Source organism: Craterilacuibacter sinensis (assembly GCF_009831765.1).
GTDB lineage: Bacteria > Pseudomonadota > Gammaproteobacteria > Burkholderiales > Chromobacteriaceae > Craterilacuibacter > Craterilacuibacter sinensis.
On record NZ_WSSB01000003.1, the window covers coordinates 112180 to 224314 of the forward strand.

Annotated in this window: 111 protein-coding genes, 1 tRNA gene and 1 pseudogene (2 of these 113 running past the window's edge); 58 read left to right on the forward strand and 55 right to left on the reverse strand. The window is 60.2% G+C overall.

Annotated features, from left to right (window positions below; translation table 11 throughout):
- The 8 genes from GQF02_RS04395 to GQF02_RS04430 all read left to right on the forward strand — a co-directional run.
- A protein-coding gene (locus tag GQF02_RS04395) for a C40 family peptidase (RefSeq protein WP_235930053.1) crosses the window boundary here: on the forward strand, positions 1 to 271 show its 3' end. It extends 488 nt beyond the left edge of the window; the window shows 271 of its 759 coding nt (coding positions 489-759); its start codon lies off the left edge, out of view; its stop codon occupies positions 269 to 271.
- A gap of 63 nt (positions 272 to 334) precedes the next feature.
- Entirely contained in the window at positions 335 to 547 is a 213-nt protein-coding gene (locus tag GQF02_RS04400) for a hypothetical protein (protein WP_160795133.1), read from the forward strand.
- A gap of 18 nt (positions 548 to 565) precedes the next feature.
- The gene (locus GQF02_RS04405; protein ID WP_160795135.1) at positions 566 to 1810 is read left to right on the forward strand and encodes a lipoprotein-releasing ABC transporter permease subunit; all 1245 of its coding nucleotides are present in this window, start codon (positions 566 to 568) and stop codon (positions 1808 to 1810) included.
- Positions 1803 to 2477, forward strand: coding sequence for a lipoprotein-releasing ABC transporter ATP-binding protein LolD (gene lolD, locus GQF02_RS04410; protein ID WP_124736425.1), 675 nt, complete (start codon positions 1803 to 1805; stop codon positions 2475 to 2477). Before GQF02_RS04405 ends, lolD begins: the two co-directional genes overlap by 8 nt.
- A gap of 75 nt (positions 2478 to 2552) precedes the next feature.
- Positions 2553 to 3827, forward strand: coding sequence for a mechanosensitive ion channel family protein (locus GQF02_RS04415; protein WP_235930054.1), 1275 nt, complete (start codon positions 2553 to 2555; stop codon positions 3825 to 3827).
- A gap of 14 nt (positions 3828 to 3841) precedes the next feature.
- Positions 3842 to 4447, forward strand: coding sequence for a response regulator transcription factor (locus tag GQF02_RS04420; protein WP_160795137.1), 606 nt, complete (start codon positions 3842 to 3844; stop codon positions 4445 to 4447).
- On the forward strand, positions 4448 to 4900 hold the full coding sequence (gene nudB / locus GQF02_RS04425) for a dihydroneopterin triphosphate diphosphatase (RefSeq protein WP_124736423.1): 453 nt from the start codon (positions 4448 to 4450) through the stop codon (positions 4898 to 4900).
- 18 nt (positions 4901 to 4918) lie between these two features.
- Positions 4919 to 6100 carry an ion channel gene (locus tag GQF02_RS04430; protein ID WP_160795139.1) on the forward strand — a complete coding sequence of 394 codons (1182 nt, stop codon included), beginning with the start codon at positions 4919 to 4921 and terminating at the stop codon, positions 6098 to 6100.
- A gap of 10 nt (positions 6101 to 6110) precedes the next feature.
- Here GQF02_RS04430 and GQF02_RS04435 read toward each other — a convergent pair whose 3' ends face one another.
- The 3 genes from GQF02_RS04435 to GQF02_RS04445 all read right to left on the reverse strand — a co-directional run bounded on the left by GQF02_RS04435 (position 6111) and on the right by GQF02_RS04445 (position 7938).
- Complete coding sequence (locus tag GQF02_RS04435) at positions 6111 to 6362, reverse strand: hypothetical protein (RefSeq protein WP_124736421.1); 252 nt, start codon at positions 6360 to 6362, stop codon at positions 6111 to 6113.
- A gap of 576 nt (positions 6363 to 6938) precedes the next feature.
- On the reverse strand, positions 6939 to 7214 hold the full coding sequence (locus GQF02_RS04440) for a hypothetical protein (protein WP_220789333.1): 276 nt from the start codon (positions 7212 to 7214) through the stop codon (positions 6939 to 6941).
- Between the two features lie 565 nt (positions 7215 to 7779).
- Entirely contained in the window at positions 7780 to 7938 is a 159-nt protein-coding gene (locus tag GQF02_RS04445; RefSeq protein ID WP_160795143.1) for a DUF3309 family protein, read from the reverse strand.
- Between the two features lie 486 nt (positions 7939 to 8424).
- On the opposite strand from GQF02_RS04445, the gene GQF02_RS16060 reads away from it, so the two are divergent.
- The 3 genes from GQF02_RS16060 to GQF02_RS04460 all read left to right on the forward strand — a co-directional run bounded on the left by GQF02_RS16060 (position 8425) and on the right by GQF02_RS04460 (position 10628).
- Complete coding sequence (locus tag GQF02_RS16060) at positions 8425 to 8769, forward strand: collagen-like protein (RefSeq protein ID WP_160795145.1); 345 nt, start codon at positions 8425 to 8427, stop codon at positions 8767 to 8769.
- A 545-nt stretch (positions 8770 to 9314) separates the two neighbouring features.
- Positions 9315 to 9458, forward strand: coding sequence for a lmo0937 family membrane protein (locus GQF02_RS04455; protein ID WP_160795147.1), 144 nt, complete (start codon positions 9315 to 9317; stop codon positions 9456 to 9458).
- 117 nt (positions 9459 to 9575) lie between these two features.
- Positions 9576 to 10628, forward strand: a complete 1053-nt coding sequence (locus GQF02_RS04460; RefSeq protein WP_160795149.1) for an AI-2E family transporter — start codon at positions 9576 to 9578, stop codon at positions 10626 to 10628.
- A gap of 27 nt (positions 10629 to 10655) precedes the next feature.
- Here GQF02_RS04460 and GQF02_RS04465 read toward each other — a convergent pair whose 3' ends face one another.
- Positions 10656 to 11369, reverse strand: a complete 714-nt coding sequence (locus tag GQF02_RS04465; protein ID WP_160795151.1) for a Crp/Fnr family transcriptional regulator — start codon at positions 11367 to 11369, stop codon at positions 10656 to 10658.
- Between the two features lie 315 nt (positions 11370 to 11684).
- Here GQF02_RS04465 and GQF02_RS04470 point away from each other — a divergent pair, with 315 nt between their 5' ends.
- Positions 11685 to 11903, forward strand: a complete 219-nt coding sequence (locus tag GQF02_RS04470) for a CsbD family protein (protein ID WP_124736414.1) — start codon at positions 11685 to 11687, stop codon at positions 11901 to 11903.
- Positions 11904 to 12049: 146 nt separating this feature from the next.
- Positions 12050 to 12364: a BON domain-containing protein gene (locus GQF02_RS04475; protein ID WP_124736413.1), complete on the forward strand. Its 315-nt coding sequence runs from the start codon at positions 12050 to 12052 to the stop codon at positions 12362 to 12364.
- Between the two features lie 157 nt (positions 12365 to 12521).
- Here the strand turns inward: GQF02_RS04475 and GQF02_RS04480 are convergent, their stop codons facing one another.
- The 3 genes and pseudogenes from GQF02_RS04480 to GQF02_RS15805 all read right to left on the reverse strand — a co-directional run.
- On the reverse strand, positions 12522 to 12785 hold the full coding sequence (locus GQF02_RS04480) for a DUF4160 domain-containing protein (RefSeq protein WP_220789334.1): 264 nt from the start codon (positions 12783 to 12785) through the stop codon (positions 12522 to 12524).
- Positions 12782 to 13471, reverse strand: coding sequence for a VIT1/CCC1 transporter family protein (locus tag GQF02_RS04485; RefSeq protein ID WP_160795153.1), 690 nt, complete (start codon positions 13469 to 13471; stop codon positions 12782 to 12784). The genes GQF02_RS04480 and GQF02_RS04485 overlap by 4 nt, the downstream gene beginning before the upstream one ends.
- A gap of 35 nt (positions 13472 to 13506) precedes the next feature.
- Positions 13507 to 13993, reverse strand: a pseudogene (locus GQF02_RS15805) (IS3 family transposase); the annotation flags it as partial.
- A gap of 250 nt (positions 13994 to 14243) precedes the next feature.
- Here GQF02_RS15805 and GQF02_RS04495 point away from each other — a divergent pair.
- The 6 genes from GQF02_RS04495 to infA all read left to right on the forward strand — a co-directional run bounded on the left by GQF02_RS04495 (position 14244) and on the right by infA (position 18954).
- Positions 14244 to 14993, forward strand: coding sequence for an endonuclease/exonuclease/phosphatase family protein (locus GQF02_RS04495; protein ID WP_160795155.1), 750 nt, complete (start codon positions 14244 to 14246; stop codon positions 14991 to 14993).
- Between the two features lie 224 nt (positions 14994 to 15217).
- The gene (locus GQF02_RS04500) at positions 15218 to 15955 is read left to right on the forward strand and encodes a methionine ABC transporter ATP-binding protein (protein WP_124736410.1); all 738 of its coding nucleotides are present in this window, start codon (positions 15218 to 15220) and stop codon (positions 15953 to 15955) included.
- A complete protein-coding gene (locus GQF02_RS04505; RefSeq protein WP_124736409.1) occupies positions 15955 to 16641 on the forward strand; it encodes a methionine ABC transporter permease in 687 nt (228 codons plus the stop codon). Before GQF02_RS04500 ends, GQF02_RS04505 begins: the two co-directional genes overlap by 1 nt.
- A 36-nt stretch (positions 16642 to 16677) precedes the next feature.
- A complete protein-coding gene (locus GQF02_RS04510) occupies positions 16678 to 17487 on the forward strand; it encodes a MetQ/NlpA family ABC transporter substrate-binding protein (RefSeq protein ID WP_124736408.1) in 810 nt (269 codons plus the stop codon).
- Between the two features lie 96 nt (positions 17488 to 17583).
- Entirely contained in the window at positions 17584 to 18390 is an 807-nt protein-coding gene (locus GQF02_RS04515) for a CHAD domain-containing protein (protein ID WP_160795157.1), read from the forward strand.
- Positions 18391 to 18696: 306 nt separating this feature from the next.
- The gene (gene infA / locus GQF02_RS04520) at positions 18697 to 18954 is read left to right on the forward strand and encodes a translation initiation factor IF-1 (RefSeq protein WP_124736406.1); all 258 of its coding nucleotides are present in this window, start codon (positions 18697 to 18699) and stop codon (positions 18952 to 18954) included.
- Positions 18955 to 19071: 117 nt separating this feature from the next.
- Here infA and GQF02_RS04525 read toward each other — a convergent pair whose 3' ends face one another.
- Positions 19072 to 20022, reverse strand: a complete 951-nt coding sequence (locus GQF02_RS04525; protein ID WP_160795159.1) for a 2-hydroxyacid dehydrogenase — start codon at positions 20020 to 20022, stop codon at positions 19072 to 19074.
- 46 nt (positions 20023 to 20068) lie between these two features.
- On the opposite strand from GQF02_RS04525, the gene GQF02_RS04530 reads away from it, so the two are divergent.
- Positions 20069 to 20281 carry a sigma factor-like helix-turn-helix DNA-binding protein gene (locus GQF02_RS04530; protein ID WP_124736405.1) on the forward strand — a complete coding sequence of 71 codons (213 nt, stop codon included), beginning with the start codon at positions 20069 to 20071 and terminating at the stop codon, positions 20279 to 20281.
- A 3-nt stretch (positions 20282 to 20284) separates the two neighbouring features.
- On the opposite strand, the gene dnaE is transcribed toward GQF02_RS04530, so the two are convergent.
- Entirely contained in the window at positions 20285 to 23728 is a 3444-nt protein-coding gene (dnaE, locus tag GQF02_RS04535) for a DNA polymerase III subunit alpha (RefSeq protein ID WP_160795161.1), read from the reverse strand.
- Between the two features lie 168 nt (positions 23729 to 23896).
- Here dnaE and GQF02_RS04540 point away from each other — a divergent pair, with 168 nt between their 5' ends.
- The 4 genes from GQF02_RS04540 (at position 23897) to GQF02_RS04555 (ending at position 27377) form a co-directional block, all read left to right on the forward strand.
- Positions 23897 to 24046 (forward strand): entericidin A/B family lipoprotein, encoded by a 150-nt coding sequence (locus tag GQF02_RS04540; RefSeq protein ID WP_220789336.1) that lies wholly within the window; start codon positions 23897 to 23899, stop codon positions 24044 to 24046.
- 174 nt (positions 24047 to 24220) lie between these two features.
- Positions 24221 to 25051 (forward strand): ChaN family lipoprotein, encoded by an 831-nt coding sequence (locus tag GQF02_RS04545; protein WP_160795163.1) that lies wholly within the window; start codon positions 24221 to 24223, stop codon positions 25049 to 25051.
- Between the two features lie 53 nt (positions 25052 to 25104).
- A complete protein-coding gene (locus GQF02_RS04550; protein WP_124736402.1) occupies positions 25105 to 25623 on the forward strand; it encodes a DUF2062 domain-containing protein in 519 nt (172 codons plus the stop codon).
- 134 nt (positions 25624 to 25757) lie between these two features.
- Positions 25758 to 27377, forward strand: a complete 1620-nt coding sequence (locus GQF02_RS04555) for an NAD(P)/FAD-dependent oxidoreductase (RefSeq protein ID WP_160795165.1) — start codon at positions 25758 to 25760, stop codon at positions 27375 to 27377.
- 66 nt (positions 27378 to 27443) lie between these two features.
- Here the strand turns inward: GQF02_RS04555 and rraA are convergent, their stop codons facing one another.
- A complete protein-coding gene (gene rraA / locus GQF02_RS04560) occupies positions 27444 to 27923 on the reverse strand; it encodes a ribonuclease E activity regulator RraA (protein WP_160795167.1) in 480 nt (159 codons plus the stop codon).
- Between the two features lie 385 nt (positions 27924 to 28308).
- Between rraA and GQF02_RS04565 the strand changes: the two genes are divergently transcribed.
- Positions 28309 to 31158 (forward strand): adenosylcobalamin-dependent ribonucleoside-diphosphate reductase, encoded by a 2850-nt coding sequence (locus GQF02_RS04565; RefSeq protein ID WP_160795169.1) that lies wholly within the window; start codon positions 28309 to 28311, stop codon positions 31156 to 31158.
- Positions 31159 to 31207: 49 nt separating this feature from the next.
- On the opposite strand, the gene GQF02_RS04570 is transcribed toward GQF02_RS04565, so the two are convergent.
- The 7 genes from GQF02_RS04570 to GQF02_RS04600 all read right to left on the reverse strand — a co-directional run bounded on the left by GQF02_RS04570 (position 31208) and on the right by GQF02_RS04600 (position 36979).
- A complete protein-coding gene (locus GQF02_RS04570; RefSeq protein WP_160795171.1) occupies positions 31208 to 32002 on the reverse strand; it encodes a trypsin-like serine peptidase in 795 nt (264 codons plus the stop codon).
- A gap of 66 nt (positions 32003 to 32068) precedes the next feature.
- Entirely contained in the window at positions 32069 to 32467 is a 399-nt protein-coding gene (locus GQF02_RS04575) for an acid-shock protein (RefSeq protein ID WP_160795173.1), read from the reverse strand.
- Between the two features lie 73 nt (positions 32468 to 32540).
- The gene (gene rstB, locus GQF02_RS04580; RefSeq protein ID WP_160795175.1) at positions 32541 to 33884 is read right to left on the reverse strand and encodes a two-component system sensor histidine kinase RstB; all 1344 of its coding nucleotides are present in this window, start codon (positions 33882 to 33884) and stop codon (positions 32541 to 32543) included.
- Between the two features lie 3 nt (positions 33885 to 33887).
- On the reverse strand, positions 33888 to 34604 hold the full coding sequence (rstA, locus tag GQF02_RS04585; protein ID WP_124736395.1) for a two-component system response regulator RstA: 717 nt from the start codon (positions 34602 to 34604) through the stop codon (positions 33888 to 33890).
- A gap of 112 nt (positions 34605 to 34716) precedes the next feature.
- Positions 34717 to 34792, reverse strand: a tRNA-Ala gene (locus GQF02_RS04590).
- Positions 34793 to 34868: 76 nt separating this feature from the next.
- Entirely contained in the window at positions 34869 to 36269 is a 1401-nt protein-coding gene (locus GQF02_RS04595; protein ID WP_124735363.1) for an L-serine ammonia-lyase, read from the reverse strand.
- 128 nt (positions 36270 to 36397) lie between these two features.
- Positions 36398 to 36979, reverse strand: coding sequence for a uracil-DNA glycosylase family protein (locus tag GQF02_RS04600; RefSeq protein ID WP_160795177.1), 582 nt, complete (start codon positions 36977 to 36979; stop codon positions 36398 to 36400).
- A gap of 102 nt (positions 36980 to 37081) precedes the next feature.
- On the opposite strand from GQF02_RS04600, the gene GQF02_RS04605 reads away from it, so the two are divergent.
- Positions 37082 to 41350, forward strand: a complete 4269-nt coding sequence (locus tag GQF02_RS04605) for a PAS domain S-box protein (RefSeq protein ID WP_160795179.1) — start codon at positions 37082 to 37084, stop codon at positions 41348 to 41350.
- Entirely contained in the window at positions 41334 to 42446 is a 1113-nt protein-coding gene (locus tag GQF02_RS04610) for a response regulator (protein ID WP_160795181.1), read from the forward strand. The genes GQF02_RS04605 and GQF02_RS04610 overlap by 17 nt, the downstream gene beginning before the upstream one ends.
- A gap of 411 nt (positions 42447 to 42857) precedes the next feature.
- Here the strand turns inward: GQF02_RS04610 and GQF02_RS04615 are convergent, their stop codons facing one another.
- From GQF02_RS04615 to GQF02_RS04650, 8 genes are all read right to left on the reverse strand, one after another.
- The gene (locus GQF02_RS04615; protein ID WP_160795183.1) at positions 42858 to 43226 is read right to left on the reverse strand and encodes a hypothetical protein; all 369 of its coding nucleotides are present in this window, start codon (positions 43224 to 43226) and stop codon (positions 42858 to 42860) included.
- Between the two features lie 82 nt (positions 43227 to 43308).
- Complete coding sequence (locus tag GQF02_RS04620) at positions 43309 to 43803, reverse strand: GNAT family N-acetyltransferase (protein WP_160795185.1); 495 nt, start codon at positions 43801 to 43803, stop codon at positions 43309 to 43311.
- Positions 43800 to 44336: a GNAT family N-acetyltransferase gene (locus GQF02_RS04625; protein WP_160795187.1), complete on the reverse strand. Its 537-nt coding sequence runs from the start codon at positions 44334 to 44336 to the stop codon at positions 43800 to 43802. Before GQF02_RS04625 ends, GQF02_RS04620 begins: the two co-directional genes overlap by 4 nt.
- An 82-nt stretch (positions 44337 to 44418) precedes the next feature.
- Positions 44419 to 45600: an acetyl-CoA C-acetyltransferase gene (locus GQF02_RS04630; RefSeq protein WP_160795189.1), complete on the reverse strand. Its 1182-nt coding sequence runs from the start codon at positions 45598 to 45600 to the stop codon at positions 44419 to 44421.
- A gap of 69 nt (positions 45601 to 45669) precedes the next feature.
- The gene (locus GQF02_RS04635; RefSeq protein ID WP_160795191.1) at positions 45670 to 47436 is read right to left on the reverse strand and encodes a PHA/PHB synthase family protein; all 1767 of its coding nucleotides are present in this window, start codon (positions 47434 to 47436) and stop codon (positions 45670 to 45672) included.
- A gap of 180 nt (positions 47437 to 47616) precedes the next feature.
- A complete protein-coding gene (locus GQF02_RS04640; protein WP_160795194.1) occupies positions 47617 to 48768 on the reverse strand; it encodes an HD-GYP domain-containing protein in 1152 nt (383 codons plus the stop codon).
- A gap of 61 nt (positions 48769 to 48829) precedes the next feature.
- Positions 48830 to 52771, reverse strand: coding sequence for an ATP-dependent RNA helicase HrpA (gene hrpA, locus GQF02_RS04645; protein ID WP_160795196.1), 3942 nt, complete (start codon positions 52769 to 52771; stop codon positions 48830 to 48832).
- Between the two features lie 69 nt (positions 52772 to 52840).
- Positions 52841 to 53569, reverse strand: a complete 729-nt coding sequence (locus tag GQF02_RS04650; RefSeq protein ID WP_160795198.1) for an FFLEELY motif protein — start codon at positions 53567 to 53569, stop codon at positions 52841 to 52843.
- 86 nt (positions 53570 to 53655) lie between these two features.
- Here GQF02_RS04650 and GQF02_RS04655 point away from each other — a divergent pair, with 86 nt between their 5' ends.
- Together GQF02_RS04655 and GQF02_RS04660 are read left to right on the forward strand one after the other, a co-directional pair.
- Positions 53656 to 53940: a polyhydroxyalkanoic acid system family protein gene (locus GQF02_RS04655; RefSeq protein WP_160795200.1), complete on the forward strand. Its 285-nt coding sequence runs from the start codon at positions 53656 to 53658 to the stop codon at positions 53938 to 53940.
- Between the two features lie 44 nt (positions 53941 to 53984).
- Positions 53985 to 55442: a wax ester/triacylglycerol synthase family O-acyltransferase gene (locus GQF02_RS04660; RefSeq protein ID WP_160795202.1), complete on the forward strand. Its 1458-nt coding sequence runs from the start codon at positions 53985 to 53987 to the stop codon at positions 55440 to 55442.
- Between the two features lie 5 nt (positions 55443 to 55447).
- Here GQF02_RS04660 and GQF02_RS04665 read toward each other — a convergent pair whose 3' ends face one another.
- The 4 genes from GQF02_RS04665 to GQF02_RS04680 form a co-directional block, all read right to left on the reverse strand.
- The gene (locus GQF02_RS04665; protein WP_160795204.1) at positions 55448 to 56224 is read right to left on the reverse strand and encodes a tetratricopeptide repeat protein; all 777 of its coding nucleotides are present in this window, start codon (positions 56222 to 56224) and stop codon (positions 55448 to 55450) included.
- A gap of 12 nt (positions 56225 to 56236) precedes the next feature.
- On the reverse strand, positions 56237 to 56878 hold the full coding sequence (locus tag GQF02_RS04670; protein ID WP_124735350.1) for a TetR/AcrR family transcriptional regulator: 642 nt from the start codon (positions 56876 to 56878) through the stop codon (positions 56237 to 56239).
- 39 nt (positions 56879 to 56917) lie between these two features.
- Positions 56918 to 58090, reverse strand: coding sequence for a patatin-like phospholipase family protein (locus tag GQF02_RS04675; protein WP_160795206.1), 1173 nt, complete (start codon positions 58088 to 58090; stop codon positions 56918 to 56920).
- A 67-nt stretch (positions 58091 to 58157) separates the two neighbouring features.
- On the reverse strand, positions 58158 to 58763 hold the full coding sequence (locus GQF02_RS04680) for a phasin family protein (protein ID WP_124735348.1): 606 nt from the start codon (positions 58761 to 58763) through the stop codon (positions 58158 to 58160).
- 179 nt (positions 58764 to 58942) lie between these two features.
- Here GQF02_RS04680 and GQF02_RS04685 point away from each other — a divergent pair, with 179 nt between their 5' ends.
- A complete protein-coding gene (locus GQF02_RS04685; protein ID WP_160795208.1) occupies positions 58943 to 60925 on the forward strand; it encodes an SDR family oxidoreductase in 1983 nt (660 codons plus the stop codon).
- Here the strand turns inward: GQF02_RS04685 and GQF02_RS04690 are convergent.
- From GQF02_RS04690 to GQF02_RS04700, 3 genes are read right to left on the reverse strand one after another with little or no spacing between them, the layout of a single operon-like run.
- Positions 60922 to 61854, reverse strand: a complete 933-nt coding sequence (locus GQF02_RS04690; RefSeq protein ID WP_160795210.1) for an esterase/lipase family protein — start codon at positions 61852 to 61854, stop codon at positions 60922 to 60924. The genes GQF02_RS04685 and GQF02_RS04690 overlap by 4 nt on opposite strands.
- A 48-nt stretch (positions 61855 to 61902) precedes the next feature.
- Positions 61903 to 62661, reverse strand: a complete 759-nt coding sequence (locus GQF02_RS04695; RefSeq protein WP_160795212.1) for a nitroreductase family protein — start codon at positions 62659 to 62661, stop codon at positions 61903 to 61905.
- Positions 62662 to 62685: 24 nt separating this feature from the next.
- Complete coding sequence (locus GQF02_RS04700; RefSeq protein WP_160795214.1) at positions 62686 to 63789, reverse strand: LD-carboxypeptidase; 1104 nt, start codon at positions 63787 to 63789, stop codon at positions 62686 to 62688.
- A 206-nt stretch (positions 63790 to 63995) separates the two neighbouring features.
- Here GQF02_RS04700 and cysD point away from each other — a divergent pair, with 206 nt between their 5' ends.
- The gene (cysD, locus tag GQF02_RS04705; protein ID WP_124735343.1) at positions 63996 to 64922 is read left to right on the forward strand and encodes a sulfate adenylyltransferase subunit CysD; all 927 of its coding nucleotides are present in this window, start codon (positions 63996 to 63998) and stop codon (positions 64920 to 64922) included.
- A gap of 105 nt (positions 64923 to 65027) precedes the next feature.
- Positions 65028 to 66461 carry a sulfate adenylyltransferase subunit CysN gene (gene cysN / locus GQF02_RS04710; protein ID WP_160795216.1) on the forward strand — a complete coding sequence of 478 codons (1434 nt, stop codon included), beginning with the start codon at positions 65028 to 65030 and terminating at the stop codon, positions 66459 to 66461.
- 71 nt (positions 66462 to 66532) lie between these two features.
- On the opposite strand, the gene ahpF is transcribed toward cysN, so the two are convergent.
- The 3 genes from ahpF to tyrS form a co-directional block, all read right to left on the reverse strand.
- Entirely contained in the window at positions 66533 to 68086 is a 1554-nt protein-coding gene (gene ahpF / locus GQF02_RS04715; protein ID WP_160795218.1) for an alkyl hydroperoxide reductase subunit F, read from the reverse strand.
- A 96-nt stretch (positions 68087 to 68182) separates the two neighbouring features.
- Positions 68183 to 68746, reverse strand: coding sequence for an alkyl hydroperoxide reductase subunit C (ahpC, locus tag GQF02_RS04720; protein ID WP_124735338.1), 564 nt, complete (start codon positions 68744 to 68746; stop codon positions 68183 to 68185).
- A gap of 311 nt (positions 68747 to 69057) precedes the next feature.
- On the reverse strand, positions 69058 to 70332 hold the full coding sequence (gene tyrS / locus GQF02_RS04725) for a tyrosine--tRNA ligase (RefSeq protein ID WP_160795220.1): 1275 nt from the start codon (positions 70330 to 70332) through the stop codon (positions 69058 to 69060).
- Between the two features lie 169 nt (positions 70333 to 70501).
- Here tyrS and GQF02_RS04730 point away from each other — a divergent pair, with 169 nt between their 5' ends.
- Positions 70502 to 71161: a cytochrome b/b6 domain-containing protein gene (locus GQF02_RS04730; RefSeq protein WP_160795222.1), complete on the forward strand. Its 660-nt coding sequence runs from the start codon at positions 70502 to 70504 to the stop codon at positions 71159 to 71161.
- Between the two features lie 17 nt (positions 71162 to 71178).
- On the opposite strand, the gene GQF02_RS04735 is transcribed toward GQF02_RS04730, so the two are convergent.
- The 14 genes from GQF02_RS04735 to yjgA all read right to left on the reverse strand — a co-directional run bounded on the left by GQF02_RS04735 (position 71179) and on the right by yjgA (position 82616).
- The gene (locus GQF02_RS04735) at positions 71179 to 72072 is read right to left on the reverse strand and encodes a MerR family transcriptional regulator (protein WP_160795224.1); all 894 of its coding nucleotides are present in this window, start codon (positions 72070 to 72072) and stop codon (positions 71179 to 71181) included.
- A 29-nt stretch (positions 72073 to 72101) separates the two neighbouring features.
- Positions 72102 to 72515 carry a nuclear transport factor 2 family protein gene (locus GQF02_RS04740; RefSeq protein WP_160795226.1) on the reverse strand — a complete coding sequence of 138 codons (414 nt, stop codon included), beginning with the start codon at positions 72513 to 72515 and terminating at the stop codon, positions 72102 to 72104.
- Positions 72512 to 73279, reverse strand: coding sequence for an SDR family NAD(P)-dependent oxidoreductase (locus GQF02_RS04745; RefSeq protein ID WP_160795228.1), 768 nt, complete (start codon positions 73277 to 73279; stop codon positions 72512 to 72514). Before GQF02_RS04745 ends, GQF02_RS04740 begins: the two co-directional genes overlap by 4 nt.
- Positions 73276 to 73809 carry a DUF3833 domain-containing protein gene (locus tag GQF02_RS04750; RefSeq protein ID WP_124735332.1) on the reverse strand — a complete coding sequence of 178 codons (534 nt, stop codon included), beginning with the start codon at positions 73807 to 73809 and terminating at the stop codon, positions 73276 to 73278. Before GQF02_RS04750 ends, GQF02_RS04745 begins: the two co-directional genes overlap by 4 nt.
- Positions 73806 to 75041 carry an MFS transporter gene (locus GQF02_RS04755; RefSeq protein WP_160795230.1) on the reverse strand — a complete coding sequence of 412 codons (1236 nt, stop codon included), beginning with the start codon at positions 75039 to 75041 and terminating at the stop codon, positions 73806 to 73808. The genes GQF02_RS04750 and GQF02_RS04755 overlap by 4 nt, the downstream gene beginning before the upstream one ends.
- Positions 75041 to 75568, reverse strand: coding sequence for a chalcone isomerase family protein (locus GQF02_RS04760; protein WP_160795232.1), 528 nt, complete (start codon positions 75566 to 75568; stop codon positions 75041 to 75043). The genes GQF02_RS04755 and GQF02_RS04760 overlap by 1 nt, the downstream gene beginning before the upstream one ends.
- Positions 75537 to 76754, reverse strand: a complete 1218-nt coding sequence (locus GQF02_RS04765; protein ID WP_160795234.1) for an SAM-dependent methyltransferase — start codon at positions 76752 to 76754, stop codon at positions 75537 to 75539. Before GQF02_RS04765 ends, GQF02_RS04760 begins: the two co-directional genes overlap by 32 nt.
- 3 nt (positions 76755 to 76757) lie before the next feature.
- On the reverse strand, positions 76758 to 77510 hold the full coding sequence (locus GQF02_RS04770; RefSeq protein WP_160795236.1) for a DUF1365 domain-containing protein: 753 nt from the start codon (positions 77508 to 77510) through the stop codon (positions 76758 to 76760).
- On the reverse strand, positions 77507 to 78820 hold the full coding sequence (locus tag GQF02_RS04775; RefSeq protein ID WP_160795238.1) for an NAD(P)/FAD-dependent oxidoreductase: 1314 nt from the start codon (positions 78818 to 78820) through the stop codon (positions 77507 to 77509). Before GQF02_RS04775 ends, GQF02_RS04770 begins: the two co-directional genes overlap by 4 nt.
- 279 nt (positions 78821 to 79099) lie before the next feature.
- Positions 79100 to 79531, reverse strand: a complete 432-nt coding sequence (locus tag GQF02_RS04780; protein WP_160795240.1) for a c-type cytochrome — start codon at positions 79529 to 79531, stop codon at positions 79100 to 79102.
- A 71-nt stretch (positions 79532 to 79602) separates the two neighbouring features.
- Complete coding sequence (locus GQF02_RS04785; protein WP_160795242.1) at positions 79603 to 80040, reverse strand: c-type cytochrome; 438 nt, start codon at positions 80038 to 80040, stop codon at positions 79603 to 79605.
- Positions 80041 to 80280: 240 nt separating this feature from the next.
- The gene (trpC, locus tag GQF02_RS04790) at positions 80281 to 81075 is read right to left on the reverse strand and encodes an indole-3-glycerol phosphate synthase TrpC (RefSeq protein WP_160795244.1); all 795 of its coding nucleotides are present in this window, start codon (positions 81073 to 81075) and stop codon (positions 80281 to 80283) included.
- A 27-nt stretch (positions 81076 to 81102) separates the two neighbouring features.
- Positions 81103 to 82068: a YheT family hydrolase gene (locus tag GQF02_RS04795; RefSeq protein WP_220789338.1), complete on the reverse strand. Its 966-nt coding sequence runs from the start codon at positions 82066 to 82068 to the stop codon at positions 81103 to 81105.
- Positions 82069 to 82076: 8 nt separating this feature from the next.
- On the reverse strand, positions 82077 to 82616 hold the full coding sequence (yjgA, locus tag GQF02_RS04800) for a ribosome biogenesis factor YjgA (RefSeq protein ID WP_124735323.1): 540 nt from the start codon (positions 82614 to 82616) through the stop codon (positions 82077 to 82079).
- 96 nt (positions 82617 to 82712) lie between these two features.
- On the opposite strand from yjgA, the gene pmbA reads away from it, so the two are divergent.
- Positions 82713 to 84056, forward strand: coding sequence for a metalloprotease PmbA (gene pmbA / locus GQF02_RS04805; protein WP_160795246.1), 1344 nt, complete (start codon positions 82713 to 82715; stop codon positions 84054 to 84056).
- A gap of 73 nt (positions 84057 to 84129) precedes the next feature.
- Positions 84130 to 84624, forward strand: coding sequence for a disulfide bond formation protein B (locus GQF02_RS04810; protein ID WP_220789339.1), 495 nt, complete (start codon positions 84130 to 84132; stop codon positions 84622 to 84624).
- A gap of 275 nt (positions 84625 to 84899) precedes the next feature.
- Here GQF02_RS04810 and GQF02_RS16135 read toward each other — a convergent pair whose 3' ends face one another.
- From GQF02_RS16135 to GQF02_RS04825, 4 genes are all read right to left on the reverse strand, one after another.
- A complete protein-coding gene (locus GQF02_RS16135; protein ID WP_220789348.1) occupies positions 84900 to 85139 on the reverse strand; it encodes a pirin family protein in 240 nt (79 codons plus the stop codon).
- Positions 85118 to 85615, reverse strand: a complete 498-nt coding sequence (locus tag GQF02_RS04815; RefSeq protein WP_220789340.1) for a pirin family protein — start codon at positions 85613 to 85615, stop codon at positions 85118 to 85120. The genes GQF02_RS16135 and GQF02_RS04815 overlap by 22 nt, the downstream gene beginning before the upstream one ends.
- A 90-nt stretch (positions 85616 to 85705) precedes the next feature.
- On the reverse strand, positions 85706 to 86284 hold the full coding sequence (locus GQF02_RS04820) for a flavodoxin family protein (RefSeq protein ID WP_124735320.1): 579 nt from the start codon (positions 86282 to 86284) through the stop codon (positions 85706 to 85708).
- 404 nt (positions 86285 to 86688) lie between these two features.
- Entirely contained in the window at positions 86689 to 88932 is a 2244-nt protein-coding gene (locus GQF02_RS04825; protein ID WP_160795248.1) for a heavy metal translocating P-type ATPase, read from the reverse strand.
- A gap of 80 nt (positions 88933 to 89012) precedes the next feature.
- On the opposite strand from GQF02_RS04825, the gene cadR reads away from it, so the two are divergent.
- Positions 89013 to 89444 (forward strand): Cd(II)/Pb(II)-responsive transcriptional regulator, encoded by a 432-nt coding sequence (gene cadR, locus GQF02_RS04830; RefSeq protein WP_160795250.1) that lies wholly within the window; start codon positions 89013 to 89015, stop codon positions 89442 to 89444.
- 225 nt (positions 89445 to 89669) lie between these two features.
- Here cadR and GQF02_RS04835 read toward each other — a convergent pair whose 3' ends face one another.
- Together GQF02_RS04835 and tsaD are read right to left on the reverse strand one after the other, a co-directional pair.
- A complete protein-coding gene (locus GQF02_RS04835) occupies positions 89670 to 91583 on the reverse strand; it encodes an ATP-binding cassette domain-containing protein (RefSeq protein ID WP_160795252.1) in 1914 nt (637 codons plus the stop codon).
- A gap of 94 nt (positions 91584 to 91677) precedes the next feature.
- Positions 91678 to 92703, reverse strand: a complete 1026-nt coding sequence (tsaD, locus tag GQF02_RS04840; RefSeq protein WP_160795254.1) for a tRNA (adenosine(37)-N6)-threonylcarbamoyltransferase complex transferase subunit TsaD — start codon at positions 92701 to 92703, stop codon at positions 91678 to 91680.
- Between the two features lie 148 nt (positions 92704 to 92851).
- Between tsaD and GQF02_RS04845 the strand changes: the two genes are divergently transcribed.
- The 22 genes from GQF02_RS04845 to GQF02_RS04950 all read left to right on the forward strand — a co-directional run.
- A complete protein-coding gene (locus tag GQF02_RS04845) occupies positions 92852 to 93268 on the forward strand; it encodes an OsmC family protein (RefSeq protein WP_160795256.1) in 417 nt (138 codons plus the stop codon).
- Positions 93269 to 93335: 67 nt separating this feature from the next.
- Positions 93336 to 93986 carry a fumarylacetoacetate hydrolase family protein gene (locus GQF02_RS04850; RefSeq protein ID WP_160795258.1) on the forward strand — a complete coding sequence of 217 codons (651 nt, stop codon included), beginning with the start codon at positions 93336 to 93338 and terminating at the stop codon, positions 93984 to 93986.
- Positions 93986 to 94396 (forward strand): RNA-binding S4 domain-containing protein, encoded by a 411-nt coding sequence (locus tag GQF02_RS04855; RefSeq protein WP_160795260.1) that lies wholly within the window; start codon positions 93986 to 93988, stop codon positions 94394 to 94396. Before GQF02_RS04850 ends, GQF02_RS04855 begins: the two co-directional genes overlap by 1 nt.
- Positions 94397 to 94477: 81 nt before the next feature.
- Positions 94478 to 94744: a hypothetical protein gene (locus tag GQF02_RS04860; protein ID WP_124735304.1), complete on the forward strand. Its 267-nt coding sequence runs from the start codon at positions 94478 to 94480 to the stop codon at positions 94742 to 94744.
- Positions 94745 to 95080: 336 nt separating this feature from the next.
- Positions 95081 to 95560: a PPC domain-containing DNA-binding protein gene (locus GQF02_RS04865; protein ID WP_235930055.1), complete on the forward strand. Its 480-nt coding sequence runs from the start codon at positions 95081 to 95083 to the stop codon at positions 95558 to 95560.
- Positions 95557 to 96132 (forward strand): ECF transporter S component, encoded by a 576-nt coding sequence (locus GQF02_RS04870; RefSeq protein ID WP_124735303.1) that lies wholly within the window; start codon positions 95557 to 95559, stop codon positions 96130 to 96132. The genes GQF02_RS04865 and GQF02_RS04870 overlap by 4 nt, the downstream gene beginning before the upstream one ends.
- A complete protein-coding gene (locus GQF02_RS04875) occupies positions 96132 to 96839 on the forward strand; it encodes an energy-coupling factor transporter transmembrane component T (protein ID WP_160795262.1) in 708 nt (235 codons plus the stop codon). Before GQF02_RS04870 ends, GQF02_RS04875 begins: the two co-directional genes overlap by 1 nt.
- On the forward strand, positions 96830 to 97675 hold the full coding sequence (locus tag GQF02_RS04880) for an energy-coupling factor ABC transporter ATP-binding protein (protein WP_160795264.1): 846 nt from the start codon (positions 96830 to 96832) through the stop codon (positions 97673 to 97675). The genes GQF02_RS04875 and GQF02_RS04880 overlap by 10 nt, the downstream gene beginning before the upstream one ends.
- Positions 97668 to 98483 carry an energy-coupling factor ABC transporter ATP-binding protein gene (locus GQF02_RS04885; RefSeq protein ID WP_160795266.1) on the forward strand — a complete coding sequence of 272 codons (816 nt, stop codon included), beginning with the start codon at positions 97668 to 97670 and terminating at the stop codon, positions 98481 to 98483. Before GQF02_RS04880 ends, GQF02_RS04885 begins: the two co-directional genes overlap by 8 nt.
- 26 nt (positions 98484 to 98509) lie before the next feature.
- The gene (locus GQF02_RS04890; RefSeq protein ID WP_160795268.1) at positions 98510 to 98863 is read left to right on the forward strand and encodes a DsrE/DsrF/TusD sulfur relay family protein; all 354 of its coding nucleotides are present in this window, start codon (positions 98510 to 98512) and stop codon (positions 98861 to 98863) included.
- A 196-nt stretch (positions 98864 to 99059) separates the two neighbouring features.
- Positions 99060 to 100220, forward strand: a complete 1161-nt coding sequence (locus GQF02_RS04895; RefSeq protein ID WP_160795270.1) for an MFS transporter — start codon at positions 99060 to 99062, stop codon at positions 100218 to 100220.
- A 172-nt stretch (positions 100221 to 100392) separates the two neighbouring features.
- Entirely contained in the window at positions 100393 to 101808 is a 1416-nt protein-coding gene (gene leuC / locus GQF02_RS04900) for a 3-isopropylmalate dehydratase large subunit (RefSeq protein WP_160795272.1), read from the forward strand.
- Positions 101805 to 101939 (forward strand): entericidin A/B family lipoprotein, encoded by a 135-nt coding sequence (locus GQF02_RS04905; protein ID WP_124735296.1) that lies wholly within the window; start codon positions 101805 to 101807, stop codon positions 101937 to 101939. The genes leuC and GQF02_RS04905 overlap by 4 nt, the downstream gene beginning before the upstream one ends.
- Positions 101940 to 101949: 10 nt before the next feature.
- Positions 101950 to 102588 carry a 3-isopropylmalate dehydratase small subunit gene (gene leuD / locus GQF02_RS04910; RefSeq protein ID WP_160795274.1) on the forward strand — a complete coding sequence of 213 codons (639 nt, stop codon included), beginning with the start codon at positions 101950 to 101952 and terminating at the stop codon, positions 102586 to 102588.
- Positions 102589 to 102610: 22 nt separating this feature from the next.
- Positions 102611 to 103681: a 3-isopropylmalate dehydrogenase gene (gene leuB, locus GQF02_RS04915; protein ID WP_160795379.1), complete on the forward strand. Its 1071-nt coding sequence runs from the start codon at positions 102611 to 102613 to the stop codon at positions 103679 to 103681.
- A 112-nt stretch (positions 103682 to 103793) separates the two neighbouring features.
- Complete coding sequence (gene asd, locus GQF02_RS04920) at positions 103794 to 104906, forward strand: aspartate-semialdehyde dehydrogenase (RefSeq protein ID WP_124735293.1); 1113 nt, start codon at positions 103794 to 103796, stop codon at positions 104904 to 104906.
- Positions 104907 to 104982: 76 nt separating this feature from the next.
- On the forward strand, positions 104983 to 105996 hold the full coding sequence (locus GQF02_RS04925) for an aspartate-semialdehyde dehydrogenase (protein ID WP_160795276.1): 1014 nt from the start codon (positions 104983 to 104985) through the stop codon (positions 105994 to 105996).
- Between the two features lie 164 nt (positions 105997 to 106160).
- Positions 106161 to 108506 carry a FimV/HubP family polar landmark protein gene (locus GQF02_RS04930; protein WP_160795278.1) on the forward strand — a complete coding sequence of 782 codons (2346 nt, stop codon included), beginning with the start codon at positions 106161 to 106163 and terminating at the stop codon, positions 108504 to 108506.
- Positions 108503 to 110218 carry a FimV/HubP-related protein gene (locus GQF02_RS04935; protein WP_160795280.1) on the forward strand — a complete coding sequence of 572 codons (1716 nt, stop codon included), beginning with the start codon at positions 108503 to 108505 and terminating at the stop codon, positions 110216 to 110218. Before GQF02_RS04930 ends, GQF02_RS04935 begins: the two co-directional genes overlap by 4 nt.
- Positions 110205 to 110843 carry a hypothetical protein gene (locus tag GQF02_RS04940; RefSeq protein WP_160795282.1) on the forward strand — a complete coding sequence of 213 codons (639 nt, stop codon included), beginning with the start codon at positions 110205 to 110207 and terminating at the stop codon, positions 110841 to 110843. Before GQF02_RS04935 ends, GQF02_RS04940 begins: the two co-directional genes overlap by 14 nt.
- Positions 110840 to 111628 (forward strand): tRNA pseudouridine(38-40) synthase TruA, encoded by a 789-nt coding sequence (gene truA, locus GQF02_RS04945; protein ID WP_160795284.1) that lies wholly within the window; start codon positions 110840 to 110842, stop codon positions 111626 to 111628. Before GQF02_RS04940 ends, truA begins: the two co-directional genes overlap by 4 nt.
- 13 nt (positions 111629 to 111641) lie before the next feature.
- Positions 111642 to 112135, forward strand: the 5' portion of a protein-coding gene (locus tag GQF02_RS04950; protein ID WP_160795286.1) for a phosphoribosylanthranilate isomerase. Its footprint extends 130 nt past the window's final position; only the first 494 of its 624 coding nucleotides appear in the window; the start codon lies at positions 111642 to 111644; its stop codon lies beyond the right edge, outside the window.

Genomic DNA, 112135 nt, shown 5'->3' on the forward strand with positions numbered 1-112135 from the left:
ACAGCTGGAAGCCGCCGCCGTGGTCGAGCGTCCGGCACGTAGCCGCGAGGCTGCCGCACCCGTCGTTGTGCGTGCCGCGAGCAAAAGTAAGGCGGACAGCCGTAACAAGGTCGTAGCTGGCAAGAAAAGCACGGCGCAAAAAAGTAGCGTGAAAAGCCGGGCACCGACCCGTGCCAGTGCCAAAAGCAGCAAAGCGAGCAACACTAAAAAACAGGCGAGCGCTAAAAAAGCACCGGCCAAAAAGACAACGAGTCAAAAGAAAAGCAGCTAGGCGTTTCAAGATCAACCGTACGATGCCCGCTTAGGCGGGCATCTGCCTTTATGGGGGACACCCATGCAACTGGATATGCCGGTATGGCGCGATACCGAGGGAAATACCCTCGCTTGCGTCGAGAAAATCAAGGTCATGCGCGAAAATCTGGAAGAACTCGCGCAAATGGCACAGGACGCCTATGAGGATGCCATCCTGATGGGGTGTGATGAGGCGCAGATCAAGGCCTACCTGGTCAGCCTGATGCAAGCGCTGGACAATCCCTACACATCCTGACTTTAGAGGTGCACCCCGATGCAATGGCCTTTCGAAGCCCTGATCGGTTTACGTTATTTGCGCGCCCGGCGCCGTAACGGATTTATTTCCTTTATTTCGCTGGCCTCCATGATAGGCATTGCGCTGGGGGTGGCGGCGCTGATTATTGTGTTGTCGGTGATGAACGGTTTCCAGAAAGAAATCCGTACCCGCATTCTGGGCGTGGCCTCCCATGTGGAGGTGTCGGCCATGCAAGGCGGCATGGCTGACTGGCAGCAGGTGGCGCATGTCGCAGCGGCCGAACCTGGGGTGCAGGCGGTGGCACCGTTTGTGTCGGCGCAGGGTCTGCTGTCTTATGGCGGTGCGGTGCGTGGCGTGATGGTGCGCGGCATCGAACCCAAAGCCGAGGATAAGGTCGTCGATGTCGGCAAGCATATGGTCAAGGGGCAGTTGGCCGATCTTAAGCCGGGCGAATTCGGCGTATTGCTGGGTACCGAGCTTGCGCGCCAGCTGGGGGTCGGGGTCGGGGACAAGGTGACGCTGATTACGCCGCAGGGCAATGTCACGCCGGCGGGCATGATGCCGCGCCTGAAACAGTTCACAATCAAGGGCTTGTTCAAGGTCGATATGTACGAGTACGACTCGGGCTTCGCCATGATAGACATGAAGGATGCGCAGACGCTGTTCCGCATGGGCGACAATGTCTCGGGTGTGCGCCTGAAGCTGGCAGACCTGTTTCAGGCACCGCTGGTGAAGCGTGACCTGCAGCAGAAGCTGCCGGAAGCCTGGGTCTCGGACTGGAGCGACATGAATGCCAACTATTTCCGGGCCGTGCAGATAGAAAAGCGCATGATGTTCATCATCCTGACGCTGATTGTGGCGGTGGCGGCATTCAATCTGGTGTCGACGCTGGTGATGGTGGTAACCGACAAGCAAGCCGATATCGCCATCTTGCGTACGCTGGGGGCGAGTCCGGCCAGCATTATGAAGATTTTCATGATTCAGGGTGCGGTCGCCGGTGTGCTGGGCACCTTATCCGGCGTAGCAGCGGGGCTGGCGGTGGCCTGGAACCTTGATGTCATCATGCCGTTTATCGAACGTTTGCTGGGCGTCAAGCTGCTCTCCAGCGAGGTCTATCTGATCGACTATCTGCCGTCCGATGTGCAACTGGCCGATGTGGGCATCATCGCCGTGATTTCGCTGGTGTTGTCCTTGCTGGCCACCCTGTATCCAAGCTGGCGCGCCGCGCGCACCCAGCCTGCCGAGGCCCTGCGTTATGAGTAATGTGATTGAAGCGGTCAATCTGGCCAAGGTCTACGACGAGGGCGGGCTGAATGTGGAGGTTTTGTCCGGCATCAACCTCAATGTGGCGGTAGGCGAGCGTCTGGCTATTGTTGGCGCTTCAGGCTCCGGCAAAAGCACACTGCTGCATTTGTTGGGCGGACTGGATACGCCGACCCGGGGCGAGGTGAGTGTGGCTGGCGAGCGCTTGTCCGACTTGTCCGAGGCGGCACGCGGCCAATTGCGTAACCAGAAGCTGGGCTTTGTGTACCAGTTTCACCATCTGTTGCCTGAGTTTAGCGCGCTGGAAAACGTGATGATGCCGCTATTGATCCGGCGCGAGCCACGGGCGCAGGCGGTGGCGGCAGCCAGCGAAATGCTGGCCAAGGTGGGTTTGGGTAGCCGGCTGGGGCACAAGCCGGGCGAGCTCTCCGGTGGCGAGCGCCAGCGTGCAGCCATTGCCCGTGCGCTGGTCACACGCCCGGCCTGTGTGTTGGCCGACGAGCCGACAGGTAACCTGGATCGCGCCAATGCACGCATAGTGTTCGATTTGATGTTGTCGCTGAATGCCGATCTGGGGACCAGCCTGGTGATCGTGACCCACGACACCGAGCTTGCCGCGCATACCGGCCGCGTGCTGCACCTGGACGGGCAGGGGCTGTCGGGTTAAAGGGATTTTTGTAGTGTGCTGCCGGCTGGCCGGTAGTGTGTTTTTTGTTGGTGTTTTTACTCGGAGTATGTTCTGTTGTTGCAACGTGATGAATTGATCTTTGACTCGCTGTCTGCCATTTTGCAGACGATGCCCGGTATGATTCAACTGGCGCTTGGTCTGGCTTGTGGCGTGCTGGGGTGGTTGTTGTCAGGCTATGTGTACCGCCATTTCTACCGTACCCACCCCGAGCGTTCCGAGCGTTTCCTGCCTTATATCGGCCTGCGTCTGGCGATGCCGCTAAGCACCATGCTGCTGCTGGTGATCAGCATCTTTACCTGGAAGCTATTGGGCACGACCCCGGCTAAGGTGCTGGTGACCATGGCGACGCTGATGTTCTGGCTGTCGGTGATACGTGTCATCAGTGCGGTCTTGCGTCAAGCGCTGCCGCGTGGTCGTTTTGAAAGCGGTAGCGAGCATTTCATGGCCATGGTGCTGTGGCTGCTGTATGCAGCCTGGGCGACCGGTATTGATGCCTTCGTGATCGAGTGGATGCAGTCGATTGCCTTTACCGTGGGCAAGACCCGGCTTGATCTGTTGATGATTATCAACGCCATTCTGTGGGTGTCCATCATCGTGATCGGCGCCTTGTGGGTCAGCCGAGCGATCGAGTCGCGCCTGATGCGGCTCAAAGACCTGGATCTGTCGCTGCGCATCGTGTTTTCCAAGATTGCCCGTACCGGGCTGCTGGTCGCGGCGGTATTGATCGCCTTGCCTGTGGTCGGTATTGACCTGACAGTCTTGTCGGTATTCGGTGGTGCGCTCGGTGTCGGTCTTGGTTTTGGCTTGCAGAAGATCGCCTCCAACTATGTTTCGGGCTTCATTATTTTGCTGGATCGCTCCATCCGCATTGGCGACCGTCTGGAGGTCGAAGGGCGTCTGGGGGTCGTGACCAAGATCACGTCGCGCTTTATCGTACTCAAGAGTGCAGACGGTTCGGAAGCACTGGTGCCGAACGAGGTGCTGATCAGCAGTACCGTGATCAATACCTCGTATTCGGATAAGGCGATCTGGACCAGCCTGCCTATTGGTGTGGCTTATGGTACGGATCTGGATCTGGCGCTGCGCTTGCTCAAAGAGGCTGCCGATCATCCGCGTGTGCTCAAGGAGCCGGGCCCGTCGGCGTTTGTGCTCGAGTTTGCCGATTCCAGCATCAATCTGTCGCTGGGCGTGTGGGTGTCCGATCCGGAGAACGGCTTCCTGGGGCTCAAGTCCGAGATCAATCTGGCAATCTGGCGCAAATTCCAGGAAAACGGGATTCAGATTCCGTTCCCGCAACGCGAGATCCGTATTCTCAAAGACGAAGCCTGAAACGCGAGGATGGTATGAGTGCAAAAGAGCTGGCCATTGTTGATGATGACAAGGCAGTGCGCGACGCGCTGCTCTGGCTGCTGGACGGTCAGCCTTTTGCCGTCAGTCCTTTTGAGAGTGCCGAGGCCTTGCTGCAAAGCGGGGATCCGGCACGCTTTCACTGCCTGATTGTCGATTTGCGTCTGGGCGGCATGAGCGGTCTGGTTTTGCTGGAGCGTCTGGCGCTGGCACCTTATTGCCCGCCGGTCATTATGCTGACGGCGCATGGCGATGTGCCGCATGCGGTTGCCGCACTCAAGCTGGGCGCAGTCGACTTTCTGGAAAAGCCGTTTAACGACGAGCATCTGATGGCCTTGTTGCAGCAGTGTCTGGTGCGGGATGAGACGCAGCGTAAACACTATTACGGCAAGCTGCATATCGAAGCGACACTGGCCTCATTGACCGAGCGCGAACGCGAAGTGATGAAGCTGGTGCTGATGGGTAAGCTGAACAAACAGATCGCCGATGATCTGGCGATCAGCATGAAGACGGTCGAAGTCCACCGTGCACGCGTATTTGACAAAATGGGCGTGAAATCCGCGGTCGAGCTAGCCAGCCGTCTGGCAGAAAGGCAGGTGTGAATGGCTGGCAATAAGCAGCCCGTCTCGGTGCTGGTGTTGTTGTATACCGCCCAAGGCCGGGTGTTGTTGATCGAGCGCGCCGACAAGCCCGGCTTCTGGCAGTCGGTGACCGGCAGCAAGGAAGGGCAGGAAGCACTGCTTGCTACCGCCTGGCGCGAACTGGGAGAGGAAACCGGTTTTGCCGCCGCCCAAGGTGTCCTGCATGACTGGGCGCAAAGCTCGGTCTATGAAATCTACCCGCACTGGCGCCACCGTTACCCCGAGGGGGTGACGCACAATACCGAACATGTCTTTGCCTTCGAGTTGTCCGAAGAATCGACGCCCCGGCTCAATGCCCGCGAACATACCGCGTATGTCTGGCTAGACTGGCAAGAGGCGGCACAGCGCGTATTTTCCCCTTCCAATGCGGTAGCTATCCGGGAATTGGGCCGTCGGCTGTCGCCTTTGTCCTGATTCTCATTGGAAGTCATCATGGCCGTTACCCGTTTGCATCAATGGCGCAAGCTGCTGCCACAGGTGCCGCTGGCGTTGTTGTTGCTCATTGAAGCACTGCTGCTGGGTTATCCCTTGGTGACGGAGTTGCCCAGAACCCTGCCCGGCAATTTCTGGCATGCCGAGTCGGCCATACTGGCCGAGTTCAACTGGTTCATGCTGCCGCGCCTGTTGCTGGTCAGCGGTTTTGTACTGATGGCGATAGGCTTGTTATTGCGTGCCCGGGCTGCATGGCTCTTCGCCTTGATGCTGGTGCTGCTGGTAACACCGCTGTTGTGGCACTCCGGGCTGGTGCAGCATGGTGCACTTGCTTTGTCGTGGGCCTTAGTGTTGTTGCTTTTGTTGTTTCGCGACGGTTTTCAGGGGTCTAGTGTCGTTGCCGGTGCCTTGGTGACCTTGCTGATTGTCAGTGCTTTGCTGTGCTATGCCATGGTGGGCTCATTATCGTTGGGGGCGGATTTTATCCCGCCCATTCTGAACCCGATGACTGCGCTGTATTTCAGTCTGGTGACCATGACGACGGTCGGTTATGGCGATATTGTCCCGCACACCGATGCCGCACGGCTGTTTACACTTTCCATCATCATTCTGGGTATTACCGTATTTGCGGCGGCTTTGAGTACATTGGTAGGCCCCATGTTGAACTCAAGCATGCAACGCATTATTAAGGGGAAGGGACGTAAAATGAAACGCTCCGGTCATTTTCTGATCGTCGGTGCATCACCGTTGGCACATAATCTGTACGAGAGTTTGAGCCAGCGCGGGCTTAAAGTGACGGTGCTGTTGTCTCCCGAGAGTGCGCAGCAGCATAGCCTGCCTGATGATGCGGATATCGTGATCGGAGAGACTTCCGATACCGGCGTTCTTAAAGAAGCGGGCGCGGAGTTGGCGCGCTCGGTGCTGGCTCTGGGGGGGGATGATGCCGATAATGCATTTGTAGTGCTGGCGATGAAGGATCTGGCCAGCGATGTGCGTACGGTTGTGCTACTCAACGACAACCGTCATCTGGAAAAAATCAAGCGTTGCCAGCCGGATGTGCTGATTGCTCCCCAGTTGCTGGGGAGCGAGATTCTGGCGCGTCTGCTTAATGGTGAAACCATGGACAAGGACACCATTACCGACTTGTTGCTGCAGGGCAATCCGGCCAAGTTAAGCGCTTGAACTTGCGTGTCTAGCCTGTGATCGTGGCCAGACGAGCCTTGTCGTAACACTCGCCCCCCATATTCAGCTCTTCACCATCATGCCAGCGGCTGGAGTCGCCCTCGCTGATAAACCAGTGCCGGCCGCGCTCATCTAGGTGGACAAAGACGCCACCTTGCAAAGTCTGCTCTTCCAGATCTTCGATGCTGTACGGCGTATCGCCACCATAGGGCTTAAACGTATCCTGGCTATGATCCCATACCCATTGGCGTGCAGTACCCATGCTGTCTCTCCTGCTAAGTCGAGTGTCGTTGATGGTGCTTTAAACAAATATCCTATCGGGCGTAGGGCTAAGATGCAAACTGTCTTGGTGATGGCTAGGATCTTTGTTATCCCTGCTCAAGTCCTGGGATCATAATAAGTACAAGCGTGCATGGTGCCGTTTATCTGGTGGTAGGGGTGGATGACTTGGTAACGTTGGGTACGTCGACTCCGGCTATCAGCGTACCTCAGCGCCCGCACCTTGCCCTGAAGGGTGCCCATACTAGTGGCTGCTACTGGGTCATAAGAGCGAAGCGACACCATCCCCGGCGGCAGTCACTAGTGTGGGTGCTGGGTTCGGGGCAGTTCCCCAAGTGTGTGATTGACTGAATGAAAAACGCCGGCGTTACCGCCAGCGCTTTGAAGTTACGATGCATTGCGATGTATTTATACATCGCAATGCTCTGGTGCAGTGACGCCTTTAATGGCAGCACTTCTGAGCTACTCACTCGCGAACGATGTACCTTTAAGGCATAAGTCCACTCTGCGGGCTTTCAAAGGCTGGATCAGTTTGAAATCAAACTATGAAAAGCTGGCATCAATTCGAGGAGTGTTCACTGGCAGCCTTGCTCTGCTTGTGAGCTGACTCGCTATTTTGCAAAGCCTTGGCAGCAGCAGCTTTGGCTTCATCAGCTTTGTTTTTGTCATGACTATCAGCAGCCTTCATATGATAGTCAGCCGTGGCTTTATGTTCTTCCGCGGCGGCTTTATGGGCATCACTGGGTTTTTTTGTTTCTACTGACATGATAATTCCTTTTGCGTAGTGAAAGGTTTTATGCCAAAGACTCATCAAAATACGATCCGCATTCAGCATTTGAACAGTATCTCTGTACAAAACATTGCGTTCTGTGCGCTGCCTAACATAGCAGTACTTATTTTAAAATATTCAACAAATACAATAAGTTGGCGCTTAATCCTTGATGAACTGGCTATCGGGTTATGTACAGCATGCCATCGGCCGTACGCCATGTGATGGCACCGTCTGTGCCGTTACCAATCGCGACCGTTCCCGGGTTGTCTCAAGCTGTTGGCCTGGGACGGCAGTGGTGAGTGTCTGGCACAGGGACGTTAATGTGATGGCCAGTCTGAATTCAACAGCCCAGCAGGCTACGCTTGCTGGGCTGTTTCCTATTCGGCAAGGCGGGTCATCATGGCTGCCGTCATCGCACTCTTTGGCCCGGACATTGGCAAGCACGCCTTTCATGTAGTCGGGTACGACCGTCATAGACATCCAGTGTTCACACACCAATTCAGTCGCAATAACCTGATCGAGTTTTTTGCCTGCAGCCTACGATCCGCCAGGCGGGGACTTTGTCTGCTGTCTGAAGCGACCCGCAACAAAGTGCGGGTCGCTTTTGTTGGGCTGGGGCGGTGCTGGCTTATAAACGCCCCAGCACCCACAGAATCAGCAGCACCAGCAACACGAGTCCAAGCCCGCCGCTGGGGGCGTAACCCCAGTTGCGGCTATGCGGCCAAGTGGGAATGGCGCCGATCAGCAGTATCAACACCACGATCAGCAGTATGGTTCCTAAGGTCATTTTGTCTCTCCTAACAATAAGTCGTAGCTTTGCCGCGCACGGGAGAATTCCTGAAACGCGTCACTGCCGCTTCCCTCGGCGCGCTGGCACCAGTCTTCAGCGGTGCGATCAGTTGCTCCGTCTAGGTTCAGGAATGGCACCACAGGACTGAAAGATCCTCTCGCATCAGTTCAATGGTGTTCAGCTTGTGGTTGTGGCGCAGCGCCTTTTCCCCTGCAGCGCGCTGAGGCAGGGCATGGCGACCGCGTCTGTAGCCAAGCTTTGGCATGCCATGTGATGCTACGACGCCGGGTGCCGGCGTCTGTGCGTCAGCGCACCCAATACCGTCAGTGCCGGTTGCTGGCACCCTCCGCGTCGGTTCATGCCGCGCTCCGTGTATGTATGCCAGCGAACAGAAGCCGCCGCCGCGACAGCGTAGCTTGGGCTGACAATGCCGGTGGTTGGTTTACATCCGTGCTTGTCCTTAAACCAAGCGAAGGAATGATCATGAGAAATGTGATGAAGATGTCAGGGGCGCTGATGGTGCTGGCCCTGACCGCGTGTGAGCGGCAGCCGGAAGTGGTCGTGACCCAGCCGGCGTCGCCTACCGTGATGGTGCCGGGGCCGGCTGGTCCGGCCGGCGCTTCGGGGCCCGCAGGTGCCACGGGCTATCGTGGTGACACCGGCGATACTGGCAACACCGGAGCGCCAGGCGATACGGGTGCAACAGGAGACACAGGGGCGACAGGGGACACGGGAGCAACAGGAGACACCGGAGCGAAAGGAGACACTGGCAAGCGCGGCAAAATGGGCGGTGATGAGGGGGTGGTACCGCCCGCTGCCAAGCCTTGAGTGGCGACCGGTCCGTGGCTGGCCGGTAATGCCGCGCCTGACATTTGTCCGCCTATGTCTGGCAGCGTACCGACAGGGCCGCAGTCACTGATTATCCTTAACACTGTAACCGGATTTTTCATGGGCACCGCACAGTCGTGCTCTGTCCATGCATGGGTGCACTAGTCGTGCACGGCCGGCTGCATGATCGGCGGCCCGATTGGCAATACCTGCATACGGGTGCCATGTGGAAATAACAATAATGGGCTGGAACAGGGCGGAAGGATACTGGAAGGAATTACGGGGCAAGGTAAAGGCCGAGTGGAGCAATCTGCCTGACGATTGCCTTGACATGATTGCCTGCAGGCGAGTGGCGTTGTCGGGCAGCCTTCAGGAGGCTTACGGCATTAGCCAGAACGAGGCCGAGCTGCTGATCAAGCGTTTTGAAAGGCAGCAACATTGCAGGTTTCTGAAGTAGTAGCGTCATGCGCCGAGTACTGTACCGGGGCGGCAACCGCGTTGCAGGTTCCGGCTGGCAGGACGGTGTCTGAAAAGGAGTACGAAGCATGCTTGCCACCATTGCAGTGATCCTGCTGATTCTGTGGCTGCTGGGTCTGGTGTCGTCATACACTCTCGGCGGTTTCATTCACATTTTGCTGGTCATCGCCGTCGTGATATTCCTGGTACGGCTGGCCACCAGTCGATCTTGAGTCTGGCTGCAGCGTGCGTACGGTTTGGCTGTCAAAGACAGTCCACAGCCGCACGCGCACCGGCCGACTTGCCAATTGTTGCTCGCGGTGTGCCACCGGATTCACAGGGGAGCAAGTGTGGATCTCTATCTCAAGGGCTTTGTCATCACCGTTACCGCCTTGTGCGGTCTCGCGCTGTACTGGATGCTGGCACCGTTATGGGATGCGTTGGCGTGGAGCATCTGCCTGGCCTTTCTGCTGGCACCCGTGCAGCGCTGGCTGACGCACACGCTGCGCGGGCGCGCCGCCTTGTCTGCCGGCATCATCACCATGCTGGTACCTGTGGTGCTGGCTGGGCCGCTGGTCAGCCTCGGCGTGGCCTTTGTCAACCAGTTTGCCGAGCTGATCACCCGCCTGCAAAAACAGCCGTTGCGCTTCGATCTCGATCTGCTGATGCAGCTGGAGCGCTATCCTTTGCTCGGCAGCCTGTCGGCATGGCTGCGGCACAATTTCACCACCAGCCATGATCAGCTGCAGGGTTGGCTAGCCAGTGGCGCCCGGCTGCTGCTGCAGTCGCTGGCAAATACCGGCGGTCAGGTTGTGCTCGGCACCCTGGACACGATGATCAACTTCTTCATGATGCTGTTTTTGTTGTTTTTCCTGCTGCGTGACGGCCGCGTGCTGCTCAATCGCGTGGTACGGCTGGTGCCGATGGCGCCACAACGGCGCGACCGCTTGCTGCAACTGATCGGCAACACCACCCGTGCGGTGGTTTACGGCACCGGCCTAACCGCGCTAGCGCAGGGTGTACTGATCGGCATTGGCTTCGCCATCTGCGGCCTGCCATCACCAGTGGTGTTCGGCGTACTGGCGGCGGCACTGGCTCTGCTGCCGATGGGGGGCGCGGCGCTGGTATGGGCGCCAGCGGTGCTGGCGCTGCTGCTGATGTCGCAGTGGGGCTGGGCGTTATTCATGCTGCTGTGGGGGCTGGGGGTGTCGGTATCGGACAATCTGTTGCGGCCGTTGCTGATTTCCAGGCAGGAGCCAGTGTCGGTTCTGGCCGTGTTCATCGGCGTAATCGGTGGCCTGTCCGCCTTTGGCATGATCGGCATCATCGTCGGCCCGGTGCTGCTGACGGTAATGGCAGCGCTGCTGCGCTTTGTTGACGAGTCGTTGTCCAGTCCGCCGTAAAGACGGCGCGCGGGGTGAGCTGCATGGCTAGGTGGTGTAGGGCAGCAGGCGGTCAGTTTCCCTCTTGACCACGGCGTAGCACTCGCAGCACAGCTGCTCCAGCTGCGGCCGGTCTAGTACGGTGATGTGGCCACGGCAGTATTCGATAACACCCAGCTTTTGCAGCTTGCCGGCGGCGTCGGTGACGCCTTCGCGGCGCACGCCAAGCATATTGGCGATCAGCTCCTGGGTCATGGTCAACTTGTTGCTGGGCAGTCGGTCCAGCGATAGCAGCAGCCAGCGGCACAGCTGCTGGTCAATGGAGTGATGGCGGTTGCACACTGCGGTCTGCGCCATCTGCGTAATCAGCGCCTGGGTGTAGTGCAACATCAGCTTCAGCAGTCCCGTGTGTTGGTTGACCTCGTTCTTGAAGTAGCTGTTAGCTAGGCGGTAGGCGTAGCCGGCACTTTGCACGATGGCACGGCTGGGGGTGCTTTCGCCCCCCATGAACACCGCAATGCCCACCATGCCTTCGTTGCCGACCACCGAGATTTCCGCCGAAGAGCCGCTTTCCATTATGTACAGCAGCGACACGATGGCATCGGTGGGGAAGAATACATGGCGCAAAGCATCGCCGGATTCGTACAGCACTTTGCCCAGCGGCAGCTCGATCAGTTCGAGATGGGGTAACAACCTGTTGAATACCTCTGCCGGCAAGGCCCCAAGTAGCTTATTTTGCTGTGGCGTAATAGTCGAGGTCATAGTCTGCTTCTGGTGGTAATAATCATGCAGGGCAGTATAGATAGGCCGCTGCCGATTGATGTGTCAGTACAGGGAGCTACGTTTGGCGGGCAGTCTGCCTGTTACGGGATGCCAGCGCAGTGCTGTTGCCGCATCTCCCGCTATTTGATGGCGGCAATGTGGTGCAGCGTACCGACAGTGCCACTTCGTGACAGCAGTATGGCGACACTGCCCGGTACGAATGCGGCCAGCCATGTTGTAGCTGCCGATATCAGGGGTAGGGGATGCCAACTTGACCATCTTGTCAGCCGCATCCGGCGTCAAAAGGAGCAAGTCATGAACTGGGATATCATCGAGGGTAACTGGAAACAGTACAAAGGCAAGGTGCGCGAACAATGGGGAGATTTAACTGACGATCATCTGGATATGATTGCCGGAAAACGCACCATTCTGGCCGGCAAACTGCAGGAGGCTTACGGTATTTCCAAGGATAATGCCGAAGAACAGATCCGCCGTTTCGAGGAACGCAACGAAGACGTCGATTTGACGCCTTGAAACGGATGGCGACCTGCGGCAGCGGTGCCGCACCGCCGTGTTAAGTCTTGGCCCGCCACACGCTGTTGAGGTGTGAATGGCGGATGTGGTGGCCGGCTGGTTCGCAATGCGCCGTCGGCACACCCAACCATTGTGGAGCACCCATCATGAAAGTATTAAACAAGTACCTGTCTGCATTTCTCGTGGTCGCCTCATTGATACCGATAGGAGCCTGTTCCGCGACACGTGAGCATCAAAGCACCGGCCAGTATATGGACGACAGCGTGATTACCGGCCATGTCAAAACCGCGATTTTTAATGACCCGGCGCTGAAAGTGACCGAAATCACCGTCCAAACCTATATGGGGCGTGTGCAGCTGAGCGGTTTTGTGCACTCGAAAGCCGATGCCGCCCGGGCCGTGCAGTTGACTCGTGGCGTCAATGGCGTGAAGTCCGTAGAAGATGACTTGCAGATCAAGTAAGTACAGTTCGCGGCCACCACAAGATGGCGAGCCCCCTGTTGCCAGCCTGGCCAGGGGGCTTTCATTCGCCTGAAACCACATTTTTTCCGGCAGCTATGCTGCTACTGGCGAAGCGACTTTTTTGCGGTCGCGGCTGCGCTTTTTCTGAGCCTTCGAATTACTCCTGCGGTTGAATCGGTTTCGGGTGCTGCATCTGACGGCATAGTTCCCAGTCTTCCAGCCGCTTGGCAAGGTGCGCTTGTGCCCACTCCAATACCAAGGTGAGCGCACGATGCGGCAGCTTGCCTTGCTGCACCTCAAGCGTTTGAATATCAATTGCGGCCTTGACTCGCCGTACTTCACAAGGCCGTTGAAATGCCATTTGGGGGAGGGGTAGCTTTGACGCTAAGCGGTCTGTGGATGCAGGTTCAATAACCGTCAAGCGGCCACACCAAAGAGAGCGCCAACTCCAGCGGTAAGTCCCATTGCCAGTGCTCCCCAGAATGTCACGCGGATGGCAGACACTAACAAAGGAGACCCCCCCGCGCGTGCTGCAATCAGTCCGAGAAGTGTAAGAAAGAAGAGCGAGCTTGCCGCAAGACCCCACATGAGCGCAGAGGCAGGTAGCAAGAGAACCATTAGCAGGGGTAGAAATGCACCAGCGGCAAACGTGCTAGCGGAGGCCAGCGCGGCCTGAACGGGTTTGGCGGCCAGGGTATCCGATATGCCTAGCTCGTCTCGCGCATGCGCGGCTAGCGCATCATGTGCCATCAATTTTGTTGCGACGCTCGACGCTAATGTCTCATCAAGTCCGCGTTTGACGTAGATAGCCATGAGCTCTGCGTGCTCCTGAGAGGGATTTTCCAGCAGTTCAGCTTTTTCTCGAGTCAGGTCTGCGTTTTCGGTATCGGCTTGTGAACTGACAGAAACATACTCGCCTGCAGCCATAGACATGGCCCCAGCAACGAGGCTTGCAACGCCTGTAATGAGAATAGTCCTAGTGCTGGCACCTGTCGCCGCTACGCCCAAGACAAGACTGGCAGTAGAGACAATCCCGTCATTGGCGCCGAGAACGCCAGCGCGTAGCCAGCCTGTTCGGTGCGTTCTATGTCGTTCGCTGTGTCTCATAGGTAGCCCATGGTTGTTTGTGAAGCCTGACGTGAAGTGATGTATTCCGGGTCGCAGTCACTGCGGATGACTGTGGCTTGCCGTGCCCCCGATGATCTGATCCGGCGCCCGCAGCACCCGCTCTGACGGCAACGACAGGTCAATGTCGATCGCCAGCACCTCCCGCTTGAAATCATCGATGACATTGAACAAGCGGTAACTGTGGCCGTCGGATAGTTGGTCATGCATGAAATCCATGGGCCCGCACTGGTTGATGGTTTCCGGCTCCGCCAAGGGTACCGGCTTCTCCCGAACGAGCCGCTTTCTCGGCTTGATCCGCAGCTTAAGTTCCAGTTCGCGGTAAATGTGGTACACCTGTTCGTGGTTCCAACGGTAGCCCTTCACGTTGCACAAGTACAGGAAGCACAGCCCGACTCCCCAGTTGCACTGGAGATGGGGTTGCCGGACTAGGTGGTCGGCGATTTCGGCATTCGCTGCGGACTGCTGGGCCTGATAGCGGTAGTAGGTCTGGCTGATGCCAAACGCCAAACGCCAAACGCCAAACGCCAAACGCCAAACACCAAACACCAAACACCAAACACCAAACAGGCCAGCTGGTCAAAGTCATGCGGTTGCCAGAATCCAGGCAAGCATTTCATGGCATGAAGGGTGATAATGTAAGCGATTCTGCCGTTCTAAATCGTATGCTAAGTCATTGATTTTTAATTGCTGGGTTGCGGGATTTCTGGCTGTGTTTTTGTGGTTAAACTTAACATAAGTCTTTGATATAAAAGTGAAACCTTTATCTGTTGCAACCTACAACATCCACAAAGGCATGTCGCCGCTTAACCGCAAAGTGACGGTACCGGCGATGGCGCGGGCGCTGGATACGCTATCGTCCGATGTGGTTTTTTTACAGGAAGTGCAGGGGCGCAATACCTTGCGTGCCCTGCGCCACCCTAACTGGCCCAGCTTGCCGCAACATCATTACCTGGCGCGCCATCTGGGCAGCAAGGTCACTTACGGCTTGAATGCAGCCTATGATCATGGCCATCACGGCAATGCCCTGTTGTCGCGCTTTCCGGTGACCGAGTGGTGCAATCTTGATATCAGCGTCAATCGACTGGAAAGCCGCGGCATCCTGCATTGCATGTTGCAACCGCAGGGCTGGGCGCAGCCGGTGGTGACTTTGTGTGCCCACCTTAATTTGCTGGCGCGCGACCGGCGCAAGCAATTCGAGGCGCTATCGCGTTATATCGACAGCAATGTACCGCCTGACGCCATGCTGATTCTGGCTGGCGACTTCAATGACTGGCGTGACGAGGCCAGCGCCATCCTGCGCGAGCGTGCCGGCTTGAATGAGGTGTTTCGTTTGCTTAACGGCGAGTGCGCCAGAAGCTTTCCGGCGCGCATGCCCATGCTGGCGCTGGACCGCATCTATGTGCGCGGCCTTCGGCCGGTCTCGGTCGAAGTTCATCGCGGCTTGCCCTGGGCCAAGTTGTCCGACCACTTGCCGCTTAGCGCACAATTGCTGCCGCTATAAAACAGCACCTACGGAAGATAATATTTTGTATCCATCTCTTGACGGTTGCGGGCAATAGCTGGTAGATTTTGTTCCAGATACATCGCCGATTTGATACAGCTTGCGGGCGTAAAACAGCTAAAGCGTGGACGGACTGCATCTGGCAGTCTGCACTTCAGTTCTACCGAAGTTCCATGATTGAAGCTCGCCGCAAGTGGCGGGCTTTTTGCATTTTAGGGACTTCGATGATACATCTCAATAACGTGAGCAAGCGCTTTCGCCATCCCGACGGGGGCTGGTTTGATGCCGTGCGCGCGACCACACTTTCCATTGCCGAGGGTGAAATATTCGGCTTGATCGGTTTTTCCGGCGCCGGTAAATCCACCTTGCTGCGCCTGATCAATTTGCTGGAACGCCCCGAAGCAGGCGCCGTGCTGGTGGATGGTCAGGATCTGACCCGCTTGTCGGCTAGCGAACTGCGCCGTGCGCGGCAAAATATCGGCATGGTTTTTCAGCAGTTCAATCTGCTGGCCAACCGCACCGTAGCGGAAAATGTAGCCTTTCCGCTGGAAATTGCCGGCTGGAACCGCGCCGATATTGCGCTGCGTGTAGCCGAGTGCCTTGAAGTCGTGGGTCTGACTGACCGCGCTGAACATTACCCGGCCCAGCTCTCGGGCGGGCAGAAGCAGCGGGTCGGAATTGCCCGTGCGCTGGCTCCGCGCCCCAAGGTGATTCTGGCCGACGAGCCGACTTCGGCGCTGGACCCGAAAACCACACAAAGCGTATTGCAGTGCCTGGCCGATATTAATGCGCGTTTTGGCGTCACCATTGTGCTGGTCACCCATGAAATGGGCGTGGTACGCGCAATCTGCCAGCGCGCGGCCTTGCTTGACGGCGGGTCGGTAGTCGAAGTGATGGATGTCAAACAAGGCGAGGTGCAGGCGTTGTCGTCTGCCGCGCGCGATATGCTGGAGGCTGCGTAATGGAAGCGATCACTTTTGCCGAAGCCTGGAGCAATCTGGTACTGCTGGGGCCTGAGATCTGGCAGGCTTGCCTGGAAACCGCGCTGATGCTGGGCATAGGCCTGTCCGCTGCCGTCTTGCTGGGTGGACCTTTGGGGGTGTGGCTGTATCTGGCGCAGCCGGGGCAGATTCTTGCCAACCGTTTTGTTGCCGGCTTGCTGGGCTGGCTGGTCAATCTGGTGCGCTCTTTTCCTTTCATTATCCTGATGGTTTCGCTGGTGCCCTTAACCCGGCTGATCGTCGGCAGCACCATTGGCCCTGTCGCAGCGGCCGTGCCTTTGTCGTTCGCCGCCATTCCGTATTTTGCCCGTCTGGTCGAACAGACGCTGCGTGAAGTGCCGCGCGGAGTGGTCGAGGCAGCCGAAGCCATGGGGGCAAGCCCCTTGCAGATTGTGTTCAAGGTCTTGCTGCGCGAAGCGCGTGCCGGCCTGGTGAACGCGCTGACCATCCTGACCATCAGCTTTCTGAGTTATTCCGCTGTGGCCGGTGTCGTGGGCGGCGGTGGTATTGGCGATCTGGCCATCCGTTACGGCTATTACCGTTTCCAGAGTGAAGTCATGCTGGCCATGGTGTTGCTGCTGGTGGTGGTCGTGCAGATTATCCAGCTGGGCGGCAACTATCTGGCTGCGCGTCTGGACAAGCGTTAACCCTTTTATCAAGCATCCATACCAAGGAGAAACAAGATGCGTACAAGCTTTATCAAAACACTGGTGGCCGTTGCGGTCGGTCTGAGCTTTACCGGCGCGGCGGTTGCTGCTGACCCGGCCAAGAAAAACATCGTGATCGGTACGACGGTGGGCGACTTTGGCGACATGGTTAAGCTCAATATCAAGCCGCAGCTGGAAAAGCAGGGCTATAGCGTCAAGCTGGTCGAGTTCACCGACTATGTACGTCCCAATCTGGGTCTTGCCGAAGGCTCGCTTGATGTAAACGTGTTCCAGCACAAGCCGTATCTGGATTCGTTCAGCAAAGAGCACAAGCTGAGCCTGACGCCGGTGTTCCAGGTGCCGACCGCGCCTTTGGGCGTTTACCCGGGCAAACTCAAGGCGCTGAAGGATGTGAAGGCAGGCAGCACTGTCGCCGCGCCTAACGATCCGTCCAACTTCGCCCGTGCGCTGGTGATGCTGGCCGATCTGGGCTGGATCAAGCTTAAGCCGGGCATCAATCCGCTGACCGCGTCCGAGCGCGATATCGCCCAGAACGTCAAACAGGTGAAAATCGTCCAGCTGGAAGCGGCACAGCTGCCACGCGCTCGTGGCGATGTGGACTTTGCCATCATTAATGGCAACTACGCCACAAGCTCCGGCATCAAGCTGACCGAGGCCGTGTTCCAGGAAAAGAGCTACGCCTATGTGAACTGGGGTGTGGTCAAGAGTGCCGACGCGGCCAAGCCATGGGCCAAGGATGTGATCGCCGCCTACAACTCTCCTGCCTTCAAGGCGTGGGCGCAAAAGCAGTATCCGGGTTACAAGCTGCCGCAAAACTGGAAGTAAGCTTGAGCGAATTCAGCCAACGGCACCTGAACAGGTGCCGTTTTTTGTGTCTGAAAATCTCCTATGCTGCGCTTTGGGTTTGTCAGGAAGCTGCGAATGAGCACAGCGTATTTTACGAGGGCCGTCATCACACAGTCGGCACGCATTGATCTGGCTTGTCAGGCATTGGCCGGACCGGGAGGGGATCAGCGCGCAGATGCGGTGCATGACTTGCGCCTTGCGCTGCGGGCATTGCGCACCGTGTTGCTGTTTTTTCGCGGCAGCGAGACGGCCGATACGCTGCGCCGGCACTTGGCCCGGAGCTATCGCTTGAGTCGCGAGGCGCGCGAGCTTGAAGTTGCACTGGACGGACTGGCCTTGTTGCAGATGCGCCATCCGCTGGCGCTAAACGTGGATCTGGCGTGGGCGCGTGCCTTGCAGTGTGAGCGCAGTAGCTTGTTAGTGCGCTTGCAGCCTGATTTAGTGTCGGCGCTGGCCTTGCTCTTGCCTTTTCTTGCCGGCGCGGATGCGCTGCTGGATAAGCGACGCTTACGCAAACTGGCGCGCATGCAGGCCAAGTATTTATGGCAGAAAGTGCAAGGCAAGCTGCGGCGTGCGCTTAAAAGCGGCAAGCGCACACACTGGCATGCTGCACGGCTGGCTATCAAGCGCTATCGCAGCTGGGGCGTACAGTTTGCGCCGCTTCTGAACCGGCGTACCCGCAAGCGGGTGAAGGTTTTGTCCTTCGTGCAGGGTTTGCTTGGCGAACTGAATGACTGGGGGGCGCTGGTGCAGCGGCTGCAGGCCGAGGAGGCGCTCGCCAAGGCTTGGCGCCGTATCATCGTGCAGCGGGAGAGGCGTTTGCAAAAGGTGCTGTGCAGGTATATCCGGCGGCAAGTTTGGGGTGTCATGCAAGCCAAGTAGCTGCGCGGGCGCATCTTTTACCATAAGGCAAGGGTTTTGTTTGCCGTAATCAGGTATACTGCGCGCAGGAAAGCTGTGCTGCCCGTTGGCTGAGAGCGTTCGCCTGGACTCATCCGGGTTCCGCCCGCCTCATTCTCGCCTCGTTTCCCGTAACGAATATCTGCCGATTTCGGCATATCCTGACGGACATCTCCGCCAGCCTTTGTTTAACAGGGGTCGGCGCTGGAGTGTTAATGAGGGGGCAGTCAGAGCATTGTTGAAGACACGGATGCCCGCAATCAGATGGGGGGCTATCGGAGATAGGTTATGGCTAAAGAAGAACTGTTGGAACTGCAAGGCGTCGTTGTCGACGTCATGCCGGATACCCGATTTAAAGTGCGTTTGGAGAATGGCGTTGAAGTCGTGGCATATGCCTCGGGCAAAATGCGCAAATTCCGCATCCGCATTCTGGAAGGCGACAAGGTCACGGTTGAAATGTCGCCGTATGATCTGACCAAGGCGCGCATCAGCTTCCGTCACAAGGAAGAACGCGGCCCGTCGTCGGCTCCTTCGTTCCGCCGCTAAGCAAGACTTGCGGGCGCGGATCAGGCCTCTTGCCTCCGTGCCCGAACTTCCCTTCGTATTCCCGCTGCCCGCCGTTCCGGTTGGTGCGAAATCCTCGTTTTACCCTTTGTCAGCCCGTCAATAGGCGCGGCTACGCTCTACCTTGCCTGTCACTTCCTGTCCTTGCTCCAGAGCCTGTATGCGCCGTGCAATCTGCGCTGCCGCCTCGCCGATCAGGGTCTGGGCCGCGCTATGCGGTGTGATGATGGTGCGCGGGTGTCGCCATAGTGGATGTCCGGCCGCTAGCGGCTCCAGCGCGAATACGTCCAGCAAGGCAAAGCGCAGTACGCCGCTGTCCAGTGCCGCGAGCAGGGCGTTTTCATCGAGCTGATCACCACGCCCGGCATGAATCAGTGCGCTGCCTGCGGGCAGAAGAGCCAGCCGTTCAGCATTTAGCAGGCCGCGGGTCAGCGCGGTAGAGGGCAGCAGATTGATCAGCACATCGGTCTGGGTCAAGAGGGCGTTTAGCTGGTCTTCGCCATGTACGCAGTTGATGCCGGCTAAGGTGCGCATCTTGCGGCTATAGCCGCTGACGCAATAGCCATCCCCCGCCAGCGCCGCCGCGACGCGCCCGCCCATTTCACCCAGCCCCAAGACACTGATGCGCGTGTCGGCCTTGCGCCTGTCCGGCTGAACCTGCCATTGCTGCACCTGCTGCTGTGTGCGGTAAAAATCGAAGCTGCGCTGCCAGTGCAGCACGCCATAGCGCGCATATTCGATCATTTGTTCGGCCATGCCGGCATCGGTCAGGCGGTAGATGGGGATATCGGCTGCGAGGTCATGCCGGCCCAGCAGGCGATCGACCCCCGCGCCCAGTGCAAATATGCCTTGCAAGCCTGAGAGGCGGCTAAAAAAGCCCTCGGGTGGATTCCATACCACTGCATAGCGTGTACAAGGTTCGCTCTGGTCACTGACAGTATGCCCGGGCAAGAGGCGGGACAGGGTGGCGATATAGCTGTGCGGATGTTCAGGGTGGTAGACGGTAATCACGGCGGGTTCCTTGCCTGTGGCTGGCGGACGCAAATGCATGCGTTTTTTTTGCAAGCCACTATGCTGGAAAAAAAGGGAGCATGCAATGAGACTGGAACTCTTTAATCAGGTTGCCAACCTGATCGGGCTGAAAAAGCGCTCGCGCGAGGCGGTATGGCTGATCGAGATCGAGGGCATGACCTGCAGCGGCGCGGCGCGGCAGATGGATTTGTCCGTCTCCACCGTGTCGCGCGCCCATGCCCGTTACCGCCGCGCGGTGCAGGCCATCAATGTGATGGCGCCGCACCTGCCGATGTAGGTCTTACCAGATGATTTTGGCGCGGCTCTCGCCCAGTGTATCTGCTAGCGCCAGCAGCAGTGCATCATCCAGTCTTACCCCCCATGCCGGCGGCAGCATCAATTCGCCCTTGGCCTGACCGTTGTTGTAGTGCAGGCGTACCGGGCAGCCGGCTTCTTCGCTTTTGTAATCGACCAAGGTGCTTCTGAGCTTGCCCACATCGGCGGTGTGATCCAGCTGGATAGCCAGCGAGCGCGCATAGCGGCTGCGCGCCTCGCCCAGCTGGTAGACATGTTCGGCGATAATGCGCAGGCCGCCGGAGAACTTGTCCTCGCTGACCTTGCCTTCCACCACCAGAACGGTGTCTTCTTTCAAGCGGTCGCGGTTGGCGTCAAAGCCTTCGGCAAACAGCGATACCTCCAGTTTGGCACTGCCATCATCCAGTTGCACGAAAGCCATCTTGCCGCGATTGCCCACCTTGACGCGGATGCCGGTGACAAAGCCGGCCAGTAGCTGCGGCTCCTTGCGTGGCACCAGACGGGACAGCGGCGTTTTGATAAAGCCGCGCACCTCTTTTTCATACGACTTGAACGGGTGGCCGGACAGATAGTAGCCGATGGCCTGTTTTTCTTCGGCCAGTTGCACTGCCGGTGTCCAGGCGCGGGTATCCACCATCGGAACTGGCGGCACCACATCGTCGCCGAACATATCGAACAGCCCGCCCTGACCCTCGTTGGCCGCTTCCTGGCTGGCCGCTTCCAGTGCCAGAGCGACATTGGCGAACAGTCTGGCGCGGTTGCTATCCAGTGCATCGAATGCGCCGGCGCGTATCAGCGCCTCGACCGTGCGTTTGTTGACGATGCGCTTGTCGGTACGGCTGCAAAAATCGAACAGATCCTTGAACGGGCCGCTGGCTTCGCGCACCGCGATAATGTGCTCGACCGCCGCTTCGCCCGTGCCCTTGATCGCACCCAGCGCATAGCGGATATGGCTGCGGTCGGTCGGCACAAAGCGGTAGAAGCCCTGGTTGACGTCGGGCGGCAGGAAGGTGAGGCCGTTGGCCAGCGCATCATCGTAAAAAATCTTGAGCTGGTCGGTATTGTCCAGTTCGCTGGACATGGTCGCTGCCATAAAGGCCGAACAGTGGTGCGCCTTCAGCCACGCCGTCTGGTAGGACACCACGGCGTAGGCGGCGGTGTGCGATTTGTTAAAGCCGTATTCGGCAAACATCGCCATCAGGTCAAACAGATGGGTTGCCAGTTCCTTGGTGTAGCCCTTTTTCTCTGCGCCTTCGGTGAAGATGCCGCGGTGCTTGTCCATCTCCTCGGCTTTTTTCTTGCCCATCGCCCGGCGCAGCATGTCGGCGCCGCCCAGGGTATAGCCGCCGATGATCTGCGAAATCTGCATCACCTGTTCCTGATACACGATCACGCCATAGGTCGGGTCCAGGCAGGCGGTCAGGTCAGGGTGGAAGTAGTCCACCGCCTGCTTGCCGGCTTTACGCAGGATAAAGTCGTCCACCATGCCCGAGCCCAGCGGGCCCGGCCGGTACAGCGCCAGCACGGCGATGATGTCTTCAAAGCGGTCGGGCTTGAGCTTCTCCAGCAGGCGCTTCATGCCGTCCGATTCCAGCTGGAACACGGCAGTGGTATTGGCGGTCTGCAAGATGCGGTAGGCCGCCGGGTCGGTGAACTCCAGCAGGTTCAGGTCGGTGTCGAAGGTCGGATCCAGTTGCTTGATATAGCGTGCAGCCAGATCGATGATGGTCAGGTTTCTGAGGCCCAGAAAGTCGAACTTCACCAGACCGATTTTCTCGACATCGTCCTTGTCCAGCATGGATACCGAGACCGCGTCTTCGCCCGAGGCCTGATACAGCGGGCAGAAATCGGTCAGCTTGCCCGGCGCGATCAGGACGCCGCCTGCGTGCATGCCGATGCCGCGGGTCAGACCCTCCAGCTTTTTGGCCAGCACCCATAGCTGGGCGACTTCTTCCTCGTTTTCCAGCCGCTCTTTCAGCACAGGCTCCATCGCGACCGCATCGTCCAGCGAGTACTGCTTGCCCGGAGCAGCCGGAATCAGCTTGGATAGCTGGTCACAGAACATATACGGCAGGTCGAGCACGCGTCCCACATCACGGATCACCGCCTTGGCCGCCATGGTGCCGAAGGTGGCAATCTGCGACACCGCCTCCTGGCCATAGGTCTGGCGCACATATTCGATGACGCGGTAGCGGTTGTCCTGGCAGAAGTCGACGTCGAAGTCGGGCATGGAAACCCGCTCCGGATTCAGGAAACGCTCGAACAGCAGCGCATACTCCAGCGGGTCGATATCGGTAATCTTGAGGCTGTAGGCAACCAGGGAGCCGGCACCCGAGCCGCGGCCTGGTCCCACCGGACAGCCATTGTGCTTGGCCCAGTTGATAAAGTCGGCCACGATCAAAAAGTAGCCGGGAAACCCCATCTGGATGATGGTGTCGGTCTCGAACTTGAGGCGGTCAACGTAGCGCGCACGCTGGTTCTCGCGCTCCTCGGCTTCTGGATACAGCTCGACCAGCCGCTCTTCCAGACCTTTTTTCGCCTCCTGCACCATAAAGTCGTCCAGACTCATGCCGTCCGGCGTCGGGAAGTCCGGCAGATAGTTGGTGCCCAGCTCGACGGTGAAGTTGCAGCGCTTGGCGATTTCGACCGAGTTTTGCAGCGCCTCGGGTACATCGGCGAAGCGTTCCAGCATTTGCGCGCTGCTAAGGAAGTACTGGCAGTCGGCAAATTTCTTTTGCCGGCGCTTGTCGGACAGGGTAAAGCCTTCGGCGATACACACCCGCGCCTCGTGCGCCATATAGTCGTCCGCATCCATGAACTGGATGGGGTGGGTGGCCACCACCGGCAGGCCCGCTTCGCCGGCCAGACGCAAGGTGGCCTGCACGATGGCCTCGACCTGCGGGTTATCCACGCGCTGGATTTCCAGATAGAAGCTGTCGGGAAACAGGCGTGCCCAGCTTTGCGCCCGTGCCAGTGCTTCTTCCGGGTTGCCATTGCTTAGCGAAACGCCGATATCGCCCAACTGCGCACCGGACAGGCAAATCAGCTGGCTATTGTCGCCATGCTCCAGCCACTCGCGCTTGATTTCGGCGCGCCCGCGCACCTGATTGCCGGTAAAGGCCGCTGCCAAGAGTTCGCACAGGCGGCCGTAACCGGCACGGTTCTTGGCGATCAGCATCAAGCGGCTGGGCTTGTCGCGGTCCGCCTCGTTTTCCAGCCAGATATCGCAGGCGATAATCGGTTTGATGCCGGCATCGCGGCAGCCCTTGTAAAACTTGACAAGTCCGAACAGATTCATCAGGTCGGACATGGCCAGTGCCGGCATCTGGTCGGCGCGCGCGCGCTTGATGGCGTCGCCAAGACGCACGATGCCGTCACTGACGGAAAATTCGGAATGCACACGAAGGTGAACGAAGCGTGGTGTAGTCATCCGCGCATTGTAGAGGTGCAGGCGCAGCGGGGCTAGTTCCGGCTGGCGAAGGCGTGCATCAGGACGGACAAACCCAAGGTGGTGCAGCGACTCATCGGCAAACGCATGATCGAGAGCCTATCCTGAGGGCATCACCCGTCGGTGATCTCACATCTCAGGAGGATTAAGATGAAACAGGGAATCAAAACGGCCGCTGCCGTGATTTTGACGACGCTTTTACTCGCGGCCTGCAATACCATGGCCGGCATGGGGCAGGATGTGAAGGCGGCAGGTCAGGGGGTGACTAAGGCGGCGGATGATGTAAAGGAAAAAATGTGAGCCTGTGCGGCTGAATTGTACATGCCCAGCGCTTGGGCGCAGGCACTTTCCCATCAACAGGGCATCATCAGGATGTCCTGTTTGCATGGTGCCTTGCCCTTGCCTGGTGGCGGGCATTGGCGCATGGCTTGCCCGTCTGTATCGTGTGAGTCTGGAGCGAATTTTTAGGGGGGCATGTTGAATCTGAATCGTTGCTGGTTTGCGCTGCTGGGCCTGTTGTGTGCTTTGCCGGCGTGCGCAGACGAACTTGGCCGGCAGGCTGATGTCTGGATGCGTGCTGACCATGTGGTGCTGCTGGGTGAGGTGCATGACAGCCCCGATGGTCACGCGCAAAGGCTGGCATTGCTCAAGGCAGCCCTGCGTTCGGGCTGGCGCCCGGCGCTGGTGATGGAAATGTTCGATCGCGAACGGCAGGCAGAGCTGGATGCGGCGCGCCAGTACTGCAAGCTGGATGCCGCATGTATTGCACGGCAGGCCGGCGGAGAAGGCTGGGATTGGGCCTTGTATCAACCCTTGCTGGCCTTGGCACAGCAATACCAGTTGCCGCTGATTGCGGGCAATCTGTCGCGTACTGATGCACGCAAGATCATGAAAAACGGTTACGCGGCCGTGCTGGATGAGGCAACACGCCAGCGCTACCGGCTTGATCAGCCCTTGCCGGCGGTGCTGGAAGATCATCAGCGCCAAGCGCTGGATCAGGGGCACTGCGGCATGCTGCCGGCCAAGGCCATGCCGGCCATGGTGCGCGCACAGGTGGCGCGTGATGTGGTGCTGGCGGACACATTGTTGCAGCACCGTAGTCAGGGGGCGGTGCTGATCGCCGGTAATGGCCATGTAGGGCGGGCAATGGGCGTGCCGCGCTGGTTGCCTGAGTCTGTGCCCTTGTGGGTGGTGGGCTTTATCGAGCAGGGGCAGTCCGCTTCGGAGTATGATCTGGCTATCGCAGTAGCAGCCACGCCTAGAGAAGACCCGTGTCAGGGATTGGCTGCCGCACAAAAACCTTGAGCGCTGCTTGCCGTGTTTGTCACCTTGTTTTTCGTTGAGAGCGGAGTGTGTTCGTGAAAAAACAGTTGCGCCGTCTGTTGCCTGATGCGCAAAGCCTGCGCCAGCGCAAAGGCTTGGGCTGGCTTGCGCCCTGGCTTGGGCGGGAACAGTTATGGTATCTGAGCCGTCACAGCGTGGCGCTGGGTATGGCGCTGGGCGTATTTTTCGGCCTGTTGACCCCGTTCGCCCAGATAATTCTGGCGGTGATGGCGGCCATTGCCCTGCGTGCCAATGTGGCGGCGGCGGCTTTGTCTACGCTGGTGACCAATCCGCTGACCTTCGCGCCTATCTATTATCTGGCCTATCGTCTGGGCAATTTTTTGCTTGGTGGCGAGGGCGGGGCCGGGGTGTCTTTTAGCGGCGACGCCAGCTGGTGGTCGGATCTGAGCGGTGTGGGTAAGCCTTTGCTATTGGGGCTGGTGTTGATTGCCTTGGTGCTGGCACCTCTGGTCTATCTGGCGGTCAGCACATTGTGGCGCTTGAGTTCGGCCTGGGCCTGGCAGCGGCGCAAAGCGCGGCGTCAGGCGCTTTGAGTGCGGCTTTGCGCACGGGTTTTTTCCCTTCGGCGGCTACCGCGAAAGCGCCGCCTCTCTTACAATGCGCACCTTGTTGATTTGTAATGGCTTCTGCGCCGTAGTGTGCGCCCAGCCCAGGACCCCGATTCCCCATGTTGCGATTGTCTGAAATCAAGCTTCCCCTTGACCATCCCGAACACGCCTTGCGTGACGCCATTATTGCCCGCTTGGGCGTGCCCGCAGGCGATGTGCAGGATTTTATCGTTTACAAGCGCAGCTTCGATGCGCGCCGCTCGGTAATGGCATTAACCTACACCGTCGATATCACGGTGACCGGCGAAGAGCGCCTGCTGAAAAAATTCGCCAAAGACACGCATGTGGGCATGACGCCGGATATGCGCTACCAGTTTGTCGGCCAGGCGCCGGAAGATTTGGCCGAGCGCCCTGTTGTGGTCGGCTTTGGCCCATGCGGTATTTTTGCCGCACTGGTACTGGCGCAGATGGGTTTCAAGCCTGTGGTGCTTGAGCGCGGCAAAAAGGTGCGCGAGCGCACCAAGGATACCTGGGGTCTGTGGCGCAATAACAAGCTTAACCCCGAGTCGAATGTGCAGTTTGGTGAGGGCGGCGCCGGTACATTTTCAGATGGCAAGCTCTATAGCCAGATCAAGGACCCGCGCCATCTGGGGCGCAAGGTGCTGGAGGAGTTTGTGCGTTTTGGCGCGCCGGACGAGATTATCTATGTCAACCGCCCGCATATCGGCACCTTCCGCCTGGTGAGCATGGTTGAAAAGATGCGCGCCGAAATCGAGCGTCTGGGTGGCGAGATCCGTTTCCAGTCCAAGGTCAGCGACTTGCTGCTGGACGAGATGGCGGATGGCAATAAGCAGGTGCGTGGCCTGCGTCTGGAAAACGGCGACGAGATTGCCTCGCGCCATATCGTGCTGGCGCTGGGCCACAGTGCGCGCGATACCTTCGAAATGCTGCATGAACGTGGCGTCTATCTGGAGCAAAAGCCGTTTGCCGTCGGTTTCCGCATCGAACACCCGCAAAAACTGATCGACGAAGTGCGCTGGGGCAAATACGCCGGCCACGAAATGCTGGGCGCTGCCGATTACAAACTGGTGCATCAGGCCAGCAATGGGCGTGCGGTATATAGTTTCTGCATGTGCCCGGGCGGGCAGGTGGTGGCCGCCACCAGCGAGCCGGGGCGCGTGGTGACCAATGGCATGAGCCAGTATTCGCGTGCCGAGCGTAACGCCAACGCCGGTCTGGTGGTTAATATCGAGCCTAAGGATTTTCCGGGAACCGATCCCTTGGCCGGCATGCGCTTGCAGCGTGATCTGGAATCGCGTGCCTATGTGCTGGGCGGCAGCAACTACAATGCGCCGGCGCAACTGGTGGGCGATTTTATCGCCGGCCGGGCATCGACCGCGCTGGGCTCGGTCACGCCGTCTTATCAGCCGGGGGTGACGCCGACCGATCTTGCCAGCGCCTTGCCCGGCTATGCGATTGAAGCGATGCGCGAGGCGATCCCTGCTTTTGCCAAGAAGATCCGTGGTTATGATATGAATGATGCGGTGCTGACCGGGGTGGAGACGCGTACGTCCAGTCCCTTGCGCATCAAGCGTAATGAAGTGCTGCAAAGCATGAACGTCAAGGGTCTGTATCCGGCGGGTGAGGGCGCAGGCTACGCCGGCGGCATCCTGTCGGCTGGTGTCGATGGCATCAAGGTCGCCGAAGCGCTGGCGAAGGACATGCTGGGCCTGGATTAAGTCTTGCCCGATCTTACCCAATCAACGGCCGCACAAGCGGCCGTTGTTGCGTGGCGGAGTTGCCGCTTACTGTAGCTGCACGGCTGACAACAAGACGCCGTCTTCATCGGCGTACAGCCATTCTCCCGGTGTGAAGGTGACATCTCCGAAGCTAAGCAGCAGGTTTTGCTGGCCTTCGCCGCGCTTGACCGATTTTTTCGGGTTCGTTGCCAGAGCGCGCACGCCGATGTCGAGCTGATTGATGGCGACCGAGTCGCGGATACAGCCCCAGATTACCACGCCTTCCCACTGATTCTTAACCGCCAGCTCTGCGATCTGGTCGCCCAAAAGCGCGCAGCGCAGCGAACCGCCGCCGTCTATTACGAGTACCTTGCCCAAGCCTGGCGTGCCGAGCACTTCGCGCACCAGCGTGTTGTCCTCGAACAGCTTGAGGGTGACGATTTGCCCAAAAAAGCGTGGGCGGCCGCCGTAGCTTTGCAATAAAGGTTGCATAACCTGTACCCGGCCTTCGTTAGCGTCGTACAGATCAGTGGTCAGAAAATCCATGGCTTAAGAATCCTGTGTCAGGAGAGGGTGTGATGTGTTTATCAGATCAATCCTACATGTCATGGCGATTTGGCGGCAGTTTTTTTATAGATAGACTCGTCATCGTAGTCAGTCGTTTTCCCCGCCTATTCCAGCTATGGCGCGGCATGGCTGGGACAGGCGGGCAGTGTCTTGTTTTACCCACAGTTTTTCCACCGGGTTTTCCCTTGCGGTCGCTTGGGCTTTGCGCGAGACTCGCGCCCTTGCCGAAGTTTGGCGGCCGGAATGAATCGTTGGTGATGGTTGTTTTGAGCGGTTTGTCAACGTTTAAATCATCAACAGCTTGTGTCATACTGCGCGCCGAGTGCGTATATATTGATATTGCGGGTGAATGGGAGGGGTAGCAGTGAAACAGGAAAATGTGGCCTTGATGGCTGAGCAGGACATCTCGCGTGAAGTGTTGCTGGAGAAGTACGCCAAGAGCGGCGAGACCTCGGTTAGCCAGGTGCGTCAGCGTGTGGCGCGCGCACTGGCACAGCTGGAAAAAGAGCCTGCCCGTTTCGAGCTGCTGTTTTTCGAAGCACTGGATAATGGTTTTATCCCGGGTGGGCGCATCAACTCCGCCGCCGGCACCGATCTCAAGGCCACGCTGATCAACTGTTTTGTGCAGCCGGTAGGTGACTCGGTCTCCGAGCCGCAACTGGGCAAGGTCGGCATTTACGAGGCCCTGTTGCAGGCGGCCGAGACCATGCGCCGTGGTGGCGGGGTCGGTTACAACTTTTCGCGCATTCGCCCCAAAGGTGCGCGCGTCAAGGGAACCAATAGCCGCGCCTCCGGCCCGGTATCGTATATGCGTGTGTTTGACCGCAGCTGCGAGACGGTGGAATCGGCAGGCGCCCGCCGTGGCGCACAGATGGGCGTGCTGGATGTCAGCCACCCGGATATCGAAGACTTTATCCATGCCAAAGACCAGGGCGACCTGAAGAATTTCAATATCTCGGTCGGTGTGTCCGATGCCTTTATGCAGGCTGTGGATGCCGACAGCGAGTGGGCGCTGACCCATGCGGTCGAGCCCGCCTCCGATGCCTTCCCCGGCAACTATCAGCGCGAAGACGGCCTGTGGGTGTATCGCACCGTGCGTGCGCGCGACCTGTGGAACCAGATCATGGTTTCCACCTATGACCATGCCGAGCCGGGCGTGCTGTTTATGTCCAAGATCAATCAGGACAACAACCTCAGCTACTGCGAAGTGATCGAGTCGACCAACCCGTGCGGCGAACAGCCGTTGCCGGATTATGGTTGCTGCGATCTGGGTTCGGTCAACCTGTGCAAATACGTGCGCCAGCCGTTCGGCGACAAGCCATCGTTTGATTTCAAGGCCTTCGAAAAAGTGGTGCGCATGGCGGTGCGCATGCTGGATAACGTACTCGATTTGACCGTCTGGCCACTCAAGGAGCAGGAAAACGAGGCGCAATCCAAGCGTCGCGTCGGGCTGGGCTTCACCGGCCTGGGTGACGCGCTGATCATGCTCAAGGTGCGTTACGACAGCGCCGAAGGCCGCCGTTTTGCCGCCAAGATTTCCGAAGCGATGCGCGATGCCGCTTACGACGCATCGGTTGACCTGGCGATCGAAAAGGGTGCCTTCCCGCTATTCGATGCCGACAAGTATCTGGCCGCACCGCATTGCGCCAGCCGCCTGCCCGAGGCCATCAAGGCGCGCATCAAGAAGCACGGTATCCGCAACTCGCACCTGCTGTCGATTGCGCCGACCGGCACCATTTCGCTGGCCTTTGCCGACAACGCCTCCAACGGCATCGAACCGCCATTCTCGTGGTTCTATACCCGCAAGAAGCGCATGGCCGACGGCAGCACCCAGGACTATGTAGTCGAAGACCACGCCTACCGCGTTTACCGCATGCTGGGTGGCGACACCGACAAGCTGCCGGACTATTTCGTCTCGGCCATGAGCATGGGTGCGCTGGATCATATGCAGATGGTGGCGGCTGTTGCGCCATTTATCGATACCGCGATTTCCAAGACCGTCAACGTACCGGTCGACTATCCGTTTTCTGACTTCGAGAGCCTTTATCTCGAGGCCTGGAAGGCCGGCCTCAAGGGCATCACCACCTATCGCCCGAACAGCGTGATCGGTTCGGTGTTGTCGGTTGAGCCAACCAAGGAAACGCCGCAAGATCTGTCGGCGAGCCAGGATGGGGATCCGGATCGCCGCATTACGCTGAATACCGCGCCTAGCCCGGCACTGGCTTCGCTCAAGTGGCCGCACCGCCCGAAAATGAAAGAGGGCAATCCGTCGTGGACCTATATGGTCGAAGGCGCATCCGGCAACTTTGCAGTGGTAGTCGGCCATGTAGAAAATGGCCGTAGCAGCCCGTTCGAGTGCTGGGTGAATGCGACCGAAGAGCAGCGTGGCCTGGGCGCGATTGCCAAAACCCTGTCCATGGATATGCGTTGCCGCGACCGCGCCTGGCTGGCTGCCAAGCTGGATGTACTGGCACGTACCAGCGGCGACAAGCGTTATGCCTTCGAGCTGGGCGAGAAAATGATTTACGCCACCTCGGCTTCGGCAGCACTGGGGCAGGTGGTACAGCATCGCGTCATGCAGTTGGGGGCGCTGGAGGCCGAAGCTGGTGATTCGACACCGGTGATGGATGCGCTGTTTGCCCGCAAAGAGCCCAAGTCCGGCACCGACGGCACCATGAGCTGGTCGGTCGATATCGTCAATCCGCAAACCGGCGACGACTTTGTGCTGTTCGTGAAGGAACTGGTCTTGCCTAACGGCCAGCGCCGTCCTTACTCGATGTGGCTGGCAGGCAACTATCCGAGCGAATTCGATGGTCTGTGCAAGATGCTCAGCCTCGATATGCGCGTCATCGATCCGGCCTGGATAGGCATGAAGCTGCGTAAACTGATGTCGTACGCCGAAGCGCAGGGCGATTTCTTTGCCCGTATTCCGGGGCTGGACAAGTCGCAGAGCTGGCCATCGACCATCGCCTATGTGGCGCGTCTGCTGATCCACCGCTTTGCCATGCTGGGCATTCTGACCGAAGAAGGTGTGCCGGTCGAAGAAATGGGCGTGATGGTACCCGAGCAGAGCGATCTGTTTGTGGCCGAAGCCGGCAGTACGATGAAACAGCTGGCAGGCAAGGCTTGCCCTGAGTGTGGCAACCATGCGCTGATCAAGAAAGACGGCTGTGAGTTCTGCACCGCCTGCGGCCATGTGGGTGCTTGTGGTTAAGCATCCCCTTTTGCCGCGAGAACCCCGCATATAGCGGGGTTTTTTGCGTTTAGCGCCGCTGATTTTGTAGTCGTTTTAGCGCTGTTTGCCAGGCCGGGGTGCTGAGCGCCATATTGTCGGCCTGTGCGCGATTGGCGGCATCGGGAGCAGAGCTCTGGATAGCGATGATTTCAGCGTACTTGCCATGGATAAGCAGAAGCGGAGAGCCGCTGTCGCCGGGCAGGGTGTCGCATTGATGGCCGAGGCGGCCATCAGCAAACTGGGCTGTTACACGGCAGTTCAGGTGTGCGCTTAAGTGGCTGTCGTCGTCTATCGGATAACCGGCTTGCGAGACGCGCCAATGCTTGCGTTGCAAGGCATCGCGTAGTGTCCGGCCTGATCCTTGAAATACCGGCAGCGGTTTAAATTTTTGGGGTAAGGGCTGCGCCAAGCTGACAAAAGCGTAATCAAAGGCGGCCACTTCGGGGGCGATGATCATGCCATCTGCGCGGATCTTGATGCCGTCAAACAGACGCTGTTCAACATAAACGCGGGCGGGACGCACACGGATGGTGGCCTGTTCTCCATCCAGTGCCAGACTGAACAGGGTGGCGGCATCCAGTTTGCCATCTTCATTCAAAAAACAATGGCCGGCGGTGAGTATCAGGTCGGCTGCGATCAGGCTGCCGGTGCAGATCTGGCCGGAGGCGGTTTCTATCTGGCCGATGGCGCGCCAGGGCTGGGCGTGCGGGCGGATTTTGACCCGGTCATCCTTGCCGAAAAACAAGGTGCGCTGCTGCTTGGCGCTATCCGCGTAGGCCGCATGCAGGGCAAGCGTAGCCAGTAAAAACAACAAGCGTTTCATCAAAGCTTCTGCCAAAAGAAACAGGGTGCCGCAGCACCCTGTTTATTACATCACCACACTCAGGTATTACTTGGCAGCGGAAGCGGCTGCTTTGTCAGCTGGCTTGGCGGCTTTTTTCTTGGCGGTCTGAGCCTTCTGCTCTACGGCCTTGTCGGCGGCAGGTGCAGCTTTTTTAACGGCTTTTTTCTTGGCGGCCTGAGCCTTCTGTTCTACGGCCTTGTCCGCTGCTGGGGCGGCGGCTTTTTTAACGACTTTCTTTTTGGCAGCCTGAGCTTTTTGCTCGACTACTGGCTTGGCGGCTGGCTTGGCGGCTTTTTTCAGGGCAACTGGCTTGGCGCTGGCGGCAGGCGCTGCAGCTTTGGCGGCAACAACCGGTGCGGCTGCGGCTTTGGTTTCGCTGGCGAAGCCGGCGGTGGAGGCCAGACCGAAAGCGGCAGCAATAGCGAGTACGGACAGTTTTTTCATGTTGATCTCTCCTGAGACGAGTGGCGGTAATCGGTTGCGACCGCAGGATTGCGGCGTTTCCATGTGTTGTATCTTACGGAGAGAGAGGTATGTCGTCTGTATGTGATTGGTGACGCTTTGTAACCATTTGTAATTTGTCGCTGCGTGGCCAGCTCAGGCTGAAACGCGCCCCGCCCAAGACGCTGGTGTCGATGTGTATCTGTCCGCCGTGGGCTTTGGCAATGCCAGCCGTGATGGCCAGACCCAGTCCGTGCCCGCCGGTGTGGCGGCTGCGGCTGGCATCCAGCCTGACAAAGGGCTCGAAGACGCGCTCGCGGTCGGCCTTTGCGATACCCGGGCCGTCATCTTCGACGATGATGGTCCAACTGTCTGTGCTCTCCTGTAGCTGCAGCCGGATTTGGCTATGGGCATGGCGGCTGGCATTGACCAGCAGATTGTCCAGCGCGCGTCCCAATAGATGGGGGTCGGCTTCTATCTGCATGGGGGTGTGGGCATCTGTGGCCAGTTGCCAGGCAAGATCCGGCGCCAGCGCTTGAATATCGGTCATGTGCATGCGCAGCCAGGGCACGGCATCCAGTGTCTGGTTTTGTATCTGGTGCTGGGGCTGATCCAGACGGGCATGCAGCAGCAATTCGTCTATCAGGGCATCAATCTGGTCGAGGTCCTGCTCCATGGCGCGATACACCTTGCTCTGGCTGTCATCGTCCAGCAGCGCCAGGCGGTAGCGCAGGCGGGCAAGCGGGGTACGCAGTTCATGGGCCACGGCATCGGTCAGCATTTTTTTGCTGGCAAGCAGGGTATTGATATGGTCGACCATGCGGTTGAATGCCTGCCCCAAACGCCAGACACCGGAGTGCGGACGCAGCGAGACATGGGCATCCTGCCTGTCGTGCGCCATGCGCCGGGCCGCGTTTTCCAGTGCATTCAGGTCGCGCCAGTGCGGGTACATCCATAAAAAGACCGGCACGGCCAGCGACAGTGCAATAAAGGCGATCAGCGCATAGTCCAGCCATTTGAGCTGATGTAAAAACAACAAATAACGCAAAGGCCCGGCAACCAGTACATAGCCCGGGTCCGGCAGGCTTTGTAAAAACAGCGAGTCGTCTTCCAGCATGACGATATTGCCGGCGGCCAGTTCATTCAGTTCACTCTGCCCCAGCGCGTAGTTGCCGATGCGCTCTATCCTGACCGGAAACGATAGCGGGTGATCGGTGACAGCCAGTGTGGCTTGCCATCTGTCTGGCGGGACGCCCTTTAGTTCTGTATTGATCAGCGACAAGGAGGTAGAGAGCAAGTCGGTCAGGTAGCGGTCGCCGACCTTATCGACCGCCTGCTCGTAAATGGAGCCGACCAGTACGACTGCGGTGAGAAAGCAGCCTATCAACAACAGGTAGAACTGGATAAAAAGCTTGCGCATGGTTTACCAGCTCGAAGGAACAAATAAATAGCCCTTGTTGCGCACCGTTTTGATGCGAAACGGTTCGTCCGGATTGTCACCCAGTTTTTTGCGCAGGCGCGAGATGGCAACATCGATGCTGCGATCCAGACCATCGTAGCCTACGCCGCGTGTCGCCTGCAGCAGGGTTTCCCGGCTAAGCGGGCTGCCGGCATGCTGGGCCAGTTGCAATAGCAGATCAAACTCCGAGGTGGAAAGGACAATACTGTGTCCGTCCAGCCTGACATCGCGACTGAGCGGGTCTATCAGTAGCTGGCCGAAGCCCAGCCGGCGATGGCCGGGGCTGCCGGATGGTGCTGGGGTGCTTGCCGTGCTGCCGCGTGCATGACGCAGATGGTTACGCAGGCGGGCCAGCAGAACGGAGGGCGGGGTGGTCTTGAGAATGTAATCGTTGGCACCCAGTTCCAGTCCCATAATCTGGTTGATATCGCTATCCAGCGAAGTCAGCAGCACGATGGGGCCGTCAAAGACCGGGCGCAATTCGCGGCAGATGCTTAAGCCGTCTTTGCCGGGCAACATAATGTCCAGCAGTACCAGGTCCGGCTGGGCGGCGGCAATGGCGGCCAGTGCCGTGTCGCCGCGTGCTTCTATCTGTACATTCAAGTCGTGGCGGGCAAGAAAGCTGGCAATCAGTTCGGCCAGTTCGGCATCGTCTTCGACGAACAGGATGGAGTAGGGCATGGCGTGGCACCGCAATATGGATGACGCCATCTTAATGCCTGTGTGGCTTGCGGCCAAGTGAGGCTTGCCGGACGCAAAAAAGCCGAAGCATCCGCTTCGGCTTTTTGAATTCTGGTGGAGGTAAGCGGGATCGAACCGCTGACCTCTTGCATGCCATGCAAGCGCTCTACCAACTGAGCTATACCCCCGTATCCGCTGCGGTGTGATGCAGCGACAGGCCGCACTATAAAGTCCACCGGCTCGTTCGTCAAGCCCTGTTGCGGCTTAACACTCGACAATATTCACCGGCAGCTCGATAAAGTGGATGGCGAGGCCGCCACGCGCGGTCTCCTTGTACTTGCTGTTCATATCGGCACCGGTGTCGCGCATGGTGCGGATCACGCGATCCAGCGAGATAAAGTGCTTGCCGTCCCCCCTGAGCGCCATGCGTGCGGCGTTGATCGCCTTGACCGAGGCCATGGCATTGCGTTCTATGCACGGCACTTGTACCAGTCCGCCCACCGGGTCGCAGGTCAGCCCCAGATTATGTTCCATGCCGATTTCGGCGGCGTTTTCCACCTGTTCCGGCGTGCCGCCAAGGGCTTCGGCCAGCGCGCCGGCTGCCATCGAGCAGGCCGAGCCGACTTCGCCCTGACAGCCGACTTCGGCGCCCGAGATTGAGGCATTCAGTTTGAACAGGATGCCGATGGCACCCGCAGTCAGCAAAAAGCGCACGATACCGTCGTCGTTGGCACCGGGTACGAAGCGCGCATAGTAGTGCATCACGGCCGGGATAATGCCGGCGGCGCCATTGGTCGGGGCGGTTACCACGCGCCCGCCGCCGGCGTTTTCTTCATTGACGGCCAATGCATACAGATTGACCCAGTCCAGTACCGTCAAAGGGTCGCGCAGTGCGGCCTCGGGAGCCGCCAGTAACTGGCGGTGCAAGGCAGCGGCGCGGCGCTGTACCTTCATGCCGCCAGGCAAGATGCCTTCACGCTCGCAGCCCTTGATCACGCAGGCTTGCATCACCTGCCAGATTTTCAATAGCTCGGCGCGTATGGTGGCTTCGTCACGCCAGGCCAGTTCGTTCTCCAGCATGATCTGGCTGATCGATTTATTGTGGGTTTTGCATAGCGCCAGCAATTCGGCACCGCTGCTAAACGGATGGGTCAGGCTGGCAGCGCCCGGCGGGGTGAAGCCGGCATCGATAGCCGCCTCGTCCACCACAAAACCGCCACCGACCGAGTAATAGGCGCGCTTGGACAGCAAGACGCCCTGATTGTCGAAGGCTTCGAATGTCATTCCGTTCGGGTGGTAGGGCAGACTGGCTTTTTTGTGCAGGATCAGGTGTTCATCTTCGATAAAACGCACCGGATGCTTGCCCATCAGATTGATCTGCTTGCCGTCTCGGATGCGGGCCAGCTTGGCCGGTACCGTGTCCGGGTCTATCAGCTGCGGTTCTTCACCGGACAATCCCAGCAGGACAGCGATATCCGAGCCGTGCCCCTTGCCGGTGGCACCTAGCGAGCCGAACATTTCGGCCTTGACCATGGCGGTACGCGCCAGGAGCTTGTCGCGCTGCAAGCGCCCGACAAAGGTGCGCGCCGCGCGCATCGGACCCACGGTGTGGGAGCTGGACGGGCCGATGCCGATTTTGAACAGGTCAAACACGCTGATAGCCATAAATATCTCCGTTTATTGTTGTTTGCGCTTTTTTAGGTGCAAGTGCGCGCTCGCAAATAATCGAATGCACTTTAAAGAGCCTGTATCCAATACGCAAGCATTGTCCGCGCTTTATTTGCAGTGCCCGCTTACGCCGCCAGTACCCGTGCGACGGTCTGGCGTAGCACCGGCACCACCTCGGCTTCGAACCAGGGGTTGCGGGCAAGCCAGGGCCGGTTGCGCGGGCTGGGGTGGGGCAGGACAAACAGCCCCGGCGTATGGTCGCGCCAAGCCTGCGTAGCCTCGGTCAGGCTTTGTTTACCGTCCAAATGCCAGACTTGGGCATAACGGCCGATGACCAGCGTCAACTGGATGCTGTCCAGCTGCTCAAGCAGCGCCCTGCGCCATAAGGGCGCGCACTCCGCTCGGGGCGGAGCATCGGCGTTTCCTTGCTTGCCCGGATAGCAAAACCCCATCGGCGCTATGGCGATTTTGTCGGCCTGATAAAACAGCGCGCGCGGGATGCCCATCCAGCCTCGCAGGCGCTCGCCCGAGGCGTCGTCAAATGCAATCCCGCTTTGGTGTACTTTCAGTCCCGGTGCCTGTCCGGCAATCAGGATGCGCGCACCGGATGCTGCCTGAACTACCGGGTGCGGACCCAGCGGCAGAAATGGCTCACAGACGCGACAGGCGCGGATACGCAGTAATAGCTCATCCAGTGATGCGCTCATGTTTGCTATGCCTTTTGTTGTTTTGCCTTGTTTTATAGTTTTGAATGGCATTTTTTCCTATAAAGGAAGGACTTCTGCTTCTCTGATATGGACTTCCCCAGTATGTGGCCAGCCCTGCAGCGTTTTTCCGCCAACCGCACGATCTGGCAATACATGCTTGCCTTCGCTTGCGTCGCCTTGCTGATTCTGGCCGGCGCAAGCCTGACCGCCTTGCCGCGTCTTGCACATATGGCACGCCTGTCGGATGATTTTTATCAGCAGGTTTATCGCAGTACACAATTGTCGGCCGAGGCGCGCTACGAGGTGCTCTTGGGGCGACGCCTGTTACGCGACATCATTATGGAACCGGATGCCGCCATGCGCGCGAGCTTGCAGCAAGCGCTGATACGCAGCGATGCGCGCGTACTCGCGAGCTTGCAGGCATTGGGTAGTTTAGATCAGCAGGCCCACACCGTTCCGGTACTGGCAAAATCGGCGATCGTGCAGTTCGAACAGTTTATGGCGCAAAGAGGAACGGTGCTGGCGCTGGCCGAGCGCGGGCGCAGCGATGAAGCCTGGGCGCTGACCTTGCTGGTTTCACCACAAAGCCCCGAGCAGCAACTGGATGACACGCTGGGTGAAATCCGCCGCCTGGGTGATGTGCGCGCCAGCGAGACCTGGCGTGGCATGATGCAGAATTACCAGCAAGAAGTCCGTGCAACCTTGCTCTGGTTTGTGCTGGCGGCGGTTTTGTTGCTGGGCTGCGCATGGTGGGTGACGCGGGCGATACGCCGGCCGCTGGATGCCTTGACCCAGGCCATGGCGGCCATTGCCGACGCGCGACTGGATACGCCGATTCCGGCGCTGAGCTTGCAAAATGAAAGCGGGGTGCTGGCGCGGCATCTGGCCCGTTTGCGTGATGTCTACCGGGTGATGGAGTTGCAGCGCTGGGTCAAGGTGGAAACGGCGCATATTGCCAGCGAGATGCAGCAGTCGGCCAGCCTGAGCGAACTGGCGCAGCGCATGCTGGCCCGTCTTGCACCCTTGCTGGGGCTGGGGGGCGCGCTCTTGTATCTGCATCGGGAAAACAGGCAGGCACTGACTCTGGTGGGGACTTACGGGCGCGCGGCGGATGGCGCAGTAAAAAACCGGCTGGCCTATGGCGAGGGGCTGGTCGGCCAGTGCGCGCTGGATCGTGAGCCGCTGACCTTGAGCCTGCCATCCGAAGGGCGCATCGTCTGGGCAGCCGGTGCCATGCATCCCGCTCAAGTGCGGATATTGCCGGTCTGTCTGAACCAGCGCCTGCTGGCGGTGCTGGAGTTGTCGCTGCTCTCTGAGTTGAATGTGCGCCAGCAAGTCTTGCTGGATGCCTTGTTGCCATTGCTGGCGCTGAATCTGGAAATCCTCGAGCGGGTGCAAAAATCGCGCTATCTGCTGGAGGCGACGCAGCAGCAGGCAAAGCGGCTGGAGCAGCAGACGGCAGCGCTGCAGGCACAGCAAGTACAGCTTGGCCAGACGGAAGCATGGTATCGCAGCCTGATCGAGGCCGCGCCTGACGGTATGCTGGTGCTGGACGAGGAACAAAAAGTAACGCTGGCCAACCCGCGTGCACATGCCTTGTTTGCCTGTACCGATGGCAGCCTGATTGGCACCAAGCTAGCCAGCTTGCTGGGCGATGAATATGGCGTGCTCTATGCGCGCTTGAGCAGCGAAGCCGGCTCGGCCGTGCTGGGGCGGGATTTGCCCGCCCGGCGCATGGATGGCAGCCGCTTTAGCGCCGAGCTGGGCTTGAGCCGCCTGCCGCAACTGGGCGGGCAGAAGGGCGTGGTGTGTGTGGCGGTGCGTGACGTCAGCGCCGAGCATCAGGCGCGCATCCGGCTGGATGACCAGCTGGCATTTCAGAGCGCTTTGCTCGATACCATTCCTTACCCCTTGTTTTACAAGGGTGAAGACAGCCGTTTTCTCGGCTTTAACCGCGCTTATGAACAGGCATTCGGCGTTTTGCGCGCCGATCTGGTGGGCAAGCGCGTGCTGGAGCTGGATTTTCTGCCCGAGGCCGACCGGCTGCGTTACCAGCGCGAAGATGAAGAAATGATCAGCACGCTGGGCCAGTTGCAGACAGAAGTCGCCATGCCCTATGCCGACGGCCAGTTACACGACACCCTGTACTGGGTATCGGGCTTTGCGCGCAGCGACGGCAAACCCGGCGGTCTGGTGGGCACTTTTGTCGACATCAGCGAGCGCAAGCAAATGGAAGCCTGTTTGCGTCAGGCCAACGAGCGTCTGGCGCTGGCGCAGGAAGCCGGGCGGGTCGGGGTGTTCGACCTGGATCTGGCCAGTGGCCACAACTACTGGACACCGCAACTGGAGCGGATGTTCGGCCTGGCGCCGGGCACCTTTTCCGGCACGCTCGCCGCATGGCAGGCCTTGCTGCATCCTGCCGACCGGGATGAAGCCATGCGCCACTTTGTCAGTGCGCTGGAGGGAGGAGAGAGCAATTTCGAAGACGACTGGCGTATCTTGCTGCCCTCGGGGGAGGCGCACTGGCTGCATGTGAATGCGCGCATTATCCGCGACGGTGCCGGGCTACCGCTGCGTGCCATCGGCGTCAATGTCGATGTGAATGACCTGGTGAGCGCACGCGAGGCGGCGCGCGATTCGGCGCGGGCCAAGGCCGATTTTCTGGCCAATATGAGTCATGAAATCCGCACCCCGATGAATGCCATTATCGGCATGACCCATCTGGCGCTGGGGACCGAGCTTTCTGCGCGCCAGCGCGACTATCTGGACAAGATCGCGCTGTCCAGCCGCCATCTTCTGGCCATTATTAACGACATCCTCGATTTTTCCCGCGTCGAGTCCGGCAAGCTGGTGCTGGAGTCCGTGCCGTTCACGCTGGCATCGGTGCTGGACAATGTGCTGAATCTGCTGGGCGAGCGCGCCCAAAGCAAGCATCTGGACTTGCGTCTGGATGTGGCGCCCGATGTGCCGGCGGTGCTGCTGGGTGACCCTTTGCGTCTGGGACAGATCCTGATCAATTACACCGGCAATGCGATCAAATTCACCCCCAGTGGCGAGGTGGTGATCCATGTGCATCTGGATGGCGAGCAGGGCGACAAGGTGGCGCTGCTGCTATCGGTCAGCGATACCGGCATCGGCCTGAGTGAAGATGCGCGCGCGCGCCTGTTCCAGCCTTTCGAGCAGGCCGATGTATCGACTACGCGCCAGTATGGCGGCACCGGTCTTGGGCTGGCGATCTCGCATCGTCTGGCCGCTTTGATGGAGGGCGAAGTCGGCGTCGACAGCCGCGAAGGTGTGGGTAGCACCTTCTGGGCGCGGGTCTGGCTTGGGCGTGCGGTGTCGGGTATGCCGGATGCGATGCCCCGGGAGGGGGACGATACGGCCAAAACACTGGCCGGCGCGCGTATTTTGCTGGCCGAAGACAATGTGCTTAATCAGCAAGTGGCCGCCGAATTGCTGGCGCGCGTTGGCGCTGTGGTCGAGGTGGTGGGGGATGGCGCCCAGGCGCTTGCGCGTGTGCAGCAGGCACCATTCGATCTGGTGCTGATGGATATGCAGATGCCGGTCATGGACGGTATGGCCGCCACGCGTGCCATCCGCGCCTTGCCCGGCATGGCGCAGCTGCCCATTCTGGCGATGACCGCCAGTGCTATGGCGACAGACAAGGCACAGTGTCTGGCCGCCGGCATGAATGACCATATCGCCAAGCCGATTGAGCCGGCCAGCTTGTATGCCACGCTGAGTCATTGGCTTGCGCCGCGTCCGGCACAACTGCCGCTGGCTGCTTATGAGGGATTTTCGCCGCAGGACGGTTTGCGACGCTGTGGCGGCAATAGCGCGCTGTATCTGGATCTGTTGCGCCGCTTTGTCGATGCAGAAGCCGGCGCCGCCGGTGAAATCGCGCAGGCGCTGCTGCAGGGCGATGCCAGCCGTGCGCGTTTGCATGCGCATAGCCTGCGTGGTGTGGCGGGGAATCTGGGGGCGGTCGCTTTGCAAGAGGCGGCCACGCAACTGGAAAGCGCCATCGAAAACGGTGCGGGCGAGAGCGCGTTACCGGCGTTTACCGATTCTTTGGCCGCGCTGTGCACCCATCTGGCCGGTGCCTTGCCTGATGTGGCTAGCACCCTCCCCGCAGCAGCGGCAGCGCCACTGGATGAAGCCACGCTCGCGTCTTTGCTGGATTTGATAGAGGGCAGCGACGCTTCAGCGCGCGGCGAATTTACTGCGCTGGCACCACAGTTGCGCCAGTCATTGGGCAGCGGGGTCGATCAGGTGGCGGCTGCGCTGGCGAATTTTGATTTTGACGAGGCGGGGCGTTGTCTGCGTCGTCTGGTTAGTGCTTACGGGGAAAAACATGCAAGCAAGGGGTGAAGACGATACGCGCGCACTGGTATTGGTGGTCGATGATACGCCGGACAATCTGTTGTTGATGAGCGAGCTGTTACAGCCGCATTATCGTGTCAAGCTGGCAACCAGCGGCGAAAAAGCCTTGCAGATTGCAAGTGCCACGCCGCAACCGCAACTGGTGCTGCTCGATATCATGATGCCGCAGATAGACGGCTACGAAGTGTGCACCCGGCTTAAGGCCAACCCGGCGACGCGCGATATTCCGGTGATTTTTCTCACTGCTTTGTCACGGCAGGAGGATGAAACGCGCGGCTTCGAACTGGGCGCGGTCGATTACATCACCAAACCCATCAGCCCGCCCATTGTGCTGGCGCGGGTGGCCACCCATCTGTTACTCAAGGCATCCGCCGATTTTTTGCGTGACCAGAATGCCTTTCTCGAGCAGGAGGTGCAAAAGCGTACGGCCGAAGTACAGGCGATCCAGGATGTCGCCATTCATGCGATGGCCAGCCTGGCGGAAACGCGCGACAACGAGACTGGCGGCCATATCCGCCGTACCCAGTTTTACGTCAAGGCGCTGGCCACAGAACTGGCGCGCCATTCGCGCTATAGCGCCTTGCTGGACGCGGGCATGATCGATATTTTGTTCAAGTCGGCACCGCTGCACGATATTGGCAAGGTCGGCATTCCCGATGCCATTTTGCTCAAGCCCGACCGTTTGACGCCGGCTGAGTTCGCTACGATGCAGCAGCACACGACGCTGGGTCGGGATGCCATCGTGCATGCCGAGGAGCGTTTGGGCATGCGCGTGCCTTTCTTGCAGTGCGCCAAGGAAATCGCCTATTCGCATCAGGAAAAATGGGATGGTTCGGGCTATCCGCAAGGCTTGGCGGGTGAAGCGATTCCGTTATCGGCACGGCTGATGGCTTTGGCCGATGTCTACGACGCGCTGATCAGCCGGCGCGTCTACAAGACCGGGCTGCCGCATGCGGTGGCTCGCGGCATTATCGTCAATGGCGCCGGACACCACTTCGACCCCGAGATAGTCGAGGCTTTTACCGCCTGTGAAGACGAGTTCCAGGCGATTGCCGAGCGCTTCGCCGATCACGCGTTGGAATAGTGGGTGGCAACGAACAGGCCATTTCCCTATGACGCGTTGGTGCTGGTGGATTTTGAGTTTTGCGTCCGCTACGCGGATCAATTTAGCTTGCCGCTTCCGCGCGGCATGCGGGCAGGGGCCGGACGCGCCCGGCCCCTTGCATCCCCAGCGCCCCCGAAGTCTAGCGAAACCCCGGCGAAAAAGACGCTGTCGAGGCGCTGGCCAACTCGCGATTCGCTAGCGTCGAATCGCTCAACCAGGGGCCAGCTTAAGACCTCGCCAGCGTCTTTTTCACCGGCGCGAGCCTAACGGGGAAGGGTGGCTGACGCATGGATAGCGTGTAGCACATGCTATAAAAACCTATGCGCAATTCGGGCATAGCCAATAAAAACGGCAGCCTGCAGGCTGCCGTCGTTAAACAGATGATTGGCTTTACTTGCTTTGTAGCACCGCAGCCGCTTCTTTCACGGTAGAGGCTTGCTGCTTGAGTTCGTCAACCTGCTGTTTCAGCTCGGGGTTGAGGATGGCGGCAGCATTACCCAGACGCTGGGCAACGCCGATGGCGGCACTGGCTTGCTGCTTGAGTTGCCCCAAAGGCGCACTGCTGTCCTTCAGTTGTTGCTTGGCATCGCCGATGGCGGCACTGGCCTGGTTTTTCAGCTGGTCCAGTGACTGCTTGTCATTGCTGTCCAGTGCACCGATGGCACTGGATGCCGCTTGTTGCAACTGGGTGGTCTGCTCGCCGCTGCAGGCACCCAATAGTGGCAGGGCGATCAGGATGGAGAGGAAAATAGGGCGCATTGCGGTTTCTCTATTGCATATGGATAGGGTGACAGAGTTCCAATTGTAGCCCGAGTTCCCATAAGCTGAGGAAATAGGGCAATCAGCGGCGTACGCGTGCCATGAAAAAGGCATCTATGTAGACCCCACGGCGAAAAGCATAGTCGCGGGCGCGGCCTTCCGTCTCAAAGCCGAATTTTTCGTATAGCGCCAGCGCACGAGTGTTGTCGGCATACACCGTCAATTCGATGCGGCTGATGCGCAGCCAGTTTTCGGCCAGATCGATGGCGGCCGCCAGTAGTGCCGAGCCTACCCCCGTGTCCTGGGCGCTACGCCGCACGGTGATGCCGATGCTGGCACTATGGCTGCGCCGCGGCTGGGCATCGAGATTCAGGCTGATGAAGCCGAGTACCTCGCCCGCGCGTTCGGCAAGCAGCCGGTAATGGTGCGCATCATCGGTGTTGAGGCGCTGTTCCCATAGCGCGATGGAAGGGTAGGGCAGTTGCAGGGTCTCTGCGTAGACGGCCTCCTCGCTATAGATAGCGTGCAACGGGGCTGCATCTTCCGGCTGTGCGCGACGTATGGAGATGGCGCTCATGCATGTGTGTCCTGATTCGATTGAAGCGTCTTGGCCAGTACCGTCAGCGGCAGCTCTGCCTGAAAAGGAGTGCCGACGCCGGCGCCCTGCGGATAGGGCAGCATCTGGCTGGTGCGGCGATAGCCGCGGCGCAGGTAAAAATCGGTCAGTTCGGTGCGCGCGATGATCACACTCATGAGTGCGCGGCGGCTGTGCCATTGTTCTCTAGCCCATACTTCGGCAGCAGCGAGCAGCGTTTTTCCCAGTCCGCCAGCTTGCTTTGCCGGTGTGACGGCAAACATGCCGAAATGCACGTCGTCGCCGTCGCGCTCGGCCTGGATGCAGGCGATCAGCTCGCCGTCCTGTTCCAGCCGCAGGATGGTGCTAGCGCGGGAAGCTAGCACGGCCGCAACTTGTGCGGTGTTGGCGCGCTCGCCCTGCACCAGATGGCTTTCGTGAGTCCAGCCTGCCAGCCCCTTAGCCGGACGGTAAGCGCGGTTGAGCAAGCTGGCAATGGCGGGCGCATCGTCTGGGGTGGCCGTTCGGTAGGGCATTATTGTGGTTCGTGTAGAAGGGAAGGTAGCTAGGCAAATAAAAATCCGGCCTGCGTTTGGTGCAGGCCGGATTCAAGCGGATTTAAGCGCGCTCGACTGCCAGCGCAACGCCCATGCCGCCGCCGATGCACAGCGTGGCAAGACCTTTTTTAGCATCGCTGCGCTGCATTTCATGCAGCAAGGTCACCAGAACGCGGGCGCCGGATGCGCCGATCGGGTGGCCCAGTGCAATGGCACCGCCGTTGACGTTGACCTTGGCCAGATCCCACTCCAGCTCGCGTGCCACGCCCAGCGCCTGTGCGGCGAAGGCTTCGTTGGCTTCGATCAGGTCCAAATCCTCAATCGCCCAGCCGGCCTTGGCCAGCGCCTTGCGCGTAGCGGCAACCGGGCCCAGACCCATCACTTCCGGTGCGCAGCCGGTCAGCGCGTAGCTGCGTACGGTGGCCAGCGGGGTCAGACCCAGCTCTTTGGCCTTGGCGGCCGACATCATCATCACCGCAGCGGCGCCATCGTTCAGGCCCGAGGCGTTGGCGGCGGTGACGGTGCCATCCTTTTTAAAGGCGGCGCGCGGCTTGGCGATGCTGTCGGCGGTGGAGCCGGCCTTGATAAATTCGTCACGGGCGAAAGCGACAGGGTCGCCTTTTTTCTGCGGAATCAGGACAGGTACGATTTCGGCGTCAAACTTGCCGGCAGCTTGCGCGGCTTCGGCACGGTTTTGCGAGGACAGCGCCAGCTGGTCCTGCTCTTCGCGGCTGATGCTGTAGCGCTCGGCGATATTCTCGGCGGTGATGCCCATATGGTAGTGGTTGTAGGCGTCGGTCAGACCGTCGAACACCATGGTGTCCACCAGCTGGGTATTGCCCATGCGGAAACCGTCGCGAGAGCCCGGCAGAATGTGCGGGCTTTGGCTCATGTTTTCCTGACCGCCAGCGATGACGATCTCGGCATCGCCATTGGCAATGGCCTGAGCTGCCAGATGGGTGGCGCGCAGACCGGAGCCGCATACGACGTTCAAGGTGGTGGCCGGGGTGGTGACCGGCAGGCCGGCCTTGATCAGTGCCTGGCGTGCCGGGTTCTGGCCTGCGCCGGCGGTGAGGACCTGGCCCAGAATGACTTCGGATACCTGCTCGGCGGCAACGCCGGTTTCTTCCAGCAGCGCCTTGATCACGGTTGCGCCAAGCTCAGGGGCGGATACCTTGGACAGCGAACCGGCAAAATTGCCGATGGCGGTACGTTTTGCAGCAACGATCACGACTTCTTGCATAGGATTCTCCATTATTTTCGTCGGGTGGGGCTTGCGCCCTGCGCCCGGGTGAGGCGCAGGGTTTGATGCTTAGTGCTGCAACTGGGCATCCAGCGGTTTCAGGCTCTTGGCCTTGACATAGTTGCCCGGTGCGTCTTCTTGTGCCGGGTTGGCCTTGCTGCCCAGTGTTTTAGGCGTGGCAATGTCTTCACCGGATTTCGGTGCCAGCCAGGCATCCAGATCTTTCCACCAGCTGCCCGGCAGGCTTTGGGCCGAATCGAACCAGGCTTGTGCATCTTGAGCCAGGTTGTCGTTCACCCAGTAGTTGCGCTTGTCCTTGGTGACCGGGTTGATGGCGCCGGCGATGTGGCCGGAGGCGCCCAGTACGAAGCGTTTTTCCGCCACGCCCCTGAGATAGGGCAGGCCGGCATAGGCGGATTGCCACGGGACGATATGGTCTTCACGTGCGGCAAAGATATAGACCGGAATATCGATGCTGCCTACGTCGACTTTCTCGCCCAGAAGGGTGATGGAGCCGGGACGGGTCAGCGCGTTATTGAGGTAGAACTCGCGCAGGAAGAAGGTGTGCATAGGCAGCGGCAGATCGACCGAATCGTTGTTCCAGTACAAAAGGTCGAACGGTGGCGGGGTCTTGCCCAGCATGTAGTTGTTGACTACATAGTTCCAGATCAGATCGTTGGCGCGCAAGGAGGCAAAGGTACGGCCGATTTCCTTGCCGCTGATGATGCCGCCTTGTGCTGCCTTGGCTTCGCGCTTGGTGACCAGCTTTTCGTCGATCATGACTTTGACTTCGCCCGGCTCGGCGTGGTCGATCAGGCTGGTCATGAAAATGGCGTTGTCTATGGTCTTGATGCCCTTGGCTTTCATCACGGCCAGTGCCGTGGTCAGCAGTACGCCGCCGATACAGAAGCCCAGTGCGTTGATGCTGTCCTGCTTGCTGATTTCGCGCACCACATCGGTGGCGGCAAAGATGCCTTTTTCCAGATAGGTGTCCCAGGTGAAGTGTTTCATCTCCACATTGGCCGAGCGCCAGGAAACCAGGAAGACGCGGTAACCCTGGGCCACAAAGTGGCGCACCATGGAGTTTTCCGGCTGCAAATCCATCAGATAGTACTTGTTGACGCAAGGTGGCACGATCAGCAGCGGCTTTTCATGAACCTTGGCCGTGGTCGGCGTGTACTGGATCAGCTCGATCAGTTCGTTGCGAAAGACCACCTTGCCCGGCGTGGTGGCAATATTGACGCCGATTTCAAACTTGCTCTCGTCCGACATCGAAATATGGCCTTTTTCGATATCGGACATCATGTTCTTCATGCCCTCGACCAGACTCTCGCCCTTGGTCTCGATCGCGCGCTTGATCACCTCGGGGTTGGTCAGCATGAAGTTGGTCGGTGCCATGGCATCGATATACTGGCGGGTAGCGAAAGCCAGCTTTTCTTTTTCATCTTCCGCCATCTGCGATTTGTCGACCAGTTCGGTCATCCATTTGGAGGTCAGCAGATAGCTTTGCTTGATAAAGCCGTAGAAGGGATGGTCGTTCCACTCCGGGGATGAAAAGCGGCGGTCGCTGCTTTTGCCCGCTTCGTCGGCCGGCGCGGCTTGTCCCAGAAACTGCATCCACATATTCAGCTGCTGCTGGTACAGATTGGTCTGCATCTCGATGAACTGGTTGGCCCCCGTCATCATTTGCTGCCAGTTCTGGGTCAGCTGGGCCATGTCCATACCTTGGGCCTGGGTGCCGGATACCGCATTGACAAACTGCTGCATCCACTTCTGGTTGGCTTCGGTCAGTCCGTTAAAAAACTGGTCCAGCGCGGCCGGGTTCTCTTGTGTCATCTGTTCTCCTGTTCTTGTTGCTCGACATGGGCAAAGGGGCAGCCATTACTGGCTACAGAGTAACAACTAGCTATGACAAAGTCACATCCGTACGCGTGCAAGGGGTATTGCCGTCGCCGAGTGTTGGTTTTGTGCACTTGCACACTGCTGTGGGAGGCCTTGCCGGCGGTCAAACCGGCTTCAGTCTTCGCGGCGGCAGCGCCATAAAGAGGCGAGATAAGCCGTGCGTACCCCCGCACAGGATGCACTGACGCTGGTGCTGACGGCAAATTGCGCCAGACGGGTTTCGCGCAGCAAGGGCGCTGCATAAGGTGCCTGATCTTCTTTGCGCAAGGCCGCGACATAAGGCTCGTTGACCTTGTCACGGCGCGCGACAACGACGGCAATTTCGCCATTGACCAGACGGACAAAGCTGCCTGGCGGATAGATGCCCATCTCCTTGACCAGCAAGGCGGTGTATTGGGCATCCAGCAAAGTTTCGCGGTCGCGGAAAATCTGCGCCAGTGCCTGCTGTGACAAGAGCGCCTGACGGTAACTGCGCGGCGTGAGCTTGGCCGCTGTCAAATCGGCCAGATGGATCAGGTGGGCCTGAGTCGGAATGTCGGGGCGCAAGAGCCCCAGCGGGTAGCCGCTGCCGTCCCATTGCTCGTGATGGCTTTGCACCAGCGTATGCCAATGCTCATCGGTGACGCCGGCGGCGCGCAAAATGGCCGAACCCAATACCGGATGTATGGCGATTTGTTCACGCTGTTCCGGGCGTAAACGGGCTTCCTGGCTGTGCAGGCTATCCATCAGCGGCGCGATGGCGATATTCATGGTCAGCGCGGCGCATAGCAATGTATTGGCCTCCGCCTCTGGCAGCTCCAGACGGCGCGAGATCAGTGCCAGCAAAATGGCGACATGCACACTGTGCGTGGCGCTGTAGCGGATGACGGGGGCCAGAAGCAGTGCGGCAATCATGGCGTCCGGCATGAACGCGGCAAGATCGGCCAGTTCGGCCGCCAGCTTGCGCACGCGGGCAGTAAAATCCGGCAACTGCAGCGCCTGTTGCTGCAGATAGTCCAGCCGCTTGGCTGCATGCAGCAGTTCTTCGAACGGATTGATTTCGCGCGCTTCGGGTCGCGCCTGGGCCGGCGGCGGCGCAGGCACTTCGCCCGTCTGGCCGGTTTGTGCTGCCGCGTGCAGCAACAGGCGCGCGCGCTGCGCATCGGTCAGGACATAGTGACCGCGGCCAAGCAAGAGCATACCGTTTTGCGCATACATATTGAACGGCAGGGCTTCGCCTACCTTGACCGCCGACTCCAGCAGCTTGTTGCTACTTGCCTGTTCCATCTTGCATTTCCCGGGCCGGGCATCGTCATGGCCGGCCCGCCTTATCTGCGGTTAAAGGGGGTCAGTTCGCCGGCAAGCTTGCCCAGTCTTTCATCAGGCGCTTGAGCGAAACCGGATACGGGGTTTTCAGTTCCTGTGCAAACAGGCCGACGCGCAGTTCCTCGATTTTCCAGCGGAACAGCAGCAGTTCTTCCGACGGCTCGCCCTTGTCGCTGTCTTCGGCTACACGGCTTTGCCATAGCTGCAGCAATTGGCGCACCTCGGCACCGCGCTGGCCATCGCGCTGCGGATTGCTGACCTGCTTTTCCATGCGTAAGGTCATCGCCTTCATATAGCGCGGAATCTGCGACAACTGGCTCCAGGGCGTGGCCAGCAAGAAGCCCTTGTAAACCAGCGCATCGAGCTGGCCCTTAAGTTCGTTGCCCAGCTTGTGTCTGGCCAGACGGGCCGTGAGCTGCAGGTATTCGCCGGCGATCTGGTTAAGGTAGGACATCACCGCCTGGGTGACCGCCGGCAAGCGGGTGCGGGCGCGCGCCTTTTGCTCGTTGAATGCTTTTTCGCTACGTGGTGCCTCGTCGTCGCCGATAAAGGCACGGTCGCAAATGCACGCAATCGCATCTTGTAACAGATCGTCGGCATTGGCGACGCCGCGTAGTTGCAGCGCGACCTGGGTAAAGCCGGACGGGCCCTTGCCCAGCTGCTTCATCTGCTCTTTCAGCTGCAGTTGCAGCAGGCGGACCACGCCCTTGCGGTGGGCACGGCGGGCGGCAAGCTCGGTGTCGTACAGGCGGATGGCCACCTTGCCTTCGGCTTCCAGAGTGAGGGCCGGGTAGCCGGTGAGCTGCTGGCGGGCGCGGGCAAACTGGATGCACTCGGGCAGATCGCCGAAGTCCCATGTGGTGACATCGTCGCGCTCGAACTCGGCGCTGGTGTCGCGAAAAGTCAGTTGCGCCGCCTGGCCGAACTGCTTTTGCAGCGCCGCGAGGTCGCGGCCCATGCCGATTTCCTGCTTGCCGTCATCGATTATGCGGAAATTGAACAGAAGATGGGCCGGCAGCGGATGGGCATCGAAATCAACCGGCTCGACTTTGACGCCACCGGTTTCGCGCAGGATAAAGCGTGCCAGCTGCGGCGCGATGGCCTGAGTCTCGTCCGGTGCCGACGACAAAAAGCGGGTGACAAAATCCGGCACCGGCACGCAGTTGCGCCGCACCTGTTTGGGCAGGTTCTTGATCAGTGCGGTGAGCTTGTCGCGCAACATGCCCGGCACCAGCCATTCAAACGGCGCAGCCTCCAGCCGGTTGAGACTGGCGAGCGGCACATCGACCGTGACGCCGTCCAGCACATGATTGGGCTCGAAGCGGTAGCGCAAGCGCATGCGCCCGTCCGCATGCTCCAGCCATTCCGGGAACTGGTTGACGGTTACGTGTTGCGCCGCGTGGCGCATCAGCTCTTCCCGCGTGAGATAGAGTATCTTGGGCTCAGCCTGTTCGGCCTGTTTGCGCCAGGCTTCAAAACTGGCGGCATCAGTCACCGTTGCCGGGATTTTTTCGGCGTAAAAATCGTACAGTGCGTCCTCGTCCACCAGCACATCCTGACGCCGTGCCTTATGTTCCAGCTGCTCCACATCCCGGATCAGCTGGGCGTTGCGCTGGAAGAAGGGCGCGTTGCTGCTGTATTCCATCGCCACCAGCGCACCCTTGATAAACAGCTCTCGCGCATCTTCCGGCGCGATGCGGCCATAGCTGACCGGACGTTTGGCAACCAGAGTCAGACCGTACAGGGTGACGCGTTCGCTGGCCACCACTTCGCCGCGCGCCTTGTCCCAGTGCGGCTCGAAGTAATGGTATTTCACTAAGTGCTGCGCCAGGCCTTCTATCCATTCGGGCTCTATCTTGCCGACGCAGCGCGCATACAAGCGGCTGGTTTCGACAATCTCGGCCGCGACCACCCATTTGGGTTTGGCCTTTTTCAGTCCGGAGCCTGGGAAAACATGGAAATGCACGCCGCGCGTGCCGGTGTAGTCATCGCCTTCCAGCGCTTTCTGGCCGATATTGCCGATCAGGCCGGTGAGCAGGGCCTTGTGCAATTGCTCGAACGCGATGGCATCCAGCTGTTTTTTCTTCTTGTCGGAGAGCTGGGCATCGGACACGGCTGCGTGGCTGTGCGCCGCCTCGCGCGTGATCAAGCGCATATCGCTGGCGATTTCGGCCAGCTGGGCATGCAGCTCGCGCCACTCGCGCATCCGGAGGTGGGACAGGAAGTGGGTGTGGCACACGTCCAGCAACTGGCGGTTGGATTTTTTGTGCTTGAGCGCGTCCTGGAAAAAATCCCACAGATAAAGGAAGGACAAAAAGTCAGACTTGTCGTCGGCAAAGCGCGCCTGCGCGCGCTCGGCCGCTTCGCGCGCATCGAACGGGCGCTCGCGCGGGTCCTGAATGGACAGGGCGGCGGCGATAATCAGCACTTCGCGTACACAGCCGTAGTCGCGCCCGGCCAAGAGCATGCGGCCTATCTTGGGGTCGACCGGAATGCGCGCCAGTTCCTGGCCGACGGCGGTGAGTTCGCTCTTGTCGTTGACCGCGCCCAGTTCCTGCAGCACCTGATAGCCGTCGGCGATCAGCCCCTTGGATGGGGCTTCGATAAAGGGGAAGGCGTCGACTTTGCCCAGACGCAAGGACGCCATGCGCAGGATCACTGCCGCCAGGTTGGAGCGCACGATTTCCGGATCGGTAAATTCGGCGCGGGCATTGAAATCGTCTTCCGAATACAGGCGCACGCAGATGCCTGCCTCGACCCGGCCGCAACGCCCGGCGCGCTGGCGCGCGGCAGCTTGCGAGATTTTTTCTACCAGCAGCTGTTCGACCTTGGCGCGCGGGCTATAGCGCTTGAGACGGGCGAGGCCGGTGTCGATCACATAGCGGATGCCGGGTACGGTGAGCGAGGTTTCGGCCACGTTGGTGGCGAGCACCACGCGCCGGCCACCCGAGGGACGGAAGATTTTTTGCTGGTCTTCATTGGACAGGCGGGCAAACAGCGGCAGGATTTCATAGCCGCGAATGCCGGCTTTACGCAGCTTTTCAGCCGTATCGCGAATCTCGCGCTCGCCCGGCAAAAACACCAGGATATCGCCTGCGCCCTGGCGCGAGATTTCATCGACGGCGCTGGCGATGGCGTCTTCCATCTCGACTTCGCGCTCGTCCTCGTCGCGCTCCTTGAGCGGGCGGTAGCGCACTTCGACCGGATAGGTGCGTCCCGACACTTCGATCACCGGTGCGCCGTCAAAATGGCGCGAGAAACGGTCGGCATCGATGGTGGCCGAGGTGACGATGACCTTGAGGTCGGGCCGGCGCGGCAGCATCTGCTTGAGATAACCCAGCAGGAAATCGATGTTCAGGCTGCGCTCGTGCGCTTCGTCGATGATGATTGTGTCGTAGGCTTCCAGATAGCGGTCGGTCTGGGTCTCGGCCAGCAAAATGCCGTCGGTCATCAGCTTGATCACGGAACGTTCGGACAGTTTGTCGTTGAAGCGCACCTTGAAGCCGACATGCTCGCCCAGGGGCGTGCCCAGTTCGTCGGCGATGCGGCTGGCAACCGAGCGTGCCGCCAGACGTCGCGGCTGGGTATGGCCGATCAGGCCATGCACGCCGCGCCCCAGTTCGATACAGATTTTGGGCAGCTGGGTGGTTTTGCCCGAGCCGGTTTCGCCGCACAGGATAATGACCTGATTCTTGGCGATGGCTGTGCGGATTTCGTCGCGCCTGAGATTGACCGGCAGTGCATCGTCAAAGCGCGGCTTGGGCAGATGTTCGCGCCGGCTGGCAACCTTGGCCTGCGAGCGCGAGATAGCGGCGCTGCTGTCATCCAGTAGCCGTTTTGCGTCCTGGCCCTTTTTCAGGCGCTGCTCGGCATCGGAGAGCTTGCGGCGCAGGCCGTGGCGGTCGCGGATCAGACAGTCGGCAAGGGATTTTTTCAGTTCGGCAACAAGGGCTAAGGCAGACATGCGCTCTATCGGTAGGGATGGACTAAGGCGGCGATTATAGCAGTGCCGGCCGGCGCTTTGCCCGCTCGCTTACAAGCCGTCGCTGCCGCCGAAAAAGAGCGTCTCCATCAGTGCCGTTTCGCGTGCGGCAATGGTGGCGAGGAATTCAGCGGCGCCTTGCATATGGCGAAAGCTCTGGTAGCCGCGGCTTAAAAAGCGGTGCAGGTCGGCAAGGCCGGCAAGTCTGGCCGGGCCGGCCATCATCTGCAGGCTGAGTCCCAGTAGCGGTTTTTGGGTGAGATGATCCAGCGTGTGGCCGATTTCGCTCATCAGCCAGATCTGGCGCACGCGTTCGGCCGGGTTGTTGCAGTCGCGATAGGCGCGGGCATAGCGTGTTGCATCCAGCGCTGTGTCATTGCCCAGTTGTGCCAGCATGGCGTTATCCAGGGTTTCGGACAGGGCATCCATTTCCAGCGCATGTGCCAGTACACGCAAGCCTGAGGCCGGCAGCAGCTTTTCCAGCGTCGGCATGATGCGTTCGACTTCGTTGTCGCGCTCGGTCGCATCATGGGTGCCGTAAAGCTCCTGCAGAAAGAAACTGGCCGCCGGCGCATAGCGCTCGCTGTCCAGCAAATCGGCATAGGTGCGGGCGAGGCGCTCGGACTGCCAGGCGCGCAGTGCCAGACGGGCTTGTGCATATTGTGGCCGGCTGCGTGCGGCCTCGCGCAAGCTGCGGGCCAGCGTCAGTTTGCTGTCCAGTTGTGCAAGCCAAAAAGCCTTGTCGTCTTCGTGCTGGCTATCCAGTGAGTGCTCGCTCATAACGCTGCCCGCTATCGTGATTTGGAAAATTTAAGGCTTAAATTTATGCTTTTGCCATTACCTGTTCGCCGCATTATACTGCGCCAATGAATGAAATTCTGGTTATTCGTCGTCACAGTTTAAGCCGGGCAGACGCCAAACAGGCGGCCGAAGCCATTGCGCAGGCGCTGGCCGATGAGCATGCGCTGGCATACGAGTGGGTGGACGAGCTTGTCCTGCACTTTATGCGTAGCGGCGTGAATGGCTCCTTGTTGCTGGATGAGGGGCAGGTGACTGTCCGAGTGCGGCTGGGCTGGCTGCTCATTCCGTTCAAGTCTGCTTTGGAAGATGCAATTCACGATTACTTTGATCAACACTTTAGCGAGCACTGAGTGTCTGCCAGTTGCTATTGCTTGAATTCCACCGGAGTCTGCTAATGGCAATGTGTAGTCCTATTTCCCACGTCGATACTGCGTGGTTGCGCATGGATAGTCCGCATAATCTGATGCAGATTGTCGGCGTGATGATTTTTGACGGTGAGCTGGATCAGGCCAGCTTACGCCAGAGCATCAGCGAGCGCATGCTGCGCTATGACCGTTTCCGTCAGATAGCCCTATCTGAAAACGGCCGTTATTTCTGGCATGAAGATTCTGATTTCGATCTGGACCAGCACCTGAAACGGGCTATCTTGCCCGGCGACGGGGGGAAAGAGGCGCTACAGGCTTTTGCCGCCGATCTGTGTGCAACACCATTGAATCCGCACCGCCCGCTGTGGGAGATGCATCTGGTGGATACCAGGCTGGGCGGGCAGGCGCTGATTGTGCGCATCCACCATGCAATCGGTGACGGCATTGCGCTGGTCGATGTCCTGCTGTCGATGATGGATGACGCGAGCGGCGTGTCTGGTGGCGGGGCCGAGCCGCGCAAACTGCCGGAAAAGCGCAAGGATGAGGGCGAGCGGCACTTCCTTGATATGATCTGGACACCGGTCAGCACCGCGATGCTGACCTCGATGAAAGTGTCGAGCAATCTATGGCTCAAATACATGGAGCTGGTCAGTAATCCGCGTAAGGCGATGAACTATATCGGCATTGGCTACGATGTCGCGGCGGAGGCGGCCAAGCTTGCCTTGATGGCCAATGATTCGCCGACCCGGCTCAAGGGCAAGCCAGGCCCGGTCAAGCGTGTTGCCTGGTCCGAGCCTTTGCCTTTGCCCGAAGTGAAGGCGGTCGGACGGGTGCTGTCCTGTTCGGTCAACGATATGCTGCTTTCTGCCGCCGCCGGCGCCATCCGTGCCTATCTGCTGGCCAAGGGCGATCCGGTCGAAGGGCTTGAAGTCAGGGTGATGGTGCCAGTCAATCTGCGCGGCGAGGGTGACCGGGGGACGCTGGGCAACCGCTTTGGTCTGGTGGCGCTGGAGTTGCCGGTCGGCATCGCCAACCCGCTTGCGCGCCTGTATACGGTGCGCGAGCGCATGGAGGCACTCAAAGGCTCTTATCAGGCTGTGCTGGCACTGGGTATTCTGGGCGTGGTGGGCATGGCGCCTAAGCTTGTGCAGCAGCAGATACTCGACTTGCTGGCGAATAAGGCCAGCGCGGTGATGACGAATGTGCCGGGGCCGCAAAAGAGCCTGTATCTGGGCGGCGCACGGCTGGCACAGCCCATGTTCTGGGTGCCGCAGTCGGGCAATATCGGCGTTGGCGTGTCCATTCTGTCCTACGACGGCAATGTGCAGATTGGTCTGGTTACCGACAAGGGGCTGATACCGGACCCTGAGCATATTGCGAACCGTTTCAATGACGAATTCAGCCAGCTTCTGCTTTTGGTGCTGATGGAGCCGCCTGAGCGGCTGGCCGACCCCGAGGCGGTGGAGGCTGCACTCAGGGCCGGCTGATTGCTTTACTCTTCCAGCTCGGCGCGGGCGGCTTCGATGTCCAGCCGTTCCATCGCATCGGCCGCCTGACAGGCGGCCGCTTCTTCATACAGCTTTTCCGCGTCTTTCAGCCGGCTTTTGCCATACAGGGCAGCCAGCGCATTGGCGTACTCGGTACGGGCAATGGCCGACTCGGGGTTGAGCGCCAGCGCCTGCTCAAATAGCCGAACGGCTTCGTCTTTTTTGGCGCCATAAGTGATGCCGGCCATCATGGCACCGACTTTGACGACAATCTCGGTGTGCCAGGTGCCCAGCGCGATCATGGCGTCGGCGTGTTCTGGCGCCAGCGTGAGCGTACGCTCCAGGCTGGCCTTGACCTTGCCGCCCAGCCCTTGCGCGAGGGCACGGGCAATCGAAATGCCCTGGCTATAGCGTCCCAGCGCATAAGCGTGGATGTACCAGGCATTGGCATTGTCCGGCGCTTGTGCCTGCAGGGTTTCGCAGCGCTTGGCAATGTCCTGGAAGCCTTCAAGCTTGTGCTCTTCGTCCTCGTCCAGATAGGTGAGATAGATCATGGCGGCCTTGTTGGCGGCATTGATGCCCGAGGTGCCCGCCGTGAGGCCTGTGTCGTAAGCACGGGCAAAGTCGCCGGCATGGTAGGCGCGCCAGGCCTCCTGTGCCGCCTTGTCTTGTGGCCAGGGTTCGCAATCGCCCTGATGCAGGCGCGGCCAGTGTTTTTTCAGGCTGGCCAGCGTGTAAGCGTAGGCTGGCTCTGCATAGGGAAAGGCTTTCCAGTTGGGCATTGCTATCTCCTTTTATTGTCGGGCAAGATAATGATGTGAAATGCGCTCAAGCAAGGTACGCGCCTCGCCTTGCAAGTAGGGCGCAGCCAATTGCATGACCTGATAGGCGCCGCGACCGATATCCGGTTCGGTTCGCGGACTGCGCGCATGCTCATAGGAAATCCAGAAGGTGCAAACCAGCGCCATATTCACGGCCAGCGCATGGATCTCGCTGTCGCCCGCTTGCAGTACGCCTGCGCGGGCGAGGTTGTGGCACAAGGTGGCGGCTGCTTCTTCCTTGCGGCGCAAAATGCGGGTGAAGTGGGTTTCGACCAGCCGGTTGGATAGCAACAGGTTGTTGATGTCGTGGTAGAAAAAGCGGTACTGGCAGATGGTTTCGAATAACAGGTGCAGAAACAGCCAGATGTCTTCCGGCTCCTGCGCATGGTCATCGACGGCCAGCAGCAAACGGCCGATTTCCTCTTCGTAACGGGCGAACAGCGCGTTGACGATGTCGGTCTTGCTGTGGAAATGGTAATAGAGATTGCCCGGGCTGATCTCCATTTCGACAGCAATCGCGGCCGGCGTGACGCCAGGCTCGCCCAGTGTATTGAACAGGCGTAAAGCAGTCGCAAGAATGCGCTCGCGCGTCTGACGGCTGGGTTTTTTCTCCATTTGCTTTTTCCGGGGGCCGATTGACGCTACAAGCATACCCTATATGGATATTTTGTCGTCCAGCTTATATTTAAGTTTATCCAGCGTGCGCTCCAGATTTTGCAAGGTGCCGCCTAGCCCCTTTTTTTTCGGCAACAGCAAACTGCGGTTTTTATCGGTGATGACCGCCATATTCAGCTTGAGGCCGTGTTTCTCCAGTAGCGGTGCCAGCGTCTGGCGCCGCCGGTACAGGTCGGTGCGGGTGTGCTGGTAGGCGTGCTCGCACAAGCTGCGGCGGTCACGATAGCTGAATACATTGGCGAAGAAGATCGCCTCGTTGTCGCGGGCCGGCTCGAACAGCAACACGTCTGCGTGCGGGTATTCATGTTTGTAGCGGCTCATGCCGGTATGCAGGCGTGAATGGATGATGGCGCGAAAGGTTTGCGACAGCACGCCGGGCAGGCCGCGCTCGTACAGCTTGTGGGTGTTGGCCTGTTCTTTGGGCGCGCGGTAAGGCACCAGCGGATTGACGCAGAACACCAGATCGGCACCTTGCTCCAGCGCAACCGAGGCGTGCAGCGTCTTGACCAAGGCACCGTCAACATAATAGCGATCCTTGATTTTGACCGGCGGAAACAGGCCGGGCAGGGCGGTGCTGGCTTGTACGGCTTTGGATACCGTGATGTCGTCAAAGCCGGGTGAGCCAAAGGCGATGGCCTGCCCGGAGTCAAGGTCGGTTGCAATGATGGACAGGCGGTGATGCAATGCGTGGAAGCTATTGCTGAAGCCGTCCTTGCTGAATAGTTCGGTCAGAATGCGGTCTATGCCCTGGCCGTCAAACAGCCCGGTTGGGATGGCCTGGTTCAGTTGTTGTAGCGATTCGAACAGGCCATGACGGCAAGGTGCGGCCAGATAGTGCTGCAGTGAAGAGGCCAGCAGATTAGGCAGCATGCCCAGACGGGTCAGATATTCGGTCAGCGCCGGGTGTAGCAGTGTGCCCGGGTCAAACATCACGGCGGCGTCATCGTTGATCAGGATGCGGGCCAGACGCGCAGGCGGAATATTGTTGGCGAGTATGGAGGCGATGAGCGCCCCCGAGCTTACGCCGACATAAAAATCGACATGGCTAAAATCCAGACCGTCTATGGCTTCGGCCAGCGCCGCGCAGGCCCCCACCTCGTAAATGCCGCCCAAGGGGCCGCCTCCGGCCAGGGCAATACCGATTTTGCTCATCTGTTTCCCCTCCCGTTAAAAAGCCCGGCACGAAGGCCGGGCTTGTGCACGATGGTGTGGTGTTGCTTTAAGCGGTTGCGGCTTCAGTCTTGCCGGCGCTGTTGTCTTCTGTTTTGGCCGGGGCTTCTGCAGCCTGCTCAGCGACAGGTGCAACTTCAGCAACCGGTTTTTTAGCGCGCGCCGGCTTTTTCTCGGCGGGTGCTGCGACTGCAGCAACAGCGGCGGCTGCAGGCTTGCTGGCGCGTACGGCCTTGGCCGCTACCGGCTTGGCGCGGGGCGCTTCCTCTGCCTGTTGGGCTTCGGTCAGCTGCTGTACGACTTCGGTCAGCTCGGCAACACGCTTGCTCAGCTTTTCTACATCCTTGCGTGTCGGCATGCCCAGACTGGACACGGCGCGTGCAACGCGGTCTTCGAATACCTGTTCCAGACGCCCCCAAGTGCCGACGGTCTTGTCGGCAACTTCGGCGATTTTCTCGTCGGCGACCTGACGGGTTTTGGCTTGCAGCACTTCGCCTTCTTTTACCAGTGCGTCAAATACCTTGCCGCCTTCTTCCTGGGTCTTGGCATAAGCACCCAGACCGGCCAGCCAGATCTGCTGGGCGGATTCGCGAATAGTCGAAGCCAGTTGGTTTTCGGTTACCGAGCTAGCGAGAGCTTTGAGTTTCTTGGCCATGATGACCTCCTAGGTGCGTTGCTTGTTGGGGAGTTCTTTGTTTCTGCTTGCAGTGTAGGGGGGAAAGTTAGAGGGATCAGCCTAATCAGCACAGCTGACGAGAATATGGCATATTGCATTTGCATACACGGACGTAGCAGCGTTAAGTAGCTAAATACAACACGAGGAGTCAAAACAATATGCAGTATTTTATTACCGGTGCCAGCGGCTTTATCGGCAAACGTCTGGTACGCAAATTGTTGCAGCGCGAGGGCAGCGTGGTGTATTTCCTGATGCGCGATGGCGATCAGGGACGTATCGAAGAGCTCAGAACTTATTGGGGTGTTGATGGCAGCCGCGCTATTGCCATAGCGGGTGATTTGACCCAGCCGCTTCTGGGGGTGAGTGTCGAAGATGTTGTTCGTTTGCAACATAAAGTGGATCACTTTTTCCATCTGGCCGCCGTTTATGACCTCAGTGCAGATGCCGAAACCCAGCAGCGCACCAATGTAGAAGGTACGCGCCAGACGGTGCGCTTTGCCGAAGCCATCGCGGCCGGCCATTTCCATTTGTTCAGTTCGATTGCTGCAGCCGGCCTGTTTGAAGGGCTGTTCCGTGAAGACATGTTCGACGAGGCCGAACATCTCGACCATCCGTATTTCCGCACCAAGCATGACTCGGAAGGCATTGTGCGGCGCGAGTGCAAATTGCCGTGGCGTATCTATCGTCCGGGCATGGTGGTGGGGGACTCGCAAACCGGCGAGATGGACAAGATAGACGGGCCTTATTACTTCTTCAAACTGATCCAGAAACTGCGCCGCCTGTTGCCGCCATGGATGCCGACCATAGGGGTGGAAGGCGGGCGCATCAATGTGGTGCCGGTCGATTTTGTCGTGAATGCGGTCGACCATATCGCCCACCTAGAGGGTGAAAATGGCCAGTGCTTCCACCTGACCGATCCGTCGCCTATGCGCGTGGGCGACCTGCTCAATACCTTTGCCCGTGCTGCGCATGCGCCGGAAATGGCGCTCAGGATTAATGCGGCATTGTTCGGATTTATTCCGCGCCATCTGGTGAAAATGGTGATGGCGCTGGCGCCGGTACGCCGTGTACGCGATGCACTGATGCAGGATCTGGGCTTGCCGGAAGATGTGTTCGGTTTCATTAACTACCCGACGCGCTTTGATTGCCGCGAGACCCGCCGTGCGCTTAAGGGTACCGATATCAGCGTACCGCCACTGGATACCTATGCCTGGCGTTTGTGGGATTACTGGGAGCGCCATCTGGATCCGGCGCTGTTTGTCGACCGTTCACTCAAAGGCCAGGTCGAAGGGCGCGTGGTGCTGGTGACCGGGGCGACTTCGGGTATCGGCAAGGCGACGGCACTCAAGCTGCTGGAAGCCGGTGCCATTGTACTGACCATTGCGCGCGACCCGCAGAAGATAGAAGAAACGTGCCGCGAGTTTGCCGAGGCGGGCTTTACCCTGCATGTTTATCAGGGTGATATTGCCGATATGGCCGAAGCCGAGGCGCTGACGGCACAGATTTTGGCGGACCATGGCACGGTCGATATTCTGGTCAATAATGCGGGGCGCTCGATCCGGCGCGCGATCGAGGATTCCTTCGACCGCTTCCATGATTTCGAGCGCACCATGCAGCTTAACTACTTCGGTGCACTCAAGGTCAGCATGGGCGTGTTGCCCGGGATGATCGAACAAAAGCGCGGCCATATCATCAATATCTCGTCCATTGGCGTGTTGACCAATGCGCCGCGCTTTGCGGCCTATGTCGCATCCAAGTCGGCGCTGGATGCCTGGGCCCGCACGGCCGCATCGGAGTTTGCCGACAAGGGGGTTCACTTCACCTGCATCAATATGCCCTTGGTCAAGACGCCGATGATTGCGCCGACCAAGCTATACGATCAGGTGCCGACGCTGACACCGGAAGAGGCGGCCGACATGATCTGCGACACCATCATCAATAAGCAGGTGCGTCTGGCGACCCGTCTGGGTACTTTAGGGCAGGTGCTGCATGCCGTTGCGCCGCGTGTGGCACAGGTGATTATGAACACAAGCTTCCGCACCTTTGCCGATGCGCCCAAGTCGAAAGACGGCAGCAAGCCGGCACGTCCGACGGGCAATCAGACTGCCTTGTCCGAGATGATGCGCGGGATTTACTTCTAAGCCAGACGGTGGCGGTGTTCGGCACCGTCATCCGTGCTGGCCGGGGAGATTTTGCCGGCCAGCAGTTGGCAAAGCAGTGCCGATGTCTGTCGGGTGTAAAGCAGGGCGAGATGGCCGGTAGCCGGCATCTCGATATCGACAGCGCCGTTCAGGCGCTGTCTGTCTTGCGGCGTGACAAAGTTGTCGTGGCTGGTGCGTACCGAAATCGCGGCAATGGCAGGCAGCGTTTCGCCCAGTGCGCCCAGCCATGGTGAGTGCGGCTGCATCTGGCGCGCATTCTCTCCCATGCCAAGGCGAGCCAGTTCGCTGCCGCGATGCGGGCTTGCCAGCGTGATCAGCTGGGTGACACGGTCGGCACCATGGCGCTTGAGGTAGGCGCGGCTGACCAGCCCGCCCATGCTATGCCCGACCAAATGCACACTTGGGGCACCGGTTGCGGCGCAGACTTCGCGTATGCGCTGGTTCAGCTGAGTTGCCAGCATGTCGATGCTTGCCAGTGGGGGGGTCAGGCTAAGCGTAGCGACGACATGGCCGGCAGCTTCCAGTTCGCGGCGTATCTTCCACCATACGCCCCGGCTGCAACCATAACCGTGTACCAGCAAGACGACACTGCGGCACGGGCGCAAACGGTCGGCGCGCATCCATAGTTTCTCGAACGGCAGCAGCAGGCTGAAGGTAAAGACATAGGCCAGATACTCATGCAGCAGCATATGAAGCCAGCGCATCAGGCCAAGCGGTGCTGCGGGAGAGGCGTAGAGGCGGGAAAAGCCCCAGATAAAAGTCATGGTCAGCATGCGCAGCGCCAGCATGGCCAAGAGCGCCAGCAGCAGGGTGTGCATCAGGCTGGTGTCGGCCAGATGGTGAATCAGCGCGCTGTCCAGAGCCAGTTCGGCCAGCAGCAAAAGCAGAAGGGAAGACGGGATGTTCATGATCTGAGCATCCCGTCTTTTGTTTCCTGCGTCAATGTGTCTTGTGCTTTAGCTCTTGATGTCGATCAGGCCAAAGCCTTGGCGCTTTAGTGCTTCGCCCACGGTCGGGAAGTAGTCAACTTTGTAGTAGTTCGTCGTGGACTGGATATAGGAAGGCATATCGAACTGGCCTTGTGCATCCCACCAGTGGCGCAGGGTGACATCGTAGTCGCGTATGCCGGCGCTGACCTTGTCGTTGTCGTAGCGCTCGTTCAGGGCGAAAGATTCCAGCGGTACGCGCGGCTTGATGCGCGGCAACTTGTCAGGGTCGGCGACGCCCAAGGTGGTGCCGAGCAGTGGGAAGGTGCGCGGTGGCAGGCCGAACAGCTCGATCAGTGCCTGCGGGTTATTGCGTATGCCGCCGATGGCGGTGGTGCCGTAGCCCAGCGAGCCTGCCGCCATTTGCAGCGCCTGCAGCATGATGCCGGCGTCGACTGCCCCCACGATCAGGCCTTCTGCACATTGGTCTATCAGTTGTTTTTCGCCGGCCATGGCCACGGCGTTGGCGGTGCGGTTGAAGTCGATCAGGATGGTGATAAAGACTTCGGCCGAGGCAACCTGCGGCTGTCCGCCAGCGATTTGGGCAATCTTGCGTATGGTGTCCTTGTCGCGGGTGACAATCAGCGAAATCTGTTCGCCATTGACCGAGGTCGGTGCCTGTTGCGCCGCGCTGAGGATGATCTGCAGGTCTTTGTCGCTGACTGGCGCACCGGAGAAATTGCGGATGGAGCGGCGCTCCAGCATTTGTTGAATCACAGGATTGGGCATGGCGTGTCCTTGTTGTTTTAGTGGTCAGAGTACGGAGGTCAGCGCGGCAAAATCCAGGCCGCTTGCGCTGCTGATCGGGTAATCGGGGAAGGTGACGCTATAGCCCCAGCTATCGGTCGCAAGTGTGGCCATCGCGCCCAAGGGGAAGGTGGCCTTGTTGCGGATATGGCCGAACGGAAAGCCGGTAAACACCGGCACGCCGGTGACCTTGCGTACATGATCGGCCACGGTTTCCAGTGTGTAGCCTGGATCGTAATGGTCCTTGATGTTTTCCAGCGAAAAATCGCCCAGCACGATGGCGCGCTGGCGCTTGAGTACGCCTGCCAGATTGAGTTGTTGCAGCATGCGTTCGATACGGTAGGGCTGTTCACCTACATCTTCCAGAAACAGGATGCCGCCTTCGATGACCGGAAAATAAGGGGTGCCGACCAGATGCGAGAGCACGCTCAGATTGCCTCCCCAGAACAGGCCTTCGGCCTTGAGGCTATGGGCTGGGTAATTGCTCACGCGGATGCTCAGCGGCTTCTGGGTGCTGGCGCGGACAAAGGCATTCATGGTGTCTATGCTGGGCACCGGCGCGCCAAAATCGCTGTACAGCATAGGTCCGGCGAAGCTGGGGATGCCGCCTTGAGCCAAGAGCGCCAACTGGATGGCGGTGAAGTCGCTGTAGCCCATCACCAGGGTGCCGGCCTCCCTGAATAGCGGACACAGCCGTTTCCAGTCGATGTAGGGCAATAGGCGCATCGCGCCATAGCCACCGCGGGCCGACAGCACGATCTTGGGGGGGGCGACATTGCTGATGCCGTTGAAGTCGGCCAGGCGCTCGGCATCGGTGCCGGCGAAGCGCTGGAAGCGGCGGCTCAGGCAGGCGATATTGTCCAGCCGGTAGCCGGCCTGACTCAGGCGCTGCACGCCATACTCGGCACGTATGCTTTGCGGCAACAGGCCGGAAGGTGCAACGACGCGAATCAGCGGTGTGATGGACAGAGGCTGGATGGGGGCCGGTGTGGGGAGAGGGGCTGTCGTCGGTTTCACTCGGTTGCTGCATCCTGGCAAGAGCCCCAGTGTGCCGAAAACGGCCAGAGCCTGCATCAGGGAGCGTCGGGTCGGATCGGGTAGCTTGGGCATGATGATGGGTGTATTGCTTGCAGACAGGATGATAACAGTCTAGATGCGAATTGCCGCAATGCTGTTATTCCGTAATGCACTAAGCTTTCAAGAAAATACAGCATAACGATATATCCAGTTGATTTTGCAGCACGGACAAGGCTTGGGTAGATTACTTGTCATGACAGGGTGATGTGACCCGCAACCGGCTGTAAAGGCAGAAGACGATGAAGATCCATAGCGCACGCTTGACCCATCTGCGGCAACTCGAGGCCGAGTCTATCCATATCATCCGCGAGGTGGCGGCAGAGTTTGACCATCCGGTGATGCTGTATTCGATAGGCAAGGATTCGGCCGTGATGCTGCATCTGGCACTCAAGGCCTTTCATCCGGGCAAGCTGCCTTTCCCCTTGCTTCATGTGGACACCACCTGGAAGTTTGGCGAGATGGTGGCTTTTCGTGATCAGGTCGCGAAAAAGTTCGGTCTGGATCTGATCGTGCATATCAATCAGGAAGGCATACGCAACAATGTCAACCCGTTCACCGTCGGCTCGGCCAAGCATACCGACGTGATGAAAACCGAAGGCCTGAAGCAGGCGCTGGACCAGTATGGTTTTGATGCCGCTTTTGGCGGGGCGCGCCGCGACGAAGAAAAGTCGCGCGCCAAGGAGCGGGTGTATTCCTTTCGCGACAGCAAACACCGCTGGGACCCGAAAAACCAGCGTCCCGAGTTGTGGAATATCTATAACAGCCGCGTCAACAAGGGCGAGAGCATACGCGTGTTCCCGCTTTCCAACTGGACCGAGCTGGATATCTGGCAATACATCTATCTGGAAAACATCGACATCGTACCGCTGTATTTTGCCGCCGAGCGCGAGGTAGTCGAGCGCGACGGCACGCTGATCATGATAGACGACGCGCGCATCCTGACTTATCTGTCGGATGAGGAAAAGGCGCGCATCCACAAGAAAAAAGTGCGCTTCCGTACGCTGGGCTGCTATCCGCTGACCGGCGCGGTCGAGTCCGAGGCCGACAGCCTGACCGATGTGATTCAGGAAATGCTGCTGACCCGTACCTCTGAGCGTCAGGGGCGCGTGATCGATCACGACCAGAGCGCCTCCATGGAAAAGAAAAAGATCGAAGGGTATTTCTGAAATCAGGGGAATGGTGAGCAGGGAGGGGGATAAGGCGCCGTGATGCTGCCGGATGCCTGCTCCGTTCACCTTTCACGCGTCCCCATTCCCCCAAAGGAGCACACCATGAGTCACCAGTCCGAACTGATTAACAGCGATATCCATGCCTATCTGGCTGCCCATGAAAACAAGGATATGCTGCGTTTCATCACCTGCGGCAATGTCGACGACGGCAAGTCCACGCTGATCGGGCGTTTGCTGCACGACTCCAAGCTGATTTTCGAAGACCAGCTGGCCGCCATTGCGCGCGACTCGAAAAAATTCAATACCACTGATGACGATATCGACCTGGCGCTCTTGGTTGACGGGCTGGCGGCCGAGCGCGAGCAGGGCATTACCATCGATGTGGCCTACCGCTATTTCAGTACCGACAAACGCAAGTTCATCATTGCCGACTGCCCGGGGCATGAGCAGTATACCCGCAATATGGCCACCGGCGCTTCGACCTGCAATCTCGCCATCATCCTGATCGATGCGCGTTACGGGGTGCAGACGCAGACACGGCGTCACAGCTTTATCGTCAGCCTGTTGGGCATCAAGCATGTAATTGTCGCCATCAACAAGATGGACCTGCTGGACTTTGACGAGGCGGTGTACAACCGCATCCGTGACGACTATCTGGATTTTGCCGAACGTCTCGCCATTCCCGACATCCGCTTCGTGCCGATTTCGGCGCTCAGGGGCGACAATGTGGTCGAGGCCAGCACGCGTACGCCGTGGTATCAGGGGGCGACGCTGATGAAATTGCTGGAAAGCGTGGAAGTGGCGCACGACACCGGCCTTGGGGCGCTGCGTCTGCCGGTGCAGTATGTCAACCGGCCCAATCTGGATTTTCGCGGTTTCTGCGGCACCATTGCCGCCGGCAGCGTGGCACCGGGCGATGCAGTGCGCATTTTGCCATCGGGCAAAACCAGCCGCGTCAAGGCTATCGTCACTTATGCCGGCGAACTGGCTTCGGCGCAGGCAGGCGAGGCCATCACGCTGACACTGGAAGATGAAATCGACGTGTCGCGCGGCGATATGATCGTGCACGCCGATGCGCCGGCACCGGCTCTGGGGCGCGAGCTGGAAGCGCAACTGGTATGGATGGATGAGGCGCCCTTGCTCTGCGGGCGCGAGTATCTGTTCAAGTTTTCCGGCAAGACGGTAGCCGGACGCGTCAGGTGCATTCTGGCGCGTCAGGATGTGAATACCCTGGCAACGGTGGCGGCCGACAGCCTGCAACTCAATGAAATTGCGCGCGTGCAGGTCAGCCTGAATGCACCGGTAGTGGTCGATGCCTACGCCGATTGCCGTGCGACCGGCAGTTTTATCGTGATTGACCGCCTGAGCAATGCCACCTCCGGCGGCGGTATGGTAGAGAGCGTGCTGGCGGAACCCAAAGAGGCCAAGACTGACGAGCTGGAAAACTATCGTGCTTTCGAAGTGGAGCTCAATAGTCTGGTGCGGCGCTATTTCCCGTACTGGGATGCCAAGGATATTTCGGCGCTGAAGCCTTGAGGCGGGTTTGATGCAGATAAAAAAGCCCCCGTTGTAGCGACGGGGGCTTTTGTCTTGCACGGCAAAATAAATCAGGCCGGTGCCGAGGTGCGGATCAGGTGGTCGAAAGCACCCAGCGAGGCGGTGGCACCGGCGCCCATGGCGATAATGATCTGCTTGTACGGCACCGTGGTGCAGTCGCCGGCGGCAAACACGCCGGGTACCGAAGTCTGGCCGCGGGCATCGATCTCGATTTCGCCGCGTGCTGACAATTCCACCGTGCCTTTGAGCCAGTCGGTGTTGGGCAACAGGCCGATCTGCACGAAGATGCCTTCCAGTTCCACATGCTTGATTTCGTTGGTGTCGCGGTCCTTGTAGGACAGGCCGTTGACCTTTTGCCCATCGCCGGTCACTTCGGTAGTCAGCGCCTTGGTGATCACGGTCACGTTGGGCAGGCTGAACAGTTTTTTCTGCAGCACGGCGTCGGCGCGCAACTGGCCATCAAACTCGAGCAGGGTGACATGGGCGACGATGCCGGCCAGATCGATGGCTGCTTCGACGCCGGAGTTACCTCCACCGATGACGGCGACACGCTTGCCCTTGAATAAGGGGCCGTCGCAATGCGGGCAGTAAGCCACACCCTTGCTGCGGTATTCCTTCTCGCCCGGCACATTCATTTCGCGCCAGCGCGCGCCGGTGGCCAGAATCACGGTCTTGCTCTTGAGCGAGGCACCGTTTTCCAGCTTGATCTCTATCAGTTCACCCGGCACCAGCGCATTGGCCTTTTGCAGGTTCATGATGTCGATTTCGTATTCCTTGGCGTGTTGTTCCAGCGCCATGGCCAGTTTCGGGCCGTCGGTTTCCTTGACCGAGATGAAGTTTTCGATGGCCATGGTGTCCAGCACCTGGCCGCCGAAACGCTCGGCCACGATGCCGGTGCGTATGCCTTTACGGGCGGCGTAGATGGCGGCCGAAGCGCTGGCCGGACCACCGCCGATGACCAGCACATCAAACACGTCTTTGTTCTTGATCTTGTCCACTTCGCGTGCCGCCGCGCCGGTGTCCAGCTTGGCAATGATCTCTTCCAGCGTCATGCGTCCGGCACCGAATTCGGCCCCGTTCATAAACACGGTTGGCACCGCCATAATCTTGCGGCGGGCTACTTCATCCTGAAATAGTGCGCCATCAATCATGGTATGGCTGATGCCGGGGTTGAGTACGGCCATCAGGTTCAGTGCCTGCACCACGTCCGGGCAGTTGTGGCAGGACAGGGAAACAAAAGTCTCGAAATGGGCGCCAGCAGGCAGGGCACGGATCTGCTCGATAATGGCTGCATCCACCTTGGGTGGATGGCCGCCGCTTTGCAGCAAGGCCAGCACCAGCGAGGTGAATTCGTGCCCCATCGGAATGCCGGCAAAGCTGATGCGGGCGCTGTCAGCGACGGCACCGACGCTGAACGATGGGCGCAGAACGGCGTCGCCGTTGTCACGCAGGCTAACCTTGTCCGAGAGTGCGGCAATATCCTGTAGCAGGGCGTGCATTTCCTGTGCGGCCGCGCTGTCATCCAGGCTGGCAACGAGTTCGATCGGACGCTGCAGTTTTTCGAGGTAGGCTTTGAGCTGGGTCTGGATATTGGCGTCGAGCATGTCGGTATTCCTTAAATGAATTTCACTGGAAAGGCGGAATCGGGCTTTCCGCTGAAATCCAAACCGCCCCGGGCGGGGCGGCTTGTCGGTCGCTAATTAGATCTTGCCGACCAGATCCAGCGATGGAGCCAGCGTTGCTTCGCCTGGCGTCCACTTGGCTGGGCAAACTTCACCCGGGTGTGCTGCAACGTACTGGGCAGCCTGCACTTTGCGCAGCAGTTCCTTGGCGTCACGGCCGATGCCCAGGTCGTGAATTTCGGCAACCTTGATTTCGCCTTCCGGGTTGATCACGAAGGTGCCGCGCAGTGCCAGACCTTCTTCTTCGATCATTACGTCGAAGTTGCGGGTGATGGTGCCGGTTGGGTCGCCGATCATCGGGTAGTTGATTTTCTTGATCGTGTCGGACGCGTCGTGCCAGGCCTTGTGGGTGAAGTGGGTATCGGTGGAAACCGAGTAGCACTCAACGCCCAGCTTCTGGAACTCTGGGTAAACATCAGCCAGATCACCCAGTTCGGTCGGGCAAACGAAGGTAAAGTCAGCCGGGTAGAAGAATACAACCGACCACTTGCCCTTCAGGTCAGCATCGGAAACAGTCACGAACTTGCCTTCGTGGTAGGCCTGGGCGGTAAATGGCTTGATGACGGTGTTGATGATGGACATGTGGTTTTTCCTTTTATGTTGGCGGTGAAGACAGACGAATCTTAAACTTGGAGCCTACATTTAACAAATTAAATATCAATATAATATTGATTGTAATTTGCTATCAATTGCCGCAGCACGCTGGATTGCAGAGCTTAAGCGACCAAATGATATCGCAATATGATTAAATTTGGATGATGCGTATCAAATTCCATGCACTCTTTGTCAGGTGTGACAATTTAAGAGCAGGGGCGAAACTGGGCGGGGAAGTCAAGGCGGGGGAGTGATGAAAAAGGCCGCGCACTGGGCGCGGCCTTTGTTGTGTCTCGCTCTTAGTGCCAGCGCACCAGGCAGTAGTGCTTCTTGCCGCGCTTAAGCAGGGTGTACTGGCCGAACAGGCGTTCAGCGTCGCTAAACACATGCTCAAGGCTGGCACCCTTGACGCCGTTGATGCTGACCGCGCCGCTCTGGATAAAGGTGCGCGCCTCGCTCTTGCTCTTGGCCAGGGCGCCGGCGAACAAGGCTTCGATCAGATTGTTCTGGCTGCGGTCGATCTGGACCGAGGGCATGCCGTCCTGCGCCAGCTGGGCGAAGTCGTCTTCGGTCAGGCTGTCGAGGTTCTCGCTGAACAGGCACTGGCTGATGCGCTGCGCCGCGGTGACGGCTGCCTGGCCATGCACCAGTGCGGTGACCTGCTCGGCCAGAATGCGCTGGCCTTCCGGCTTGCCTTCCCGTGCCTTGTCGGCCGCTTCGATGGCATCGATTTCTGCGGCAGACATAAAGGTAAAGAAGCGCAGGAATTTGTAGACATCGGCGTCGGCGGTGTTCAGCCAGAACTGGTAGAAGGCATACGGCGAGGTCTTTTTCGGGTCCAGCCATACTGCGCCACCTTCGGTCTTGCCGAATTTGGTGCCGTCGCTCTTGGTCACCAGCGGCAGGGTCAGGCCGAATACTTGCTGCTGGTTCATGCGGCGGGTCAGGTCGATGCCGGCTGTGATATTGCCCCATTGGTCCGAGCCGCCGATTTGCAGGCGGCAGCCGTGCTGGCGGTTAAGTTCGACAAAGTCATAGCCCTGCAGCAGGCTGTAGGTGAATTCGGTAAACGAGATGCCCACGTCGTCGCGGTTGATGCGCTGCTGCACCGATTCCTTCTTGATCATGGCATTGACCGAGAAGTGCTTGCCGATGTCGCGCAGGAAATCCAGCACATTCATCTGGCCGAACCAGTCATGGTTGTTGGCCATGATGGCGGCGGACTCGCCTTCGAAGCTCAAAAACGGCTCGACTTGCTTGCGGATTTTGCCTACCCAGTCGGCGACGATGTCCGGGGTGTTGAGCTTGCGCTCATTGGCCTTGAAGCTTGGGTCACCAATCATGCCGGTGGCGCCGCCAACCAGGGCGATAGGCTTGTGGCCCGCCATCTGGAAACGCTTGAGTACCAGCACCGGCACCAAGTGACCGAGATGCAGGCTGTCGGCCGTCGGGTCAAAACCGCAATACAGGGTCACCTGCTCTTTGCCCAGTATTTCGTCCAGAGCGGTGGCGTCGGTGACCTGTGCGATCAGGCCCCGGGCCTGCATGTCCTGGATCAGGGTGGACGGGTGCATCTGCTGATTCTCCAATTCTTGGGTGTGGCACCATGGCTTAAAACCGTGCGCTCGGCACCGGTCATGCCGGCCATGACTAAAAAAGATTAACAATCTTACCCGAAAAGTGCCTGTTTGACCGTAGTGTGGCTAGCGTAGAATAATGGCATTAGAAAGCAGGGAGTTTCATATGAAGCAATTGGTGAAGGTTTGGGATTTACCGACCCGTGTATTCCACTGGGTGCTGGTCTTGCTGTTTGCCGGCATGTGGTTTACCGGTAACCAGTCAGGCAACTGGATGGAGTGGCATTTGCGTGGTGGCGTGGCGCTGGCTGCTTTGCTGCTGTATCGCGTGATCTGGGGGGTACTGGGCAGTGAAACCGCCCGCTTCAGCGATTTTATCAAGGGTCCGCAGGCGATACGCCGTTATCTCAAAGGCGAACTCAAGGAAAGCGAGCAGCCCGGTCATAACCCACTGGGTGGCTGGATGGTGGTCGTGATGCTGCTCGTGCTTGGCACGCAAGTGGTTACCGGCCTTTTTTCGGCCGATGTGAACGCCTATCTGTATGACGGCCCCTTGGCCAGCAGCATCAGCAGCGAATTGGCCGAGCAGATGAATAGCTGGCACCGCCTGAACTTCAATTTGCTGCTGGCCCTGGTCGGCCTGCATCTGACGGCGATTGTGCTTTACCGCGTGTTGAAAAAGCAGAATCTGGTCAAGGCCATGCTCACCGGCTACAAGAGCATAGAGGGCGAGGCGCCGACGCTGTATTTCGCTCCGACGGTGATTGCGCTGGTGACGCTGGTGGTCGCCTGTGGCGCGGTGTATTTCGTGCTGACGCGCTTCTGAGCCTGCATGTCTGCCGCTTAGACGGGGTGCGCGCTGCGCCAATGCGCGACTTGCAGATCAATCTGGTCGAGCCCTTGCATGATGTGCAGCCTGGGCGCTTGCGGTTTCAGGCGCCGGGTACCGGCACCGCCGACCCATAATTGGCTCTCGGGCGGGATGCTGGTCAGTAGCTGGCCGATTTCGTCATCCAGCGGCCCGTTGTAGGCCGCGGAAAACGACAGGGCCAGCACATCGATACGGTGCTGGATCATCGCCTCGCCGATCTCGGAAAACGGCATGCACGGGCCGAATGCCAGGCATTCGCAACCGGCCAGTCGCAGCAGGGCCTCAGCCATCAATAGTCCAAGCGTGTGCGGTTCGGCCGGGGTGCTGGTGAGCATGATGCGCGGCCGGTCTTTGCTTGAGGGTAGGGCGGACAGCGCTTCGCGCAGCAGCCGGATCAGCTCTTCGGTGTATAAGTGCTCGTGGAAAATGCGGATTTCGCCGCGTGACCAGGCATCGCCCACCAGGGCATTGGCTTGCGGCAGGAAAACACAAACAAAGTGCGCCAAGCCCATCTCTTGCAGCCGCTGCTGCAAGTCTTGGCGCAGGGCTTGCCCATCCTGATGGCGCAATAGATCGATCAGGCCATCGCATAAGGGCGGGGTTTCCCGTTTGGGCAGATGCAGCTGGGCCATCTCCTCCAGTTGTGCCTGTGTCAGGGCCATCAGCCGGCCCGGGCGCAAACCCATATCCATCAGCCGGCGAATCTGGCACAGGCGCGTCACCTGCTCGGGCGGGTAAAGGCGGTCGCCCTGCGCGTCGCGCGCCGGCATCGGGTAGCCGTAGCGGCGTTCCCACATTCTCAGTAGCTGGCGGGCAATGCCGGTTTCGCGCTCGACGGCTGCAATTGGCAAGCCTGGCATACTCATGGACGTGTCCTTGATCTGAAGGAGGCGGATTATGCCATGCGCCGCTTGAGCCAGCGCAATAGCGTGCCCAGTAACGGCAGGGCTTCGTAGACGCCACCGGCGGCATCCCAGTAGTCGCGATGCTCGGCAATCAGGCCGGCTTCGTCCAGTTGCAGCAGGCTGCCGCCATGAATCAGGCGTGCGCGGCCAAACAGTGAAAAGCTGAAATCCCAAGTGACAAAGGCGCGATTGCCTTCGCATACCGTCTCGATAATCGTGAAGCGTGGAGCCTGCAGTTTTTCGAACATGCGCGTATAAAGCTGAGCAATCGCGTCCCGCCCTTCGATACGCTGGAACGGGTCGCTAAAGCTGGCGTTAGCGGCATAGACGCAGCCGATATCGGCCAGACTCTCCGGGCTTAAACTGGCAAACCAGCCAAGATGTGCGGCAAAACGACTATTCATAGTCCGGTAACCTTGTGCATCAGGTAAAACCAGGCACGGTAAGGCAGATGTGCGGCGAGTTTGACCCAGCGGGTAAAGCGTTTGGGGAAGTGGATATCGAAGTTGCCAGCGGCAAAGCCGGCCAGAATTTCGTCAGCCGCCTGTTCCGGGCTGATCAGCGCGGGCATGGTAAAGGCGTTGCCGGCGGTGAGCCGGGTTTTGACAAAGCCCGGGTTGATTACCCACACCCCGATGCCACGCGGGGCAAGATCCAGATACAGCGTTTGCGCCAGATGATTGACCGCTGCCTTGGTCGCACCATAAACCAGCGCATTGGGCATGCCGCCGGCTCCTGCGACGCTGGCCACCAGTGCGAGGCCGCCGTTTTGCTGGCGCAGCAGTTGCGGCACGCAGGCCGCCACGGCGTAAAACGGTGCCATCAGGTTGATGTCGGTCAGGCGGCGCGCGCTGTCCGGTGTCAGCTCCCAGGCGCGCAGCGCCTGATAGTCGCCGGCCAGCAGGATAATCAGGTCGATGCGGCCCCATTGGGCGCTTAGCGTATCGCAGGCATGCTGCCATGCCGCCGCGTCGGTGGCATCGAACGGCAAAACGATGGCGCTTTGTCTTGCCACCTCCTCAAGAGCCTGGCGGTTGCGCCCGGACAGTGCAAGCGTTGCGCCTGCACCTTGCAGCCTGGAAGCCAGCGCAGCGCCTATGCCGTGGCCGGCACCGATCAGCCAGACGCGTTTGCCGTGCCAGTTGCTTATGCGTGGGTTAAGGCTCATTGCACCGCTCCTTTTTGCAGCATCAGGGTGATGGTGCCTACCTCGATGCCGAGTTTGCTCATGACCGAGCGGTTCAGCAGTTGTTTGTCGTCGATCTGGAACATCCAGTCATCAATCGCCACATCCCACTCGCGCCCGTCGATCTTGATGCGCAGGGTATACGCCAGATTGAACGCTGCGCCGGCGCCCGCGCCGCGGGCGTCGCCCACCACATCGCCGGCACGGCCCAGATAGCTGCCATCTGGCTGACGCGCCAGTGTCCAGACGCGGCGCTGGCGTTCGCCATCGTCAAACACAAACCGCTCATCCAGCTGGCCGCGTGCGCCTTGCCAGCTGGCGTCGATATCGACGACAAAACGGCGCAGCACCTTGCCGTTCCTGTCTTGCACCATGCCCCAGCCGCGTAGCGGCCCGGTAAAAAACTGTTCGAGTTTGAGCACGGGTGTAGTGGCCTGGTAGTCGGCCAGTTTCGGGCTGCTGCACGCACAAAGCAGCAGGGTGCACAGCAGCAGGGTAAAAGAGCGGATCATGGTGTGCCCTCCAGTTGGGTTCGCAAGCGCGCAAGCCAGACCCAGGCAATCAGTTTGACGGTGCAAGGCAGGCCGGCGTAGAGCAGGATCAGCGCGCTGGTGTTGGCACTATTGCCCGGGGTGTAACCGGCGAGTGCCGCCAGCGGCAAGGCGGTGCCGGCTGCCAGCGCCAGCGCCAGCTTGCCGACCAGGCTGACGGCGCCAAAGTAGGCACCGCCGCTGCCATGGACTTTCTCGTCGATAATGTCGGCCACCATGGCGGTGGAGTAGGCCAGATCGGCGCCCAGTGCGGTGCCGGTCGCGATGCAGACCAGCCAGAAGGCCGCATGATTGTCTTGGTTTAGCCAGGGCACCAGCATGAAGCCGGCCAGCGCCAGCGCCATGCCGACATACCATGCGCGCACCTTGCCCAGCCGGGCGGCCAGGCGCAGCCATAAGGGCAGGCTGGCCGCCGCGCACAAAAAGTAGCTGAGCAAAAATCCGCCCGCCAGTTCGGGTGCGCGCAGCACATCGGCAACATAAAAGTTGAACAGGGTGGCGGGCAGCGCCATTGCCATGGCGTTTAGCAGCAGCACCAGCAAGAGGGCGAGAAAGCGCTTGTCGGCCAGAACAATGCGCCAGTCGGGACGGGCGGCAGACACTGCAGGCGCAAGCGGGGCGCGGTTAAAAGCCCATAGCGCAAGCAAGCTTGCCAGCACCAGCAAGGCAGCGAAAGCAGCCAGGCCAGTCTTGATGCCGTAGCGGGCGCTTAATGTTGCCGGCAGTGCGGCCGCCAGCAAGACGCCGACCACGGACAAGCCTTCGCGCCAGGCAACGATGCGCTCGCGCTCGTGTTTGTGGCGGCTTAAGGCTGCGCCATAGCGTAAAAGCGCGATGCTGACCCAGCCGTGGGCGGTGTAGACCAGCAGCAAGGATGCTGCCATCTGCCAGGCAAGCGAGAGGCCGGTAAAGGGGAGCAGCAGCCAGAAAAATCCGGCCAGACCCAGCGCGGTCATTAACAGGGTCACGCGGCGCAAGGCCGTGTTTGAGAGTTTGTCCTGCCAGACACCCAAGAGCGGGTCCTGCGCGGTATCGATCAGCCTGGCCCCAAACAGCAAGGCGCCGATCAGGGTGAGCGACATGCCGTATTCGTTGGCATACAGCATGGGTGTGAAGACATAAACCGGCAGGGCCGCCATCGCCAGCGGCAGCCCGGGCAGGCCTGCATTCAATAGCGCGCGTGTGCCAAGCATTAGCGAGCCTTGGCCAGTAGCGCGCTGCGTAGCGCCGGCTCGCGTGTTTGTGGGCTGAGCCAGATGCTGAAAAAGCGGCGTCCGAAGCCCGGGTCGGTAATCTGCCCGGTTTCCCTGCCGTTGTGCCAGAAGCGGGTATGGCCGTTGGCATCCTGTGCGCCGACGATCACATCGCCTTCGGTGACGCTGGGAAAAACGCGGCGCAGCGTGCTGAACACCTGCGGCAGTTCTGCTTTGGGTGTGCCCAAACGTGCCATCTCGTCACGGCTGGAGGCGGCCAGCTCGTCGGTACTAAAGGCGCGCGCGTAGCGTATTTCCAGTGCGAACGGCGCTTGCCAGGCAAACTCGCGCCCGCCCGGGGTGTACAGCGTCGCCTGATACAGGCGCAGGCCAAACCAGCGCATATTGCCGCTGCCCCTTGCCTCCAGCTCAGGCAGCGCCTGCGTCACGCTGGCGGGCAGCGCTTGCGCGAGGGTGGTTGCCAGGCATAGCGCACTAAGAACGATGAATTTCAAGCTGGCAGACATCGGTTCGCTCCGTATCAAATCCTGCAATGCAATAAGCCAGATAAAAACGCCACAGCCTGACAAAAGCCTCGTCAAAGCCCTGGGCGTGTATCCGTTGCAGCTGTTCTTCGAATTGCGTATGCCAGCGGCGCAGCGTTTCGGCGTAGTCGGCGCCGAAACGGTAGTCGTCGGCAAGACTCAGGCCGGCGCGGGCAATTTCACGTTTGAGCGCAGCGGGGCTTGGCAGCATGCCGCCGGGGAAGATGTATTGCTGGATAAAGTCGGTGCCTTTGCGGTAACGGGCAAAGAATTCGTCGGCGATGGTAATGACTTGCACCAGTGCGCTGCCGCCTGGCTTTAAGCGTTCGCGCAAAGTGGCAAAATAGCCGGGCCACCAGCGCTCGCCCACCGCTTCCAGCATTTCAATCGATACGATATGGTCGAACTGGCCGCCCACATCGCGATAGTCGGTCAGGCTCAGGCTGGCCATCTGTGATATGCCCGCCGCTTCCAGCCTTGCCTGTGCATAGGCGAGTTGCTCGGTCGATAGCGTCACGCCGGTGATGTGGACGCCACGGCTGCGGATCGCATACTCGGCAAAGCCGCCCCAGCCGCAGCCGATTTCGAGGATGCGCGCGCCGGGTGCCGGATTCAGTCGCGCCAGGATGCGCTCGTATTTGGCTGTTTGTGCGTCTTCCAGCGAGCGGCTGTGATCCCCTTCGAACAAGGCCGACGAGTAGGTCATGCTCCCATCCAGCCAGAGCCGGTAAAACGCATTGCCCAGATCGTAGTGGGCGTGGATATTGCGCCGGCTGCCGGCGCGTGTATTGGCGCGCGTCAGATGGCGCAGCCAGTAGGCCAGCGTCCCCAGCCAGCTGCCATGGATGGCCTGTTCCAGCGCATGTTCATTGGTGGTGGCCAGATGCATCAGCGCGACCCAGTCCGGGCTGTCGATCAGCCCGTCACGGTAGGCTTCGGCCAGGCCAATGTCGCCGCTGCGCGCAATACGGGTCAGCGCCTGCCAGTCGTGTACTTGCAAGGTAGCGTGCAGCGTGCCCTGCGTTCCCCGGTAATGCTGGCTTTGCCCTTGCGGGTCGATAAGGGTCAGTGTGCCGTGGCTGATGCGCGACAGCGCCAGCAGCAAAGGGCGGGCCGCAAGTGGCAGGCCGGGAGTCTGGCGAGTCAGGCTCTGGCTGGCAGTGTTCATGCTTCACTCCTCGTGAGGTTGGGGTGGGCGGTGCCCGTCTTTACCGATAAAAGGCACGCCCTTGCGCCATAAGCGAAAGGCTTGCCAGTGGATGCGCAGCCAGACGGCAAAGGTCAGCGAAGAACAGGCCAGGGCGATACGCAGCCAGTTGGCGGCAGAAGCAGGGCGCGCCTCGCCGCTTAGCAAGGCACAGAAGGAGGGCGGCGCTTCTTGCGGGCTGTAGTCGATACGCACGGAGAAATGCTGCTGGCCGGTTTGCAAAAAGCGGAAGTCATATTGCCCCTCGATGCGGTAAAACGGCGACACTTGCAGCGCCTTGGTCGCGCGCCCGTAAAGTGCGCTCGCGCTGGGTGTGGCGGGTGCCGGCAGGCAGTAGTCGTGGTGCGCACCAAAGGTATTGTTGACTTCAACCCATGCCGCCAGCAGCCGGCCTTGCGTGTCTTCGGCCAGATAGAAGCTGGCCGGGTTGAATACATAGCCCAGCACGGATGGCAGGGTATGCAGCCGGATGCGGGCGACGTCGTGGATGTCGTGTTCAGCTAGGCGCGCGCATAGCCAGGGAAACAGAGGGCTACCGTCACGCGGACCATGGCGCTTGCGCTGCCATGCAATGCCGGGCGCCAGCGGCAGGCGCTCGACATCGCATTCGGGCAAGGACAGCGCAAGCCAGGCATGCGGATAGCGAAAGCTATGCGCTACCGGTGCGGTCCTGCCATGCCAGACATGGCCGACAAAGAGCTGTGCCAGCGCTTTCATGCGGGTGCGGCCTCAAGGTTTTTTGTTGTGCTTGAAAGGGCGATGGGTTTGAGCTGGTGTGGCCACGGGATGCTGGCGCCCAGTGCGATGGCCACGCGCATGCCGGCTTTGAGACCGTCTTCGTGAAAGCCGTTGCCGGCCCATGCGCCGGCAAACCAGACGCCGCCCTGGCCTTGGATGCTGTCCAGCCGGGTTTGGGCTGCGCTGGCATGCTGGTCAAGCAGGGGGTGGGCATAGTCGAATTCGGCCAGCACGCCTTTGGGTTCGCGGTGCGGATTAAGCGTCACGATGACCGGGCTGCTAAAGGGCAACGGCTGCAGCTGGTTGATCAGATAGCTGACGGTGACCGCATCGGTGTCGCGGCCATGACGTGCCATGCGGTAATTCCACGCCGACCAGAGTGCTTTTCTGTCCGGCAGAAAAGATGTATCGGTGTGCAGCAGCGTACGGTTTTTCGGGTAGCGGATGGCGGCCAGCAGCGCGTGTTCGGCGTGCGTGGGTGACTCAAGCAGCGCCAGTGTCTGGTCGGTGTGGCAGGCGAACACAATCTGGTCGAAGTGCTCGCGTCCGGCCTGGCTGTCGACCCATACGCCCTGGTGGTCACGGCGAACGCGCATGACCGGGCAGTTCAGGCGCAAATCGGAAAGACCGGCACAAATCTTTTGTACATACTGGCGCGAGCCACCCACCAGCGTGCGCCATTGTGGCCGGTCACCTACCTGCAGCAGGCTGTGGTTGGCGCAAAACTCGAAGAAGGCCGCCGCGGAAAAGTCCAGCATGCCGCGGGTCGAGGTCGACCAGATCGCAGCCCCCATCGGTAACAGATACCAGCGGCGCATGGCGTCGCCAAAGTGGTGGCGGTCAAGTATCTCGCCCAGGGTGGCGCCATCTTGCCTTGCTTCTGCTTGCAAGGCGGGGGCCAGACGGTGCAGGCGCAGAATGTCATGCACCATGCCCCAGAAGCGCGGGCGCAGCAGATTGCGCTTTTGGGCGAACAAGGTGGCGATGCTGCTGCCAGCCCATTCGACGCCGTCCGCTTCATGCGCAACCGAAAAGGTCATTTCGCTGGGACAGGTTTGTACGCCCAGCTGGCCAAACAGCGCAATCAGGTTGGGATAGGTGTGCGTGTTGTGTACCAGAAAGCCGGTATCGACCGGGTGGGTGAGGCCATCCAGCGTGACGTCGACCGTATTGCTGTGACCGCCGGCATAGTCAGCTGCTTCGAACAGTGTGACCGCATGCCCGGCGCGCTCCAGCAACCAGGCGCAGGACAAGCCGGCAATGCCCGACCCGACAATGGCAATCTTCATAGCGGCTTTCCTCTATTGGTTTGCTGTCTTTATCCTGTATCCGACAGCTTTGGTCAAGTTTTTGTATAGTACAAAAATGAACAGTTAAGCGCCTGCCCCTATGTGCCAAGGCAAAGCCTTATAAAAACGTATGGGTCGTCAGGCAGCAGGCGTGTGGGTGCGGTGGCGGATGTGCCACAGTGAGCAGGGGGCGGGAAATATTGGCGTGGTGGCTGGCCTGATCAGCGCGGCAGTCAGGCCAGCAAGCACTGCAATGCCGGGCTTACCCGGCAAGAGGGGCTATTTTGCCGGGCCGCGGAATGCGTCGTGGCAGCTTTTGCAGCTTTGTGCGACAGCGCCGTAACTGATGCGTATGGCCGCCATGTCTTTGGCGCGGGCGGCGGCATCCAGCGTGTCCACACGTTGCAAAAAGGTGGCCTGCTCGTGCTTGAAGCGTGCGCTCTGACTCCAGATTTCGGCTTTGGCGCGGCTGTCTGCCTGGCTGCCGGCAGGGAAGTTGGCAAAGGGCTTGCCGGCATCGGCCTTGAGGGTGGCTGCCTGACGGGCAAAAACATCCGGCCGGTAAGCGTCGCGCCCGCGCACGACCGTGCCCATGGATTCGAAGCTGCGCAGCAGGGTCTTGAATTCCTTGACGCGGGTTTGTGCCGGCGTGTCGGCAAAGACGCCCTGGGCGCACAGCAAGGTGCAAAGCAAAAGAAGGCTGGGTTTCATGGCTTGGCTAATCGTATGGATAAAAAAGCCCCGCCCGGATGAGGGCGGGGCAGCTTGCGCCTGGTAACGGCTTAATCGGCCTTGCGGAAACTGTCGTGGCAGGATTTGCAGCTCTGGCCGACTTTGCCGAAGGCCGGCTTGATGGCGGCCATATCGCCGGTGGCGGCGACTTTGGCCAGTTCAGCCGTTGCGGCTTGATGCGCCGTGATCTGCTTTTTCCATTCGGCCGGCTTGGACCAGATTTCGGCCTTGGCTTCGGTCTTGCCCTTGTCCGTACCCGGGGTGAAGTACTGCCATGGCTGCTTGGAGATTTCTTCCAGATGCGCGGCCAGCTTGGCAAATTCGGCCTGATTGTAGGCGGTCTTGCCCTTTACCATGTCACCCATCGGGCCGAAGGTTTTCTTGTAATCCTTGAAAACGTCCTGGCGCTGGGTCACTGGGTCGGCAGCGAAGGCCAGCGAGCAGCTCGCGGCAAGGACGGCACTTAGCAGCAGTTTTCCGGCATTCATAGATCAGGCTCCATTGTGGTCAGGGAAAAGATAGCTGGCAGCATATCATTTTTGGGTAAAGTCCACATTCAGCCGAGTGTTAATGAATATTTTTTTCTTGGAGCCTGTTCGCCATCGCGCAAGCTAGCGCGAGACAAGGCGAAAACGGCTGGGAAAGCGCAGCGTATATAGGGTCTATGCGCATTTCCACGCCGTTTTTAACGCGGTATCGCGGGTGTGCAGCAGATCGTGGATCGACTCTTAGCCGGCAAATACCCGTGTCAGCGCCGCACCGGGGTCGGCTTCGCGCATAAAGGCTTCGCCGACCAGGAAGGTATGCACGGCATGCTCGCGCATGCGTGCGACATCGCTGGCGTTGACGATGCCGCTTTCGGTGACGGCGATGCGTTCGCTGCCGATTTGCGGCAATAGCGCAAGCGTGGTGGCCAGGTCGACTTCGAAGGTACGCAGATTGCGGTTATTCACGCCGATCAGCGGTGTCTTGAGTGTCAGTGCATTGTCCAGTTCGGTGCCGTTATGCACTTCCACCAGCACGGCCAGTCCCAGTTCCTGCGCCAGCGCTTCCATATCGCGCATCTGTGCGCGCTCAAGCGCGGCGGCGATCAGCAAGATGCAGTCGGCACCCATGGCGCCGGCTTCATAGATCTGGTAGTCGCCAATCAAAAAATCCTTGCGCAGTACCGGCAAGGGGCATGCTTTGCGTGCCTGCTGCAAAAATGCGCTATCGCCCTGGAAATAGGGCACATCGGTCAGAACCGACAGGCAGGCGGCGCCATGTTCGGCATAGCTTTGGGCGATATCTGCCGGGCGGAAATCGGCGCGGATCACGCCCTTGCTCGGGCTGGCCTTCTTGATCTCGGCAATCACGGCCGCGTCGCCCGCCGCGTGCTTGGCGCGGATGGCTGCGACAAAGTCGCGTCGTTCTTCGCGCCGGTCTTCGGCTTCGGCGCGCAGCGAAGCGAGCGGGCGGCGGGCGCTGTCGCGGGCGACTTCTTCGGCTTTGGTGGCCAGAATCTGGTTCAGAATGTCGGACATGGTTTCTCCTGCAAGGTCTGTTGTTTTTTATTCTGGCGCGTGTGTGTGTTCGAAAAAGCGCAGCAGGCGTTCGGGTAGCCAGGCCAGATGGCCGGGGAAGCGGCCGCTGGCAAAGCCGACATGGCCGCCGTGCTCGGGCTGCTCCAGCGTGACATAGCGGCTGACTTGTGCCGCGTCGGGCAAGGCGCTGGCCGGCAGAAAGGGGTCGTTTTTGGCGTTGATGATCAGCGTCGGGCGGCAGATGGCCGGCAGCAAAGGCTTGCTGCTGGCGCGCGCCCAATAGTCGTGCACGTCGCGGTAGCCGGCCAGCGGCGCGGTGACCAGATCGTCGAATTCGGCAAAAGTGCGTGCAGCCCTGACCCGTTTAGCGTCAAACAGGCCCGGGTGTGCCACCAGTTGCGCCAGCGCCTTGGGCTTGAGCGTGTCGAGGAACATGCGGGTATAGATGCCGCGCCCCAACCCTCGATCCAGGCAGGTGCTGGCAGCGGCCAAGTCCAGCGGTACCGAAACGGCCGCCGCCGCCTGCGTCAGTGCCGCCGTGCCGGATTCGCCCAGGTACTTGAGCAACATATTGCCGCCCAGCGATACGCCGGCGGCAAACAAGGGATGCTGTTCCTGGGCCAGGCGCGCCAGTATCCAGGCGACTTCTGCCGAATCACCGGCATGGTAGGCGCGTGGCAAGGGGTTGGGCATGCCGCCGCAACCGCGAAAATGCGGTACGACACCATGCCAGCCGCGCGCGGCAACCGCCAGCATCAGCGCGCGCGCATAGTGGCTGTCGCTACTGCCCTCCAGCCCGTGAAACAAAACGACCAGCGGCTGGCCGCTTTGGCCGTGGATACGGTCTACGGCGATCTGTGCGCCATCCGGTGTGGCCCACAATTCGCGCTGGTAGGCAGGGCGGGGCGGGCGCATGAATAGCGCCGGCCAGATAGTCTGGGCATGGCCGCCCCGCAGCCAGCGCGGAGCGTGATAAGGCAGAGGAGCGGTCATGGTCGGGCTTAAGTGTTTTCTTCCTTGAGAATCTTCTTGCCCGGTTCCGGGTGGAAGTCTTTCAGGGTCTGGAACAGCTGGCGGTAGGCCTTGGGCGTTTTCTGCTCGGCCAATTCCTTGCGTGCATTGCGGATGGTGGTGCGCATCTGCTGCACATCGGCTTCAGGGTGCTCGGTGATGAACACGGCCAGCATGGCATCGTCCGCCATCAGGCGGTCGCGCCAGCGTTCCAGCAGCATCAGCCAGGCCGCATGCTGCGAAGAGTCGCCGCGTACGATGGCCAGTTGCTGGCGGATAGGCTCGGGGTCGATGCTGCGCATCAACTTGCCGATATATTGTTCCTGTCGCTTTTTCGCACCGTGGCTGGTGAGGCGCTTGTGCTCGAGTACGGCTACGCGCAGGTCTTCGTCCAGCTCGATTTTCTTGAGCTTGTCGGTGGAGAGTTCGGTCAGTGCCTTGCCCAGCTCCTGCAGCGCGTCCATCTGGCGCTTTTTTTCGGATTTGCTGGTCAGGCCTTCGTCTGCACTATCGTTGTAAAGGTTAGTCATGCTTGTCGCTGTGATTCCATTCAAGGCTGGTATGATACCCGAAAATACCGGCGCCCGATTCGCCGTGGTGCCGGCTCCCACTACACAAAGGTTAATATGGCAGACTCTGCGTTCAGTTTCAGTCGTGCGGCTCTGGAGGCCGTGAGTGCGCGTGTGCTTGATCTGGCCCACAAGGCGGGCGCGAGTGCTTGCGAGGTTGATGTATCCGAAGCCTGCGGCCAGTCGGTCAATGTCCGCCTGGGTGAAGTCGAAACCATCGAATACAACCAGGACAAGGGGGCGACCGTCACCGTGTACCTGGGGCAGAAAAAAGGCCACGCCAGCACTTCCGATTTTTCCGAGACGGCGCTGGCCGATACGGTAGCTGCCGCGATCAATATCGCGCGCTTTACCGGCGAGGATGAAAGTGCCGGTCTGGCTGATCCGGCCTTGCTGGCCAGTGACTTTCCCGAGCTTGATCTGTATCACCCGTGGAATCTGCCGGTCGAAGAGGCCATTGCCCATGCGCTGGCCTGCGAAAATGCCGCCCGCAGCGTGGATGCGCGCATCAGCAACTCCGAAGGCGCCGGTGTTTCCAGTCAGGTCAGCCAGTTTGTCTACGCCAATAGCAACGGCTTTATGGCCGGCTTCCCCGGTTCGCGCCACAGCATTTCCGCCGCCGTGATTGCCAGCGACCAAGGCGCGATGCAGCGCGACTACTGGTATAGCTCGGCGCGTAAGGCCAGCGATCTGGATGCTTTCGATGCCGTCGGACGCATTGCCGGCGAGCGCGCCGTGCGCCGTCTGGGCGGGCGCAGCATCAAGACCGGCAGTTATCCGGTTCTGTTCGAAGCACCAGTGGCTTCGTCCCTGATCGGCCATCTGGTCAGTGCGGTCAGCGGCGGCAGCCTGTACCGTAAATCCAGCTTCCTGCTGGACTCTTTGGGAACCCAAGTGCTCGCGCCTTGCGTCACCATCGATGAAGACCCGTTTGTAATGCGCGGCTTTGCCTCGACCCCGTTCGATAGCGAAGGGGTGGCCACCCATGCGCGCCGTCTGGTCGATCAGGGCGTACTGAACGGTTACTTCCTTGGTTCTTATTCGGCACGCAAGCTGGGCATGCAAAGCACCGGTAATGCCGGTGGTAGCCACAACCTGCTGGTGCATACCACTGGCGAGAGCTTTGACGAGCTGCTGCGCGATATGGGCACGGGCTTGCTGGTGACCGAGCTCTTGGGGCATGGCCTGAATCTGGTGACCGGCGACTATTCGCGCGGTGCGGCCGGTTTCTGGGTGGAAAATGGCGTGATCGCCTATCCGGTGGAAGAAATCACCATTGCCGGCAATCTGGCCGATATGTTCAAGCACATCAGCGCCATCGGTAGCGATGTGATGGTGCGTGGCGGCAAGCATTGCGGCTCGATTCTGCTGGAGCGCATGATGGTGGCCGGCAGCGAGTAAGCACCACGCTGACGATAATTAAAAAAGTTTGATGGCCGGCCTGCGCCGGCCTTTTTAAAAGCAGGGGATAAGCATGAAGTTGGAACTGCCTGGCCGCCGTGCCGGTTTCTTGTTGCTGGCGCTGGCCTGCGCCGGCGCCATGGGCTTTGCCCTGTTCGCGCAGTATGTGTTGGGACTGGAGCCATGTCCGATGTGCATCATGCAGCGCATCGCGGTGATCGCGGCCGGTATTTTTGCCCTGCTTGCGGCCTTGCTGCCCTTGTGTCAGGCGCGGATAGCCGGGGTGCTGGCACTCTTGTCGTCGCTATCTGGCGGCGCGGTGGCCGCGCGCCAGGTGTGGTTGCAGCAGCTGCCGTGGGATCAGGTGCCGGCTTGCGGGCCGGGGCTGGACTATATGCTGGAAACCATGCCCTTGTGGAGCGTGTTTTCCAAGGTGCTCAAGGGTTCGGGCGAGTGCGCCGTTGTTGACTGGACCTTGTTCGGCCTGTCGATGCCGATGTGGAGCGGCCTGTTTTTTGCCGCCTCGCTGGGCTTTACCCTGTTCCTTTTGTGGCGTAGCCGCAGCTAAGGCAAACTGTCTGCCGGTATCACTTTTCGACAGGTGTGTTTTTGGGCGGCAGGCCATCTTGCCCGCGCTTGCCGTTCCACGCTTTGGCTGCATGGCTGCCGTCGCAGAACGGCTTGTTATTGCAGATGAGCTACTGGATGAGTGGTGGCTGCCCGTACACCAGATCGGGCCGTTTTCTTAGGATTACGCTGCGCTAGCGCGGTTCGGCTTCACGCGAGCTGGGCGAGACCGAAGAATCCTGACACATGCTGCTCCTTCCTTTTGAAGGATTGTCTTCAGCGCTCGGGGCCTTCGTTTGGGCGCAGATCAAATACCAGCACCTCGGCACCTTCGCCGTCGCTGAAAGTCAGCAAGGTTTCATCGCGGATGCGGGCACCATCGCCGGCGGAAAAAGGCTGGCCATTGACGCTGAGCGTGCCGCGCGCGACGTGAACATAGGCATAGCGCTGGTCAAGCGGCAGGGTGGCCGTCTCACCTGCGTCAAACAGGCCGGCTACACCCGCACATCCTGCCAGACCGGCAAGGCATCGTCGGCCTCGTCAGGCGAAATGATCAGGCGCAGGCGGCCACGGCGTTCCTCTGGCGGGAAGTGACGCTGCTGGTAGCGCACCGGCCCGCCCTGGCGGTCAGGGACGATCCAGATTTGCAAAAAATGCACGGACTCACAGTCCGAGGCATTGTATTCGCTATGAAGCACGCCGCTGCCGGCGCTCATCATCTGCACATCCCCCGGCCGGCACACTTCTTCGTGCCCTGCCGAGTCCTTGTGCGCCAGCCCGCCGGACAGCACATAGGAAAAAATTTCCATATTGCGGTGCGGGTGGGAGCCAAAGCCCTGACCCGGCTCGACCGTATCGTCGTTGATCACCAGCAGGTCGGAAAAACCGGTCTGTTGCGCATCGTAGTAATGGCTGAAAGAGAAGGTGTGGTGCGAATGCAGCCAACCCAGTTGCGACAGTCCGCGCATCCTGGCGCGTAGAAATTCGATCATGCTGTCCTCCTTTGCGTTGCGGCCGGCAAGCCAGTCCTCCGGCAGATCTTTATCTGCCGAGCCTGCGCCGTTTACCGGGTTCTCGTATCCTCAAGCAGGATGCCAGCGTAGCAAGGCATTCGCCACCCGGATGCCGAACTGGTGGCCGGTTGCGAGGTCTCCGGGCAAAGGCCCTTCGTCGGGGCTGGCATCAGAGGGTGATTGGGCGATGGCGCCGGCGTAGGAACCCAGCCAGTTGATGTCGTTGCGTTGTGCGGCCTTGCTATTGGATGGCAGCATGCCCGAGCCTACCCACAGCATGCCGTGCTGCATGGCCAGCGTAATGAAGTAGTGCAAGGTCGAATGCTTGTCGCCGTTGACGCTGGCCGAATTGGTAAAACCGGCGGCCAGCTTGTCTTTCCATACCTGGCCAAACCAGCGCCGGCTGCTGGTGTCGGCAAACTTCTTGAACTGCCAGGACGCTCCGCCCATATAGGTCGGGCTGCCGAAGATAATGCCGTCCATGCCGTCAAGCTGCGTCCATGCTTCATCGCTTAACTCGCCCTGTGCGTCCAGCGCGAGCAGTTCAAGATCGATGCCGGCAACGCTGGCGGCACCTGCTGCGACAGCCTCGGCCAGCTTGGCGGTATGGCCATAACCACTGTGATAAACGATTGCCAGTTTAGGCATTTGGATGCTCCTGCTCGAGATGGAGTAGATAGGCGCTTATGGCGCGCCGGCATGGAGTGCTGCCTTCATCGTTGTATGACATTTCCCGGGTCAATGCCGATTGCCTGCAGATGTAGCCGCAGCGGCGAGATGGTGCTGGTGGTGAGCTTGAGCGAAGTGGTGCAGCCGGGCGTGATTTATACCACGTGCCATTTTCCGCAAACGGCGTCCAAGGCTTCAAGGCCTTGCTGGCGCAGGAAGGCAATGTGCTGGCGCCGCGCTGACGGTTATGTTTTAAAGGAGTGCCTGTTTTTTAGTCAGTTGCAGCCAGACCTTGTCGTGGCAAGGCCTGGCTGCGCTTATCCACAGCCTGCCCCCAGCTTTGTGCGCTGTCTTTGTGGGTGAGTGTGGATAGCGTGCTGTCTTTATCCCGTCTGTTTTTGCAGCAGGCGCAAACCGTTGGCAATCACCAGCAAACTTGCGCCCATATCGGCGAATACCGCCATCCACATGGTGCCCATGCCGGCGAGGGTAAGCAGCAAAAACACCGCCTTGATGCCCAGCGCCAGTGCGATGTTCTGCAGCAGCACGGCGTGGCAGCGGTGCGACAGGCGGATAAAGGCCGGCAGTTTGGCCAGATCGTCATCCATCAGTGCCACATCGGCGGTTTCGATGGCGGTGTCGGTGCCGGCTGCGCCCATGGCAAAGCCGATATCGGCGCGCGCCAGCGCTGGCGCATCGTTAATGCCGTCGCCCACCATGCCGGTCACGCCTAGCGCGCAATAGGCAGCGACCGCGTCCAGCTTGCCCTGCGGCAGCAACTGGCCGCGTGCATCGTCTATGCCGGCAGCGTCGGCGATGGTACGTACCGTGTGGGCATTGTCGCCGCTCAGGATCACGGTTTTGACCCCCAGCTCATGCAACTGGGCAATGGCGGACCGGCTACCATTTTTAATGGTGTCGGCCATGGCAAACAGCGCCAGTACCTGCGCCTCATCCGCAAGCAGGGTTACGCTTTTGCCTTGCTGCTCCAGTTTGGCGATTTCGCCGTCTATGGTCGCATTGCTCAGCTCCCGCGCCTGCATGAGCCGGTGCTGGCCAAGGGTGTAGTTTTTGCCTGCGAGCGTGCCGCTGATGCCTTGCCCGGGCAGGGCGGAAAAATCGCTGACCCCAAGCGCTGGCGCGCCATCATGTGCCAGCGCCCGCACAATGGCACGCGAGGCGGGGTGATCGGAGCGCCCGGCCAGGCTGAGCACCACTTGGCGAATGGCGGTTTCGTCGTGCGCATTGAAAAACAGGGTGTCGGTCAGCTCGGGCCGGCCGTGGGTGAGGGTGCCGGTCTTGTCCAGTGCCAGCCACTTGAGTTTGCGTCCGGCTTCTAAAAATGCACCGCCCTTGATCAGGATGCCGGCGCGCGCCGCGGCCGTCAGTGCGCTGACGATGGTGACCGGAGTGGAAATTACCAGTGCGCACGGGCAGGCAATCACCAGCAAGACCAGCGCCTTGTAGATCCAGTCATGCCAGTTGCCATCCAGCAGCAGTGGCGGGAGCAGGGCGGTTGCGAGTGCCAGTGCGAAGATGAGCGGGGTGTAAACGCGGGCAAAGCGGTCGATAAAGCGCTGCATCGGTGCGCGCGCGCCTTGTGCCTGTTCGACCGCGTGCACGATGCGTGCCAGTGTCGAATGGTCGGCGCGGCTACTTGCGCGGTATTCCAGTTCGCCGGCCTGGTTGATGGTGCCGGCAAATACGGTGTCGCCTATGCTTTTTTCCACCGGCAGGCTTTCGCCGGTGATGGGGGCCTGGTTGATGGTGGACTGCCCGGCCGTCACCACGCCATCCAGCGCGATGCGCTCGCCGGGGCGTACCCGTATCAGGCACCCCGCTTCTAGCGTTTTGGCATCGCGTGTCTGCCATATGCCATCTTCGCCCTGTACGGTGGCCGTTTCCGGGCTCAGTTGCATCAGCGCGCGCAGCGCATGGCGCGCCCTGTCCAGCGATAGCGCCTCGATGCGTTCGGCCAGGGTAAACAGCACCATGACCATGGCCGCCTCAGGCCATTGGCCGATCAGCGCAGCGCCGGTGACGGCAATGCTCATCAGTGCATTGATATTGAGTTCGCCATGGCGCAGCGAGATCCAGCCTTTTTTGTAGGTCGACAGGCCGCACAGGACGATGGCCGCGATGGCGCAGGCAGCAGCCAGCAGTGTTCTTTGCCCTGTCCAGTGGGCCACTTCTGCCAATAGCGCCATCAGGGCGGCGCCAGCGAGCGGCCACCAGACGGTTTTGACTACCGGGCTTTCTTGTGCGGGCGCATCGTCTGGCAATGGCTCGGCCTGCATGCCCAGCGTGCTGATGGCCTGCACGATTGTGTCCTGTATTTCGCCGTTATGCACCACGGTCAGTACCCGCTGCATCAGGTTGAATTGCAGCGTGGCAATGCCGCTTATGCTAGCCAGCTTCTTGCGCAGCAGCGCTTCTTCAACCGGACAATCCATCGCCGCGATATAAAAGCGGCTGCGACTGTGGCCAGGCGGAACGGCTAGCCTAGTTTCGGGCGCTTCTGGCGCCGTGCCATGGCAGGCGCCGCTGCAGCAAGTGGCGCGCTTGGGGCTGGCGGTGTCAGTCGCAAGGTGCGGGTGGGCGGCGCTGGAGTGGGTACGGTAATGCATGATGACATCCGCTGGATTCTGTTATGGTGTATTGCACACCCTGAAGCGACTACAGGGTCAAGCATGAATCGAGGCAGAAGATGAAAATAGGTGAATTGGCGCAGCTTGCCCGTTGCACGGTAGAGACGGTGCGCTACTACGAGAAGGCGGGCTTGCTGGCAATACCCGAGCGCAATGCGGCCAATTACCGCCACTATGGCGCGGCGCATGTCGAGCGTTTGCGTTTTATCCGCAACTGCCGGGCGCTGGATATGACTCATGAAGAAATCCGTGCTTTGCTCGGGCTGATGGATACGCCGGCGGCGCAGTGCGGCGAGGTCAACCAGTTGCTGGATGCGCACATCGGCCATGTCGATGCCCGCATACAGGAACTGACCGAACTGAGGGCACAACTGATGGATGTACGCCGGCAATGCCATAGCGAACAATCGGTGTCCGCCTGCGGTATTTTGCAGGGGCTGGCCCAGATGGATGCCGGGGAAAAAAACGGGCGTCACACCCATCTTGGCTAGAGCGGATGCTCGGCTTTTTCATGGGGTTGGATCGCGCCCCGGATTTTGCCATTATGAAAAAACCGTCGTCAAAACAAGGTGTTGACGACGGTTTTGCCGGGGGCAGTCCTGGTTTACCTGGTGGCAGGGGTGCGTGCTGGTGTGTACTGCTTTTTAAATGTGCAACTCGGCCAAACCCTTGTTTTTTAATAGGTTTGGCCGGGTTAATTTCATTTATCCACAGGATTATCCCTGTATTTCTGTGGATAGCTGCTCCAGCTGCTCCTGCACATCCATCCATTCTTCCTCGACCTGCTCGATACGGGCGACGGTTTCACCCTGCTTTTGCAGCGTTTCGGTCAGCCGGCTCTTGTTGGCCGCGCTATACGCGTCTTCACTGGCAAGAAAAGCCTCCAGCTCGTTTTTCTCGCGGTTAAGCTTGTCCATCTCCTTTTCCAGCTTGTCCAGACGCGTAGTCAGCGGTTTTTTCAGCGCATTGAGCCGTTTGCGCTCGTCGGCTTGCAGGCGCTTTTCTTCTTTGCGCGTGATGCCGCTGCCGCTGTCGGCACTGCTGGGCTTGCCGCTATCGGCCAGTTCGGCGATACGCTGCTGGCGGTAGTCTTCCAGATCGCCATCAAACGGCGTGACCGCGCCGCCGCCCACGCGCCAGAACACATCGGTGGTGGCCTCGAGCAAGGAGCGGTCATGCGAGACCACGATCAGGGCGCCGCCAAAGTCCTGCAAGGCCAGCGTCAGCGCATGGCGCATTTCCAGGTCCAGGTGGTTGGTCGGTTCATCCAAGAGCAGCAAATTGGGTTTTTGCCATACGATGAGCGCGAGTGCGAGGCGCGACTTTTCACCGCCCGACATTGGCCCGACCGGGGCAGAAACTTCATCACCACGGAAATTGAAGCCGCCTAAAAAGGTGCGCAGCTCCTGCTCGCGCACGGTGGGTGCCAGTTTTTGCAAATGCCACAACGGCGACTCGTCCGGGCGCAGCGTTTCCAGCTGGTGCTGGGCGAAATAGCCGATCTGCAGCATCTGTGCGCCGACAAGTTCGCCCTGTTGCGGCTTGAGTTCGCCCGCCAGCAATTTGACCAGTGTCGACTTACCCGCGCCGTTGACGCCCAGAAGGCCGATGCGCGCACCGGCTTCGACCGATAGCGTCAGATTGCGAAGTATGGGCGTGTCGCCATAACCGACGCTGACGTTTTCCAGCTTGAGCAGCGGATTAGGCAGCTTGTCCGGTGGGGCAAAAGAAAAGTCGAATGGCGAGTCTGTATGCGCCGGCGCCACGCGTTCCAGCTTTTCCAGCGCCTTGACCCGGCTTTGCGCCTGACGCGCCTTGCTGGCCTTGGCCTTGAAGCGGGTAATAAAGGACTCGAGGTGGGCGATCTGTTTTTGCTGCTTCTGGAAGTCGGATTGCTGGCGCGACAGCTTTTCCGCGCGCATGACTTCAAAGCTGCTGTAGTTGCCGGTGTATAGTGTCAGCGTCTGCTGCGCCACTTCGACGATATGGGTGGTGACCGCGTCGAGAAAATCGCGGTCGTGCGAGATCACCAGCAAGGTGCCGGGGTAGGCCACCAGCCAGTCTTCCAGCCACAGCACGGTCTCGATATCGAGGTGGTTGGTCGGTTCGTCCAGCAGCAATAAATCGGAGCGGCACATCAGTGCCTGCGCCAGATTCAGGCGCATGCGCCAGCCACCGGAGAAATCGGACACCGGCCGCGCCTGGCCTTCCTGGCTGAAACCCAGGCCGGTGAGCAGGCGCGCGGCGCGCGACTCGGCGGTATAGGCATCGATATGTTCCAGCTCGCCATGCAAGTGGCCGATTTCGACGCCGTCGTTGGCCTGCTCGGCGAGCGTGAGTTTTGCCTGCAAGTTGCGCAACTCATGGTCGCCATCCAGCACATAATCCAGTGCGCTTCTGTTAAGCGCCGGTGTTTCCTGCGCCACATGGGCGACTGTCCAGTGGACCGGCACTTCGACTTCGCCGGCATCCTGCTGCAACTGGCTCATTAAAAGCGCAAACAGGCTGGATTTGCCGGCACCATTGGCGCCGACCATGCCGATACGGTTGCCGGGGTTAAGGGTAAGGCTGGCGTTAATCAGCAGCTCTTTCAGGCCGCGACGCAGATTGACGTTCTTCAGTTGGATCATGGGTTTCCGCTATGCCGTTTCCGGCAGAAATTCCGCTGCGCCGCGTGCCCTGGCCATGTTGGCAGGGCACGCGGCGGCATTAAGGTCGGGGCGTTCAGGCTTTGGGCAAGGTGGCCAAGTCCCAGCGCGGCTTGACGCTGAAGCCACCGGCGCCATGGGCGAATTTAAGGCGCATGGCACCGGCAAAGGCGATCATGGCACCGTTGTCGGTGCATAGCGCCATGGGCGGATAGAACACGGCAAAGCGGTATTTGGCCGCCGCAGCATTCAAACCTGCACGCAACTGCTTGTTGGCGCCGACGCCGCCGGCGACCACGATGCGTTTCATGCCGGCTTTTTTCATTGCCTTCAGGCATTTATGCACCAGCACGTCGACAATGGCGTCCTGAAAGGCGCGGCAGATGTCCATGCGCGCCTGTTCGCCGATTTCCCCTTCGCTGGCTTCTACCTGGCGCGTCAGCGTCAGTACCGCCGTTTTCAGGCCGGAGAAGCTCATGTCCAGATTGTCCGAATGCAGCATCGGGCGCGGCAGGGTGAAGCGGTCCGGATCTCCGGACTCGGCTAGTTGCGACAGGCGCGGGCCTCCCGGGTAATCCAGCCCCAGCAGCTTGGCCGTCTTGTCGAAGGCTTCGCCGGCGGCATCGTCCAGCGTCTCGCCCAGAATTTCATAGTCGCCTATGCCGCGCACCGCCATGATCTGGGTGTGGCCGCCGGACACCAGTAGCGCCAGAAACGGAAACTCGGGCCGCGATTCGGCCAGTAGCGGCGACAAGAGGTGGCCTTCCAGATGGTGGACTTCGATGACCGGTTTTTTCAGCGAGTAGGCCAGCGCATTGGCAAAACTGGCGCCCACCAGCAAGGCGCCGCCAAGGCCGGGTCCCTGGGTGTAGGCGACGGCATCGATGTCGGCCAGCGTTTTGCCGGCTTCTTTCAGGCAGGCCTCGGTGAGCGGCACGACGCGGCGGATATGGTCGCGGCTGGCCAGTTCGGGAACCACGCCGCCGTACTCTGCATGCATCGCCATTTGCGTATGCAGTTGCTGGGCGATCAGCCCGGCTTCGAGGTCGTACAGTGCAACCCCGGTTTCGTCACAAGACGATTCGATTCCCAATACCAGCATGATGGCTTCTTGATAAAACAATCTAAGCATTTTACCGGTGATTCTTTGCCAGCCCAAATCCGAGTGATAGGCTATTCGATTCGGGTGGCCATGTTGGCCGGTAAAATACGGATAAATACAGGTATTGCGCCTGTCAAAAGGGGAAAAGATGAAAGCCAGGCTGAAATGGGTAGACGGGGTGTGTTTTATGGCGGAAACCGGTAGCGGGCACGCGGTGGTGATGGATGGTGCACCCGAAGGCGGCGGGCGTAATCTGGGGCCGCGTCCGATGGAGCTGTTATTGGTCGGCACCGCTGGCTGCACCAGCTATGACGTCCTGTCCATTCTGAAAAAATCGCGCCAGGAAGTGACGGACTGCTGGGTGGAGATGGAGGCCGAGCGTGCGGAAACCGAGCCCAAAATATTCACCAAAATCCATTTCCATTTCGTCGTCACCGGGCGCGGTCTGAAAAGCGATGCCGTCGAGCGCGCGATCCGCCTGTCGGCGGAAAAATACTGCTCGGCCTCCATCATGCTGGGCAAAAGCGCCGATATTACGCATGACTTCGAAATCCGCGAAGATTAAGCCGGTACTCGATAGCGGGGGCGGCTTCGTGGAATAATCGCCCGTATCAAACTACGAGGTAAACGCCATGGCCGAATTGCTGGTCGATACTGTCCCGTTCCGGGTGGGCAATATTTTCTGCATCGGGCGCAATTACGCCGCCCATGCTGCCGAGCTTGGCAATGCACTGGAAGAAGAGCCGCTGGTGTTTCTTAAGCCCACTTCGGCGCTGATCGGCGAGGACGCGCCCATCACGCTGCCGGCCTATTCGCAGGATGTGCAGCATGAGGCTGAACTGGTGGTGCTGATAGGCAAGGGTGGGGCCGATATTGCCGAGTCCGGGGCGCTGGAACATGTCGCCGCCTACGGCATCGGGCTGGATCTGACTGCGCGTGATGTACAAAGCGAGGCCAAGCGCAAGGGCCTGCCCTGGGTCAAGGCCAAGGGCTTTCGTACGGCGGCCTGCGTGTCGGCACTGGTGGATGCGCGCCGTGTGCCCGACCCGCAAGCCCTGCATTTTTCGCTGACGGTGAATGGCGAAACACGGCAGCAAGGCGACACGGCCATGATGCTGTTCTCGGTGGCAAACATTGTCAGCACGCTGTCGCGTATTTACGGCCTGGCCGAGGGTGATCTGATCTACACCGGCACACCGGCCGGCGTGTCGGCGCTGGCGTCGGGCGACACGGTCGCCGTGCAGCTTGATGGGCTGGTGAGTGCAGCCTGGAGGGTGGCGTAATGGCGCGCGGCAAGGCGGTAGAGCAGGAAGACGACAGCCGCTTGCGACTGGATAAATGGCTGTGGGCTGCGCGGTTTTTCAAGACGCGCGCGCTGTCGCACGAGGCAATCGAGCTTGGGCGCATCGAAGTGAATGGCGAGCGGGTCAAGGCGTCGCGCGTGGTGCGCGAGGGCGATGTGCTGGATATGAAAATCCAGCAATTGCCGTGGCGGGTCACCGTATTGCAACTGTCCGGCCAGCGCAGGCCAGCCAGAGAAGCGCAGCTGATGTATGTCGAAGACGCCGAAATCAAGGCCGCGCGCGAGGAAAAAATGTTGCTGCTCAAAGCCGAGCATGCCAGCTTTCCGCATGGCGAGGGGCGGCCGACCAAGCGGTCGCGGCGCGAGATCGACAAGTTTCGCGGCACTTGATGCGCGCTTGCCTGCAGCGCGCGGCGGGTTTATTCTGCGCCGCTTCATAAGCTCACCCTTATGCGCTGCGGCGCACGTCCTATGCGTAAACCCGATACCCGTGCGGCCATGTACGCGCTGATTGCCCAGGTGCGCGCGGCCATGCCGTTTCATCTGCCGGTCGCGGCCATCTGCCAGGGGTTATGCAATGGCTGCTCGAAAAAGTTGCTGGAGTTTCTGGATGTCGAGCTGCTTGACTGGCAGGCACGGCTGGATGCCGGCGAAATGCCCAAGCTTGGCGAAATCGACAAACTCGCGCGCCTGAGCGGCAAGGTCTACAAGGTCTTGCAGCGCAATCAGCTGGTGTAGCGGCATGTTCACGATTTTCTGAGTGGCATCGTGTAAGCGGGTATTGCGCCATCGCTCGCAGTTTTTCCACAGGTGCCTGTTTTCTCTGGCCAACGAAGCTGAGTCTGTGAGAATCACCGCGCGTGTGAGCAACTTGTGACGCCTGGCCATCTGCATGGTTGAGATTCCCCGGCTTTCGTCCAGATTTTTTGGCCTGCTGGCCAAACACGGTCACGCCATACTGGTTTTGGGCGGTGCTACACATTTGTGTGTGGCCGGACATTTTTTTAACATATCCTGTGCTGCTGCCCCGCAGGCACCGTCTGCCTGCGGGGCAGCATCGTATGAGGCTTTTGCATGAATACAGATAGTCACCGCTCAGACGCGCTGCCGCTGCCGGGCGTGCATATGCAGCACGCGCATTTTTCCGTGCTGCGCTTGCGTCCCGGAGACGACTTGCTGGCTGCACTTGATAGCTGGGTCGCCGAGCATCAGGTGCAGGCAGGCTGGGTTGCCGGCGTGGTCGGCAGCCTGAGCACCGCCGCGCTGCGCTTTGCCGGGCAGCCGGACGCCACGCTGCTGCAGGATGCTTTCGAGATCATAGCCCTGTCCGGCACGCTGGGGCGGGATGGTGCCCATTTGCACCTGTCGGTGGCCGATGCGCAAGGCGTGATGCGCGGCGGGCATGTGATGCCAGGCTGCATCGTGCGCACCACCTGCGAGCTGGTGCTGGGCGAGTTGCCGGGTGTGGCGTTCTGCCGTGTGCCTTGCCCGCTGTCCGGATACGATGAGTTGCAGCCTGTCCTTTTGAATCCTTTACACGAGAACCCGAGATGAACCCATTGTTTTCCACCCGTACCCTGACTCTGATGTCCGCCGGCATCGCCTTCAATATGGTGCTCGGCCAGCTCGCCTCCATGCTCAAACTGCCGATCTTTATCGATGCGATCGGCACTTTCGTGGTTGCCCTGCTGGCCGGCCCGCTGGCGGCGCTGGTGACAGGCTTGGTTACCAACCTGATCTGGGGTGTGCTGACCAGCCCGGTCGCTGCGGCCTTCGCGCCGGTGGCGGCGGTTATCGGCCTGGTCGCCGGGCTGTGCGCCCGCGCCGGCGGCTTTCGCTCTTTGCCGCGCGTGCTGTTGTCCAGCCTGCTGGTCACGCTGGCGGTGGTGGTGGTGGCAACCCCGATCCGCGCCTATCTGTTCGGCGGTGCGACCGGTAGCGGTGCCGATTTTGTCGTGGCCTATATGAATGCGCTGGGCAGCAAGCTGCTTGAATCGGTGGCATTCACCGTGTTTGGCGTCAACCTGGTTGACAAGGTGGTCAGCGCGCTGATCGCCTGGTTGCTGGTACGCGGCCTGCCCGAGCGCGTGCGCGCGCAGTTCCCGGGCGCGGCTCAGGTTCGCTGATGCACCCGTTCACCGGTTTGGCCTTGCTGTTGCCGTTGGGGCTGCTGGCCATGCGTATCGATCTCCCGTCTCTGCTCGCAGTCGCTCTGGCACTGTTGCTGGTGGCACTCGGGATGCGGCCGCTAGGTGGTGCGCGCTTGCGGCAGTGGGCACTGGTGTTGCTGCCGCTGGCGCTGGGCTTGACGCTGGTGCATGGGCGCTATCTGGACAGTTGGCTGGGGCAGGTGGTGGATAACCGCCAGGCGGCCTTGCTGGCGGCGTTACGGCTGTGGTTGCGCGTCGCGATCGTGCTGGCGGCCGCCTTGCTGTGGCTGTCCAGCATTACCACGGCCAGCCTGACGCGTGCGCTGTTTGCCAGCCGCCTGCCGCCCGGCGTGGCTTATCTGCTGGCCAGTCCCTTGCTGTTGTCCGAGCAGCTCAAAGCGAGGCTGGCGGCGGTGTCCGAGGCGCAGGCTGCACGCGGCGTGGATGTGGCAGCGCCGTTTTTCCGCCGCTGGCGCAGTTTGCTGGCACTGGCCGCGCCGCTGGTGGTGTGGACGCTGAGCGACGTAGGTGAGCGCGCGGCGGCGCTGGACGCGCGGGCGTTTCGCAGCCGTTTGCGCCGCACTACGCTGGACGCGCCACAGCCAGCGATCTGGGAGCGCTGGCTGTGGTATGGCTGCGCGCTGCTGGCGCTGGTTCTGGCCGGGAGTCTGCTATGGCGCTGATGCGTTTTTCCGGCGCGAGCCTGACCCGGCGCGGCGTCACGCAGCCGGCGCTGTCAGGGCTGGATTTTTCGCTGGCTCCGGGCGAGGTGCTGGCGGTACTGGGCGGTAGCGGCAGCGGCAAGAGTACGCTGGCTTGCTGGATGGCCGGATGGGTGCCGCATGCCTTGCCGGCGCAGTGCGACGGTACGGCCGTGCTGGGTGCTGAGAGCCTGGCCGGGGCGCAGCCGGTTGCTTGGGCGCAGCGGGTGCAGCTGGTGCAGGCCAACCCGTACGCTGCGCTGACCGGTTGCGCGTTCAGCGTGGCGGCCGAGGTGGCGTTCGGGCCGGAGAATCTGGGCTTGGCCGAAGCCGAGATCCGCCGGCGTGTTGCGGCAGCGCTGGCACTGTGCGAAGCCGACGCGCTGGCCGCGCGCCATCCGGCTTCATTATCGGGCGGAGAGGCGCAGCGCGTCGCGATTGCGGCGGCGCTGGCGATGCAGCCACAGCTGCTGTTGCTGGACGAGGCGTTCAGCCGGCTGACGCCGGCGGCGGCCACGAGCCTGCTGGGCCGTCTGCATGATCTGTGTCGTGACGGGATGGCGCTGGTGCTGTTCGACAAGCAGTTCGACCTGGCGGCGCGTCACGCCGGGCGCATCCTGCTGCTCGATGGCGGGCGGCAGGTGGCTTTGGGTGGTGCGGTCGAATTGTTCGATGTGGCGCTGACGCAGGTGAGGGCCTGCGACGCGCTGCGGGCCGCGCACCGGGCACGCCAGGCTGGCGCCTGGCATGCCGAGGTGTCGCCGCCGGTGACGACGGCGACCGTGGCTGCCCGTTTTGGCGAGGTATTACATGGCTGAACCCGTTTTGCAGTTTCGCGATGTCGCATTTGCCTGGCCGGATGCGGCGCCCTTGCTGTCAGGCCTGAATCTGAGCGTCGCGCCCGGCGAGTGTCTGGCGCTGGTAGGGCGCAACGGTGCCGGCAAGTCGACCCTGTTCAAGCTCGCCTGCGGTCTGCTCAAGCCTGCGGCCGGACAGGTGACGGTAGGCGGGCTGGATACGGCGCAGGCGCGTGCGCCGCAACTGGCGCGACAGGTCGCGCTGATGTTCCAGGAGGCCGAGCGCCAGATTTGCCACGACCAGGTCGAGGCCGAGGTCGCTTTCGCACCGCGTCTGGCCGGGCTGGACGCTAGCGAGCTGGCGCTGAAGGTGGCGCGCGCGCTGGAGCTGACCGGTCTTGCCGGACGTGCGCGCTGCCATCCTTTTGATCTGAACGCCGGCGAGCGGCGCTTGCTGACGCTCGCGGCGCTGATTGCTCAGGATACGCCGCTGATCTTGCTGGACGAGCCGACGCGCGACTTTGACGCCGCGCAGCTGGCGTGTTTCGAGGCGTGGCTGACGCTGGCGCGCAGCGAGGGGCGGGCGCTGCTGTTTATCAGCCACGATCTTGACTTTATTGCCCGCCACGCCAGCCGCGTGCTGCATCTGGATGGCGGAGCCATCGTGGCTGATGGTCCGTCATGCCGGGTATTGCTGCATCCGGCGCTGCAGGCGCCCGATGCGCTGCCGGCGCCGACCTTGCCGGCCTTGTGCCAGGCGCTGGGCCTGCCGCCCACTGCCGATGCGGACGCTTTTGATGCCGCCTGGCTTGCGCGGCTGCGCGGATAGCTTTTTCTATTTTTTTGGAGTCATGAATGCAGAACATCCTGTTTATTCTCAATGCGGCACCTTACGGCAGCGAGCGCACCTTGTCGGCGCTGCGCCTGGCGACCACGCTGGCGGCCGATGCCGCTGAGCCCAGGCTTAGCCTGTTTTTGCTGTCCGATGCCGTCGTGGTCGCACAGTCCGGCCAGCAGGTGGCTGCCGGTCTGGCGCTGGGGCAGATGCTGGAAGAGTTGCTGGCACAAGGCGTGACCGTGCAGGCTTGCCGCACTTGTCTGGACGCGCGCGGTATCGGCGCTGCACAACTGCTGCCCAGGGTCGAGATCGGTACCATGCCGTCTCTGGCTGCGCTGACGCTGGCGGCGGACAAGGTGCTCAGTTTCTGAGTAGGGTTCGGCATGGGGAGTCAAACCGTCTGCATGCTTTGCACTGGCAGAAGCCTCCACCGGGAAGGGAGCTAGCGCGCAGCATATGCCATCAATACCCATGTGCAATGGGGGTATATCTGCATCGGCCTGTGCGCAGTAGCTTGTGAACAGGCGCTAAGACGTGGCGGGTTGCGATTCCGTATAATCCGCCCCCATGAAACCTTCTCTTCCCTTCGCGCCGCTGGCGGCGTTCTATTTCTGCTATTTCGCTTTTTTCGGCCTGTTCAGCCCGTTCTGGGGGCTATATCTCGAATCGCTGTCGTTCAGCGCCTGGCAAATTTCCCTGCTGATGTCGCTTTCCACGCTTGCGCGTATTGCCGCGCCGGGGCTGTGGGGCTGGCTGGCCGACCATCTGCGCCGGCGCCGTCCCATTGTGATTGGCACCTCCATCGTGTCGGCGGCGGCTTTTGCCATGGTCGGGCTTAGCCCGGTTTTCTGGTGGATGTTTGCCTTTCTCGCGCTGTCGCATTTTTTCTGGGCCGCGGCATTGCCGCTGGTGGAGGCCAGCAGCGCCCACTTGACGCGCGCAACACCCGGGCGCTATAGCCGTATCCGGCTGTGGGGTTCGGTCGGTTTTGTCGTGACCTCGGTGGCCGGCGGCTATCTGTTTGACTGGCTGTCGATTGCCATCATGCCCTGGGTGGTGACTGCGACGCTGGTGCTGATTGTGTTTGCCGCGCTGGCGGTGCCGGATGTGGTGCCGGAAAGGGCGACGGATTCGCCTGGGCCGATTATGGCGACCTTGCGCCAGCCGGTGGTGCTGGCGCTGTTTGCCTGCTGCTTTTTGATGGCTTACGCGCACGGGCCGTATTATGTGTTCTATTCGATTGCATTGAAAAACGCGGGCTATGCACGCGACAGCATAGGCTGGCTGTGGGCTATCGGGGTGATGGCCGAAGTTGCCGCATTCTGGTTTATGCCGCGCCTGATGCGTAGCGCCTCGGCCGAGCGCCTGATGCGGGTGTCGCTGCTGGCGGCGGTGGCGCGCTTTGCCTTGCTCGCCCTTGCGCTGGAAACAGCGGCCTTGGCGGTGCTGGCCCAATTGCTGCATGGACTCACGTTTGGCGTGCATCATGCGGCGGCCGTGGCCTTGTTGCACCGCTATTTTGCGCCGGCCCATCAGGCGCGCGCGCAAGGCTTTTACATCATTGCCGGCTTCGGGCTGGGTGGCAGTAGTGGCGGACTGATCAGCGGCTTGCTCTGGCCCATGGGTGGAGCGCTGGCCGTGTTCGGCATGTCGACGCTGGCCGCGCTGGGCGGTGTGATATTGGCCTTGCTGTTTTTGCGTTCCGTTAAACAGTCCGCTGCTGTTTAGACGCTTTGTCCGATAATTGGACGCTCTGTCCGAAGCCTCGCAAGCCTTGTGCTGCGAGGCTTTGCTGTTTTTTATCTCCGGCTTTCGCGTTGCAGCATGCACCGCTTGTAACAAGGTCGGACGATATGACAGAATGGAATCATCCCTATTGCAAACACTGGCAAGAAAAACCATGACGGCACAAACCCTGTACGACAAGTTGTGGGCCTCCCACGTGGTGCGCGAAGAGAGCGACGGCACCTGCCTTTTGTATATCGACCGCCATCTGGTGCATGAAGTCACCAGTCCGCAAGCCTTCGAAGGCCTGAAACTGGCTAACCGCCCCTTGTGGCGCAAGGATTCGGTGGTGTCGACCGCCGACCATAACACCCCGACCGACCACTGGGATCAGGGCATTCAGGATCCGATCTCGCGCCTGCAGGTCGAGACGCTGGACGCCAATATCAAGGCTTTCGGCGCGCTGGCCTATTTCCCGTTCAAGGATATCGGCCAGGGTGTGGTGCATGTGATGGGGCCGGAGCAGGGCGCGACCTTGCCGGGCATGACTGTGGTGTGCGGCGACAGCCATACCTCGACCCATGGTGCTTTCGGCGCGCTGGCGCACGGTATCGGCACTTCCGAAGTCGAGCATGTGATGGCGACCCAGTGCCTGGTGGCCAAGAAGTCGAAGAATATGCGCGTTAGCGTCGAGGGGCAGCTTGGTGCCGGCGTGGGCGCCAAGGATGTGGCGCTGGCGATTATCGGCAAGATAGGCACCGCCGGTGGCACCGGCTACGCCATCGAGTTTGCCGGGTCGGCCATACGCGGCCTTTCCATGGAAGGGCGGATGACACTGTGCAATATGGCGATCGAGGCTGGTGCACGCTCGGGCCTGGTTGCGGTTGACGACAAGACCATTGCCTATGTCAAGGACCGTCCGCTCGCGCCAAGCGCTCTGCAGTGGGATGCGGCGGTGGCGTACTGGAATACGCTGCATTCGGACGAGGGCGCGCATTTTGATGCCGAGGTGGAACTCAAGGCCGAAGAAGTGGCCCCGCAGGTGACCTGGGGCACGTCGCCGGAGATGGTGGTCGATGTCAACGGTCGTGTACCCGACCCGGCACTGGAAACCGATGCGGTGAAAAAAGCCGGAGCCATGCGTGCGCTGGAATATATGGGCCTTACCGCCAATACCGCCATGACTGATATTCCGGTTGATGTGGTGTTTATCGGCTCGTGCACCAATTCGCGCATCGAGGACTTGCGCGAGGCTGCCGCCGTGGCGCGTGGCCGCAAGAAAGCGGCCAACGTCAAGCAGGTGCTGGTGGTGCCAGGCTCGGGCCTGGTCAAGCAACAGGCCGAGGCCGAGGGGCTGGACAAGGTGTTTGTCGCGGCAGGTTTTGAGTGGCGCGAGCCGGGCTGCTCGATGTGTCTGGCGATGAACGCCGATCGCCTGCTGCCGGGCGAGCGTTGCGCGTCGACCTCCAACCGCAACTTCGAAGGTCGTCAGGGGCAGGGCGGACGCACCCATCTGGTCAGCCCGGCGATGGCTGCGGCGGCTGCCGTGACCGGGCATTTTGCCGATGTACGCAAGCTGGAGGCGGTATGAGAACACTGCTGACTGTCCTGACACTGGGCCTGCTTGCTGGCTGCAATACCATGCAGGGCATGGGGCAGGACATCCAGAAGGGCGGGCAGGTGATCAGCAATACCGCCCGCGATGTGGCCAACAAATTCTGACGGATACGAAATGAAAGCATTTAATAGCCTGAACGCGCTGGTGTGCCCGCTGGATAGGGCCAACGTCGACACCGACGCCATCATTCCCAAGCAGTTTCTCAAGTCGATCAAGCGCGCCGGTTTCGGCCCCAACCTGTTCGATGAATGGCGCTACCTCGATCATGGCGAGCCGGGCATGGACAATAGCGTGCGCCCGCTGAACCCCGATTTTGTGCTTAATTCCCCGCGCTATGCCGGTGCCGAAGTGCTGCTGGCACGCGAGAATTTCGGTTGCGGCTCCAGCCGCGAACATGCGCCATGGGCGCTGGAAGACCAGGGCTTCCGCGTGGTGATTGCGCCGTCGTTCGCCGATATCTTTTTCAATAACTGCTACAAGAACGGCCTGTTGCCTATCGTGCTCGCTGCCGATGTGGTGGATAGGCTGTTTGCCGAGTGCGAGGCGAACGAAGGCTACAGCCTGAATATCGACTTGCCGGCGCAGACGGTCACTACGCCGGACGGTACCGCCTTCACGTTCGACATCACCGAGCACCGCAAGCATTGCCTGCTGGGCGGGCTGGACGAAATCGGCCTGACCTTGCAGCACGCCGACGAGATCCGCGCTTATGAAACGAAGCGCCGTGCATCGCAGCCGTGGCTGTTCGCCTGAAAAATAACAAGACAAGAGAGAAATCATGAAGAAAATCGCAGTATTGCCGGGTGACGGCATCGGCCCCGAGATCATCGCGCAGGCGATGCGCGTGCTGGAAGTACTCAAGGCCGATGGTCTGGCCATCGATTGGGAGTTTGCGCCCTTGGGCGGCGCGGCAGTTGACGCATTCGGCTCGCCCTATCCGTCGCTGACGCAGAACCTGGCGCGCGAAGCCGATGCCATTTTGCTTGGCGCAGTTGGCGGCCCGCAGTACGACAACCTTGATCGTCCGCTGCGCCCCGAGCGCGGCCTGCTGGCGATCCGCAAGGATCTGAACCTGTTCGCCAATCTGCGTCCGGCGATTCTTTACCCCGAGCTTGCCAACGCGTCCACGCTCAAGCCCGAAGTAGTGGCGGGGCTGGATATCATGATTATCCGCGAGCTGACCGGCGACATCTATTTCGGCCAGCCGCGCGGTATCGCGGTCAACGAACTGGGCGAGCGCGAAGCGTATAACACCATGCGCTACAGCGAGAGCGAGATCCGCCGTATCGCGCATGTGGCGTTTGCCACTGCGATGAAGCGCGGCAAGAAGCTGTGCTCGGTCGACAAGGCCAATGTGCTGGAGACCACCGAGTTCTGGAAAGAGATCATGATCGACGTGGCGCGCGAGTATCCGGAAGTGGAGCTCACGCATATGTATGTCGACAATGCCGCGATGCAGCTGGTGCGCCGTCCCAAGCAGTTTGATGTGATGGTGACCGGCAATATCTTCGGCGATATCCTGTCGGACGAGGCGTCGATGCTGACCGGTTCGATCGGCATGCTGCCTTCGGCTTCGCTGGATGAAAACAACAAGGGTCTGTACGAGCCATCGCACGGCTCGGCGCCGGACATTGCCGGGCAAAATCTGGCCAACCCGCTGGCGACCATTTTGTCAGTGGCGATGATGCTGCGTTACAGTCTGGGGGCGGAAGCCGAAGCCGTGCGTGTCGAGAGCGCGGTGAAGAAGGTGCTGGCCCAGGGCTTGCGCACCGCCGACATTTATGAGGCCGGTTGCGAGAAGGTGAGCTGCTCGGCCATGGGCGACGCGGTGATCGCGGCGCTGTGATCACCTCGTGGTGGGTTACGGCCTTCGGCCTAACCCACCCTACGCTGGCGGGTGACGCAGCAGCCGTCACCCACGGGCACGATACAAGAATTCATTGAGAGAGAGAACGACGATGAGAGCAGGTTTTGTAGGTTGGCGCGGGATGGTGGGTTCGGTGCTGATGCAGCGCATGCGCGAAGAGAACGACTTTGCCGTGATTACCGAGCCGGTGTTCTTTACCACCAGCAATGTCGGCGGCAAAGGCCCCGACATCGGCCGTGATGTACCGGCACTGAAAGACGCGAAAAACATAGCCGAGCTCAAGGCTATGGACGTGATCGTCACCTGTCAGGGCGGCGACTATACCAGCGAAGTCTATCCGCAACTGCGTGCGGCCGGCTGGAAGGGCTACTGGATTGATGCCGCCTCGACGCTGCGCATGGCCGACGACGCGGTGATCATCCTCGACCCGGTCAACCGCAAGGTAATCGACGATGCGCTCACGCGCGGCGTGAAGGACTACGTTGGCGGCAACTGCACGGTGTCGCTGATGCTGATGGCGCTGGGCGGTCTGTTCCAGAACGATCAGGTCGAGTGGGTCAGCTCGATGACCTATCAGGCGGCCTCCGGTGCCGGCGCGCAGAATATGCGCGAGCTGCTCTCGGGCATGGGTGCGGTCAATGCCGAAGTGCGTGATCTGCTGGCCAATCCGGCTTCGGCGATTCTCGATATCGACCGCAAGGTGTCCGACTTTTTGCGTTCGGAAGAATTTCCGTGCCAGAACTTCGGCGTGCCGCTGGCTGGCAGCCTGATCCCGTGGATCGACAAGGATCTCGGTAACGGCCAGTCCAAGGAAGAATGGAAGGGCGGGGTCGAGACCAACAAGATCCTCGGCCGCAGCGCGAACCCTGTGCCGGTGGATGGCCTGTGCGTGCGTATCGGCGCAATGCGCTGCCACAGCCAGGCGCTGACCATCAAGCTCAAGAACGATATTCCGCTCTCCGAGATCGAGGACATGCTGGCTGCTGCCAATCCATGGGCCAAGGTGGTGCCGAACACACGCGAAGCGTCGATGAAGGATCTGACGCCGGCGGCCGTTACCGGCACGCTGGTGACGCCGGTTGGCCGTCTGCGCAAGATGGCGATGGGTGGCGATTATCTGTCGGCCTTTACCGTGGGTGACCAGTTGCTGTGGGGCGCGGCCGAACCTTTGCGTCGCATGCTGCGTATCCTGATCGAACGATAAAACGGTAGAATGGCGGTCAACGCTATTTATCCACAAAAGGCGCTGCGGCGTCTTTTGTCTTTTTGGAAGACAGAAAATGCAACAATCCATCAATGTGGCCGTAATCGGCGCCAAAAACCTGATCGGCGAAGCCGTTCTTGAATTGCTGGCCCAGCGCCGTTTTCCTGCCCAGCGCGTATATGCCGTGGATGGCGAAGATTATGAGGGCGATGTGGCCGCCTTCGGTAACCGTGAGCTGGAAGTACATCAGCTGGCGGATTTCGCCTTTGAAAACGTGCAGCTGGCCATTTTTGTCGCGGGTAGCGAAGTGGCGCGCCGCTATGTGCCGGATGCGCGTACGGCAGGCTGTGTGGTGCTCGACTTTAGCGCTGCTTTTCGCACTGACGAAGGCGTGCCGCTGGTGGTGTCGGGTATTAACGACAATCTGTTGCTGGATGCCGGCGAAACCGGTCTGGTTGCCGTGCCCAACTGCACGGTGACGCCACTGGCGCAGGCGCTGGCTGTTTTTGCAGCCAAGGGTTTGTCGCGGGTGACGGTATCGACTTACCAGTCGGTCTCCGGTAGCGGTCAGGCTGCGATGGAAGAGCTGGCGACCCAGACAACATCGCTGTTTGCCCAGCGCGAGACCGAAGTCAATGTGTTCGCCAAGCGCATCGCGTTTAATGTGCTGCCGCAAATCGGCGATGTAGATACGGCAGGTGTCAGCGAGGAAGAGCGCTCGGTACAGCATGAGTTGCGTCGCGTGCTGGCGCTGCCAGATCTGGAAGTCGAGGCGACTTGTGTACGGGTGCCGGTGTTCTTCGGTCATGGCTGGTCGGTGGCTCTGGCAACGGAACAGCCCCTGAATCGTGATGAAGTTGCATTGCAACTGGAGCAGGCCGGCTTGCGTGTGGTGACAGAAAGCGACAGTTTTGGTCCGTATCTGACACCGATGGAAGCCACCGGCAATGATCTGATCTGGGTTAGCCGCTTGCGGGTAGAGGGCGCGCGGGTGCAGTTCTGGCTGGCTGCCGACAATGTGCGCTCAGGTGCGGCATTGAATATTGTCAAATTGGCCGAGTCTATGCTCGCCAAGGGGTATTTGGCCTGAGCGATTGATTCGGGTTATATTTAACAAATATGCATGCTGTTTGATTTTATCGGGGCGGACAGGCAAGGTAAGGGGAAGTCGTGCCTGAACGTAAGCACCCAAACTAAATGACCGGAAGGCAGATTGTGACCAGGCGTAATACAAAAAAACTAAGCGTAGTACTGGTGTCTTTAGTCTTTGCTTCATCGGCTTGGGCGGGTCTTGGCGGGATTCAGGTCCGCTCCAGTCTGGGCGAGAGCCTGCGCGCCAATATTGCCTTAAGTGGTGCGGATGCCCAGGATGCCGATAAGCTGCGAGTCAGCCTGGCCAGTCCCGATGCCTTTCGTGATTTGAATATCGACTATGCGCCCGTGTTGGGTTCTTTGCGCTTTGCCGTGGTCAATCAGGGCGGTAAACCCTATATCCGGGTGATATCTTCGCAAGCCATTCATGATCCGTATCTGCGCTTTGTGATCGAAGCGCGTAGTCCTGCCGGTCGCAGTCTGCGTGAATACACTGTTTTACTGGATCCGGCCGATTATCCTTTGCGTCAGCCCGTGCTGGAGCAGGATCTGCCACTGCTTGCCAAGACTTCTCCACGCGCGGCGCATGCCAAGCCCGTGCAGGCGGGTATGGTAGAGGTGGCACCGGGTCAGACGCTGATGTCGCTGGCACGCAACGCGCGTCCAGCCGATGCCAGTTTGAATCAGGCCATGGCTGCGATCTTCAAAGCCAACCCGCACGCGTTTATTGCCGGTAATCCTGAACGGATGATGGCTGGCGCGCGTCTGGCCATTCCGGGGGCGGCCCGTATCCGGGCGATCAATCCGCTGGAAGCGTCGCGCTTGTTAGCGGGCGGGGCGGTCGCATCTGAGGTGCCTGCCAGCATCCCGCCAGCCAAGGTCGCGGCAGTGACACCGGCCCCGGCACCAATACCAACCCCGGCACCTAAGCTTAAGTCCGTTCCGGATGCAGCCACCTCTGCGCCGGCCAAGCCGCTGACCGAGGTGCAAGCGCCGGTATCGAATCCGACTGTTAAGCTAAGTGCGCCAGAGTCTGGCGGTCCTGAGGCGGATGCGCGCTTGTCGGTGCTGGAGCAGGAGCTTGAAGCACGCGATCGCACGCTGGCCCAGACGCAAGAGAAAATAGTCCAGCTTGAGGCGCGCTTGAAAGCCATGCAGGCTGCCCCAGCCACCACTCAGTTGAATAATCCGGACGAAGACACGACGTCGCTGCTGGATGGCGTGTTTGCCCAGCTGCCTTTGATCGGTGGCGGGCTAGCGGCTTTGGCGCTGGCTTTGCTTGGCGTGACATGGGTGCGCAAGCGTCGCGAGTCAGGGCGTGTCGATGCCGCCTTGGCAGGAAGGCCGCTGGGCGCGGCCAGCGCCTTGCAGCATGGCGCTTTGATGCGTACCCAGCAGACCGAAGGCGCGGGCGGCAACTCCTTCCTGACCGATTTTACCCGTTCCGGCATGGGTTCGATTGATGCGGGCGAGGTGGATCCGGTGGCCGAGGCTGAAGTGTATCTGGCTTATGGTCGTGACCAGCAGGCCGAAGACATTCTGCTGGATGCCTTGCAAAAAGATCCGACCCGGCATGAGGTCAGGCTTAAATTGCTCGAGATTTACGCCTCGCGTGCTGACAAGGATACGTTTGAGCACCATGCCCGTGAACTCAAGCTGGCGCAGGATGGCCGGGGTGTCTTGTGGGCCAAGGCCGCAGCATTGGGCTTGGCGCTGGATCCGCAAAACAGCCTGTATGCAGATGAGTCGTCCAGCGTAGAGGCGCTGGGTGGCGCACCTGCCATGGCGGCGGGGCCGATTGACCTGGATGCCGAGCTGTCTGGTGTGGCTGATGTCCAGCCCTTGCAGAAAATGGCAGCGGATGTTGACTTTGCCATGCCTGCACCGGCAGCCACCCCCGTGGTGCCGCTTGCAGCCCCATCAATGGCTGACCATGATGCGGATGATCCGCTGCGCGCAGCGCTGTTTGGAGATGAACCACCCGCCGTCGAACCGGAGCCGGTCGTCACGCACGACAGCAATATGCTGGACTTCGATATGGATGCCATGCTGGGCGGCCTGGGCACACCGGCACCAGCGGTAAAGGCTGTCAGCGAGGCTGAGGCGGAACAGCCGGCTGATCATGCCGATAATGGCAATTTGCTGGACTTTGATTTCCAGATGGGGATGCCAGCGTCCGAGCCGACACCTGCGCCGGCACCGCTTGCTGCGGCTGCTGCGGACGATTTTGACAGCCTGTTCGAGTTCGATCAGGCCGCCCCCGCTGCAGACGCACGAGGGGATACGGCGTTTGATGCGCTGACGGCTGACCTTGAAGCCGAATTTGCGCCGGTGTCGACCGAGGGCATGAGTGTGTCGGATGACCCGCTTTCCACCAAGCTTGACCTTGCCCGTGTCTATCTCGATATGGGGGACAAGGAGGGCGCGCGCGAAGTGTTGCTGGAACTGCTTGGCGAAACCGAAGGTGCGTTGCGTGACGAAGCCGGGAAACTGCTGGCGACACTATGAGCCGTTTGGCGTTTTCTGAGCTGGCACTGGCTCTGCCGCTGGCATTGGGTGTTTTGGCGGCACCGCTGGCTCAGGCCGGAATGGGCGCGCTTAAGCCTTTATCCGCCCAGGGCGAACCCTTGCAGGCAGAAGTCGCGCTGGATCTGCCTGAGGGCGCAGAGGGCGGTGCGGTGCGGCTAGCCGCCCGCCATGACTATCCGCTGTTGCAGCCTTATAGCGTTAATGCGTCGCTCTTGCGCTTTGAGATCAACAGCGATGCTAATGGCCGGCCAGTGGTGCAGCTGGCCGGGCCGGCTCTGGCGGGTACTGATGTACTGCGTTTTGCCATCGAATATGTCTGGCCGGGCGGGCGCTGGGTGCGCGAATACCGGCTTCATGGCTACAACCTGCCGGCACGGCCGCAGCCGGCAGATGCCGATCTGTCCAGCCCCTCCCTGCCTTTTATCGACACCCCATCCGATCCGGCGCTAGGGCGTTTGTTCCGCTTGTCAAAACCTGCGCAGGCGCTGGCGCTGAAAATCGAGTTGCTGGGTGCTTTGGCCAGCGACAAGGCGCGTACGCAGGCGGTTTTCAGCGTGCGCGGGCTTGATGCTGCGGCGCGTACCGTATTGAACGGGGTTCGCCTTGAAGTGGAGCGGGAGGATGCACAGCATTTTCTGTTGCTGACAAGCCCGCACCCTATGGGGCGTCATGCGCTGTCGTTCGAGCTGGATGCCGTATTTGAAGGGGCGAAGGCCGGTCGCCGTTATTCTGTCTTGCCGGCGACTGCCGCTGCCCGGCCTTTGCATTATCGCGTAGTTGCCGGGGACAGCGCTTTTGCGCTGGCGCGACGCTTTTATCCGGCGCGCTCGCCGGACAAGGCGGTACGCGCGCTGCTGGCAGCCAATGCGCAGGCCTTTGTGGCGGGCGATGCAAACCGTTTGCGGGCAGGGGCGTTATTGCGCCTGCCTGACATCAGCGCGCGCGCAGCGGCGCCTTCACCGACTGTCGCAGCTAAGCTTGCTCCACCCGCACCCGCACCCGCACCCGCAGCTGAGCCCGTGGCTGTGACGGCGGACATCGAGGCGCAAGTCGCGGCGGACAAGGTGTTGGCCGAGCACAAGCTTGTACAGCTGCAACAGGCGCAGGCGCGTCTGGCTGCGCTGGAAAAGGAGGTCGTGCGTCTGTCTGCGCTGTCTTTGCCTGAGGGCAGCGGCGCCGTGGAGGATGCGTCGCTGGACGAGGAGCTGGCCCGCTGGCTTGCCGGCGGCACAGGCGGCATTGCCGTGATGAGCCTGCTTGCCTGGCAATTGGCGCGCCGTAATCGTGCAAGGCTGGGCGGGCGCGTGCAGACGGCGGTGCAGGCTGCGCCGCGTCGCCCTGAAGAGCCAGAGCCGGATATTGCCGCTGCGCCGGAGTCGGAGCCTGATGAGCGGCTGCAGCAGCTGCAGCAACTGGCGTTAAATGGTGAACGTGTCGCTTTTGCTGCGCTGGCGCACCAAGTGCTGGCCGATAGCGCGGGTCAGGGCGAGGAGTGGGCCGCCGTTGTGCGCATGGGACAGGGGCTGGATCCTGAAAATGCCTTGTACCGCATGGCCGAGCCTGATGTGGCTGCTCCTGAACAGGTCGCACAGACCGATTCGGCCGAGCTGGCTTTGGCGCGCCTGTTTGCCGAAATGGGGGAGCGTGACGGGGCTGCAGATCTGGCTCGGGATGTACGTGCAGCGGACTGAGTGGTTTTTAGCGCCGGGTGCCTGGTTGTGTGCCTGGCTTGCTCTGGTTTTGCTGCTGGCGGTGATGCCGCCCTTATGGCTGAGCGGTTTGACGGCCGTGCTGGCGGCAGGCCTGCTCTGGCGGCATCCTGCGCTGCTGCTATCCGTTTTCAAGCGTATGCGTTATCTCTTGCTGTCGCTTTTGCTGCTGATGGGCTGGACGCTGCCGGGGGACGCTGTCTTTGACAGTCTGTGGGCACCGACCTGGCAAGGCTTGCAAGCCGGTGCAGTGCATGCGATGCGGCTGCTGGTTGCCGTATGGCTGGTGCGCGCCTTGTGGTTGTCTGCCGGGCGTGAGGCCATGCTCGCCGCGCTGTACCAGCTTTGTGCGCCGCTGGCGCGTCTGGGTTTGCCGGCCAAAACCCTGGCTTTGCGTCTCTGGCTGACGCTTTACCATGCCGAGCGCCTGATCAGCCTGCCATTTCGCACTTTATTGCAGGAAATGCGCCGCTTGTTGCAGCAGGGCGTAGCAGCGGTTGGCCCCGATCAGGTAGAGTTGAGACTTTGCCGCTGGCGTAAGCGCGAATATGTTTTTGTGCTGGCTGCATGGCTGATAACAGGATTGTTAATGAAAGTTTGGGCATGAGAGTGGCGCTGGGCCTCGAATACGATGGCCGTGCCTTTGCCGGCTGGCAGACCCAGCCGCATGGCAATACCGTACAGGACAAATTGAACGCCGCGCTAAGCATAATCGCCGGTGAGCCGATTACCACCATTGCCGCCGGCAGAACCGATGCCGGTGTGCACGCGGCGATGCAGGTGGTGCATTTCGAGACCCGGGCGCAGCGCCCGCTGAACGCGTGGGTGCGCGGCGTGAATGCACACCTGCCGCCTGAAGTGGCGGTTGTGTGGTCACGCGAAGTGGACGAGGTGTTTCACGCGCGGTTTTCGGCGTTTTCGCGCAGCTACAGTTATTTTCTGCTGTCGCATCCGGTGCGTCCCAGCCTGACGGCAGGCAAGGTAGGCTGGTATTACGGTGCGCTGGATGTGGAGGCGATGCGGGAAGCGGCACTGCGCTTGATCGGCCGGCATGATTTTTCCAGCTTCCGCGCCGCCGAGTGTCAGGCCAAGACGCCGGTCAAGGATTTGCAAGTGCTGGATATCAGTGCCAGCGACGGCCTGATTCGTTTCGATTTCAAGGCGGATGCCTTTTTGCACCATATGGTGCGCAATATCGTCGGCGCGCTGGTGTATGTCGGTAAAGGCAGTCTGGACGCCGACGGTATGAGCGCCCTGTTGCAGGCGGCGGATCGCACCAAGGCACCGCCGACCTTCATGCCCGACGGGCTGTACCTGACCGGGGTCGGTTATCCCGAACATTTTTGTCTGCCCAGCGTGCCGGATCCGGCACGGCTGGCTTTGTGGCGCTAAGGGGATTTCAGCTATGGCGGTACGCGTGAAAATTTGCGGCATTACCCGCGTGGAAGACGGTGTGGAAGCAGCCCGTCTGGGCGTGGACGCGATCGGTCTGGTGTTCTACCCGAAAAGCCCGCGCAATGTGTCGATTGCCCGTGCCGCGGCCATTATTGCCGCGCTGCCGCCTTTTGTCAGTGTGGTCGGCCTGTTTGTCGATGCCACGCGCGAGTGGGTCGACACGGTACTGGCCGAGTGTGCGCTGGATGTGCTGCAGTTTCATGGCGACGAAAGCCCGGAGTTTTGTGCCAGTTTCCATCGTCCCTACCTTAAGGCGGTACGGGTGCAGGCCGGCACCGACCTTGCCGCCATGGCCAAACGCTATGCCGGCGCACGTGGACTGCTGACCGATGCCTTTGTCGAGGGCGTGCATGGCGGCACCGGCCAGACCTTTGACTGGAGTTTGCTGGCCGAGGATTTGCCGCTGCCGCTGATTCTGTCCGGCGGGCTGGATGAACACAATAT

Coding starts and splice junctions, on each gene's coding strand:
- GQF02_RS04400 (WP_160795133.1), top strand. CDS start 335: ATGCAACTGGATATGCCGGTATGGCGCGATACCGAGGGAAATACCCTC.
- GQF02_RS04405 (WP_160795135.1), top strand. CDS start 566: ATGCAATGGCCTTTCGAAGCCCTGATCGGTTTACGTTATTTGCGCGCC.
- lolD (WP_124736425.1), top strand. CDS start 1,803: ATGAGTAATGTGATTGAAGCGGTCAATCTGGCCAAGGTCTACGACGAG.
- GQF02_RS04420 (WP_160795137.1), top strand. CDS start 3,842: ATGAGTGCAAAAGAGCTGGCCATTGTTGATGATGACAAGGCAGTGCGC.
- nudB (WP_124736423.1), top strand. CDS start 4,448: ATGGCTGGCAATAAGCAGCCCGTCTCGGTGCTGGTGTTGTTGTATACC.
- GQF02_RS04430 (WP_160795139.1), top strand. CDS start 4,919: ATGGCCGTTACCCGTTTGCATCAATGGCGCAAGCTGCTGCCACAGGTG.
- GQF02_RS04435 (WP_124736421.1), bottom strand. CDS start 6,362: ATGGGTACTGCACGCCAATGGGTATGGGATCATAGCCAGGATACGTTT.
- GQF02_RS04440 (WP_220789333.1), bottom strand. CDS start 7,214: ATGCTGAATGCGGATCGTATTTTGATGAGTCTTTGGCATAAAACCTTT.
- GQF02_RS04445 (WP_160795143.1), bottom strand. CDS start 7,938: ATGACCTTAGGAACCATACTGCTGATCGTGGTGTTGATACTGCTGATC.
- GQF02_RS16060 (WP_160795145.1), top strand. CDS start 8,425: ATGAGAAATGTGATGAAGATGTCAGGGGCGCTGATGGTGCTGGCCCTG.
- GQF02_RS04455 (WP_160795147.1), top strand. CDS start 9,315: ATGCTTGCCACCATTGCAGTGATCCTGCTGATTCTGTGGCTGCTGGGT.
- GQF02_RS04465 (WP_160795151.1), bottom strand. CDS start 11,369: ATGACCTCGACTATTACGCCACAGCAAAATAAGCTACTTGGGGCCTTG.
- GQF02_RS04470 (WP_124736414.1), top strand. CDS start 11,685: ATGAACTGGGATATCATCGAGGGTAACTGGAAACAGTACAAAGGCAAG.
- GQF02_RS04475 (WP_124736413.1), top strand. CDS start 12,050: ATGAAAGTATTAAACAAGTACCTGTCTGCATTTCTCGTGGTCGCCTCA.
- GQF02_RS04485 (WP_160795153.1), bottom strand. CDS start 13,471: ATGAGACACAGCGAACGACATAGAACGCACCGAACAGGCTGGCTACGC.
- GQF02_RS04500 (WP_124736410.1), top strand. CDS start 15,218: ATGATACATCTCAATAACGTGAGCAAGCGCTTTCGCCATCCCGACGGG.
- GQF02_RS04505 (WP_124736409.1), top strand. CDS start 15,955: ATGGAAGCGATCACTTTTGCCGAAGCCTGGAGCAATCTGGTACTGCTG.
- GQF02_RS04510 (WP_124736408.1), top strand. CDS start 16,678: ATGCGTACAAGCTTTATCAAAACACTGGTGGCCGTTGCGGTCGGTCTG.
- GQF02_RS04515 (WP_160795157.1), top strand. CDS start 17,584: ATGAGCACAGCGTATTTTACGAGGGCCGTCATCACACAGTCGGCACGC.
- infA (WP_124736406.1), top strand. CDS start 18,697: ATGGCTAAAGAAGAACTGTTGGAACTGCAAGGCGTCGTTGTCGACGTC.
- GQF02_RS04525 (WP_160795159.1), bottom strand. CDS start 20,022: ATGCATTTGCGTCCGCCAGCCACAGGCAAGGAACCCGCCGTGATTACC.
- GQF02_RS04530 (WP_124736405.1), top strand. CDS start 20,069: ATGAGACTGGAACTCTTTAATCAGGTTGCCAACCTGATCGGGCTGAAA.
- dnaE (WP_160795161.1), bottom strand. CDS start 23,728: ATGACTACACCACGCTTCGTTCACCTTCGTGTGCATTCCGAATTTTCC.
- GQF02_RS04540 (WP_220789336.1), top strand. CDS start 23,897: ATGAAACAGGGAATCAAAACGGCCGCTGCCGTGATTTTGACGACGCTT.
- GQF02_RS04545 (WP_160795163.1), top strand. CDS start 24,221: ATGTTGAATCTGAATCGTTGCTGGTTTGCGCTGCTGGGCCTGTTGTGT.
- GQF02_RS04555 (WP_160795165.1), top strand. CDS start 25,758: ATGTTGCGATTGTCTGAAATCAAGCTTCCCCTTGACCATCCCGAACAC.
- rraA (WP_160795167.1), bottom strand. CDS start 27,923: ATGGATTTTCTGACCACTGATCTGTACGACGCTAACGAAGGCCGGGTA.
- GQF02_RS04570 (WP_160795171.1), bottom strand. CDS start 32,002: ATGAAACGCTTGTTGTTTTTACTGGCTACGCTTGCCCTGCATGCGGCC.
- GQF02_RS04575 (WP_160795173.1), bottom strand. CDS start 32,467: ATGAAAAAACTGTCCGTACTCGCTATTGCTGCCGCTTTCGGTCTGGCC.
- rstB (WP_160795175.1), bottom strand. CDS start 33,884: ATGCGCAAGCTTTTTATCCAGTTCTACCTGTTGTTGATAGGCTGCTTT.
- rstA (WP_124736395.1), bottom strand. CDS start 34,604: ATGCCCTACTCCATCCTGTTCGTCGAAGACGATGCCGAACTGGCCGAA.
- GQF02_RS04595 (WP_124735363.1), bottom strand. CDS start 36,269: ATGGCTATCAGCGTGTTTGACCTGTTCAAAATCGGCATCGGCCCGTCC.
- GQF02_RS04600 (WP_160795177.1), bottom strand. CDS start 36,979: ATGAGCGCATCACTGGATGAGCTATTACTGCGTATCCGCGCCTGTCGC.
- GQF02_RS04605 (WP_160795179.1), top strand. CDS start 37,082: ATGTGGCCAGCCCTGCAGCGTTTTTCCGCCAACCGCACGATCTGGCAA.
- GQF02_RS04610 (WP_160795181.1), top strand. CDS start 41,334: ATGCAAGCAAGGGGTGAAGACGATACGCGCGCACTGGTATTGGTGGTC.
- GQF02_RS04615 (WP_160795183.1), bottom strand. CDS start 43,226: ATGCGCCCTATTTTCCTCTCCATCCTGATCGCCCTGCCACTATTGGGT.
- GQF02_RS04620 (WP_160795185.1), bottom strand. CDS start 43,803: ATGAGCGCCATCTCCATACGTCGCGCACAGCCGGAAGATGCAGCCCCG.
- GQF02_RS04625 (WP_160795187.1), bottom strand. CDS start 44,336: ATGCCCTACCGAACGGCCACCCCAGACGATGCGCCCGCCATTGCCAGC.
- GQF02_RS04630 (WP_160795189.1), bottom strand. CDS start 45,600: ATGCAAGAAGTCGTGATCGTTGCTGCAAAACGTACCGCCATCGGCAAT.
- GQF02_RS04635 (WP_160795191.1), bottom strand. CDS start 47,436: ATGACACAAGAGAACCCGGCCGCGCTGGACCAGTTTTTTAACGGACTG.
- GQF02_RS04640 (WP_160795194.1), bottom strand. CDS start 48,768: ATGGAACAGGCAAGTAGCAACAAGCTGCTGGAGTCGGCGGTCAAGGTA.
- hrpA (WP_160795196.1), bottom strand. CDS start 52,771: ATGTCTGCCTTAGCCCTTGTTGCCGAACTGAAAAAATCCCTTGCCGAC.
- GQF02_RS04650 (WP_160795198.1), bottom strand. CDS start 53,569: ATGAGCGAGCACTCACTGGATAGCCAGCACGAAGACGACAAGGCTTTT.
- GQF02_RS04655 (WP_160795200.1), top strand. CDS start 53,656: ATGAATGAAATTCTGGTTATTCGTCGTCACAGTTTAAGCCGGGCAGAC.
- GQF02_RS04660 (WP_160795202.1), top strand. CDS start 53,985: ATGGCAATGTGTAGTCCTATTTCCCACGTCGATACTGCGTGGTTGCGC.
- GQF02_RS04665 (WP_160795204.1), bottom strand. CDS start 56,224: ATGCCCAACTGGAAAGCCTTTCCCTATGCAGAGCCAGCCTACGCTTAC.
- GQF02_RS04670 (WP_124735350.1), bottom strand. CDS start 56,878: ATGGAGAAAAAACCCAGCCGTCAGACGCGCGAGCGCATTCTTGCGACT.
- GQF02_RS04675 (WP_160795206.1), bottom strand. CDS start 58,090: ATGAGCAAAATCGGTATTGCCCTGGCCGGAGGCGGCCCCTTGGGCGGC.
- GQF02_RS04680 (WP_124735348.1), bottom strand. CDS start 58,763: ATGGCCAAGAAACTCAAAGCTCTCGCTAGCTCGGTAACCGAAAACCAA.
- GQF02_RS04685 (WP_160795208.1), top strand. CDS start 58,943: ATGCAGTATTTTATTACCGGTGCCAGCGGCTTTATCGGCAAACGTCTG.
- GQF02_RS04690 (WP_160795210.1), bottom strand. CDS start 61,854: ATGAACATCCCGTCTTCCCTTCTGCTTTTGCTGCTGGCCGAACTGGCT.
- GQF02_RS04695 (WP_160795212.1), bottom strand. CDS start 62,661: ATGCCCAATCCTGTGATTCAACAAATGCTGGAGCGCCGCTCCATCCGC.
- GQF02_RS04700 (WP_160795214.1), bottom strand. CDS start 63,789: ATGCCCAAGCTACCCGATCCGACCCGACGCTCCCTGATGCAGGCTCTG.
- cysD (WP_124735343.1), top strand. CDS start 63,996: ATGAAGATCCATAGCGCACGCTTGACCCATCTGCGGCAACTCGAGGCC.
- cysN (WP_160795216.1), top strand. CDS start 65,028: ATGAGTCACCAGTCCGAACTGATTAACAGCGATATCCATGCCTATCTG.
- ahpF (WP_160795218.1), bottom strand. CDS start 68,086: ATGCTCGACGCCAATATCCAGACCCAGCTCAAAGCCTACCTCGAAAAA.
- ahpC (WP_124735338.1), bottom strand. CDS start 68,746: ATGTCCATCATCAACACCGTCATCAAGCCATTTACCGCCCAGGCCTAC.
- tyrS (WP_160795220.1), bottom strand. CDS start 70,332: ATGCACCCGTCCACCCTGATCCAGGACATGCAGGCCCGGGGCCTGATC.
- GQF02_RS04730 (WP_160795222.1), top strand. CDS start 70,502: ATGAAGCAATTGGTGAAGGTTTGGGATTTACCGACCCGTGTATTCCAC.
- GQF02_RS04735 (WP_160795224.1), bottom strand. CDS start 72,072: ATGAGTATGCCAGGCTTGCCAATTGCAGCCGTCGAGCGCGAAACCGGC.
- GQF02_RS04740 (WP_160795226.1), bottom strand. CDS start 72,515: ATGAATAGTCGTTTTGCCGCACATCTTGGCTGGTTTGCCAGTTTAAGC.
- GQF02_RS04745 (WP_160795228.1), bottom strand. CDS start 73,279: ATGAGCCTTAACCCACGCATAAGCAACTGGCACGGCAAACGCGTCTGG.
- GQF02_RS04750 (WP_124735332.1), bottom strand. CDS start 73,809: ATGATCCGCTCTTTTACCCTGCTGCTGTGCACCCTGCTGCTTTGTGCG.
- GQF02_RS04755 (WP_160795230.1), bottom strand. CDS start 75,041: ATGCTTGGCACACGCGCGCTATTGAATGCAGGCCTGCCCGGGCTGCCG.
- GQF02_RS04760 (WP_160795232.1), bottom strand. CDS start 75,568: ATGTCTGCCAGCTTGAAATTCATCGTTCTTAGTGCGCTATGCCTGGCA.
- GQF02_RS04765 (WP_160795234.1), bottom strand. CDS start 76,754: ATGAACACTGCCAGCCAGAGCCTGACTCGCCAGACTCCCGGCCTGCCA.
- GQF02_RS04770 (WP_160795236.1), bottom strand. CDS start 77,510: ATGAAAGCGCTGGCACAGCTCTTTGTCGGCCATGTCTGGCATGGCAGG.
- GQF02_RS04775 (WP_160795238.1), bottom strand. CDS start 78,820: ATGAAGATTGCCATTGTCGGGTCGGGCATTGCCGGCTTGTCCTGCGCC.
- GQF02_RS04780 (WP_160795240.1), bottom strand. CDS start 79,531: ATGAAACCCAGCCTTCTTTTGCTTTGCACCTTGCTGTGCGCCCAGGGC.
- GQF02_RS04785 (WP_160795242.1), bottom strand. CDS start 80,040: ATGAATGCCGGAAAACTGCTGCTAAGTGCCGTCCTTGCCGCGAGCTGC.
- trpC (WP_160795244.1), bottom strand. CDS start 81,075: ATGTCCGACATTCTGAACCAGATTCTGGCCACCAAAGCCGAAGAAGTC.
- GQF02_RS04795 (WP_220789338.1), bottom strand. CDS start 82,068: ATGACCGCTCCTCTGCCTTATCACGCTCCGCGCTGGCTGCGGGGCGGC.
- yjgA (WP_124735323.1), bottom strand. CDS start 82,616: ATGACTAACCTTTACAACGATAGTGCAGACGAAGGCCTGACCAGCAAA.
- pmbA (WP_160795246.1), top strand. CDS start 82,713: ATGGCAGACTCTGCGTTCAGTTTCAGTCGTGCGGCTCTGGAGGCCGTG.
- GQF02_RS04810 (WP_220789339.1), top strand. CDS start 84,130: ATGAAGTTGGAACTGCCTGGCCGCCGTGCCGGTTTCTTGTTGCTGGCG.
- GQF02_RS04815 (WP_220789340.1), bottom strand. CDS start 85,615: ATGATCGAATTTCTACGCGCCAGGATGCGCGGACTGTCGCAACTGGGT.
- GQF02_RS04820 (WP_124735320.1), bottom strand. CDS start 86,284: ATGCCTAAACTGGCAATCGTTTATCACAGTGGTTATGGCCATACCGCC.
- GQF02_RS04825 (WP_160795248.1), bottom strand. CDS start 88,932: ATGCATTACCGTACCCACTCCAGCGCCGCCCACCCGCACCTTGCGACT.
- cadR (WP_160795250.1), top strand. CDS start 89,013: ATGAAAATAGGTGAATTGGCGCAGCTTGCCCGTTGCACGGTAGAGACG.
- GQF02_RS04835 (WP_160795252.1), bottom strand. CDS start 91,583: ATGATCCAACTGAAGAACGTCAATCTGCGTCGCGGCCTGAAAGAGCTG.
- tsaD (WP_160795254.1), bottom strand. CDS start 92,703: ATGCTGGTATTGGGAATCGAATCGTCTTGTGACGAAACCGGGGTTGCA.
- GQF02_RS04845 (WP_160795256.1), top strand. CDS start 92,852: ATGAAAGCCAGGCTGAAATGGGTAGACGGGGTGTGTTTTATGGCGGAA.
- GQF02_RS04850 (WP_160795258.1), top strand. CDS start 93,336: ATGGCCGAATTGCTGGTCGATACTGTCCCGTTCCGGGTGGGCAATATT.
- GQF02_RS04855 (WP_160795260.1), top strand. CDS start 93,986: ATGGCGCGCGGCAAGGCGGTAGAGCAGGAAGACGACAGCCGCTTGCGA.
- GQF02_RS04860 (WP_124735304.1), top strand. CDS start 94,478: ATGCGTAAACCCGATACCCGTGCGGCCATGTACGCGCTGATTGCCCAG.
- GQF02_RS04865 (WP_235930055.1), top strand. CDS start 95,081: ATGAATACAGATAGTCACCGCTCAGACGCGCTGCCGCTGCCGGGCGTG.
- GQF02_RS04870 (WP_124735303.1), top strand. CDS start 95,557: ATGAACCCATTGTTTTCCACCCGTACCCTGACTCTGATGTCCGCCGGC.
- GQF02_RS04875 (WP_160795262.1), top strand. CDS start 96,132: ATGCACCCGTTCACCGGTTTGGCCTTGCTGTTGCCGTTGGGGCTGCTG.
- GQF02_RS04880 (WP_160795264.1), top strand. CDS start 96,830: ATGGCGCTGATGCGTTTTTCCGGCGCGAGCCTGACCCGGCGCGGCGTC.
- GQF02_RS04885 (WP_160795266.1), top strand. CDS start 97,668: ATGGCTGAACCCGTTTTGCAGTTTCGCGATGTCGCATTTGCCTGGCCG.
- GQF02_RS04890 (WP_160795268.1), top strand. CDS start 98,510: ATGCAGAACATCCTGTTTATTCTCAATGCGGCACCTTACGGCAGCGAG.
- GQF02_RS04895 (WP_160795270.1), top strand. CDS start 99,060: ATGAAACCTTCTCTTCCCTTCGCGCCGCTGGCGGCGTTCTATTTCTGC.
- leuC (WP_160795272.1), top strand. CDS start 100,393: ATGACGGCACAAACCCTGTACGACAAGTTGTGGGCCTCCCACGTGGTG.
- GQF02_RS04905 (WP_124735296.1), top strand. CDS start 101,805: ATGAGAACACTGCTGACTGTCCTGACACTGGGCCTGCTTGCTGGCTGC.
- leuD (WP_160795274.1), top strand. CDS start 101,950: ATGAAAGCATTTAATAGCCTGAACGCGCTGGTGTGCCCGCTGGATAGG.
- asd (WP_124735293.1), top strand. CDS start 103,794: ATGAGAGCAGGTTTTGTAGGTTGGCGCGGGATGGTGGGTTCGGTGCTG.
- GQF02_RS04925 (WP_160795276.1), top strand. CDS start 104,983: ATGCAACAATCCATCAATGTGGCCGTAATCGGCGCCAAAAACCTGATC.
- GQF02_RS04935 (WP_160795280.1), top strand. CDS start 108,503: ATGAGCCGTTTGGCGTTTTCTGAGCTGGCACTGGCTCTGCCGCTGGCA.
- truA (WP_160795284.1), top strand. CDS start 110,840: ATGAGAGTGGCGCTGGGCCTCGAATACGATGGCCGTGCCTTTGCCGGC.